Here is an 88,458-nt window from a genome sequence, read left to right as displayed (position 1 = left end):
GCGGGGTGTTGTGACCGGCCGGGACGCCCGGGACGCCCGGGCCACCGGGACGCCCGCGACACCCGGGGTGCGGGACGCCGCGGGCCGTACGGCCCGCTGCGGGTCAGGCGTCGAAGTCGCGGGGGAGCAGGGGGAGCCAGACGCGGAAGGTGGCGCCGCCGCCCTCGGTGTCGAAGACCTCGACCGAACCGTTGTGCGCCGCGACGATGCCGGACACGATGGCCAGACCGAGGCCCGAGCCGCCGGTGTCCCGGGCGCGGGAGGTGTCGGCACGCCAGAAGCGCTGGAAGATCTTCTCGCGCAGCTGCGGCGGGATGCCCTCTCCGTGGTCGATCACGTCGAGGTGCGCCATGCCACGCTCGTCGTCCACGCCGATGCCGATCTCGATCGGGTCGTCGTGCGCCGTGAACCGCATGGCGTTGCCCATCAGGTTCGTGACGATCTGGCGGATCTTGTTCTCTTCTGCCAGGACGATCGGCGGTCGCTTCGGCAGCACGACCGTGGGCAGCGGCGTGGTCTCGTCGGTCGGTGCGGCACCCGCGTCGATGTTCATCGCCCGGGTGCGACGGGCCCGCAGACGTGCGATGGTCTGGCGCGAGAACGCGATGGGTCCGGTGGTGTTCGCCGAGGTGGGCGACACGGGCGGCGCTTCCCCGGTGTCCGGAGAGGCGATCGACGACGATGCGGACGGACGGACGGCCTGGGGCACGCTCTCACCGGTCAGGGCGTCCTCGACGAGGACCTGGATCTCACGGTCGGGGTTGGAGGCCATGGTGTCGAGCGCCGAGTCGCGGGCGATGGCGACGAGGTCGACCGGTCCGAGCTCGAGCGGCTTCGACTCGTCGATCCGGGCGAGCTGCAGCAGGTCCTGCACGAGCAGACCCATCCGCTGTGCTTCCTTCTCGATGCGCTCCATCGCCTGGGCGACGTCTTCTTCCTTCCGCAGGGCACCCATCCGGTACAGCTCTGCGTAGCCGCGCAGGGACACCAGCGGCGTGCGGAGCTCGTGCGAGGCGTCCCCGACGAACCGGCGCATTTGGGCGATGGTGCGCTCACGGTCCTCGAACGCGGAGTCGATCCGCTCGAGCATGACGTTGAGGGAGCGGTTGAGTCGGCCGACCTCGGTGTTCGGGGTGTCGGCCTCGAGGCGCTGGTTGAAGTCACCCGCGGCGAATCGGGCAGCGGTGTCCTCGACGTCGCGCAGCGGGTCGAAGGTCGCGGTGACGAGCAGACGGGTGAGCATGGCGCCGAGCAGGATGACCGAGGCACCGAACCCGAGGAAGATCGCGGTGAACTTGCCGATCGTCTCGTCGGTGCCGGCGCTGGAGACGGCGATGAGCACGTAGCCGGTCTCGGTGGTGCCGTCTGACTGGTTCTGCAACGACGCCGGGATGATCTGGGCGCGCCACTCGTGGTTGTGCTGGCTGTCGTAGAGCGAGATGCGCTGGTTCGACTGCGAGGCCTCGACCAGGGTGGCTTCACGGACGTCCGGTCGGCTCGACGCCTTCGTCTGGCAGATCCGGTCACCGTCCGCGTCGTACGCGGCGACGTAGGCGCTCTGCGACACCACGACGGACAGCTTGCAGTACTGCTCGCCGTCACTGATGTTCTGGCCCTCGAGCTGCTCGGTCGTCTGCTTGACCGTGTTGTCGAGCTGCTGCATGAGGTAGGTGGACAGCACCGTCATCGTGCCGAGTCCGGCGACGAGCAATCCGAGCGCGACGAGGAGCACCGTGATCCCGGTGATCTTGGTGCGCAGGGAGATCCCGTCCCACCAGTGGTTCATTCGCGTGTGCATGCTGCCCCAACGATAGACAGCGGCCGCCCGGTGAAACCGGACGACCGCCGTGAAGTCGAGCCCCGCGGGGCTCCGGCCCCTACGAAGCCTTGGACGCCTTCAACATGTACCCGAAGCCGCGCTTGGTCTGGATGATCGGCTCGGCGGAGTACTGGTCGAGCTTGCGGCGCAGGTACGAGATGTAGCTCTCGACGATCCCAGCGTCACCGTTGAAGTCGTACTCCCACACGTGGTCGAGGATCTGCGCCTTGGACAGCACGCGGTTCGGGTTGAGCATGAGGTAGCGGAGCAGCTTGAACTCGGTGGGCGAGAGCTCGATCTGCGCGTCGCCGATCGTGACCTCGTGCGTGTCCTGGTCCATCGTGAGCTCGCCGGCGCGGATGATCGCGTCTTCCTCGTCGTTCATGGTGCGACGGAGGATGGCCTTGATGCGGGCGACGATCTCGTCGAGCGAGAACGGCTTGGTGACGTAGTCGTCGCCGCCGACGGTGAGGCCGGTGATCTTGTCCTCGGTGTCGTCCTTCGCCGTGAGGAACAGGATCGGCGACGTGTAGCCCGAGGAACGCAGACGCTTGGTCACGCCGAAGCCGTTCATGTCGGGCAGCATCACGTCGAGGATGATGAGGTCCGGCTCTTCTTCCAGCACGGCGGAGATCGCCTGCGCGCCGTTGCCCACTGCACGCACGGCGAAGCCGGCGAAGCGCAACGAGGTCGTCAGGAGGTCGCGGATGTTCGGCTCGTCGTCGACGATCAGGATCTTGGGGCCATCGCTCATGGTCCTATCTTCTGACTGTTCCCTCGGGGTTTCCTGAGTGCGGTTCGTGCGTCAGCCCACGGGCGTCTGGACCTGGTCGGCGTCGAGGATCGTGTACGAGTACCCCTGCTCCGCCAGGAACCGCTGCCGGTTCTGCGCGAAGTCCTGGTCGACGGTGTCGCGGGCCACGAGCGTGTAGAACGACGCCGGCAGGCCGTCCTTGTTCGGGCGGAGGAGCCGACCGAGCCGCTGCGCCTCTTCCTGACGCGACCCGAACGAGCCGGAGACCTGGATGGCGACGGTCGCGTCGGGCAGGTCGATCGAGAAGTTCGCGACCTTCGAGACGACGAGCACGTCGACCTCCCCGGACCGGAACGCGTCGTACAGCCGCTCGCGCTCGTCGACCGGTGTGGCTCCGGTGATCTCGGCGGCGTCGAGCGACGCGGCCAGTTCGTCGAGCTGGTCGATGTACTGCCCGATCACCAGGATCTGCTCACCGCGGTGCTTCTCGATGAGTTCCCGCACCACCGGGGTCTTGGCCGGGGACGTCGCGGCGAGCCGGTAGCGCTCGTCGTCGCTCGACGCCGCGTACTCCAGGCGGTCCTGGTGCGGCAGGTCGATGCGGACCTCGTAGCAGGAGGCCGGCGAGATGTAGCCCTGCGCCTCGATCTCCTTCCACGGGGCGTCGTACCGCTTCGGCCCGATGAGCGAGAAGACGTCGCCCTCGCGGCCGTCCTCGCGCACGAGCGTCGCCGTGAGGCCCAGGCGCCGGCGGGCCTGCAGGTCGGCGGTCAGCTTGAACACCGGCGCGGGCAGCAGGTGCACCTCGTCGTAGACGATGAGGCCCCAGTCGAGGGCATCGAGGAGCGACAGGTGCGTGTACTCGCCCTTCCGGCGGGCGGTGAGGATCTGGTAGGTCGCGATCGTGACCGGCCGGATCTCCTTGACGCTGCCCGAGTACTCGCCGATGTCCTCCGGCGTCAGGGTCGTGCGCTTCAAGAGCTCGGTGCGCCACTGCCGCGCCGAGACGGTGTTCGTCACGAGGATGAGCGTGGTCGCCTTGACGGTCGCCATCGCGCCCGCGCCGACGAGCGTCTTGCCCGCACCACAGGGCAGCACGACGACGCCGGAGCCCTGGGCGAAGAACGTGTCGACGGCCTGCTCCTGGTACGGCCGCATGTGCCACTCGGCCGTGTCCAGGTCGATCGGGTGGGGCTGCCCCGGGGTGTAGCCCGCCAGGTCCTCCGCCGGCCAGCCGAGCTTCACGAGCTCCTGCTTGATCTGCCCCCGCGCCCACGGCTGCAGCTCGACCTCGGTCGAGGACCGCATGTCACCGAGCAACGGCTTGATGCGCTTCGACCGGATGACCTCGGCGAGCACCGACGGGTCCTCGGCGGTGAGCAGCAGGAGCGGCAGCCGCTCGAGTTCCTCGGTGGGGGAGTTCGCGATCACGGGGGCGTCGGGCCGTTCCTCGCGCCGGATCACGAGTCGTCCGTAGCGTGAGACCGTGTCGCGGATGTCGACCGTGACGCTCTGCGGCACGGGGAACTTCGCGAAGCGTTCCAGGGTGTCGATCATCGCCTCGGCGTCGTGGCCCGCGGCGCGCGCGTTCCAGAGTCCGAGGCGGGTGATCCGGTAGGTGTGCACGTGCTCGGGAGCGCGTTCGAGCTCGGCGAAGGCGGCGAGCTCGTGGCGCGCGTCCTCGGCGTCGGGGTGCGCGACCTCGAGGAGCACGGTGCGGTCGCTCTGCACGATCAGCGGTCCGTTCATGACCTGCCAGCTTAGCCGTCAGTGGCTGCGTACTGGTGACCGCACGGCTCAGGCGTCGCTCTCGACCGACACGACGAGTGACAGCGGCAGGGTGCGTTCGACGTCGACGGCGGTGTCCCGCCCGCGGACGCGCCCGGCGGCGACCGAGGTCGGCACGATCGAGAACGGTCGCTCCGAGCCGTCCGGCATCCGGACGGTCACACGGATCGGCGTGCGTCCGCGCACGGCCAGGTCGATCTGCCGACCGAGCCACTCCTGCTCCGGCTCCGCGTCGCCGCGCTGCGTCGTCAGGCGGAGCCGTTCGACGAGTGCGTGCGCTGACTGTTCCGGCGAGCGTCCGGCGGGGCTGCGCCGGCCGGGAGGCCCGTGGTGCGTCTCGGGGCGGGCTGCGGTCGTCAGGACGGCCGGGTAGCGCTGGTCCTCGAGCGCGGTGTGCACGACGTGCGGCGGGTAGCGCGTGGTCAGCGTCGTCAGGTCGGGCCGCTCCCACGCGAGCTGCCGGAGCTCGGCGTCCACACCGACCAGGTCGAGCTGGTCGGCGGTGCCGCGGACCTCGGTCCCGACGCCGCCCGGCCCCCGGTCGACGACGATGCTGCCGTCGCGTCCGGCCACCTGGTCGATCAGGTAGGCGAGCGGCTGCGGGATCCCGGTGGCCGACAGCCGCCCGAGCAGGGACAGCAGGTCGTCGCGGGAGTTCCCGGCCCGGAACGCCGCGCGCAGCGAGTCCTCGGAGATGCGGTAGCGCGCCGCGAGCCCCGGTGCTTCGAGCACGGCGACCGTCCGAAGGGCGTCGTCGTCCGCGGGGGCGAGCGGCCCCGGTGCGATGACGGTGAGGTCGTGCTGCAGGTAGACCCGCTCGACGGTGCCCGGCAGGTCGTCGGCGGCCGGTCCGGCGTCGCCGTCGAGGAGTGCCCGGCCGGTGCTCGTGACGGTGCCCTCGACCGCCAGTCCGAGCGACGACGCGGTGCCGGCGACGTCGAGCAGCAGGGCGTCGAGCCAGCGGGACCCTGCCGGGTAGGCCCAGCGTCCGAGCGGCACGAGGTCGCGCAGGTCGCCGTCGGCCAGTTCCAGCACCTGGTGCACGGCGGGCGGGAGGGTGTCCGACCACGCGGCCACCAGCGACACCCAGCGCTCCGGCCAGGTGGCGAGCAGCCAGGTGTGCCCGGCGTCGGTGACGATCCAGCGCCCGGTGTCGGGGTCGGCGAACCCGATGTCGTCGAGGAGGGCCAGGCGGCCGGCCACGAGCTCGGCGTCGGTGCCGATGCGCTCGGCGAGGGCACGGGCGAGCGGCATGCCGATCCCGCCCTTGACGAGTTCGCGGACCGTGCCGGCGTCGATCGCCCGCAGCAGCTCGGCGAGCACGGTCATCGTGGCGAACGCCTGTTCCGCGCCGGTGGTACGTGCGCGCTCGAGCGCCGCGTCGTCGAGGGCGGGAGCAGCGGGGCGGACCTGCTCCGGGCCTCCCGGCTGCTCGTCGAGCGAGGTGAGGTCGGGGTGGGCGGCCACGCGTGCGGCGACCGCGTCGTCGACTGCGCCGTCCTGGTCGGCGAGGCCGAGTTCGATGGCGGGGCCGAGCGCGTCGACGGCGCCGCCGTCACGCAGCGCCAGGATCGTCGCGCGCGGCAGGTGCTCGACGGCGGCGTCCACGGCGTCGTCGCCGCGGAGCGCCTCGGCGAGGTCGAAGAAGTCGGTGATGCGCTGCGGGCCGGTCTCGGCGAGTGCGGCGGTGGGGAGTCGCCTCGCCGCGACGAGGCGCTCGAGCGCGTCGTCCGGCATCGCCCGGAGTCGGGCGGCGAGGTCGGCGGTGGTCGTCATCGTCCGGTGCCAGCGTCCGGGGCGGACGTCAGCGAGCCGTCCGGTTCGCTCGTGCGCGACGTGTCCAGGTGATGCCGAGGAGCGTGAAGACCAGCACCATGGCGATCGGGAAGCCGAAGAGCGGGATGGCCATGACCACCGGCCACGGCATCGCGCCCTGTGCGGTGGGCGCGGTGAGCCACATGATGATCATCGCGACGAAGCAGAGCAGGCCGAGGATGATGATCCCACCGATCATGAACGCCAGAGCGCGTTCGGTACGATTGAACGTCACCGGGGGTTCTGCGGAGTCCTGCGGGTTCCCGGTTGATCGGGTCGGCTTGGCCATCGACCCAGGATATCCGACGCACCACGGCCGTACCACGACCTCGAGGAGTCCACGCATGCCCACCGGCAAGGTCAAGTTCTACGACGACGACAAGGGCTTCGGCTTCATCACCGGAGACGACGGCGACCAGGTGTTCCTGCACGCGTCCTCGCTGCCCGACGGCGTCGTGACCGTCAAGGCCGGCACGCGGCTCGAGTACGGCGTCGTCCAGGGCAAGAAGGGGTCGCAGGCGTTGTCCGTGCGGCTGCTCGAGCCCCAGCCGTCGCTGTCGCGGATGACCCGTCGCTCCGCGGACGACATGGCCGTGATCGTCGAGGACCTGGTGAAGGAACTCGACCGGATCAGCGGAGACCTCCGCCACGGCCGCTACCCGAAGAACGGCGATCGCATCGCCGCCATCCTGCGGCACGTCGCAGACCAGTTGGAGGCGTGACCCCATGACCGAGTCCGAGACAGCAGGGGCCGAGACGGCTCCCGACGCAGCGTCCACTGACGCGGCGTCCACCGACGCAGCGTCCTCCGACTACACCGACCTGGCGCGCGCGGCGTTGCTCGAGGTGACCCCCGAGTCGACCGTCGGCGCGCCGGTCGGCACCGTGGACGAGGGGGACGGGGTGGTGTCCGTCCTGTTCGCCAACCGGCTGCCCGGCTACCCCGGGTGGCGGTGGACCGTCAGCGTCGCCAAGATCGGCGACGACGAGCCCACCGTGCTCGAGGTCGAGCTGATGCCCGGGGACGGCTCGCTCGTGGCGCCCGAGTGGGTGCCGTGGTCCGAGCGACTGGCCGAGTACCGGGCCGCGCAGGAGCACGAGGCTGAGGGCGGCGCCGAGGACGCGTCGGACGAGGATTCCGACGACGAGGACTACGACGACGAGTCGGATGATGACGAAGACGACGACGAGTCGGACGACGAGGACTCGGACGAGGACGACGACTACGACGACTCGGATGACGACGAGGACGACGACGAGTCGGACGACGACGATGACGACGAGTTCGACGCCGACGAGGACGACCTCGACGAGTCGGACGACGACGACATCGAGGGTGTGGACGTCGATGCGCTCGCCGATGTGAGCGACACCGACACCGATGCCGAGGACGAGGCCCCGCAACCGCCCCGTCGTCGCCGTGCCCGCCGCGTGCAGCCGTTCGAGCCGGACGCCGATCTCGAGGTCGACCAGCTCGACGCGGGCGAGACCGACCCGGGCTTCCACCGCGCCTGACCCACCCGGACCGACGAACGGGCCCGGCACCACCGATCCGGTGGTGCCGGGCCCGTCCTCGTTCCGGCGGGTGTCTCCGACGTCAGCGCAGGGCGTCGATCGTGAAGTCGATCGCGCGCACGAGCTTCGCGACGTCGTCCGGGTCGATCGCGGTGAACGTCGCGACGCGCAGCTGGTTGCGGCCGAGCTTCCGGTACGGCTCGGTGTCGACGATGCCGTTCGCGCGCAGGGTCGCGGCCACGGCCTTGGCGTCGATCGAGTCGTCGAGGTCGATCGTGGCGACGACCTGGGACCGAGCGGCGGGGTCGGTGACGAACGGGGTCGCCCAGGCGCTGGCCTCGGCCCAGTCGTAGATCGTCGACGACGAGGTCTTCGTGCGCAGGTCCGCCCACGCCAGGCCGCCGGACTCGTTCATCCACCGCACCTGCTCGTCCAGGAGCAGCAGTGTGGAGATCGCCGGGGTGTTCAGGGTCTGGTTCAGGCGCGAGTTGTCGACGGCGTTCTTGAGCGACAGGAACTCCGGGATGTACCGGTCGGAGGCGGCGATGCGCTCGATCCGCTCGATCGCGGCGGGGGAGAGCAGCGCGAGCCAGAGCCCGCCGTCCGAGGCGAAGTTCTTCTGCGGGGCGAAGTAGTAGACGTCGGTGGCGCTGACGTCGAACAGGGCACCACCGGCGGCGCTGGTCGCGTCGACGACGGTGAGGGCGCCGGCGTCACCGGCCGCGCGGACGACCGGGGCCATGACGCCGGTCGAGGTCTCGTTGTGCGGGTAGGCGTAGACGTCCACGCCCTCCACCGACTCGAGTGCGGCGAGGGAGCCGCCCGGTGCCTCGACGACGTGCGGGGCCTCGAGCCACGGGGCCGCTGCGGCCTTGGCGAACTTCGACCCGAATTCGCCGAAGGACAGGTTCTCGGCACGGCGCTCGATGAGGCCGAACGCGGCGGCGTCCCAGAACGCGGTCGAGCCGCCGTTGCCGAGGACGACCTCGTAGCCCTCGGGGATCTGGAACAGGTCGGCGAGGCCGGAGCGGACGCTGCCGACCAGGTCCTTGACGGGCTTCTGGCGGTGCGAGGTGCCGAGGATCGTGGCGCCGCGCGTCACGAGGGACTCGAGCTGTGCGCCGCGGATCTTCGACGGACCGCAGCCGAAGCGACCGTCGGTGGGGAGGAGTTCGGCCGGGATGACGATGTCTGCCATGCACCGATCCTAACGACGACGATCCGCCTGCCCGAGCCCGTGTACCGGCCGGACGGGGAGGGTTCGGCCCGCTCGTCCACCGCGTCGGATGACCCGTTCTCACCTGCGTCCGGGCGCCGGTCGGTGTTCGTCGGTGCGAACAAGTAGTGTGGTCGGCGCTGGGCCCAGACATGAGAGGCGGACCGTGACCGATCTCGTCGACACCACGGAGATGTACCTTCGCACCATCCTCGACCTCGAGGAAGAGGCGATCGTGCCACTGCGTGCGCGCATCTCCGAGCGCCTCGGACACTCGGGCCCGACGGTCTCGCAGACCATCGCCCGCATGGAGCGCGACGGCCTGGTCGTCGTCTCCGGTGACCGCCATCTGGAGCTCACCGATGAAGGTCGTTCCCGCGCCACCCACGTGATGCGCAAGCACCGTCTGGCCGAACGCCTGCTTGCCGACGTCATCGGGCTCGACTGGGCCTTCGTGCACGACGAGGCGTGTCGGTGGGAGCACGTCATGAGCGAGCAGGTCGAGGTCCGCCTGCTCGAGATGCTCGGCAACCCGACCGAGTCGCCGTACGGCAACCCGATCCCCGGACTGGCCGAGATCGGTGGCCCCGCGGCCGCCGGGTTCCTCGACGGTGTCCAGAACATCGTCGCCGCGACCGAGGGCACCGACGCCGTCACGACCGGGGTCGTCCGACGCCTGGGCGAGCCGGTGCAGTTCGAGCCGGAGCTCCTGCACCAGCTCCGCACCGCGGGCGTCATGCCCGGGCGCATGGCGAGCGTGCAGCGCGCGGGGGCCTACGTCGCGGTCCGCGTCGAGGGCGAGGACTCGGGCATCGAGCTGCCCATCGAGGTCGCGCAGCACGTCTACATCGAGCGAGACTGACCGTTCCTGGTCGTCCCTGAGAGTCTTTACCGTTTCGTTACCCACCGGGCGTTTGGTCTCGACACGGTAACGACGCCTCCGTACACTCGTCCGAGTCGCCGCGCTGCCCCTGAGCCGGAGACCCGTGGCAGGACGTCTCGAACCCGTCTCCTGCCTCGATCGGAAACGATGACGAACGGATGGGGTTGCACACCGCCGGACACCCACGGCGGCGTGATGACGAGACGTTGGAGACCCACCTCTTGACGCAGACCGGTACCGCCGCGGACGACCAGACGCCCGCGAACCCGACGAACACCGAGAACGCCACCACCGCCCCGCTCACCCGGCGGGCCGTGCGCGAGACCGAGGGCCGCCCGGTCCGCAAGGTCGTGCCGGTGCGCTCCGCCCCGCTGCCCGGTGGCCGTCGTGCCGCGCAGGCTGCGGCCGCAGCGAACACCGCCAAGGCCAGCTCGTCGTCGCGCAAGCGCAAGTTCCTCGCGCCGGTCGTCCTCACCGTGGCCGCCGGCATGTTCGGCACCGTCGCGGTCGCCCCGGCCTTCGCCGCGACGACCTCCACCAACTCGACCGCCGTCGCCGACGCCCAGCGTCAGGCCCATGCCACGCAGAGCCAGGAGCTGTCGGTCTCCGACGCCGTGGCGCTGGCCGACACGAGCCGTGACGGCTACGGCGCGACCTCCACCGCGACGCTCGACGCCGAGAAGGCCGCCAAGCACGCCGCCGCCGACCAGGCCGCCGCAGCGAAGGAGGTCGCCGAGCAGGCCGAGCAGACCCAGACCGCCCGCGCCGCGACCGCGAAGCAGTACTCCTCGTACACCGGGCCCACCGCCGCCGAGTACGCGGCCAGCTCGTCCGCCGCCGACACCCCGTTCTCGCTGCCGGCCGTGGTCGCCACCGCCAAGCAGTACATCGGCACCCCGTACGTCTTCGGTGGCGCGGACCCGTCGGGCTTCGACTGCTCGGGCTACATCATGTTCGTGTACGCCCAGTACGGCATCAACCTCGCGCACTCGGTGCCGCTGCAGGACCAGGCCGGCACCACGATCCCCGAGTCCGAGGCGCAGCCCGGTGACGTCGTCATCTTCAACAACGAGGCGCACGACGGCTTCTACATGGGGAACGGCATGATCATGGACGCCCCGAAGCCCGGTGGCTCCGTGCAGATCCGTCCGATCTGGACCAGCGACTACCACATCGTCCGGTTCGGCATCTAACGACCACTGCCCCTCCGGCGTGTGAACTTCAGCGGAACCGGCCCGCGCACCCTCGTGCCGGGCCGGTTTCTGGGTTAACCTGACGCTGCACCGGTCCGCACCGGCGCGAACAGGAGACCCTCATGTCGATGTTCCGCACGACCCGCACCATGGGTCGGCGCGCGCGCGTCGACATATGGTCGAGCACAGCCTGCGTGCACGAGCACGCCCCTGCATGACGAGAGCACTGCCCATCCGGGTGGTGCTCTTCGTGGTTCCAGGGGTGTGAACAGGTCGTCCTCACCCGTTCGCGTCGTCGGTCCGACGCACCCGCAGCGCCTGGAAGCCGTCCAGGCACGTCGGAAGGGAACCCATGCGCACTCTCGTCCTCAACGCCGGTTACGAGCCCCTCGCGGTGATCTCGTTCCGACGAGCCCTCGTGCTGGTCATGAACCAGAAAGCCGCCATCGTCGCCGCCGACGTCGAACACCCGGTCACCGGGTCGACGTCGAGTTACGACCGTCCGTCCGTCATCATCCTCACCCGCTACGTGCGCATCCCGCACTCCAGGCTCGTGCCGGTGTCCCGTCGCGGTGTGCTGCGTCGGGACGGCAACCACTGTGCCTACTGCGGCCGGCACGCCACCACCATCGACCACGTGCAGCCGCGGTCGCGCGGTGGGCAGGACTCCTGGGAGAACCTCGTCGCCTGCTGCCTGGCCTGCAACAACACCAAGGGCGACCGCACTCCGCAGGAGATGGGGTGGCGCCTCCGGTTCCCGCCGAAGGTGCCGCACGGGTCCTCGTGGGTCGTGCGCGGCATCGAGCGTCCGCAGGCGGAGTGGGACGAGTACCTCGTGGCCGCGTAGCGGCCGCCGCCGCGTTTCGTGCGCAGCAATGGTCGGGTCGATCAGGCCGACCCGACCATTGCTGCACACCGTGTGCGGTCTGGAGGCCCGTGGTGACGCCGCCACCCCTCCCTCGCAGGCTCGGTCGGCGCGGCCCCCGTGCCGCTGGCGCGGCACCGCCGAGCGGGCCGCGCCGTCCGCCTGTCGGTGGCGCTGACTATCGTCGCCGACATGGGCGAGACACCGCACATCGACGACGCGACCATCGACGACCTGCGCGCTCGGCTGCGTGCCACGCGTTGGCCGGACGCGCCTGCCGGGGTCGGCTGGACGCTCGGCGTGGACCTCGACGTCCTGCGCCCGCTCGTCGAGTACTGGGCCGACGGGTTCGACTTCGACGCGCACGGTGCCGAGCTCGCCGCGCTGCCCTCGCGCCGTGTCGTCGTCGACGGCATCGGCATCCACGTCCTGCACGCCCGCGCCCCGCGGCCCGATGCCCTGCCGGTCCTGCTCGCGCACGGCTGGCCGGACTCCGGGTGGCGGTACCGCAAGGTACTGCCGATGCTCGTCGACGCCGGGTACGACGTCGTCGTGCCGGACATGCCCGGGTACGGCTTCTCGGATGCACCGCCGCAGGTGCTCGACGCCCGGCAGGTGGCCGGCATGTGGGCGACGCTGATGACGGACCTCGGGTACGAGCGGTTCGCGGTGTCCGGTGGCGACATCGGCACGCACGTCGCCCGCTACCTGGCACTCGACCACCCCGACCGGGTCGTCGCCGTGCACCGCATCGACGGCGGGCTCGCCTGGCCGGGGCTGGATGCGTCCACGTTGTCCGCGGCCGAGCGGGAGTTCGTCGCCGCGACCGATCGGTGGCGCACCGCCGAGGGTGCCTACGCGATGCTGCACCGGACGAAGCCGCAGACCGCCGCCGTCGGGCTGAACGACTCGCCCGCGGGGCTGGCCGCCTGGATCGTCGAGAAGCTCCGGGCGTGGAGCGACTGCGACGGCGACCTGTGGTCGGTCTACACGCGCGACGAGGTCCTGGCGCTGCTGACCGAGTACTGGGCGACCGCCACGATCGGGTCGGCGATGCGGATGTACCACGCGAACGCGGCGATCCCGGCAGCGCAGCTGGAACGACGGGTCGAGGTGCCGTCCGGGTTCTCGATCTTCCCCGGCGACATCGTGCGGGCGCCGCGCGAGTGGCTCGAGCGCACCACGAACCTCGTGTTCCACCACGAACTCGACCGCGGCGGGCACTTCGCGCCGTTCGAGCAGCCCGACCTGTTCGTCGACGAACTGCACGCGTTCCTGGAGCCCTTCCGCCGCTAGAGTGGACGGGCCAGCCTCTGTAGCTCAATGGAAGAGCAGTTCCGTCCTAAGGAAACGGTTGGGGGTTCGAGTCCCTCCAGGGGCACCAGCAGGTCGAAGGGGTTCGAGTCCCTGCAGTGTCCTCCGCGGGCACCAGCAGGTCGAAGGGGTTCGAGTCCCTGCAGTGTCCTCCGCGGGCACCAGCAGGTCGAAGGGGTTCGAGTCCCTGCAGTGCCCTCCACGGGCACCAGCAGGTCGAAGGGGTTCGAGTCCCTGCAGTGTCCTCCGCGGGCACCAGCAGGTCGAAGGGGTTCGAGTCCCTGCAGTGTCCTCCGCGGGCACCAGCAGGTCGAAGGGGTTCGAGTCCCTGCAGTGCCCTCCACAGGCACTTTGCAGCCCAGTTCTCCACAACCGTCGCGCTGGACGGTAGGGATCCCTGGTCTCCCCGTACGATTGACCCCGTGTCCAAGGTCCTGAGCAGTCTCCCCGTCGGCGAACGAGTCGGCATCGCGTTCTCAGGGGGTCTCGACACCTCCTGCGCCGTTGCCTGGATGCGCGAGAAGGGAGCGATCCCCTGCACGTACACGGCCGACATCGGCCAGTACGACGAGCCGGACATCGACGCCGTCCCGAGCCGCGCCCACGAGTACGGCGCCGAGATCGCCCGACTGGTCGACGCGAAGAGCGCCCTGGTCGAAGAGGGCCTGGTCGCCCTGCAGACCGGTGCGTTCCACATCCGCTCCGGCGGCAAGACGTACTTCAACACGACGCCGCTCGGCCGCGCGGTGACGGGCACGATGCTCGTCCGCGCGATGAAGGAAGACGGCGTCGACATCTGGGGCGACGGCTCCACCTACAAGGGCAACGACATCGAGCGGTTCTACCGCTACGGCCTCATGGCCAACCCGCGCCTGCGCGTCTACAAGCCGTGGCTCGACTCCGAGTTCGTCGAGGAGCTCGGTGGCCGCAAGGAGATGAGCGAGTGGCTCGTCGCCCGCGGGTTCCCGTACCGTGACTCCACCGAGAAGGCGTACTCGACCGACGCGAACATCTGGGGTGCGACGCACGAGGCGAAGAGCCTCGAAGAGCTGTCGAGCGGCCTGGACATCGTCGAGCCGATCATGGGCGTCGCCGCCTGGCGTGACGACGTCGAGGTCGCGACCGAGATCGTCAGCGTCCGGTTCGAGGCCGGTCGCCCGGTCGCGATCAACGGCGTCGAGTACACCGACGCGGTCGCACTGGTCTACGAAGCGAACGCCATCGGTGGCCGCCACGGCCTGGGTGCGTCCGACCAGATCGAGAACCGCATCATCGAGGCGAAGAGCCGTGGCATCTACGAGGCGCCGGGCATGGCGCTGCTGCACATCGCCTACGAGCGTCTGCTCAACGCGATCCACAACGAGGACACGGTCGCCTCGTACCACAACGAGGGTCGCCGTCTCGGTCGCCTGATGTACGAGGGCCGCTGGCTCGACCCGCAGTCGCTCATGCTCCGCGAGTCGCTGCAGCGCTGGGTCGCCTCCGCCGTCACGGGCGAGGTCACGCTGCGCCTGCGTCGCGGCGACGACTACACGATCCTCGACACCACGGGCCCCGCGCTGTCGTACCACCCGGACAAGCTGTCGATGGAGCGCGTCGGCGACGCCGCGTTCGGCCCGGACGACCGCATCGGCCAGCTCACGATGCGCAACCTCGACATCGCGGACTCCCGTTCGCGGCTCGAGCAGTACGCCGCCGCCGGCCTCATCGGTGGCGCGACGGCCGAGCTCGTCGGCGAGCTCGAGGCGGGCGAGGCCGAGGAGATCCTCGGCGGCGCGATCGTCGCCTCCGACGCCGAGGACGCGATGGGTCGTCGCACGGACCTCGCATCCGAGGGCGCAGCCTTCGACTCCGGCACCGACTGATCGAGCGGACCCGCGCCCTGGGCGCGACCCCCTGATGACGGGAGGCCCGGTGCCAGCTGGCACCGGGCCTCCCGTCCGTCGTTGTGACGTCTCACGACGCGGTGCTCGCGAGCAGCAGCTCGAGCTGTTCGACGACCAGGTCGGGTCGGGTGATGAAGGGATGGTGCCCGGTGGGCACGTCAACGCTCCGCGTCGCCCGTGCCGCGTGCTCTCGCTGGAGGCCGACTGTGGTGCTCCGGTCCTCGGCGCAGACAAGGTAGGTGGAGTCGACGCCCTGCCAGCCCGCGGCGGTCGTCGGCGTGACGAACGCGGCAGCGGACTGTGCGGTGACGCGGTCCCACGCAGCCCGCTGCACCGGCGGGACGGCGTCCTGCAGGAACCGCGCGCCGAACGACGAGGCGTCGTACCCGATCAGTGCCAGGGCGCCGTCCCCGGCATCACCGATCGGCACCGGGTCGGGCTCGTCCGACATGATCCCGGCCTGGGCCGATCCGACGTCGGGCAGGTAGGACGACACGTACACCAGGTGCTCGACGGCATCGTGCTGGCCGGCCTCGGCGATGACCGTGCCGCCGTACGAGTGCCCGACGACGATCGCGCCGTCGCTGCTGTCGAGCGCGACCCGGAGTGCTGCCGCGTCCTCGGCGAGACCCCCTTCAGGGCGGCCGGACGGGCTCTCGCCACAGGACGGCAGGGCCACCGATCGACCGCGGACACCGGTCCGGTCGAACAGCAGGTCGGCGGTGGGCTGCCACCACCAGTCGCCGTCGCGGACGAGCGCGCCGTGGACGAAGAGGATCTCCATGCGCCGACGCTACAGCGCCCCCGCTTCGCCGGTCCGTCGCGACCGGTCGGCCGAGAAGCGCACTGCGTTCGACGCGACGCCTCCCAACACCTAGCGTAGAGCTACCGGGTCAGTCATCAGGGACTCGTCGTCACGATGCTCCTCACGATCTGTGAGGTCTGGCACAGCGGGTCGACCCGGGCGGATCCGAGATGCGCATCATCTCGAACGAAGGGCTGGTCATCATGACCGCCACCATCCAGAACGCCTGGCACCGCCACGGCCTCCGTTCCCCCGAAGACCTCGCCGCCCTCGTTGCCGAACGGCTCGAAGGAACCGGCCACCAGCTCGTCGGCGTCAGCGAAGCGCGCTACGAGCCCACCTACGCGGACTTCCTCGGCGAGCAGCTCTGACCCCCAGCAGGCTGCCGCTCGACCGTCGGTAGAGTCTGCGCATGCGCACAGCCCGAACCGCCGCGGCGGCACTGGCGATCGTCGCGGCGGGACTGCTGACGCTCGTCGGCGTCCAGCCTGCGTCGGCCCACTCGGCCCTGACCAGCAGTACCCCGGCGGACGGCGCGGTCGTCACCGAGCCGCTCGAGTCCGTCGACCTGACCTTCTCCGAGGCGCCGCTCGCCGGCCTCGACGCCGGACTCCGGATCCAGGTGACGGATACCTCCGGCGCCGACGTCGCCACGGGTGACGTGACGGTCTCCGGGACGACCATGCGCCGCGCGGTCGACCTCGAGCGGGGCACCTACACGGTGCTCTGGCGGTACGTGTCGCCGGACGGCCACCCGATCGAGGGCACGCTCGCGTTCGAGTACCGGGCCGCTGCGCCGGTGTCCACCCCGAGCGCGAGTGCCACCCCGACCCCGACGGCGGCGAACGGTGCACCGACGCCGAGTGCCACCGCGACGGCCACCGGAGCCTCGGACGGTGCTCCGTCGACGCCGCCGGGCATCGCGCCGGGCGTGTGGATCGGCCTCGGCGCCGGAGCCGTCCTGGTGGCCGGCGCGGTCGTCGTGCTGCTGCTGCGGCGCGGTCGCAGCGCGGAGCGCAGTTCGTAGCGCGGCGCGCGCCCGCTTCGTGAACAGAAGCGGTCGGGTCGCACGCGCGTACCCGACCGTTCCTGCTCACGAAGCGCACGCGGCGCACGTCACGCGACCACACAACGGACGGGAGGCCCGGTGCCGGACCGGCACCGGGCCTCCCGTCCGCACGTGGTGCGTGACGCCGGGGGCGACGCGCCTCACGCCACCGGGGTGGCCTCCAGCGCGGCGTCGGCGCGTGCCGCGCTGCCCTCGGCCAGGCCTCGGGCGATGCGGCCCCGCGTCGCCAGCCAGAGGACGACCGCGGCGACGAACACGATGCCCTCGGTGACGGTGAGTGCCCAGATGATCCCGGCGAGCCCGAACCACACGTTGCCGGCGATCACGATCGGGATGAACAGCACGCCCTGCGCGATCGACAGCACCATCGCGGGCATGACCATCCCGGTCGCCTGGAACAGCGAGGTGAGCAGTCCCGTGAACCCGTTGACGACGGCGGCGACGAGCTGTGCCGTCAGGATCGTCATACCGATCGCGAGCACCGAGTGGTCACCGGAGAAGATCGTGAAGACCTGCTCGCGGGACAGGAACACGGTGCCGGAGAAGACGAGCACGATGCCGCCGACGGTCAGGGCCGAGGCGCGCAGGCCGGAACGCAGTCGAGCTGCGTCACCCGCGCCGAACGCGTAGGCCAGCAGCGGCAGCACGCCGACGGTCACGCCCATCACCAGGAACTCCGGCACCTGGGCGATGCGGACCGCGACGCCCATCGCTGCCAGCGGGTCGTCACCGTAGGCGGCGGCGAGGTTGTTGAGGACGAGTGTCGTGACGATGAGGAACGCGGACTGCAGCAGCTCGCCGACGCCGATGCCGAACACGGGCTTCAGGACGTCCGCACGCAGGGTGAACCACTTCGGCGCGAAGCTGACGTTCTCGCTGTTCCGCTGCAGCCAGGTCACCCAGTAGGCGATCGAGACCACGTTGGCCAGGCCCACCGCGAGTGCTGCGCCGCCGACACCCCAGTGCAGCCCCAGGATGAACAGGACGTCGAACACCAGGTTGCCGACCGTGGACAGGACGAGGCCGATCATCGCCTGCCGCGCGGCGCCCTCGGAGCGGACGATCTGCTCGAGCGCGAAGGACGCGGCGAGGACGGGGACGAACGCGAGCATCACGGCGACGTACTCGCTCGTGGCGGGGACCGCTGCCGCGTCGGCACCGAGGACGGCGACGAGCGGGCGGAGCAGCAGGAGTCCGACGACGCCGAGCACGGCTCCGGTCACGACCGCGCCCCACAGTGCGAACGAGGCGACGTGCTTGATGTCCCGCGCCTTGTCGGGATCGTGTTCCGACGCTCCGAGCAACCGGGACATCAACGCGCTGCCGCCGACGCCGAACACCCCGCCCACGGCCATCACCAGGCCGAGCAGTGGCGTGCCGAAGGTGATCGCGGCGAGCAGGGACGTGTCGTGCTGGGCGCCGATGAAGCCCGCGTTGATGACGTTGTACAGGGCGCTGACGACCATCGCGGCGGCCATCGGCACGCACAGGTGCACCAGGGCTCGGGCGATCGGGGCAGCGGAGAGGTACCAGCGGTTCGTCGCCGCAGCGGTGGTGGTGGAGGACATGACGGTTCCCTTCCGGGCATGACGGTGGGCGCGCCGACGGACGCCGGCGCGGCAGGGGGAGCGCGCGACCGATCGGGTCGCGGGATCGCGGGATCGCGGGATCGCGGGATCGCGGGGTTGCGAAGGCGCGGGGTCGCGAGGGCGCGCCGGCGGATCCGGCCGGGAGGCGCGTGGTGCGTGAGCGGGTCGGGCGGTGGTGCGGTTGGTGCCGTGGTGCGGCTATCGGGTCGGCGGCGCGAGTTCCGCGGTCACCTTCTGCAGCAACTGCCGCAGGGTGGCACGCTCGTCCGCGTCGAGCGGTGCGAGCAGGGAGTCGTCGAGGGCGACCATCGCGTCGGTGAACCCGGCGATGAGGTCGATGCCCGCCTGGGTGGCGTGCACCGTCTTCGTCCGCCCGTTCGTGGCGTCCGGTCGTCGTTCGATCAGGCCACGCCGCTCGAGCCCCTGCAGGAGACTCGAGACGCTGGCCGCGCTGGTGCGGGTGACCTCGGCGATGTCCCGTTGGATGGCGCCGGGGTGTTCCTGCAGGTACCCGAGCACGAACGACTGCTCGTGGGTGAGGTCGCGCTCGCGGACCCACTCCTCGGCGCCCTTGCGCTGTGCCCATCCGATCCAGCGCATGAGCTGGAGCGGTGTCGTGAAGTCCGGTGCCTGCATGATCAGGACTCTAACTATTAGACATCGAACTGTCAATGGATCCGGTCCGAGCCGTGACCCCACAACGGGGGCATCGAGTGCCGCGCGGATGCTGGTAACTTGCACAGGCAGCGGCCTCACCAGCCGTCTTCCGGCCCCTCGCACGGGCCAGCACATCCCCCGGCTCACCTCCGGGGGCGGATCAGCGGCGGACCCCGTCGGAGGAGGAGGCATCGTGCCACACCACGGACCGCCCACCGCGATCCCGGCGCGACGAGTTCGTCGCGCCTGACCAGGACGGGCGCCGGCGGGTACCGGCGTCCGCCTCACCGGATCCGCGACGCGTTCGGGTCGTCGCGGATCCCCGGGGCGGTGGTGATCGGGTCACCACCGCCCCGGGACCTCCTGCTGTCGATCCGATCGACGTGTTCGGGAACCTGCCGGTCCACGGAGCCGGATCGGCGTGATACTGGGGTGGTGCGTGAACTCCAAGCCGCCATCGCAGCGGACCTCAACGTCCAGCCGACCATCGACCCGGAGCAGGAGGTCGCCCGTCGTGTCGGGTTCCTGCGCGACTACCTGCTGACGACCGGGGCGAAGGGGTACCTCCTCGCCATCAGCGGCGGGCAGGACTCCACCCTGGCCGGCCGCCTGACCCAGCTCGCGGTCGAGTCGCTCCGCACCGAGGGTCACCCGGCGGAGTTCACGACCGTCCGCATGCCCTACCGCGTGCAGGCCGACGAGGACGACGCCCAGCTCGCCCTGCAGTTCATCGCGGCCGACCCGGGCATCACCGTCAACATCGAGCACGGGGTCGACGGGGTCATGGAGGACACCGCCGCCTCGGGTGTCGAGCTGAGCGACTTCGTGAAGGGCAACGTCAAGGCGCGCATGCGCATGGTCGCCCAGTACGCGGTCGCCGGGCAGCGCGGCCTGCTGGTGGTCGGCACGGACCACGCGGCCGAGGCCGTCACGGGCTTCTTCACCAAGTACGGCGACGGCGGCGTCGACCTCACCCCGCTCACCGGGCTGTCGAAGAGCCAGGGGCGGCAGCTGCTCGAGCACCTCGGCGCACCGGCCCGCCTGTACGAGAAGGCGCCCACCGCCGATCTGCTCGACGAGCTGCCCGGGCAGACCGACGAGGCGAACCTCGGGCTCACCTACGCCGAGATCGACGCCTACCTGCAGGGACACGACGTGCCGGTCGAGGTCGCCGAGGCGATCGAGTCGCGGTACCGCGCGACCGAGCACAAGCGTCAGGTGCCGGCGACCCCCTTCGATGACTGGTGGCGTGCCGGCGCGTAGCGCTGACGACCCCGGCCCGGAGGCGCGGTGCAGGTGATCCTGCACCGCGCCTCCGGCCTGTTGTCCCCAACTCTTCCCTGTGCGCTCCTGCTGGCCGCGTGCGCTCCTAGGATGGGAGCCAACGGAACAACAGATGCGGAATCCAGGCTGGCGCCTGGTCCGTGAGGGGGAGTCATGGAAGTCCTGTTCGCGCTCGGAGCCGTCCCGCTGGTCATCGTGGGGATCATCGTCCTCGCCGTGATCGCGCTGATCTACGCCAAGGTCGTGTACCGCAACGCCGGTGCCGACGAAGCGCTCATCATCACCGGCAAGCGCTCCCGCAAGGTCAAGAACGACGACGGCACCGAGACCGTCGAGTCCGGTATCAAGGTCGTGCTCGGCGCCGGCGTGCTCGTCCGCCCCTTCTTCGAGAAGGTCGCGAAGCTGTCGCTCAGCTCGCGTGCGATCGACATCAACGTCAACGCGCAGGACTCCCGCGGCGTCACCATCGACGTCGAGGCGGTCGCCCTCGTCAAGGTCGGCGAGACCGACGCCTCGATCCGGGCGGCCGCGCAGCGGTTCCTCGGGCAGGAGAAGAAGATCGACGACTTCGCGCGCGAGGTCCTGTCCGGTTCGCTCCGTGCCTCGATCGGTGCGACCGACGTGTCGACCATCATCCGCAAGCGCGACCAGCTCACCGTCGCGGTGCTCGACGTCGCGAAGGATGCCCTGCACAGCCAGGGGCTCGACGTCGACTCGTTCGAGATCAAGGGCATCTCGGACCGCAACGAGTACATCAGCGACCTCGGTCGTGCCGAGCGTGCGCGCGTGCGGCTCGAGGCCGAGAACGCCGAGGCCCAGGCCGACCGCGAAGCACGAGAGGCCCGCGCGACCGCCGACCAGGCGATCGCGGAGGCCGAGAACACCCTGGCGATCCGCCGTGCCGCGCTGCAGCTCGACGCCGACCGTGCTTCCGCCGAAGCCGCTGCCGCCGGGCCGCTCGCCCAGGCTCGCGCGTCCCAGGGTGTCGTGGAGCAGGAGCAGATCACGGCGCAGAAGCGTGCCGAGCTGCGTCGTGCCGAGCTCGAGTCCGAGGTCTCCGCCGTCGCCGAGGCCCAGGCGCGCAAGACCCGCGTCGAGGCTGAAGCAGCTGCCGGTGCCCAGGTCGAGACCGCCCGTGCACAGGCAGAAGCCCGCCGGATCTCCGCCGAGGCCGTCGCGGCAGAGGCGAAGGCCGAGGCGGACGCCCGCAAGCTCGCCGCCGACGCCTCACGCGCCGAGGGGGAAGCCGCCGCGGACGCGATCCGTGCGAAGGGCCAGGCCGAGGCCGATGCGACCAAGGCGCAGGCCGATGCGCTCGCGCAGCACTCCGAGGCCGTCCTGCGGGTCAAGGCGATCGAGACGCTGCCGAGCATCGCCCGGGAACTCGCGGCCCCGATGAGCAACATCGACACGCTCACCGTGGTGTCCTCCGACGGCGCCGGTGCCCTGTCGAAGAGTGTCGTCAGCCAGTTCAGCGAGGTCGATGCGTTGCTCGGTGCCACCGCCGGGTTCACCCTGAGCGACATCGTGAAGAGCACCACGACGGGGCAGGCCGCCGCTCGGGCCGTCGTGCGCGAGCAGTCAATGCCGCAGGTCGAACCGGCCGAGTAGCCGAGCCGACGGGTGCAGCGGGCGTGACGGGGGATCAGCCCTCGTCGCGCCCGTTCTCGTTCTGCGGGTCGCGCTGCTGCGCACCGGCGTCCTCACGCTCGTCAGCCAGTCGCTGCTGCCAGACGACGCTGCGGGCCGCGCCTTCGAGCACGTCGTCGACGCTGCGCCCGCTCTGGGCGGCGAGGGCACCGCTGAGCCCGGCGGTCAGCGTGCCACCGGCCGACGCGAGTCGCTCGACGACCTCCTCCTGCCGCGGGGTCAGTGGTTCGTCGACCAGTTCGTCGATCGTGTCGCGGATGTTCTGCTCGCTCGCGTCCAGTGCCGCCTCGTCGCCGGACTGCAGGGCTGCTGCCTCTCCGACGACGACGAGACCGAGGCGCGCGGCGTCGTCTTCGGGACGCGGGGTGCGGTGCTCATCAGTCATGCGGTGGACCGTACGCTCCGGTGCGCTGCGCTCCCTGGACAGATGCGTCCCCCGGGCGCGCGGGCGGGCCGTCAGGCGGCCCAGCGTCGGAGCAGCCACTCGGCGGCAGCAAGTCCCTCGCGCCGCTGGAAGTCGCGGATCGTCGGCATGTTCGGCGGTGCCGGGGGCAGGGCGTGCTCGAAGAACAGCCCGGCGAGCCCGGCCAGCACAGCGTCGATCGTCGCGGCGGGCACCCCGGCGAAGACGGGGTGCGTGGCGAGATGGTGTTCGACGTCGTCGTCCTCACCGCGGACGAGCGTGTCGAGCAGATAGGTCAGCGGGTCGAGCCAGTGCGCGCCCACGCTCGCCCAGGGCCAGTCCACCACCCAGACGAGCCCGGCGTCGTCGACGAGCAGGTTGTCTGCTCGGCAGTCGGCGTGCACGAGGTGTTCGCCGTTGACGAGGGCAGCTGCCCCCGATGCCGTGCGGGCGATCGTGGGGCCGGCGTCGAGGACGTGCGGCGGGACGACCTCGGCGACGCGGGCGGCGTTCGAGTCGTCCGCCAGCATCCGGTCCCAGGCACCGAACTCACCGCGCAGGTCCTCGGCGATGCGGGGGAGCGTCGCCAGCCCATCGGTCGCGAGCGGCAGTGTGTGGAGTGCGTCGAGCACGGCCGTCGTGTCCGAGCCGTCGAGGTGCCTGCCGGGGTGCTGCCCCGCGACGTCGTCGAGCACGAGCGCGACCCAGTCGTCGCCGTCGACCGTGGCGTGCAGCGCGTCGAGCAGCCGTGGCGCCTGCACGGTGGTTGGCAGCTGGGCCATCACCGCGGTCTCGCGGCGGTGCAACTCGAGGGCGTCCTCGTTGCGCGAGCGCGACACCGTCTTCACGAAGGCTCGTCGCCCCGCCGCGGTCGTCACCCGGTCGGCGCTGCCGGGAGACCACCCGCTCGCCTGGGACTCGGCGGTCACGACCGGACCGCCCAGGACCCCCTCCACCTGCCGCCGCAGCGTCGTTGGTACATCGGTCCAGGTGGTTCGCCCCATGGGCCGACGCTACCTGAGAACCCGTACACGAACGTGCACGCTCGGCAACTTTGCGTTCGCAGCAAAGGTGCTGCCGGTGTAAAGTTGCAGAGCCTGCAAGGTCGACCCTCGTTCGGGGTCCCGCCCAGGCCGACGACCACCACGCCACATCCCCTGTGAGGAACCCCGCATGTCCACTGCCACCGCACCCGTCGAGGTGTCGCGCGGACGACAGGACTCCCCGGCGAGCACGCCGGGCAAGCCGATCATGTCGCACCGCCAGATCCTGCTCGTCATCTACGGCCTGATGGCGGGCATGTTCCTGTCGTCGCTCGACCAGACCATCGTCGGCACGGCGATCCGCACGATCGGTGACGACCTGCACGGCCTCGACCAGCAGGCCTGGGTCACGACTGCCTACCTGATCGCGTCGACCATCACGACCCCGATCTACGGCAAGCTCTCCGACGTCTTCGGCCGTCGCCCGCTCTACATCTTCGGCATCGCGGTCTTCATCCTCGGGTCGCTGCTCTCGACCCTGTCGACGTCGATGACCATGCTCGCCGCCTTCCGCGCGTTCCAGGGCATCGGTGCCGGTGCGCTGATGTCGCTGCCGCTCGCGATCATGGGCGACATCCTCGCGCCCCGTGAGCGCGCGAAGTACCAGGGCTACTTCCTGGCGGTCTTCGGCATCTCGTCCGTGATCGGCCCGCTGATCGGTGGCCTGTTCGCCGGCGCCAGCTCGATCGTCGGCATCACCGGCTGGCGCTGGGTGTTCCTGATCAACGTGCCGATCGGCGTCGCCGCGCTCCTCATGGTGATCGCGTTCCTGCACCTGCCGAAGTTCGGCGAGGCCAAGGCCAAGCCGCGCATCGACTGGTGGGGCGCGACCTCGGTCATCGTCACGCTCGCGCCGCTGCTCCTCGTCGCGGAGCAGGGCCGCACGTGGGGCTGGGGTTCGGCCAGCGCGATCGCCTGCTACGTCATCGGCGCGCTCGGCCTCGTCGCCTTCCTGGTGATCGAGACCCGCATGCAGGACGACGCGATCATCCCGCTCAAGCTCTTCCGCTCGAGCACGTTCTCGATGGCGACCATCCTGGGCTTCCTGGTCGGCTTCGCGATGTTCGGTGCGATGCTCACCATCCCGCTCTACCTGCAGATCGTCACCGGTCTGACGCCGACCGAGTCCGGGTTCGCGACGCTGCCGATGATCGGTGGCCTGATGATCGCGTCGATCGCTTCGGGGCAGATCGTGGCCCGCACCGGCCGCTACCGGATCTTCCCGGTCATCGGCACGGCCCTGGTGTCGCTCGGCTACGTCGTCCTGACGTTCATGACCATCGACAAGCCGCTGTGGTTCCTGATGATCGGCATGTTCCTCATCGGCCTCGGGCTCGGCCAGCTCATGCAGAGCATCACCCTGGCCTCCCAGAACTCGGTGCAGCCGCGTGACATGGGTGTGGCGACGTCGTCCGCCACGTTCTTCCGCCAGATCGGTGGCACGCTCGGCACCGCCGTCCTGCTGTCCGTCCTGTTCTCGCTCATGCCGGCGAACATCCTGCACGCCACGGCGGACGAGTCGAACCTGAAGCCCGCCCTCAGTGCGGCGCTCGACCCGGAGGTCGCCGGCGCGAAGGCGAACCAGGGCGTCATGGACCAGATCTGGGAGCCGATCGTCACCCCGCTCCAGCAGCAGGTGCAGTCCGGCCTCGACACCGCCACCGACCAGGTGACCCAGGCCACCGTCGGGGTTCCCGACGCCGTGCAGCAGCAGGCGCTCACCACCGCCGCCGACAAGGCGCACGCCAGCGTGCAGGACGGCCGGCTCGTCGTCGACTGGTCGGACTCGGTGCAGCGCACCTACTGGGTGGACCAGCTCGCACCGGAACTGTCGAAGCAGATCGACGAGGGCGCGAACGACTCGAGCGACTCGAACGCCGAGACGAGCGACACGTCGTACCTCAACGGTGCGGACGCTGCCCTGACCCGGCCGTTCATGTCCGGGTTCAACGCCTCGGCCGTGACCGTCTACTGGGTTGGCTTCGCGGTGATCCTGCTCGCGTTCGTCCTGAGCTTCTTCTTCAAGGCGCCGCCGCTCCGCAAGAGCTCGGCCCTGCAGGAGCAGGCGGACGACGCCGGCACCGCTGACGACCTCGAGGCGCAGGCCGTGCGGGCTGCGGACACGATGGGCTCGCCCACCGCCCCGGTCACCGGTTCGATCCCCGTCCAGGGTGGTCGGGCGCAGGTCTGAGTCACGCCGGGCCTCCTCGTCGCAGGACGCGGAGGCCCGGCACCGCGCGAACCAGGAGCCGCACGTGCACCAGCCGACCACCACCGAGGCCACCGCCCCGACCGACTGCGGCCTGCGGGAGCGCAAGAAGCAGCAGACCCGGTCCGCCCTCCACCGGTCGGCGCTCGCCCTCGTCACCGACCACGGGCTCGCCGGGGTGACCGTCGAGCAGATCTGCGCGGACGCCGGGGTCTCCCCGCGGACGTTCTTCAACTACTTCCCGTCGAAGGCCGACGCCGCCCTGGGGCTGCCGGTGACGACGGTGCCGGACGCGGCGCGCGCAGCGTTCCTCGGTTCCACGGGTTCGCTCGTGTCGGACCTCTGCGACCTCGTCGCGCACACGGTCACCCTGCCGCAGGACCGTCGGCGCATGAAGGAGCTGGTCCGAGCCCGCCCCGAGATGGTCCCGGCGATGCTGCAGTGGATGGCGCACGCGCGGCGGACCGTGCTGGCGGTCGCCGCCGAGCGCGTCGACGAGGACACCGCGCGGACCGCGACCACCCTCGTGATGGCCGCCGTGATCGAGTCCGTCCACCGATCGGCGGACGGCTCCCGCGACGAGCTCGCTGCGCGGCTGCGCGCGGTCGTCGCCGAGATGGGGCGGCTCGCCACCGCCTGACCAGCGTGACCATCGCGTCGCCCCCGGCGCGGGGCGGCCACGGCCTGGAGGCGCGGTGCGGGTCCGACCCGCACCGCGCCTCCAGGCCGTTGTCGTGTCCACACCGTCGGTCCCGCAGTCATCGGACGGTTGGGCGACCACTTTCGCCATAACGGCAAGAACAAGGCTCTTGACGCACAAGACATCGGATGTTTTGATTGCACCGTTCGGTCGACGGAGACCGGACGGCAGGAGACACAGATGAGCCGCATCACCGGTCTGCACGTGCACGACATCAGGTTCCCGACCTCGCGAGAGCACGACGGGTCCGACGCCATGAACCCCGCGCCCGACTACTCCGCCGCCTACGTCGAGATCGCCACCGACGCGCTCGACGGCCTGGTCGGCACCGGCTTCGTCTTCACCATCGGCCGCGGCAACGAGGTGCAGGAATCCGCGATCGCCGCCCTCCGTGGGCACGTCGTCGGCGCCGATGCCGAGGCTGTCCTGGCCGACATGGGCGGCACCTGGCGCGCGATGGTGCACGACTCGCAGCTGCGGTGGCTCGGCCCGGAGAAGGGCGTCATGCACATGGCGATCGGCGCCGTCGTCAACGCTCTGTGGGACCTCCGGGCGAAGCGCGCGGGGCAGCCGCTCTGGGCCCTGCTCGCCGAACTGCGCCCCGAGGAGCTCGTCGACCTGGTGGACTTCCGGTACCTGACCGACGCGATCACCCCGGCCGAGGCGCTCGCACTGTTCCGCGCCGCCGAGCCGCTGCGTGCCGAACGCCGGGCCCGCCTGGAGCGCGAGGGCTACCGCGCCTACACGACGACACCGGGCTGGCTCGGCTACGACGACGAGAAGCTCGCGCGGCTGTGCCGGGAAGCGGTGGACGACGGGTTCACCCAGATCAAGCTCAAGGTCGGCGGCGACGTGGACGAGGACGTCCGACGTCTGGGCATCGCCCGCGCCACCGTCGGCCCGGACATCCGGATCGCGATCGACGCGAACCAGCGCTGGGACGTCGACGAGGCCGTGGCGTGGATCGACCGGCTCCGCCCCTTCGACGTCGCGTGGGTCGAGGAACCGACCAGCCCGGACGACATCCTCGCCCACGCCGAGATCGCCCGACGCATCGCCCCGATCCCGGTCGCGACGGGGGAGCACATGGCGAACCGGGTGATCGCGAAGCAGCTGATCCAGGCCGGGTCGATGTCGGTGCTGCAGATCGACGCCACGCGGGTCGCCGGGGTGAACGAGAACCTGGCGATCCTGCTCCTCGCCGCCAAGCACGGCGTCCGTGTCTGCCCGCACGCCGGCGGTGTCGGCCTGTGCGAGGCGGTGCAGCACCTGTCGATGTTCGACGCGGTCGCCCTGACCGGCGACCTCGACACCCGGTGCATCGAGTTCGTCGACCACCTGCACGAGCACTTCGTGACCCCGGTCGACGTCCACGACGGCCGCTACTGGCCGCCGACCGCGCCCGGCGCAGGCACCGAGATGCTCGCCGACACCCTGACCAGCCACGCGTTCCCGGACGGCCCGGTCTGGGCCGAGTCCGATCCCGATCGGGTCCCGGACGCCGTCCGGGTCGCCTGAACACCCCACCGCACACCCCAATCACCACGACGAAGTGGAGACACCGATGCAACGACGACGCACCGCCGGGCTGGCGGCAGCAGCAGCTGCCGCGCTCGTGCTCACCGGCTGTTCCGCTGGCAGCAACGCCAGCGACGGCCAGTCCGAGGACTCCCTCACCTGGGCCATGTGGATCGCCGGGAAGGAGGACAAGGCCGCGTGGCAGAAGGTCGCGGACACGGTCAAGACCGACGACGACGTGGACGTCTCGATCCAGGGCTCACCCTTCAACGACTACTGGACCAAGCTCCGCACCCAGCTGTCCACCGGAACCGCACCCTGCATCGTGAGCATCCAGTCGCTCCGCGCCGCGAACTACACGGACGTGCTCGTGCCGATCGACGACATGGCGAAGCAGGCCGACCTCGACCTGAGCGAGTACGACCAGACCGGGCTCGACGGCATGAAGGTCGACGGCAAGCTCTACGGACTGCCGTACGACACCGGCCCCATGGTCATGTTCTACAACAAGGACATCTTCGAGAAGGCGGGCGTCGACGAGCCGGAGCCGGGCTGGACGGTCGACGAGTTCGAGGACGCCGCGAAGCAGCTCAAGGCCGCGGGCACGCCGATCTGGGGCACGAGCGTCGAGGACATCCCCCTCGAGTCGATGATCCTCGGCTACAACGGCGGTCGGGTCATCGAGGACGACGGCACGCTCGACGCCTCGAACGCGGAGTTCGCCGAGGGGCTCGACTGGATCGGGGGTCTGGTCGAGGACGGCTACGCCACACAGGCGAGCACCGACGGCTCCACCGACGACAACGCGTTCGTGTCCGGTGACGTGGCGATGTACAGCGACGGCCCCTGGTCGATCATCAGCCAGAAGGCCAAGGTCAAGTTCGACCTCGGCATCACGACCATCCCCTCGGGTACGGACGGACCCAGCTCCTTCGCCGCGGGGTCGGGCTTCGGCATCTCGAAGCAGTGCAAGTACCCCGAGCAGGCGTTCAAGGCCATCACCACGATGACGAACGAAGCCACGCTCACCTCGCTCGCCGAGCAGGGGCGCGCCTTCCCGGCACGCACCGCGGCGCAGCAGGCCTGGTACGACAACGCCGGCATCGACGGGGTCGAGGACGCCCTGAAGACCGGGCTCGAGAACGCCACCCCGTTGCCCGGCAACAAGCAGAGCGACCAGCTCAACCAGCTCTTCGCGCAGTACGCCCTGCAGGCGGTGAACGGACAGACCTCCGGCAAGGAGACGATGTCGTCCATCGCGAGCCAGCTCGGCTCGCAGTGACGGGTGTCACCCCCTGACGGACGGGCGCGGCCCGCTTCGAGCGACGCGAAGCGTTGCGCGGGCCGCGCCGACGGAGCCTGCGGAGTCGGAGGGCGACCCCGCCCCGAGCCTCCCGGTCCGTCCCATCCCCTGACCAGGACCGCGCGAACGACGAGGAGGTCGTCGCATGACCACCATCCAGGACCCACCCGCCGAGGCGGCGCTGCCCGCCCCCGCGGTCGCGGTCGCGACCCGCGCGGCCCCGCGCCGGAAGGACAGCGGCGCCGACGCCGAGCTCGGCCGCCGCTCCTGGTGGGGCGCCGCCTTCGCCGCTCCGCACTCGATCGGCCTCGTCGTGTTCACGGCGTTCCCGATCCTCGCGTCGCTCGTCGTGAGCTTCATGAACTGGCCGATGCTCGGCGAACGCTCGTGGGCCGGCCTGTCGAACTACGCGCAGCTGTTCTCCGACCCGATCTTCCGCACGGTGACGCTGAACACGGTGCTGTTCGTCGTGCTCTACGTGCCGCTCAACCTGGTCGTGTCCCTGGGGCTCGCGGCGTGGCTCACGCCGAAGATCCGCCACCGGCACGTCTTCCGCGTGCTGTTCTTCATCCCGACCATCACGCCGATCGTCGCGAACGTCGTCGTCTGGCGGATGCTGTACCAGCCGGGCGGTGCCATCGACGCGACGCTGCAGTCGACCGTCGGCGTGAACGCGCCGAACTTCCTGGCCGACGACGACTGGGCGATGCTCGCCGTCGTCGCGATGAGCGTCTGGCAGGGGTTCGGCTACAACATGCTGATCTTCTCGGCAGCGCTCGACTCGGTGCCGGAGAACCAGATCGAGGCCGCAGCGCTCGACGGTGCGAACGCGTGGCAGATGTTCTGGCGGATCAAGTTCCCGCTCATCTCGCCGTCGATCTTCTTCGCCACGATGATGACCCTGATCACCTCGTTCCAGGTGTTCGTCCAGCCGTTCGTCCTGACGAAGGGCGGCCCGGGCACCGCCACCGAGACCCTGGTGCAGTACATCTACAACACCGGGTTCCAGACCCAGCAGCTCGGCCTCGCGTCGGCCGGGGCATGGGTGCTGTTCGTCATCATCCTCGGCATCACGGCCATCCAGTTCCTCGGACAGAAGCGGTGGGTGCACTATGACTGAGCTGACCTCGTCCAACCGGACGATCAACCCGCGGGCGCTGCCCCGCACGCACCGGCAGACCGGCCGGGTGCGCCACGCGGTGGGCTACGTGCTGCTGTGCCTGGTGGCCCTGCTGTTCGTCTCGCCGCTCATCTACATGGTGGCGACGAGCCTGAAGCCGTCGGCCGACGTGTTCACGACACCGCCGACGCTGTGGGGCTCGTCCATCGAGTGGGGCAACTACGCGCAGGCGTTCACGTACCTGCCGTTCGCCCGGTTCATCCTGAACGGCGTCTTCGTCGCCGCGGCCGGCACGGCGATCAACGTCGCCGTCGCGGTGCTGTCCGGCTACGCGTTCTCGCGACTGCGGTGGCGCGGCCGGAACACGGTGTTCATCCTGTTCCTCGCGACGCTGATGATCCCGCAGGACGTGCTCGTGATCCCGATGTACGTGATGATGCAGGGCTTCGGGTGGGTCGACACGTTCCAGGCGCTCATCATCCCGTGGGCGTTCACGGCCCTCGGCGCGTTCCTGGTGCGGCAGTTCTTCCTCACCGTGCCGCAGGAGCTCGACGACGCCGCACGGGTGGACGGTGCCGGAGCGATCCGGACGTTCTTCTCGGTGATGCTCCCGCTCGCCCGTCCCACGATGGCGGTCCTCGCCGTGTTCTCGTTCATCGCGTACTGGAACTCGTTCCTCTGGCCGCTCGTCATCGTCAACGACGTCGAGGCCCGCGGCACCATCCCGCTCGGCCTGCAGCAGTTCTTCGGGCAGCAGGGCTCCGAGTGGAACCTCGTGATGGCGGCGTCGGTGATCTCGATGCTGCCCACCGTGATCCTGCTGATCCTGCTCCAGAAGCACCTCGTCAAGGGCATCGTCACCAGCGGCCTCGGCGGCCGGTAGCGCTGCCGTGGCGTCTTCCCTCGTCCTCCCCTGAAAGGAACACTGGCAACATGACCATCACCGCACCTGCAGAGCCGCAGACCGCGACCGACGCCGCGGGGTTCCCCGCGTGGTTCTCCCACGACCGGTTCGGCATGTTCATCCACTGGGGGCTGTACGCCCTGTCGGCGCGGCACGAGTGGGTGAAGAACCGCGAACGGATCACGGACGAGGACTACCAGAAGTACTTCGACCACTTCGACCCGGACCTGTTCGACGCCGCGGACTGGGCGCGTCGGGCACGTCAGGCGGGGATGAAGTACGTCGTCCTCACCACGAAGCACCACGAGGGCTTCTGCCTGTGGGACACCGCGCTCACCGACTACAAGTCCACGAACACCCCCTTCGGCCGCGACATCGTGCGGGAGTTCGTCGACGCCGTCCGTGCCGAGGGGCTGCGCGTCGGTTTCTACCACTCGCTGATCGACTGGCACCACCCGGACTTCACCGTCGACGGCGTGCACCCGCGGCGGGACGACGGGGAGCAGACGATCGCCGCGCTGAACGAGGGGCGCGACATGACCCGGTACCGGGAGTACCTGCACGGGCAGGTCGAGGAACTCCTGACGGACTACGGGCAGATCGACTACCTGTTCTACGACTTCTCGTACCGGGACAACGACCACGAGGACATCTGGGGCGGCAAGGGCCGGGACGAGTGGGGCTCCGAGGAGCTCATGGCGCTGACGAAACGCCTGCAGCCCGGCATCATCGTGAACGACCGGCTCGACATCCCCGGCGACCTGGTCACCCCGGAGCAGTACCAGCCCGACAAGCCGATGGAGGTCGACGGCGTCCCGGTGCCGTGGGAAGCCTGCCAGACGCTGAACGGGTCGTGGGGCTACGACCGCGACAACACGAACCTGAAGCCGGTCGACCTGCTCGTCCGCATGCTCGTCGACGGCGTCTCGAACAACGGGAACATGCTGCTCAACATCGGCCCGACCGGTCGTGGCGAGTTCGACGGGGTCTCGCGGCAGACACTCGACGGCATCGGGACGTGGATGCACCAGCACGCCCGCTCGGTGTACGGGGCGGGGCCGTCGCGGTTCGTCGCCCCGCGGAACACCGTCTACACGCAGAACGGCAACCGCCTGTACCTGCACCTGTTCGCGTGGCCGTTCGAGCACGTGCACCTGCCGGACCTCGCCGGCCGGGTGGCGTACGCGCAGCTGCTCAACGACGCGTCGGAGATCCACTTCCGCGAGATCCCGCCGAGCACCCGGGCGCAGAACACCGGTCTCGGCGGCCAGCCCGCCGGCACGCTCACCCTGACGCTGCCGATCGTGCGGCCCGACGTCGCCGTGCCCGTCGTCGAGCTGTTCCTGCGCGACTGATGCAGCGGATCCTCTCGCGCACCCGGCTGCGGCCCGGACGGGAGTCCGACTACGAGCAGGCGCACGCGGCGATCCCGCCCGCACTGGCCGACCGGCTGCGCTCCGCCGGGGTGTCGAACTGGAGCATCTGGCGGGACGGACCGGACCTGGTGCACCTGATCGAGGTCGAGGACTACCGTGCGATGCGTCGCGCACTGGCGGACGACCCGGTGAACGAGGCCTGGCAGGCGGTGATCAACCCCCTGCTCGAGGCGGACGACGACTACTCGGGCGACGACGACGGGATCCCGCTCGTCTGGACCCTGGAAGGACAGGTATGACGCACCTCGCCCAGGAGCTCGACCGTGGACCGTTCTGGCTGGGCGGCGCCGGGATCGGCAACCTGCTCCGGCCGGTGTCCGATGACGACGCCCGCGCTACGGTCGACGCCGCCTGGGACGCCGGCGTGCGCGGGTTCGACACCGCGCCGCACTACGGCCTCGGCCTGTCCGAACGACGACTCGGGGTGGCGCTCGCCGGACGCCCCCGGCAGGACTTCCTCGTGTCGACCAAGGTCGGACGGCTGCTCGTGCCGGGCCGTGGCGACGGCGACGACCTGGCCTCCGGCGGCTTCGCGGTGCCGGACGACACCGTGCGGCAGTGGGATCCGTCGCCGTCGGGCGTGCGGCGGTCGCTCGACGAGTCGCTCGGACGGCTCGGGCTCGACCACGTCGACGTCGCCTACCTGCACGACCCGGACGTCTACTCGCTCACCGACGGCCTGACCCAGGCGCTCCCGACGCTCGCCGAGCTGCGTGACGAGGGCGTGGTGCGGGCGGTCGGGGTCGGGTCGAACTCGGTCGAGGCGCTGTCGGCGGCCGTCGACACCGGGCTCTGCGACGTCGTCATGCTCGCTGGTCGGTACACCCTGCTCGAGCAGCCCGGGGCGGCGTTGGTGGCGCGGTGCGCTGAGCTCGGCGTCGCCGTGGTGGCGGTCGGTGTCTACAACTCGGGGTTGCTCGGGCAGGAGCGACCCGCGGTGGGGTCGACCTACGACTACGCCGAGGCCCCGGCGGCGCTCATCGACCGGGCGAACGCCATCGCCGACGTGTGTGAACGCCACGGAGTCACGTTGCCCGAGGCTGCGCTGGCGTTCCCGCGCCGTGCCCCGGCGGTCGCGGCGATCGCCCTCGGCGCGCAGTCCGCCGACCAGGTGCGCTCGAACGTCGCACGAGCCGCCGTCGACGTGCCGGAGGCGCTGTGGGACGACCTGCGCGCGGCCGGGCTGCTCGACGCCTGACCTGCGCACGACGAAATTCACCCCGAACCACGCGGTTGCGCGGTTCGGGGTGAATTCGGTGGTGCGCCGGTCGGACCGGCTGCGTTCTGCCTAGCGACGCGAACCGCGGCCGGCGACGCGCGTGTAGATGAACAGCACGATGATTGCGCCGATGATCGAGCCGATGATGCCGGCCGGCTGGAAGAAGCCGTCCATCGGGTCGTGCTGGAAGATCAGGAACCCGAGGAACCCGCCGACGAACGAACCGACGATGCCCAGGACGATCGTCATGAGGATGCCGATGTTCTGCTTGCCGGGGATGATGAGCCGGGCGAGAGCGCCGGCGATGAGTCCGATGATGATCAAGCTGATGATGAGACCGAGCACGGTTTCCTCCTCGTGGGTGCGGTTGCCGCGGCATGGTTGCCGGAGTCAGGGCCGAGGACCGACACAACTCCTGCCTTCCTGGGAGGACTGCCGGGTTCAGTCGAGTGAGCGCCGCAACCAGCGCTCGACACCTTCGACGTGCGACACGACGAGGGCCTGCACGAGCTGCGGGTCCCGGCGTCGGATCGCGTCGACGATGGCCGCGTGCTCGTCGAGGGTCCGCTGCACCGACCCGTTCTGCGTCAGGCCGCGCCACACCCGCACCCGCACCGTCTTGCTCGACAGCGCGTCGAGCAGCCCGGACAGGTACTGGTTGCCGCCGATGCCCGCGATGGTCGAGTGGAAGAGCAGGTCGTGGGCGACGAGGTCCTCGACGCCGGTGTCCTCGGCGACGGACTGCATCAGGGTCGCGAGCTCGTCGATCTGCTGCTCCGTGGCGCGGGCCGTCGCCAGGACGGCGGACGCCGGTTCCAGGATGCGGCGCACCTCGAGCAGGTCGACGAGCGACCGGTCGTGGTGCATGTCGACGACGAACGACACCGCCTCGAGCAGGACGCCCGGTTCGAGCGACGTCACGTACGTGCCGTCGCCGCGCCGGACGTCGAGCACGCGGATGAGCTCGAGCGCCTTCACCGCTTCGCGCAGGCTGTTCCGCGACAGCCCGAGCGACTCGCTCAGTTCCTTCTCGGGCGGGAGGCGCTGGCCGGGTTGGAGCTCGCCGCTCACGATCATCTGCTGGATGCGTGCGATCGCATCGTCGGTCAACGACGCCACGTCACCACCTCCTGTGGACCCGGCCGCGTGCGGGACGGGACGTGCCGACGATACCCGGGACGGGCCTCCAGGCCGGTGCGGCGGAGCCGTGCAGCGACCATCAGGCCGGCCGCAGCCGGAGCGCCTGCATCCCGCCGTCCACCGCCAGCTCGACACCCGTCGTCGACCGGGCGAGCGGGCTCGTCAGGTAGGCGACCGCCTCGGCGACCTCCGCCGCCTGCACCAGGCGGCCGTGCGGCTGACGCGCCTCGAGCGCGGCGCGTTCGGCGGCCGGGTCGTCGGCGGACGACAGGAGCCGTGCGATCCACGGGGTGTCGGCGGTGCCGGGGTTGACGGCGTTGACGCGGATGCCCTCGCGGACGTGGTCGGCCGCCATCGCCCGGGTGAGTGCGGAGATCGCACCCTTCGTGGCGGAGTAGAGCGCGCGCTGGGGCAGTCCGGCGGTGGCCGCGACGGAGCACGTGTTGACGATGCTCGCGCTGTCGGAGGCCCGGAGGTGGGGGAGCGCGGCGCGGGACAGGCGCACGGCGCCGAGCACGTTGACCTCGTACACGCGGCGCCACTCGTCGTCGGTGTTGTCCTCGACCGTCCCCTGGGCGCCGATGCCGGCGTTGTTCACGAGCACGTCGAGACCGCCGAGCTGGTCGACGGCCGAGGCGACGGCGGCACGGACGGACCCGTCGGACGACACGTCGCAGGTGACGGAAACGAGTCCCTCGGCGGTGGACGGCTGCAGGTCGAGCACCGCGACCGCTGCGCCACGCTCCTGCAGTGCGGTCGCGATGGCCGCGCCGATGCCGGAGGCGCCGCCGGTGACGATCGCGCGGAGACCCGCGTGGGTGCCGGGCGTCCCGGTCGTGCCGGTCTGGTCGGTGGTGTCGGTCATCAGGCTGCTCCCACTGTCTGGCGCTGCGAGCCGAGCCCGTCGGCGGTGAGCTCGACCACGTCGCCGGGCCGCAGGTACGGCGCGTGCCCGGCGAGGGCGACCCCGGCCGGGGTGCCCGTGCTGATGACGTCGCCCGGGTACAGCACCATGAACTGCGACAGGTACCGGACGATCTCGACGGGTCGGAAGATCATGTCGGCGGTGGTGCCGTCCTGCCGTACCTCGCCGTTGACGGTGAGCCGGAGTGCGAGCGCCGCCGGGTCGACCTGGTCGGGTGTGACCAGCCACGGGCCGAGCGGGTTGAACGTCTCGCAGGACTTCCCCTTGTCCCACTGCCCGCCGCGCTCGAGCTGGAAGGCCCGCTCGGAGACGTCGTTCGCGATGGCGTAGCCGGCGATGCAGGCGCTCGCGGCCTCGTCGGAGTCGCAGTAGCGGGCGGTCCGCCCGATGACGACGGCGAGCTCGATCTCCCAGTCGGTCTTCTCGCTGCCGCGGGGGATCAGGACCTCGTCGTCCGGGCCGATCACCGTCATCGGGTCCTTCATGAACACGATCGGCTCGGTCGGGATCTCGGCACCGGTCTCGGCGGCGTGGTCGCGGTAGTTCAGGCCGATGCAGACGACCTTGCCGGGCCGTGCCACGGGTGCGCCGCGGCGCAGACCTTCGGCGTCGGGGAGCGCTCGGACGTCCCCGGCGCTGCGCGCGTGCCGGACGCGGGTGACCGGGTCGGACGCCAGGAACGCCCCGCTGATGTCGGTCGTGATCGGGCGGAGGTCGAGGACCTCGCCGTCGGAGTCGACCGCGACGGGGGTCTCGCCGCCCGCGGGGCCGAGTCGTGCGAACTGCATCGTTCCTCGCTCTCCGGCTGCACCAGCGCAACCAGAAACATCCTATGTCTGGTCCGGGGCTCCGACAAGGTTCCGGGTGCTGAGGTTCCTGCCGTGCAGGTAGGTGCGCTCCGCCGTCCCGCCGAGGACCGCCTGCCGTTCGTCCGGGGACAGGTCGCCCAGCGCTTCGGAGGTCCGCAACACGACGTCGTCGTACGTCGTGGCGAGCGTCGAGACCGGCCAGTCGGACCCGAACAGCGACCGCTCCGGGCCGAAGCACTCGATCACCTGCCGGGCGTACCGGTCGACGGGCTCCCGTCGCCACTCCGGGCCGGCCTCGGTGAACAGTCCGGACACCTTGCAGGCCACGTTCGGACGCACGGCGAAGTCGTCGATCCGGCCCGGCCACCCGGGGTCCCCGCCCGCGATGTCGGGTTTGCCGGCGTGGTCGAGGACGAACGACCCCTCGGGCACGGCGTCGAGCAGCGCGAGGGCAGCGCGGTGCTCGCGCGCGCGGACGAGCACGTCGAACACCAGGCCGGCGGCGGCCACGGCGCGGACCCCGCGGACGACCTCGGGCCGGGCGAGCCAGTCCGGGTCCGGTTCGTCCTGCGCCTGGTGCCGGATGCCGACCAGGCGGTTGCCGACCAGGGGGTTGCTGGCCAGCCGGTTGCCGGCCAGCCGGTCGCCGCCGGGTCGCGCGATGAGGGCGGCGAGCTGGTCGACGACGTCCGGGGCGGTCAGGTTCACCCAGCCGACGACCCCGGCGACCGGCTCGGGCTGCTCGAGGAGCCACGCGGTCTCGTCGGGGTCGTGCACGGCCTGCACGACGATCGTCCGGGCGACGTCGGTGCTCCGGACGGCGGCGCGCAGGTCGTCGACGTCGAACGGACGGCGGATCGGGGCGACCGAGTCGTCCATCCAGGGGTACGGCCGGTCGGCGGGGTCCCAGAGGTGGTGGTGAGCGTCGATGATCACGCGCTCATGATGCCCGATTCATCCGATGTCCGCTCGGCGGTCGCCGGTGCCGCCGGTGCGACGACCTTTCGCGCTCAACGACACCGCACGGACGCTGCGGCGCGTGAGGTGTCGCCGAGCGCGTGGAGTCGCAGCGGCCAACGCCGCTCAGACGACGCCGGAGGCCTCGAGCTCGGCCCGCAGCTCGGCGTCGGACGGCTCGACGAAGTGCTTGCCGTTCGGCAGCACCACGACGGGGATGTTCTTCCGGCCGCTGATCGCCTCGGCGCGGTCCGCCGCGGACAGGTCCTGCTCCACGTCGACGTACTCGTAGTCCACGCCGAGGGTGTCGAGCAGCGCCTTGGACCGACGGCAGTCGCGGCACCAGTCGGCACCGAACATGGTCACGCGGTCGGGGGCAGTCGTCGCTTCGCTCATGTGCAGAGAGTACGTCGGAGCACCGCCGGGCATTCCCGTGACGCTCCTCGCCCCCGCCGGAGCACGATGTGCCCATGAGCCTGCCCTGGGACACGCCCGTCGCACACCCCCACCACCGCCACGGCTGGTGGTGGAAGACCCTGCTCGTCGGCTTCGTGCTGTGGGTCGTCACGATCATCGTCACGGTGTCGACGCAGAACACGAACCTCGTGCCGACGATCATCCTGCTCGGCAGCTTCCTCGTGCCGTTCACCGTCGTGCTGTTCGTGATCGAACGGGTCACCGGCACGGTCAGCACCATGCAGCTCGTCACGGCGTTCTTCGTGGGCGGGATCCTCGGGGTGCTCGGGGCGTCGCTGCTCGAGGCCGACCTGGAGCAGGGAGTCGGGCTGTACCTGGTCGTCGGGTTCGTCGAGGAGTTCGTGAAGGGCGTCCTGCTCGTCGTCGTGGGGTGGCGCGTCCGCCCGAAGACGGCGAGGCAGGGTGCGCTGCTCGGCGCGACGATCGGTGCCGGGTTCGCCGCGTTCGAGTCCGCCGGCTACGCCTTCAACGCGGCGATCACGGCCCGGGGGATCGACCTGGCGTCGCTCCTGCAGACCGAGGTGGTCCGCGCGGTGCTGGCGCCGGTCGGACACGTGCTCTGGACCGCGATCCTCGGTGCGGTGCTGTTCGGCGCAGCCACCGGACGCGCTCGCTTCCGCTGGTCGTGGCCGCCGATCGTGGCGTACGTGGTGGTCTCGGTGCTGCACGGGCTGTGGGACGCCAACGGCACGATCGCCACGGTGATCGCGTTCGTCGTGTCCGGGGTCCCGTTCTCGGCCGCGCAGTACGGCATGGTCCCTGCGGCGGTCGGCGGGATCGTGACGACCGTCTACGTGATCGGGCTCGCGATCGTGAGCCTGATCGGGGTGGCCGTGCTCGTCGGTGTGCTCCGACACCACCGCGGGCGGACCCCGGCCGAGCCGGCGCCCGACGGCTGGGACACGACGCCCGGACCCGGCCACCTGCGCTGAGCCCGGTCGCCGCCGCCGGTCGCCCTACGATTGGCACATGCCGCCAGCACCCGACGCCGAGACGCTGGCCTGGGCCTCGGCGGCCGTCCGGCGCTTCGCCGCGGCGACCAACCTGCTCATCGCCGCACGCCGGTTCCGCATCGTCGGCGGTGACCCCCGTGACACCGACGCACTCCGGCGCCTGCTGACCGCACTCGGTGCCCGCGAAGCCGAGCCGCAGCAGCCGAACCAGCGCCAGCCGTCCGACCTCGTCGACCAGCTCTGGTGCCTCGGGACGCCCGACGAATCGACCCCCGCGGTCGAGCAGGCCGCCGACCGCCCGCGCGGCGCGACCCTGGTCGTCATCGACGCCGGCCGGTACATGCCCGCCGTCGACGAGGACGCCTTCGGCCCCGTCGCACCCGCCCGACCCGGCGTGCTCGCCGTCCCGATGCTGTCCGACGACGTCTTCCTCGTCTCCACCGGCCGCGACCCCGAGGACGACCCCGCGGCGGACGCCCGCCTGCGCTGGGCACGACGGTCGATGCCGGTCGCCCGCTCGGTCGCCGCCGAACTCCGCGACGGTGGACTCCTGCGCGGCACACGCATCGGCGTCGCGATGTTCCTCGAGCCCAAGACGGCGGTGCTGAGCCTGCTGCTCCGTGACGCCGGTGCCGAGGTCGTCGTCTACGCCCACGCCGACGAGACCGACGACGCCGTCGCCAGGGCACTGCGGTCCGCCGGACTGAGGGTCTTCGCGAGCAGCACGGCGACGCTCCCCGAGCAGAAGCAGCTGGCCCTCGCGATGCTCGACACCGCGCCGCACATCCTGCTCGACGACGGCTCGCACGTCATCCGGCTCGCCCACCAGGAACGCCCCGACCTGCTGCCGACGATGCTCGGCGCCGCCGAGGAGACCACGAGCGGCCTGCGGCCCCTGCGTGTGCTGGCAGCGCGCGGCGAGCTCGGCATCCCCGTGGTCGCCGTGAACGACGCCCGCACCAAGACGTTCTTCGACAACCGGTACGGCACCGGGCAGTCGACGGTGTTCGCGGTGCACGACCTGGTCGACGGGCTCGCGTCCGGTGCGCACCGGGTGATGCCGGGAGGCGCGGCGGTCGTCGCCGGGTTCGGGCACGTCGGCGAGGGGGTCGCCCTGGTGCTCGCCGCCCTCGGGTTCCGGGTGACGGTCGCCGAGACCGATCCGGTCCGCGCCCTGCAGGCGCGCTTCGCCGGGTACGCAGTGGTCCCGCTCGTCGAGGCGGTCCGCGACGCCGACCTCGTGATGAGCGCCACCGGCGTCCGGGACACCATCGACCTCGACGTGCTCCGTGCCTGCGCGGACGGTGCTGTCCTGGCCGTCGCCGGAGGGGTCGACCAGGAGATCGCCATCGACGACGCCCTCGCCGCCGGGGCCGAGCGCCAGAGCGTGGGGCCGAAGGCCGAGCGGTTCGTGCTCCCCGGGGCCGACGGCGGACCGATCGTCCTCGACGACGGCGGCTGCATCAACATCACCGCGGCCGAGGGCAACCCGGTCGAGATCATGGACCTGTCGTTCGCCGTGCAGCTCGGCGCCGTCCGGATGCTCCTCGAGCGCGGCGACGAGCTGGAGCGTGCCGTCGTGCCGATCGACCCCGCGGTCGACGACGTGACCGCCCGCGCGGCGCTCGCCGCGTTCGGGAGCCGACCCGTGCCTCTCCCCACCGGCACGGCCGAGCTGCCGCTGGCGCGTCAGCCCGGAACCGGCGGCGTGGGCCCAGTCCTTCCTGCCGAGCACCCTCGAGACCGCGAGCCGGACGTCCGGACCCACCGTTTCGGAGACCCGGCATGAGCGCCCAGCAGTCGCCCGTCACCGTGCACTCGGCGCGCGTCGTCGTCCCGATGACCGCGCCGCCGATCGCGGACGGCGCGGTGGCCGTGCAGGACGGCCGCATCCTGCACGTCGGCGACCGGTCGTGGGTGATCGACCAGCTCGCCGCGTCCGGCGCCACCTTCACCGAGCGGCAGTGGCGCGGTGCGCTGCTGCCGGGGCTCGTGAACGCACACTCGCACCTGCAGTACACCGGCATGGCCAGTGTCGGCCAGCGCCAGTACGACGGATTCGAGGACTGGGCCGCTGCGTTCAACGCCGACTACGCCGAACCACACGACTGGCGGGCCGAAGCGGCGGACGGTGCGCGGGCGTCGATCCTGGCCGGCGTGACGAGCATCGCGGACATCGTCACCGACATCGAGGCCTCCACCGCGCTGCAGGACGCCGGACTCGGCGGCATCGCGTACTGGGAGGTGATGGACTGGGAGAACGACGCCTGGCAGTCGCACGGTCGCGACCAGGTGCTCGACGAACTCGACCGGATCCCCACGACACCCGGTGCGGGCCTGTCGCCGCACGCGCCGTACTCCCTCGAGGTCGCCCCGCTGCTCGAACTCCCCGACATCGTGCGGCAGCGCGGCCTGCGGCTGCACCTGCACCTCGGCGAAGCGGCGTTCGAGGGGGAGCGCATCGCACTCGGTCCGGTCCCCGGGCTCGACGGGGTCGACGGCGTCGGGCACGGGAACGACTGGCACCTGGCGAACGTGCCGTCGTTCCGGGCGCTCCGGGCCCTCGGGTTCGGCGCCAGCGCGACCGCGTTCGTCGACCGCCTCGGTGTGCTCGGCCCGGACTGCCACATCGCCCACGGCGTCTACATGACCGCCGCGGACCGCGCGCTCCTGCGCGCCCGGGGCACCGCGGTGGCGCTGTGCCCCCGCTCCAACGCCGTCATCGGCCTCGACCCGCCGCCCGTCGCCGACTACCTGCGCGAGGGCAGCCCGATCGCGATCGGCACCGACTCCCTGTCGTCGTCGCCGTCCCTCGACCTGATGGCCGACGTCACCGCACTGCACCGGATCGCCCGCGCCCAGGGCTACGGGCACCGCGACCTGCACGAGCGGCTGCTCGCAGCGGCGACCCTCGGTGGTGCGCACGCGATGGGGCTCGCTGTCGGGCCGGACCGCATCGGGCACCTCGCCGTGGGGGCGCGCGCCGACCTGGCGGTCTTCGACGTCGATGCCCGCACCGTGCCGGACGCGCTCGCCGAGCTCGTCGAGGACGGCGCCGGGTGGGCTGCCGCCACCGTGATCCGTGGTGTGGTCCGCGCTGTCCACGGAGCACTGACCGGCCTGCCGACGCCGTCGGCCGCCATCCCCGATCGTCCCCAGGAGGAACGATGACCGAGTCCGCACCCCACCCCGGCATGGCCGCACGCCGAACCGTCACGGGTGAGCTGATCGAGTGGCTCGACGTGCCGAAGCGCGCGATCGCCCTCGGCATGGAACCGCACCCCGAGGGTGGCTGGTACGTCCGCACCTGGACCTCGCCGGCGACGGTCACCACCCCCGCAGGGGAGCGTCCCGCCGCCACGCTGATCCACTTCCTGCTGCCCCCGGGCGAGGCCTCCGCCTGGCACCGGGTCACGAGCGACGAGATCTGGATGTGGCACGGGCCGGACACCGTCGACCTGCAGCTCGGCGGCGACGGTGATGTCCCCGAGGCCGGCGCGACGATCACCCTCGGCCCGGACGCCGGACGTGACCGGGTGAACGACGCGCAGGCGTTCGTGCGCGGCGGGGTGTGGCAGCGGACGCTGCCGGGCGACGGCGAGGTGCTGCTGAGCTGCCTGGTGTCGCCGGGCTTCTCGTTCGACGACTTCACGATGGCCGACGATGGGGACTCTGCCGCCGAGTAGCCCCGCGACACCGTTTCGCATTGGTATCCCACCGCGAAGTACACTGCGACCTGCCCCCACCCCCCTCGCACGAAGGCCCGACCGTGACCCGTCCCCTCCGCTTCACCCTCGCCGTCGCCACCGCCGCGGTCGCCGCCCTCACCCTGTCGGCCTGCTCCGCCGGGGGCAGCAGCAACGCCGACGGCACCGTGACCGACGGCAAGCTCACGATCGCCACCGGTGACCCGGCCTACTCGCCCTGGGTCGAGGACAACAAGCCGCAGTCCGGCAAGGGCTTCGAGTCCGCCCTGGCCTACGCGGTCGCGAAGGAGATGGGCTACAGCAAGTCGGACGTCGTGTGGAAGCGCAGCACCTTCGACAGCGCCATCGCGCCGGGTCCGAAGGACTGGGACCTCAACGTCCAGCAGTTCTCGATCGACGCGAAGCGCAAGAAGGCCGTCGACATGTCGAGTGCGTACTACACGACGACACAGGCGGTCGTGACGACGTCCGGGTCGAAGGCCGCCGGCGACACCACGATCGCCGCGCTCAAGCAGGACGCGATCGGTGTCGCGACCGGTTCGACGAGCATCGCGAGCGTGAAGGACGTCCTCGGGGTCACCCCGCAGGTGTTCAACTCCAACGACGACGCCGTGCTCGCGCTCAAGTCGGGGCAGATCGACGCGATCGTCACCGACCTGCCGACGGCGTTCTACATGGCCTCGGCGCAGGTCGACGACGGCACCGTGTCCGCGCAGTTCCCGTCCGACGGCGAGGGCGACCAGTTCGGCTTCGTCCTGCCGAAGGACTCGGAGCTCACGAGCAAGGTCGACAAGGCCCTGCAGACCCTCGACGACGACGGCACCCTGCAGGACCTGCAGACGAAGTGGCTGTCGTCGGAGACCGGCACGCCGGTCCTGAAGTAACCGGATGACCCTGCCAGCAGGGGCCGGCACCCCGGTCGCCGCACCCGCGCCGAGCCAGGTCGAGCTCGAGCGTCGGCTCTACCGTCGACAGCGTGGCCGTCGCTCGGTCGTGCTGTCGGTCGTCTCCACCCTGGTCGTGCTCGCCGTCGTGTACTTCGGCGTCGTGAACACCCCCGGGTGGGCGGCGGTGCAGCAGTCGTTCTTCGACCCGGAGACCGCGGTCGACACGTTCCCGGACATCCTGCTGGGCCTCTGGTTGAACGTCCGGATCCTGTTCTTCAGCGCCATCGGCGTCGCCGTCTTCGGCACGCTGCTCGCGGTCGTCCGCGGCCTGCGCAACCCGGTGTTCTTCCCGCTGCGGATGCTCGCGACCGGCTACACGGACCTGTTCCGCGGCCTGCCGCTCATCATCGTGCTCTACCTGGTCGGCTACGGCATCCCCGGGCTCGGGGTGTTCCCGCGGCTCCCCGCCGAGGTCTGGGGCACGATTGCGATCACCCTGACCTACTCGTCCTACATCGCCGAGGTGCTCCGGGCCGGCATGGAGGCCGTGCACCCCTCGCAGCGCCTGGCCGCCCGGTCGCTCGGACTCTCGCACGCCAAGACCCTGCGGCTCGTGGTGCTGCCGCAGGCGATCCGCAAGGTCACGCCGGCGCTGATGAACGACTTCGTGTCGATGCAGAAGGACGTCGGTCTGGTGTCGATCCTCGGTGCCGTCGATGCGGTCCGCTCCGCCCAGATCGCGCAGGCCGAGACCTACAACTTCACGCCGTACTTCGTCGCCGGACTGCTGTTCGTGGTGATCAGCCTGCCGCTGATCCGCGTCACGGACGCGATCGCGCGTCGCCAGCAGCGGCGCGAGCAGATCGGAGGGACCGTATGAGCGAGGCCGGCCTGGAGGCCCGTGGTGCGACCGGTACGGACGCCGCGGTCCTCGAACTGCGCGGGGTGCGCAAGGCCTTCGGCGAGCACGAGGTCCTGCGCGGGATCGACCTGACGGTCCACCGCCACCAGGTCATCTGCGTCATCGGGGCCTCGGGCTCCGGCAAGTCGACGCTGCTCAAGACGGTCAACCTGCTCGAGGGCATCGACGACGGCGAGATCCTGCTGCAGGGCACGGACATCGCCGACCCGCGCATCGCCGTCGACGCCGTGCGGGCGCGCATCGGCGTGGTGTTCCAGCAGTTCAACCTGTTCCCGCACATGAGCGTGCTCGACAACGTCACGCTCGCCTCCCGCCAGGTGCACGGCATCGGACGAGCCCAGGCCGAGGACACTGCGCGCCGCCTGCTCGACCGGATCGGCCTCGCTTCGTTCGCCGACGCGTACCCCGACCGCCTGTCCGGCGGGCAGCAGCAGCGCGTCGCCATCGTCCGGGCGATCGCGTCGGACCCGGAACTCCTGCTGCTCGACGAGGTCACGAGTGCGCTCGACCCGCAGCTCGTCGGCGAGGTGCTCGACCTGGTCACCGAGCTGAAGCGGCAGGGTTCGACGATCCTGATGACAACGCACGAGATGCACTTCGCGCGGAACGTCGCCGACCGGATCGTGTTCCTGCACCGCGGCGAGGTCGTCGAGCAGGGGTCCCCCGCCGATGTCCTCGACCACCCGCAGCACCCGGCCCTCGTCGAGTTCCTGTCTCGCGTGCACGCCTAGGGCGTCAGCAGCACCTTGCCGATCACCTCGCCGTCGCGCACACGGCGGTGGGCCTCCTCGACCTCGGCCAGGGGCAGCACCGAGTCGATGACCGGGCGCACCCGGCCGTCGGCGACCAGCGGCCAGACGTTGTAGCGGACCGCCTCGACGATGGCGGCCTTCTCGGCGAGCGGCCGCGCGCGCAGGGTCGTGCCGCTGATCGTCGCGCGCTTCCGCATCAGCACCCCGAAGTCGAGTTCGGCGGTGCGGCCGCTGCCCGAGGCGATGACCGCGATGTGCCCGTTCGGGGCGAGGGCCTGCAGGTTCCGCTCCAGGTAGGACGGTCCGACGACGTCGAGCACCACGTCGACGCCGACCCCGTCGGTGAACGCCATGACGCGTTCCACGAAGTCCTCCGTGCGGTGGTCGATGACCAGGTCGGCGCCGAGGTCACGGGACGCGGTGACCTTGCGGTCACCGCCGCTCGTCGCGATGACCGTCGCTCCGAGGGCCTTCGCCCACAGCACCGCGTGGGACCCCATGCCGCCCGTACCGCCGTGCACCAGGAGCGTCTGCCCGGGGCGGAGCCCGGCGAGCATGCCGATGTTGGAATAGACGGTGCAGGCGGCTTCAGGGAGGCCGGCCGCCTCGACCAGGTCGACGCCCTCGGGGACCGGCAGCACCTGGGTGACCGGTGCGACAACGAGTGCCGCGTACCCGCCGCCGGAGAGCAACGCGCACACCCGGTCGCCCACCGCCACGGTCGTGACGCCCGCACCGACGGCCCGCACGGTGCCGGAGACCTCGAGGCCGAGGATCTCCGACGCTCCGGGCGGCGGCGGGTAGTTCCCGGCGCGCTGCTGCAGGTCGGCGTTGTTGACACCGGCCGCGGCGACCTCGATCAGGACCTCGTCCGTGCCGGGTTCCGGGTCGGGCAGGTCGGTGACGGACATGGAAGCGTCGTCGAACGTGATGGCTCGCATGCCCTCGACGGTACGCGCCACGTGCCTCCGGTCGGCTGCCGGTCGCCCACAACCGCCGCCGGTCTCCGTGTGGACGTTCCCTGTACGCTCGATGACGGATCTGCACCTCATCCGGGGGAGTGCGGACAGATCGAGGGGGACTCTCCACCATGCCCAAGAAGCTCATCGCGCTGGCCACCGCCAGCCTCGCACTCACGCTGCTCGCCGGCTGCTCGGGCGGCGACGGTGGCTCGTCCGACGGTGGCTCGTCCGGCGGTGGCTCGGGCTCGTCCAGCGCACCGTCGGCCTCGAAGACCGCCGCCGCAGCACCCGCCCAGACCAAGGGGGAAGCCTGCTCCCTGCTCGAGAACGAACTCGCGTCGTTCCTCAAGGAGCAGGGTTCGAGCTCTGCCCCGGCCGAGCCGAAGGCCCGTGCGGCGCTCGTCGACGAGTTCGTCCAGCGCATCGACTCGGCGCTGACGAAGGTCTCGAACGACCAGGTGCACGACACGTTCGAGGACTTCTCCGGCGCGGCGAAGGGCTACAGCTCCGCCATCCGCTCCGGCGCGGCCGAGGACTCCGCCGAGGTCACGAAGGCCCAGACCGAGGTGCAGACCACGCTCGACCAGGTCTCGGCGGTCTGCCCCGCCAAGAGCTGAGCGGCTGCCGTTGGGCACGGAACACGACGACGCCCCGCCCTCCTGCGAAGGAGCGGCGGGGCGTCGTGCATCCCGGGGGACCGCGTCAGGCGGCTGCCGCCTGCGACGCGTCGAGACGTGCGACGTCCTCCGGCCGCAGCCGCACGGTCGGCGCCGTGATCGAGTTCAGGATCGACTGCGGCCGCGACGCACCAGGGATCGGCACGACGACGTCGCTCTTCTGCAGCTCCCACGCCAGGGCGATGACCTGCGGGGTGACCCCGCGGTCACGGGCGATGTACGCGAAGTCCTCGAACGCCGTGCCGAGGTCCGCCGCGCTCCCGATGCCGCCGAGAGGGCTCCACGGCAGGAACGCGATGCCGAGCTCGTCGCACAGTTCGAGTTCGGGCTCGCTCGACCGGAACTTCGGCGAGTACTGGTTCTGCACCGACGCCAGTCGACCGCCGAGGACCTCGTTCGCGGTGCGGATCTGGTCGGGGTCGGCGTTCGAGATGCCCGCCATCCGGATGACGCCCTCGTCGAGCAGCTCGGCGAGCGCCCCGATCGAGTCGGCGTACGGCACGGCCGGGTCGGGGCGGTGGAACTGGTACAGGCCGATCTGCTCGACGCCGAGCCGCTTCGCCGAGGCCTTCGCCGCCTCCTTCAGGTACTCCGGGTGCCCGTTCTGCGCCCAGTTGCCGGTTTCGGGACGCAGGTGTCCGCCCTTCGTCGCGATGAGCACGTCCGAGGTGTCGTCGTGGAACTCCCGGACGGCCCGCGCGATGAGCTCCTCGTTGTGCCCCACCTCGTCGTGGCCGCCCAGGTGGTACGCGTCGGCGGTGTCGATGAGCGTGACGCCGTTCTCGAGCGCTGCGTGGATCGTGGCGATGGACTGACGCTCGTCCGGTCGGCCCTCGATCGACATGGGCATCCCGCCCAGACCGATGGCACTGACGGACACGTCTCCGATGACTCGTTGCTTCATCGGCCCAGCATGCGCCCGGCTCGGACGCCGACGCCCAGTTCCCACACCGACGCGCCACGAGCCTCGGTCATCGACGGGCCCACGGCGGTGCGTGTTCCGGCAGCGGACCGAACGCGATGCCGCGGGCGTAGAGCCCTCGGACCGGCGGGACCCAGCGGGCGAGCAGCACCGGGAGCAGCGGCGGACCGTCCTGCAGGTGTCCGGCGAAGGCGCGCTCGAACACGACCCGGTGCAGCACCGCCTGCGCGGCCTGCACCAGGGCGGCGGGCGGGGTCCGGCGACGCTGGACGGCTGCGAGCGCATGGTCGAGTCCCGCACCACGGAGCCCCCGTCGGAGCGCCGGCACCAGGATCGTCGCGGTCGCCACGGCGTCCTGCACCGCGAGGTTGATGCCGACCCCGCCAGCCGGTGACATCGCGTGCGCGGCGTCCCCGATGCAGAGCAGCCCCGGACGCCACCACCGGCGCAGGCGGTCCATGCGGACGTCGAGCACGTGCACGTCGTCCATCGAGGCGATCGCGTCGACCCGGTCCGCGAAGTCCGGTCGGAGCCGCGCCACACGGGCCCGGAAGGCCGTCACCCCTGCAGTGCGCAGTGCCGGGTCCGAACCCTTCGGCGCGAAGTACGCGACCTGGTGGTACTCCGGCCGCGGGAAGCTCAGCAGCACGTCCCGGTCCGAGAACGCGGGGGTGAGGGCGCTCGCCGCGTCCCCGGGGTGCCTGGGCAAGCGGAACCACCAGGTGTCGAACGGCACCCGGAACGCACGCGGCACGAGCCCGGCGGCGTGACGCAGCACCGAGTTCCGCCCGTCGCAGGCGATCACGACGTCGGCGCGGAGTTCCTCGCGTTCGCCGGTCCCGTCCCTCGGCTGCAGGTGGACCCCGGTCACGACCCCGTTCTCCTCGATGAGTCCGGTCGCCGCGAGGCCCATCGAGATGCGGAACGACGGTTCCTGACGGGCGGCGGTCACGAGCAGGTCGAGCAGGTCCCACTGCGGCACCATCGCCACGTGGTCGTACGGAGGGGCGAGGCGCGAGAAGTCGCCGAGCAGCAGCCGGGAACTGTCCGGCATCGGCAGCGAGAAGTCGTCGAGGCGTGACTGCGGCAACGCCCGGAACGGCGCACCGAGTCCGAGTTCGTCGAGCAGACGGATGGTCGAGGCGTGCACCGTGTCGCCCCGGAAGTCCCGGTTGAAGTCGTCGTGCCGCTCGAGCACGCGCACGTCGATGCCGGCGCGGGCGAGCAGCAGCCCGAGGACGACCCCTGCGGGGCCGCCGCCGACCACCGCGACCGTCGTCCGCGACACCGTCACCATGCCCGGGACGCTACCCCGGTGCGGACTGGAGGCGCGTGGCGGGCCCGCCCCGCGCCTCCAGGCTGGAACGCACACGCGTTCTCCGACAGGACACGCGTCGAACGACGCGTGTCCTGTCGGAAGCGTGGCGTCGGTGTGCGCCGGTCAAACGCTGGCGGACACCGACGACGAGGCGGCACCGCTGTCGACGGCGTTCGCGAACACGACCCCGCCCCAGGCGATGACGATGATCGCGAGCACGAAGCCGATCGCCGCGATCCACCACGACGGCTTCCGTCGGACCCACGCGCCGATCGACAGCACGATGGTCGCGACCCCGATGACGAAGGCGCCACCGACCGCGATGGCCGCGCCACCGAAGTAGCCGCCTGGCGAGCACCCTGCCCCCGCGTCGCACGACGTCGTGGCCGAGGCGACCGCGATGATGCCGACGACCGTCGTGATCGCGGTCATGACGGCACCGAAGACCAGGAGCAGCACCGTCGAGATCCGGTCGGCGAGCTTCGCCGGCGGGAACAAGGTGGTGCCACCGCGCTCCCAGGCCGCGCGCTGCGCGTCCGTGGGACCGGAGGAGGACTGCGGCGGAGGGCCGGGGACGTTGGACCAGGTCATGCGTGCAGTCCTACCGCGCCTCGACCCCGAACGCCTGTGCGAGCCGCTGGATCTTCTGCGCGCGACCGAGCCGCGGCAGGTCGGAACCGTCGCGGATGACCCGGCCGCGGGCCTCGAAGTCGTCGAGGAAGTCCTGCGCCCAGGCGACGTCGGTCGGCGTGGGGGAGATGACCTCGTTGATGACGGGGAGCTGCTCGGTGTCCAGGCAGAGCTTGCCGGTGAGGCCGAGCGACACGGCCACCTGCGACTGCTCGCGCAGGATCGGGTGCGACGACCCGACCGTGGGTCCGTCGATCGGACCCGGCAGGTCGCCGACGCGCGAGGCGACGACCAGCTTCGACCGCGGGTACGCCATCGCGAGCGTGTCGGCGCTGGTCCCGGTGTCGCGGCGGTAGTCGCCGGAACCGAAGGCCAGACGGAACGCGCCCTGCGCCTTGGCGATCGACACGGACTCCTCGATGCCCAGGGCCGACTCGACGAGGGCGATCACCGGCGTCTGGCCGCCGAGCCGGTGCCAGGTGTCGGTGACCTGGGCGGGGGACTCGGTCTTCGCGAGCATGACGCCCTGCAGCCCGGGCAGGCCGCGGAGCTCCTCGACGTCGTCCGCCCAGAAGTCCGTCGTGACGTCGTTGATGCGCACCCAGGCCTCGCCGCCGCCGGCGAGCCAGGCGGCGACGCCCTGCCGGGCCGAGGGCTTCGCGGCGGGGTCGACGGCGTCCTCGATGTCCAGGATGATCTGGTCGGCGCGGGAGCGCTGGGACTTGTCGAACCGGTCGGTGGCGGTGCCGGAGACCAGCAGCCACGACCGCGAGATCTCGGCGGGGACCGATCGACGCCGGTTCGGCGTGGGGGCGGACGGAGTGGTGCGGTCGTCGATGGCCATGCCCCGTTGGTACCACACCGGACGGGGCTGCCGTCGGATCGGACGCGCCGCACGTCGGGTCCAACGCGGCACACGTCGGGTCGGACGGCGGTCACGTCCTTGCGGAAACCCCGAAACCTCGGTTCATTGCCAGAGAGGCCGTCCTCTTCCGCCTACAGTGTCGGATGTGTGGCGAGCGGACAGGGTGACCGACGGTGAGGACGACGTGAACGACGACGTCCCCGTCGAGGGCGCCCGCGCGCGCCCCGACGACGACCGAGACGAGCAGCAGGACGTGGACCAGGAACGGACCGACGACGAGCCGGACCGCACGCTCCGCCCGGAGCTGCAGATGACGAGCCCGCAGGCGATCAGCCTGGGCGATCCGCGGTTGCAGGCCGGCAACGCGGCCGAACCGACGTGGGACGGCTGGCGCACCCAGTTGACCGGGGTCGGCGGCACGAGCCCGCTCACGCACTTCAGCGACCACCCGCGCGCCCGCATCGAGCTCTCGACCACCCACCCGGGCGGTCTCGCGCAGTTCATCACCGGCAAGACGACCCTGCTGTCCAGCCTGATCCGCGACGAGGTGGCGCTCCGTGCCGCCCGCGTGGCCGCCGGACACGTCGAGGCGAAGGGCACCGAGCTCGCCACCGTGCGCGGCATCGACGCCGTGAAGCTCGGCATCGGCATGGCCGACTGGAAGCACGGCGACGAGCAGTTCCGCGGCCCGGTGCTCCTGCGCCCCCTGGCGATCCGTCGCCACGGACGCGACTTCGAGGTGCGCCTGCTCGGCGAACCGGTGCTCAACCCGGGCCTCGCCGACGCGCTGCACGAGCAGTTCGGGGTGATCCTCGACGCGCAGTCCTTCGTGGCGCTCGCGCAGCAGGACGGCTCGTTCACGCCGAACCCCGTCATCGACCGCCTGCGTGGCCTGACCGCGCACATCCCCGGCTTCTCGGTGCACGCCCGACTCGTGGTGTCGACCTTCGCCGAGGTCGCGACCGGCATGGTCGAGGACACCGGCGACCTGTCGCACCCCGTGCTCGATGCCCTTGCCGGCAACCCGAGCGCGAAGTGGCAGGTCGAGCAGTCCTACCACCCGGTCGAGCAGACCCCGTCGGACGAGCGCAGCCCGGAGACCGACACGCTCCTGCTCGACGCCGACGACGAGCAGGAGAACGTGATCGCGCAGATCACCGCCGGCAACTCCATCGTCGTGAAGACCCTGCCCGGCACCGGTGGCACCCAGACCATCGTGAACGCCCTGGGCGGCCTGGTCGCCGCGAACAAGCGCGTGCTCGTCGTGAGCCCGCGCCGCGCCACCCTGCGGGGCATCGCGGCCCGCTTCGGCGAGGTCCAGCTGCCCGGGGTCGCGGTCACGCCGTCGACCCTGCGCCGTGACGTCGTCCGTGCCATCGCCCGGAACGAGAAGGCCGCGCGCCCGAACCTGCGCGAGGTCGACGACGCCCTGGTCCGCCTGCGCAAGGTGCTGAAGGACTACCGCGGCTCGCTCACCCGCAAGGACCCCGACTTCGGCGTCTCGGTGCTCGACTGCCTGGTGGAGCTCTCGCGCCTGTCGCTGCTGCCCGTCGCACCGTCGACGACCGCGCGCTTGTCGAAGACCTCCGTCGCGAGCATGGTCGAGGGCCGCTCGCGCGTCGCCGAGACGATGGTCAGCGCCGCGAACCTCGGTGAGTTCCGCTACGGCCCCGACGACTCGCCCTGGTACGGCGCGAAGTTCGGTTCGAGCGACGGTGCCCAGCGTGCGCACCGCATCGCGAAGGACCTCGACGCCGACGGCCTGCCGACCCTGCTCCGCCGCGCCCACGACCTGGTGAGCTCGACGCACATGCGCCAGTTCACGACGATCAACGAGCTCGGCATCTACCTGCGCCTGCTCACCGAGATCCGTGACACGCTCGACCGCTTCCTGCCGGTGGTCTTCGACCGGTCGGTGTCCGAGCTCGTGGCCGCCACCGCCCCCCGCGGCGAAGGCGCTCCGATGTCGTCGACGAACCGTCGCCGGCTCAAGAAGCTCGCTCGCGAGTACGTCCGGCCGGGCGTGCACGTGTCCGACCTGCACGAGGCCCTGACCCGCGTCCAGCAGCAGCGGGTGCTCTGGCAGCGCTACGTCGCCGCCGGGGTGAACCCCGAGGTGCCCACGGGCATCGCCGACGTCCAGGTGCTGTTCTCGAACGTCGCCGAGGACCTGGCGCGACTCGACGAGCCGCTGGGTCGCACCGAGCGCGACCGCCAGCTCGCGAACACCCCGGTCGACCAGCTCGTCCCGACCATCGCCGAGCTCGCCGCCGAGTCCGACGTCCTGCACAACCTGCAGGAGCGCACCGAACTCATGCAGACCCTGCGCGACCTGCAGCTCGAGCCGCTCATCACCGACCTGGCGAACCGGCACGTGCCGGACGTGCAGGTGCCGGCCGAGCTCGAGCTCGCCTGGTGGCAGTCCGCCCTCGAGACCATGCTCGAGTCCGATCGGGCCCTGCTCGGCGCGAACACCGACATGCTCGACCGGGTCGAGGCCGACTTCCGTCTGGTGGACGACGCCCACGCGGCCGGGGTCTCCCAGGGCCTGGCGTGGCAGCTCGCCGAGAACTGGAAGGTCGGTCTCGTCGACTGGCCCGAAGAGGCGACCGCGCTGAAGTCCCAGCTCCGCGACGGCGCGATCACCTCGCGCCTGCTGCAGGACTCCGCACCGCACCTGTCCCGGTCGATCGCACCCGTCTGGCTCGCCAGCCCGTACGAGGTGCCGCAGATCGCCGACACGATGCCCTTCGACACCGTGATCCTGGTCGACGCCGGCGCCGTGACGATCGCCGAGACCGTCGGTGCCGTCCGTCGTGCCCGGCAGACCGTCGTGTTCGGCGACCCCGTCACCCAGACGCCGTCGCCGTTCCGCATCGCCGTGGACCCCGAGCACCGGGCGCTGCAGGTCGACGAGGGCACGCTCGACGCGTTCCACGCCGACTCGGCACTGGCGAAGCTGTCCACCCTGCTGCCGACCCTGTCGCTGTCGCGGTCGTACCGCGCCGGCGGCGAGGACCTGGCCGAGCTCGTGAACCGTCGCTTCTACGGCGGCAAGATCGAGTCCCTGCCGTGGGCCGGCTCGTTCCTCGGCCACGGCTCGATCGCGCTCGACTACGTCAGCGACGGCAAGGCCGTGCCGGACCCCGAGTCCGGTGCCGTCGAGAGCGTCGACGCCGAGGTGGACCGCGTGGTCCGGCTCGTCATCGACCACGCCCGCACCCGCCCGACCGAGTCGCTCATGGTCATCACGGCATCGGCGAAGCACGCCGTGCGCGTCGAGCAGGCCGTGCTGACCGCCGCCCAGGGCCACAAGGACCTGACCGAGTTCGTCATCGGCGACCGTGCCGAGCCGTTCATCGTGGCGACGCTCGAGCAGTCGGTGGCGCAGAGCCGCGACCGCGTCGTGTTCTCCATCGGCTACGGCCGCACCCCGCACGGCCGCGTGCTGCGCGACTTCGGTCCGCTCGGCAAGCCCGGCGGCGAACGGCTGCTGGCGGTCGCGATGACCCGTGCGCGGCGCTCGATGGTCATCGTCACCTGCTTCCAGCCGTCGGACATCGAGGCCGAGCGCATGGGCCACGGCACCGTCGCCCTCGCCGAGATCCTGGCCGAGGTGCGCGCCCGTACCACCGCCGAGTACGTGCCGGACGACTCCGACCCGCTGCTCGTCGACCTGGCCCGGCGCCTCGAGATGCGCGGCATCCCGGTCGCGCTCGGCCACCGCGGCAAGCTCGGCCTCGTCGCCGCGCACGGCGGGGTGTGCGTCACGATCGAGACCGATGCGTCGCTCGTCAAGGGATCGCTGCGCGAGTCCCTGCGCCTGCGCCCCGAGGTGCTCCGCCGACTCGGCTGGCACTACGTGCGCGTGCACGCGTTCCAGCTGTTCTCCGACCCGGACCGCGTCGCCGACACCGTCGCCGCCGTGCTCGGTGTCGACCGCGGCGCCACGCAGGAGATCTCGATCCCCCCGATCCCCGCCCGGCGATGACGTCTCGGCCGAGCCGCCGGGCCTCGCGGCCCGCCGGTCCGGTGACGCCGGAGACGGACCAGCTGGTGGGCACGTGGACGCGGGCCGACGACGGGTCGTCAGCCGCGCCTCCCGTCCGTCCCACCGCTGACGGGGGCGAGACGGCGGACCAGCCGGGAGGCCCGGTGCGGCGCCGCAGACGCGTCACCACCCAGCCAGTGGCGGGCTACGACCCGGCACCGCCGCCGGAGCCGGCGCGGCACCGCGACGGTGAGAACGACGACCAGCTCCGACGCGACGTCCCCCCGCACTGGTAACCGGTAGCCTGGCCCGTGATGACTGAGACCGCGCGACAGCGCCCCGACTGGCAGACCTGGCCGAACCTGATCACGCTGTTCCGCCTCGTGCTGATCCCGGTGTTCATCGGCCTCGTCGTCGCCGGCCACCCGGGGTGGGCGCTCGTCGCCCTCGTCGTGATCGGCGTGAGCGACTGGGCGGACGGCTTCATCGCCCGCAAGTTCGACCAGGGGTCCAAGCTCGGCAAGGCCATCGACCCCGTCGCCGACCGCCTCGCCATCATCGCGATCGTGCTGTCCCTGGTGCTCGTCGGCCTGCTGCCCTGGTGGGTGGTGGCGGTCGTGGTGCTCGTCGACCTGGTGCTCGTCGTCCTGTCGAGCGTGCTGTTCCACGGCAACCCGGACCTCGACGTCACGTGGACGGGCAAGATCCGCTCCGCTCTGCTGTTCGTCGGGCTGCCGGTGCTGCTGTTCTCCGCGGTGCACACCGTCGACGAGAACGCGCCGTGGGTCCGGGTCGTCGCCCTGGTGTTCGTGTACCTCGGCACCGCGGGCCACGTGCTCGCCGGCGCCCAGTACGCCGTCGCGATGTTCGCGAAGCGCCGCGCGGTCCCCGCCGCCTGACGCGGCCGCCCCCTCCGCAAGACACCGGTGTTCGCGCTGCGCACCGCGGTTTGCGGGTGTGCAGCGCGCGAACACCGGTGTCTTGCGACGGCCCCCAGGCTAGAGCTTCGTCGAGCCGCCGATGCCGGGCCCCTCCGGAGCGTTCGACGGGGCGATGTGCGCCCCCGTGCTGGTCGCGCCGCCGTTCTGCGGGCGGAGCAGGTCGCGGATCTCGAGCAGCACCTCGACGTCGGTCGGGGGGACGTCCTGCGGGGTCTGCTGCTCGTCGTTCTTGACGCGCTCGAACGCCGCCTTCTTCAGGTGGTTGACGGGCACGACGAGCGCGAAGTACACGACCGCGGCGACGATGACGAAGTTCAGGACGGCGCCGATGATCGCGCCGAACATCAGCTTCGCGTCACCCCCGGAGATCGTCGGGATGTGCACGATGAGCGCCTTGTCGAGGCTCGACGCGTTGAACAGCGCACCGATGAGCGGGTTGATCAGGGCGTTGACGATCGTGGTGACGATCGCGGTGAACGCCGCACCGATGACGACTGCGACGGCCAGGTCGATGACGTTGCCGCGGAGCAGGAACTCCTTGAAGCCCTTCATGCGAGGGTCTCCTTCCGGGTCGAGGACGGCCGCCGAGTGGCGACGCGCCCCAACGTATCCGCCAGAGCGCAGACCCCGTCAGGACGCGGCGGGCTTCGAGCCGCTGGGCTTCGACTCGGTCTTCCCCGCCGGCTCGGACTTCTTCGGCTCGGACTTCGCGGGGGTGCTCGACGAGCCCTCGGACTTCGGGGCCGGGCGTGAGTCGGTGCGGTAGAAGCCGCCACCGTTGAAGGTCACGCCGACCGGGGAGAACACCTTGCGCAGGACGCCGCCGCACACCGGGCACTCCGTCAGGGTGGCGTCGGAGAAGGACTGCTTGATGTCGAACGCGTTGTCGCACTCGGTGCAGCGGTACGAGTAGGTGGGCACGTCAGCTCCGGAACGTGATGATGCGCGACGGCGTGATGATGCCGTCAACGGGTTCGTCGTGGGGTTCGCGCGGGACCTCGTCGAGGTACTCCGCGTCGAAGATCACAGCATAGACGGGCGGACGGTTCGCCATGGACCCGAGGGTCTTGTCGTAGTAGCCGCGCCCCCAGCCCATGCGGACGCCGTCGTGCCCGACCGCCGCCGCCGGGGCGAGGATCGCGTCGACGTCGTTGATCGCGAGCGGGGACAGGACCTCGCCGACGACCTCGGGCAGGCCGAGCAGGCTCTCGGTCTCGCTCTCGCCGTCACCCACGGCCCAGTCGAGCAGCCCGTCCTCGCGGGTGACGGGCAGCAGCACACGGATGCCCTGCCCGAACGCCCAGTTCAGGAACGGCCGGACGTTCGGCTCGTCCGGCGCGGACAGGTACAGGGCGAGGGACGTCACCTGGCGTTCCTCGACGAAGCGCTGCAGGGTCGCGGTCAGGGTCTGGGTGTCCGCGTCACGTTCGGTCGTGGTCCGGGTGCGCCGCCGCTGCCGGAGTTCGGCTCGCAGGGCGCGCTTCTCGTTCCCGAGATCGGCGATCATGCGCAGGAGTCTACCGAGGGGGTACGGTTGCGGCTTCCCGCCGGGAACGCGCGGGGTCCCGTGTCCCCCGGAGCGACGACATGCCCTCGAAAGGGGGATCGGATACGGTCTGACCATGGGCTTCCAGATTTCGAAGGCGGTGATCCCGGCCGCAGGGCTGGGTACCCGCTTCCTCCCCGCGACCAAGGCGATGCCGAAGGAGATGCTCCCCGTCGTCGACAAGCCGGCCATCCAGTACGTGGTGGAAGAGGCTGTCGGTGCGGGGCTGACCGACGTGCTGATGATCACCGGGCGCAACAAGAACGCGCTCGAGAACCACTTCGACCACGTGTCGGAGCTCGAGGAGACCCTCCGCAAGAAGGGCGACCACGAGAAGCTGCAGAAGGTGAACCAGTCGACGGACCTCGCCGACATGCACTACGTGCGCCAGGGTGACCCGCTCGGCCTCGGCCACGCGGTGCTCCGCGCCAAGATGCACGTCGGCCGCGAGCCGTTCGCCGTGCTCCTCGGTGACGACATCATCGACGCCCGTGACCCGCTGCTCCAGCGCATGATCGAGGTTCAGGGTGAGAAGAACGCCACCATCGTGGCCCTGCTCGAGGTCCCCGAGTCGCAGACCCACCTGTACGGCATCGCCACGGTCGAGCCGACCGACACCGACGACGTGGTGAAGATCACCGGGCTCGTCGAGAAGCCCCCGCAGGGCGAGGCGCCCTCGAACCTGGCCATCATCGGCCGCTACGTCATCCGTCCCGAGGTCTTCGACGTCCTCGAGAAGCAGGAGCCGGGCAAGGGCGGCGAGATCCAGCTGACCGACGCGCTCATGAAGATGGCGAGCGCCGAGGAGTGGACCGGCGGCGTGTACGGCGTCGTGTTCCGTGGACGCCGGTACGACACCGGTGACAAACTCGACTACATCAAGGCGATCGTGCAGCTCGCCTCGGACCGCGATGACCTCGGCCCCGACCTCAAGTCGTGGCTGAAGGAGTTCAACGCGGGCGAATAGTCGGCCATCCCGCTCGGGTCCGTCAGATCACGGACCCGGGCGGGACACCCCGTCCCGCACAGCGGCGGGACCCCGGAGGAACCCAGCGATGACGACGATCCCGACCCTGTCCCACGGGCGGGTCACCATCCGGCCCCTCCGGCTCCGCGACACCCGCGACCTCGACGCGGCACTCGCGACGAACCGCTCGTGGCTCCGTACCTGGGAGGCCACGAACCCCTCCGGACACGTCTCCACCGACGTCCGGGGCAGCATCCGCGCGCTCCAGGCCAACGCCCGCGCGGGACTCGGACTCCCGTTCGCGATGGAGCTCGACGGCCGCTTCGTCGGGCAGCTCAACGTCTCCGGCATCTCCTACGGCTCGCTCGCGAGTGCTTCCATCGGCTACTGGGTCGTCGAGGACGCCGCCGGCCACAACGTGACGCCGATCTCGGTCGCCCTCGCCGTCGACCACTGCTTCCGGGCCCTCGGCGTCCACCGGATCGAGATCTGCATCCGGCCGGAGAACGCGCCGAGCCTGCGGGTCGTCGAGAAGCTCGGCTTCCGGTACGAGGGGCTCCGCCGCCGGTACATCCACATCAACGGGGACTGGCGCGACCACTTCTGCTTCGCGCTGGTGGCCGAAGAGGTCCGCGGGGGTGTCCTCGAGCGCTGGGTCCAGGGGCAGGTGCCTCCGGGCGTGGGGACCGTGCCCCTCGCCGCACGCGACGAGGCCGCGATGCCGCTGGACACGACACCCCGCATCTGACGGCCTGGAGGCGCGGCTCGCCTCCGGTGATTCCGTCCCGACACGCGCAACACGCGTCCGGCAATGACGCGGCGCGGGAACCGCCGCCCCTACCGTGTTCGCATGGCAGGAATCGGCTCGTGGGGTGGCGGCATCGTCCTGCTCGTCGCGGCCGTCCTCTGGCTCGTCTACCTGATGCCGTCGTGGGCTGCTCGTCGCCAGTACCTCGCCACCGAGCGGAACGCCATCCGGCTGCAGCAGACCCTCCGGATCCTCGCCCAGACCGCCGAGCTGCCGGACGAGGTCCGCATCGAGATGAACGCGAAGTCCCTGGCCCAGGCGCAGCGCGTCGCCCGGTCCGAAGAAGCCAAGCGAACCGCCATCGTCCGTGCCCACGAAGCCGCGCGGCAGCGTGAGATCACCCGGCGGCTGGCCGAGCAGGCCCCGGTGCTCGAGCGGGCGTCCGCCGTGCCGGCCCTGACCGCGATGCGCATGCGCCGATCCAGGCTCGGCGCGACCCTGTTCGGCACGCTCGGCGTCGTCGTGGCCCTCGTGGTCTTCGTCGCGGCACCGTCGCTCTGGCTCGTCGGTGTCGCCGGACTCGTCGCCGCCGGTGGGTCGGCAGCGGTCCTGGCCCAGCTGCACCAGGTGGCGACGGCGCGGAAGCAGCGTCTCGCGGCCGCCGAGACGGGCGCGACCCGCGCCTCCCGGCCGTCCACCGCATGGACGGACCCGGCGCCGCCCCTGTCGACCGAGCCGCCCGCCGCCCCCGCCGAGGACCGCTCCTGGACCCCGAACCGCGTGCCGAAGCCCCTCTACGTGGAGCGGCCGACCGCTCCGACTGCGTCCCCCGAGTCGTCCGCCGAGCTCGCTGCCCGGCTGAAGGAGCGCGTCGCCGCGGCGAAGGCGGAAGCCGAGGCCGAGGCGGCAGCGATCCGCGCGGGGGAGTCCGATCCGTCGCTGGCGCGGGTGTCGCGGATGCGACCCGAGCTCGAGGAAGCCGCGGCATCGCTGTCCGCGCATGACCAGGGGCGTCTGGCCGAGCGGCTCGGGCTCCGGGCGCCCGCAACCCCTGCCGCGTCGGCCGGCGTTGCTCCTGGCGCTCCTGCTCCTGCTCCTGCCGCTCCTGCTCCCGCCGACGAGCCCGCCGGGCCGCCGAGCAAGTGGGCCGGCATGGGTGTTCTCGACGATGACGCCTACCAGCAGGCCGACCTCGACGCGATCATGCGACGGCGCCGCGCGGTCTGATCCGCGGCACGCCCGAAGGGTCACCTGCGATTTCGGCTGGGCCGAACGAGGGTGCTAGTGTGGTCGAGCACTTGGGGCTATGGCGCAGTTGGTAGCGCGTCTCGTTCGCAATGAGAAGGTCAGGGGTTCGAATCCCCTTAGCTCCACCAGGTAGCAACCACGAGAACGGCCCGGAACCCACAGGTTCCGGGCCGTTCTGTCGTTGGCGGTCGTGTCGAGGGGATGATCCTCCACAGGCCGAGTCAGGTGGATCGTTCGACACAGTTCACGGACAGGGGTGGTGTGTTGTCCAACGCACCGCCCTAGACTCCCCGTGCGCCGACCGGCGCGGGGAACGGGGGAACACATGCGCTTCAGGACCGCCATTGCATCGATCGGCACGGTGCTCGCCGTCGCGGCCGGGCTCGCCGTCGTCGGGCCGGTCGCACCGGCATCGGCAGCGGCACCGACGACGGGGCGTTTCACGCCGGTCGCACCTGCGCGGGCCTGGTCCGGCACGGCCACGAGCACGGCGACCACGGTGACCCTCGGCGGCAGGAACGGCATCCCCGCTTCGGCCACCGCGGTCGTGCTCACCGCGACCGTGAACGCGCCGAGCGCCGCCGGGTACGTCAGCGTTGCACCGGCCGGCAGCACGGCGAGCCCCGCGATCCAGAACTTCCGCCGGGCGCAGCCGATCTCCGGCACCACCACGGTCGGGCTCACCTCGGGCAAGGCCCAGGTGAAGGTGTCCGCGGGCAAGGCCACCGTCTCGCTCGACGTCGCCGGGTGGTACGGCACGAGCTCAGCCGGTTCCACGTACACACCGCTGCCGCCCACGAACGTGCTGAACGGGACGGTGTCCACGGCGGCGAAGAAGGTCGTGGTCGCGGGGAAGGCGGGTGTACCGGCGGACGCCACCGCCGTCGTGCTGCAGGCCGACGTCTCCCGTCCGGCAACGAGTGGTCGGCTGCGGGTCACCCCGTCCGGCGACAACGCCGGGATCGTCTCGTTGATGTACGAGAAGGGCATCACCGTCGCCAACACGACCACCGTCAGGCTCACAGGCGGCGCCGTGCAGGCCCGGGTCTCCTCCGGATCCGCACGGGTGCTCGCCGACGTGGTCGGGTACTACGCGCCGAACGCCAATGGTTCGGTCTTCGTCCCCGCGCACCCGGTCCGTGCTGCGACCGTCGCCGCGGGGACCACCGCGAAGAAGGTCACCGTCGCCGGCACCGCAGGTGTCCCGCGCAACGCGACCGCTGCGGTCATCAACGCCAAGGTCGGCAAGGGGAACACCGGGGGATCCCTCCGCGTCGTCGGTGCGGGCCTGGCCTCGAGCGTGCCGACGCAGATCTACGCCAAGGGGCAGACGATCGGCAACGCCCTGATCGCTCCGCTCGCAGCCGGAGGACAGGTGCAGGCGAAGGTGTCCGCCGGGACTGCGACGGTCTACGTCGACGTCGTCGGGTACTTCCTGAACGGGGCGACCGGTTCGGGTACCGGTGTGGACATCTCCTGGCCGCAGTGTGGCAAGACCGTGCCGAGTGACCAGTCCTTCGGGATCGTCGGGGTCAACGGTGAGCGCGCCAACACGACGAACCCCTGCTTGCACCAGCAGCTCGGGTGGGCCGCAGCCTCTGCCGGCGGGACCACTCAGCCGACGACGCAGGTCTACTCGCTCTTCACGAACCCCGGGGCAAGGGCAGCCTCGGCGTGGCCGACGTCGAACGTCGCTCCGAACGGCCAGGCCGTCGCCGTGCCCGGCGCGTACGGCACCTGCACGGCGCAGTCCGGTTCGCAGTCGACGTGGAAGACGACCACCGCGTGCTCCTACATGTACGGCTACGCCCGCGCCTACGAAGCAGCCAACACGCGCGGGGTCACGAACCCCGGCCAGTACCGCTGGTGGCTCGACGTCGAGACCGGGTTGTCGTACGTCACCTCGGACACCGCGCAGAACCGCGCCACGCTCGAGGGCATGGTGAAGGCCCTGCAGGACGCAGGAGTGACCCAGATCGGCGTCTACTCGACCTCGTACCAGTTCCGCACCATCATGGGGACGGTCCCCACCACGAGTCCGCTCCGGCCCCTGCCGAGCTGGATCGCTCTCGGCGACGCCCGACTGGACCAAGCGCAGGCTGCGTGCTCCGGTACTCGTCTGCTGGACGGAGCGATCGCCATGACGCAGTACGTCACCCCGTTCGGTTCGACCGAGATCGACCGCGACTGGTCCTGCCGCTGACCCCAGGCGCGCGCGACCTGCGCCAGTCCACGAGCCGATCGACGCAAGTCGTGACGACGAGCGTGAACCCGTGACGGACAGGAGGCCCGGTGCCAGCTGGCACCGGGCCTCCCGTCCGTCTGCGGGTCGCGTCGGACCCGTCCCCATGGTCGACGTGTCAGCCAGCGATGCTCTCCGTCAGCACGCCGGACTGCGCGAAGGTGGTGTGGATCGCGTTCGCGGCCTGCTCGAAGGCGCGGTTGCCGCGCGAGATGCCGAGTGCCCCGCCCTTGATCGCAGACTTGCCGGAGCCGCGCAGCAGTCGGGCGACGGTGCGGCCGTCCGGGGCGATCATGATCTGCACGTCCAGGCGGGTGTGGAACGTGCGGTCGTTCGCCATGCCGCCGATGAGCAGCGTCAGGCCGAGGCTGCCGCGGGTCGCACGGAGTGCCCCCTGCTCGGCGCCGTCGACGGTGTACCCCTCACGGGCCAGGGCGTCGCGCACCTGTGCACGGGCGGTCTCGGGGTCGGTGGCGACGAAGAAGTCGTGGCTCTCGGGCATGTGTGTGTTCCTTCCGAACGGGTCCGCTGGGACACGGAGGACGCTCGCCCCCGGAGACGATCATGCCGTGTCGGAACGACAGCGGTGTCGCTTACGCTGGTCGTGTCATGACTGCCTCGATGAACCGCCGCGCACTCCTGTCCCTCGCCGGCGTCGCCGGGATCGGGCTCGCCGTCGCGGCGTGCTCCTCCGGCAGCGACAAGGGTGGCGACTCGGGCAACGGCGCGAGCGGCGGGCGCGGGAGCTCCGGCGGTGGGGACGCGACGTCCACCCCGACGGCGAAGCCCGCCGCGAAGGCCCTCACGCCGGCGCAGGTCCCGCTCGCCGGTGGCGTCACGGTCACCGTGACGGGGGCCGGACTCGCCGCCGTCAAGGGCGTCACCGTCGGTGGAGTCGCTGCGCGCGACGTCAAGGCGACCGCGTCGAAGGTGACCTTCACGGCCCCGCATCAGGCGATGTACACGGCCGGTGACGCCGACGTCGCGCTCTTCACGTCGGCGATCGAACCGACCCCGTCGGCCAACCAGTCCTCGGACGGCAACGGCAGCGCCGCGAACGACGGGCAGAGCGGCGCCACCCAGGACACCGCGACCGCGACGCCCACCCCGACGGCCGCAGCCATTCCGGACGCGGGCAGTGCCGTCGCGACGACCACCCTCGCCTACGCCGCACTGACCGACGTCGACCGGCAGCTCGCCTACGCGATGCGGTACTGGAAGGACTACAACCTCGCCGAGTACGGCACGATGAACCCCATCGGCGGCGACTGCGCGAACTACGTCAGCCAGACGCTCATCGCCCGCGGGTGGGAGCAGCGGTCCGACTGGTACAACCGCGCGGCCGGTGCCGAGCACAGTGCGACGTGGACCTACTGCCCGACGATGGACCCGTGGCTCGAGACCAACGCGGCCGAGTTCGGGCTCACCCGACGCTCGTCCGACGAGCGCGACAAGGTCAAGGTCGGCGACATCGTGTTCTTCGACTGGAACGCCAACGGGTCACCGGACCACACCACCATCGTGTCCGAGGTCTTCACCGAGCCGGACGGCACCATCCGCATCAAGTCGGCGAGCCACAACCAGGACGGCCCCTACCGCGACCTCGACGAGATGATCACGGTGCAGCACCCCGGTGGGACGGCCTGGTTCCACACGTTCGACGCGTAGCGGGCGGCCCCGGGCGCGTTCGGCGGCCGCAAGACACCGGTGTTCGCGCGTCGCACCGCGGTCTGCGGGTGTTCAACGGGCGAACACCGGTGTCTTGCAGACCAGCCCAGAGCCGAAAGACCAGCACCGCTCACGGGTACCCGAGGAACCACAGCAGCACGATCGCGACCGGCTGCAGGCACAACCCGATGACCAGCCACGTCACCGCCCGCCGCCGCGTCCCCACGAAGACGTCCGACCCGAGCAACGGCGCCATCGGCATGAGCAACCGCGGCAACGACTGCTGCGGCAGGAACACCGCCACCAGGTACATCGCGTACGACGCCGTGAACGCGAGCACGTCGGCGCCCAGTGCCCGGGTGTCCTTGCGGCAGAAGAACCACACCGCGCCGGCGAGCACCACCACGACGAGCCCGATGCCGAGCGGTCCGAGCCACGTCCCCGCCATCGTGAACCACGGCGTCAACGGAGCGAAGTGCTGCCGGCCGACGAACCCCACCCACCACGACAGCTCGGTGTCCAGGTACGCGTTCGGTCGCCCCGTCACGGCCGTCGCGATGACGGGCCACGCCAGTCCCGCAGCCGCGACGACCAGGCCGGTCACCACGATCGCGATCCGGTCGCGCCACGGGAACGCGGCCTGCTGTCGGCGCCACGCCACCCACCGCAGGAGCAGGTGGCCGGCCAACGCCAGCGCCAGCGCGAGGACCCCGGGCTTCGTGAACGCCGCCACGACACCGAGCGGCACGATCAGCCAGTAACGGCGTCGGACCAGGGCGAGCAGTGCGCCGAACAGCAGCACGAGCAGCAGGCTCTCCGCGTAGGCGACCTGCAGCAGGAACCCCGTCGGTGCGAACGCGAACAGGGCCGTCGCCCAGCGGGCTCGGTGCGAGCACCCGACGGCGAGCACCAGCCGGTACAGCAGCACGCAGGTACCCGCCCCGGCGATCGACGCCACGACGACCCCGGCGACCCAGAACGACGCTCCCGTCAGGGTCATCACGACCCGCACCACCGCGGGGAACACGGGCAGGAACGCCCACGCGTTCGGCAGGACGTGCCCGGAGTCATCGGTCGGCAGCGTCGCCGGGTACCCGTGCTCGGCGATGATCCGGTAGAAGGAGGCGTCCCACGAGCCCGAGAACGTGAAGAACGAGGGATCCTGCCGGTACGAGGCGAACGGCCAGCCGTTCGTGGTCGCCAGCAGGTACACGGTCGCCAGCAGCGCGGTGCTGACCACCCGCGAGGCCGCCCAGATCAGCAGCGGCGCGGTCCAGGCGCTGCGCCGTCCGGTCAGCAGGCTGTGGAACCCCCGACTGGAGGCCCGGCTCGCTTCCGCCACGTTCGTCACCCGCCCGATCCTCCCAGACCGCGGGCCGCGCCTCGCATCGCGGGCCGCCACCTGCCCGGCGCGAGCCGACCCGCGTGCATCGGGAGCAGCAATGGTCGGGTCCGTCTGCCGGACCCGACCATTCCTGCTCACGAAGTGTGGGCCTCCCGGCTAGCGCCCCGTGACCGCGCGACGGATCTGCTCGAACGGCACCTTCGGGGACCGGTCCGCGTTGAGCAGGCCGTTCGTCTCCTGCATGGTGTCGGTGAGCTGCGTGTAGCAGGACCCGGCGAGGAACGAGCTCGCACGGATCGCGTCGTACAGCGCGGTGATGCGGGCGACCCAGTCGTCGCCGTCACTGGCCGACGTGTAGCCCCAGCCGTCCTCGCGCTGCACGCCCGGCTGGTAGTTCACGCCCCCGAACTCGGTGAGCATGACCGGCTGGCCGAGGTCCTCGGTGCCGCCGACCAGGATGCGGCGATCCGCCGGGCCGATGCCACCGAGGAGTCGGGCCCGTGCGGTGTCGTCCGCGTACGTCGCAGCGAGTCGGGGCCCGTCGCCCTCGTAGTCGTGGATCGTGACGATGTCGGAGTTGGTGTGCTCCCACCCGTCGTTCGAGATCACCGGACGCGTCGGGTCCAGCGCCCGCGTGACGTCGGCGAGGGCCCGGGCGTAGGCCTGCTGGGCCGGGTCGGTGGCGATGTGCTGCACGCCCCAGCTCTCGTTCGCAGGCACCCAGGTCACGATCGACGGGTGCGAGGCGTCACGCTCGACGGCGTCCATCCACTCGCGCATCAGGCGCTGCACGGCTCGGGGCGAGAACGCGTAGGCGCCGGGGGCCTCACCCCACACCATGAGCCCGAGTCGGTCGGCCCAGTACAGGAAACGCGGGTCCTCGATCTTCTGGTGGTTGCGTGCGGCGTTGAAGCCGAGCTCCTTGATGAGTTCGACCTCGCGGCGCAGGGCCTGGCGTGAGGGCGCGGCGATGTGCGACTCCGGCCAGTAGCCCTGGTTGAGGACACTGCGGACATCGTGACGTCGGCCGTTGAGCAGGAACGCGCCGCCGTCGACCCCGACCGTCCGGATGCCGAAGTAGCTCGCGACGGCATCGAGCGAGCCCGTGACCGCTGTCGTCTCGTTGCCGATGCGCGGCAGCAGTGTGACCGTGGCGTCGATCAGCCGGGGCGTGTCCGGCGTCCAGTGCAGCTCGTCCTCGGCCTGCCCGTTCGTCTGCCGTGCGATCGGCACGATCACGTCGAACTCGTCGCCGGTCTCACCGACGGTGGTCTCGACCGTGGCGAGGTGCTCGTCGCGGTCGTCCCAGCGCGCCTCGACGCGCAGGCGCTCGCCGCCGGTGCGGTCACCGTCGAGCCGGACCGTCAGGCGCATGGTCGCGTGGTCGACGTTCGTCCAGCGAAGGGACGCGATCGAGGCGGTCGGCACGGCCTCGAGCCAGACCGTCTGCCAGATCCCGGTGGTCCGGCGGTACCAGATGGCGTGCGGGTCCTCGTGCCAGTCCTGCTTGCCGCGCGGCTGGGTCAGGTCGTGCGGGTCGTCCTCGGCGCGGACCACCAGGGTGTGCACGGCATCGGGGTCGGTGGCCAGGGCTTCGGTGACGTCGAAGGAGAACGGGGTGTGGCCGCCCTCGTGTTCGCCGATGAACTGCCCGTCGATCCAGACGCGGGCGCGGTGGTCGACGGCGCCGAAGTGCAGCACGAGCCGGGGTGCTCCGGTGCCGAACCCGGCGGCGTCGAGCTCGGAGCGGGGGATCGCACGGGAGTACCAGACCACGGGGTGGAAGCCGGGCTCGTCGATGCCCGACGCGGGCGACTCCGGCGGGAACGGGACGACGATCTCCCGGGCGTCGGTGAAGCCGGCACTCCAGGCGGGGTCGTCGCCGTCGTTCCGGAACGACCACGTGCCGTCGAGGTCGGCCCAGGCGGTGCGGAGCATCTGCGGCCGGGGATAGGTGCCGTCCTGCCGTGAAGCGAGGGGGAGACCGGGGGCGGAAGCGGAGTCAGGTGCGGTCACGGTGCCGTCGAGCGTGCTCATGCGTCCATGCTCCCGTGCTGGTACATCGTTGTAAAGAGGGAGCCAGCATTGCGCGGAGCCGGTTCTGCGGGTGTGCGTCGAGCAGTCCCTCAGTCGATCGCGGCGTCGCGCGTGAGCACCATGACGTCCATCCGACCTTGCTGGACGACGACTCCGCGCTGGTTCCGCAGGGCCACCGCCCGTTCGACGATCCCGGTCGTGCCCGAACTCGTCAGCCGGGTGCCCAGGATCTCGACGGTGCAGGTCACGGTGTCCCCGATGAACACGGGCTCGGTGAACCGCCACTGGTCGATCCCGAGCAGTGCCACCGCGGATCCCTCGAACACGCCCGTGCGCGCGATGAGCCCGAGGCACAGCGAGGTGCCGAGCAACCCGTGCACGATCCGCTGCCCGTACCGGGTCCTCCCCGCGAACTCGACGTCCGTGTGCACCTGGTTGTTGTCGTTCGTCCACGAAGCGAACGACACCACGTCCGCCTCGGTGATGGTGCGCCCCGGCGTGGTGAAGGTCTGTCCGGCAGCGAGGTCCTCGAAGTAGTGCGGCACGGCCCGATTCTCGCACCTGGTCAGAGCCGGGCGAGCAGCTTCCGCGATCGGTGCAGGCCCTGCGCGCTGGCCGCCTGCTCGGTCGTCGCCAGGACGCCGTACCCGAACGTGTCCTCGCCGTGCTGCGCCGCCACAGCTGCCAGTCGTCGGTACGCATCGGCCGCGTGCGCGGCGTCGAGCGTCTCGCCCAGGGTCTCCTGCACCCGTCGCAGCCGTCCGAGCCGACGCTTGCCGACGTCGGGCAGGTCCCCGGCCGCCTGCAGTGCGTAGCGCAACCGGCGCGCGGCCTTCCGGACCTCGTGCAGGGTGTCGAGGTCGTCGCTGGGATCACCCAGCAGCCGACCGACGCGTGCCCGCTCGTGCCGGATGCGCCTGGTGGCGAACGCGGCCGCGTCGTCGTCCGCGTGCGGGCCGGCCGGTGCCCGCAGCAGCAGGTCGTCGAGGGCGTCGAGTGTCCGGAACCAGGCGTCGGAGCGCAGCGCTCGCCGCAGCTCGGCCGCAGCGACGCTGCGACGCTGCGCGGTCTCCGAACCGATGCGGTCGAGGGTCTCGGTGTCCACGTACCCGTCGGGGGCGTGTGCCGCCGACCGGGACAGGCCGGCGTGGAGCACCTCGGCGTCGCGAGCGGTCCCGGCGATCCGCCCGGTCTCGGCCAGGGCGGCACGGAGCTCCTCCGTCGCCTGACGGTCGAGCGCGCCGCGGAACGCCGCGAGCACACTCCGCAGGCGGCGCAGCACCTTCCGCAGGTCGTGCACGGCCTCGGGGTCGTCGGCTCGCACACGGGGGTCCGCCGCGACGAGGTCACGCCGCAGGGCATCGAGCACCCGCAGGACGAACCCAGCGGCGGTGTCCGGCCGGGGGCGTTTCGCTCGGCCGCGTCGTCGCTCCGGGGTGAGCTGCGGGCCTCGGGGGAGCGGAACCGACGCGACGTCCACCGGATCGGTCGCCGCGTCGTGCAGGGCTCGTTCGGCCGCGCGTACCGTGGCGCCGTCGCGTCCGTCGTCCGTCAGGGCCCACCACCGCGACGACCGCAGCACGGTGGTGTCCGGGTCGCCGTCGTCCACGCGCACGTCGGCGACCTCGGCCCGCACCCGGCCGTCGTCGCCGCGGAGGGTCACGAGCGTCGTGGTGGTGTCACGGACCAGGACCATCCGCAGGGGACGACCACGCAGGAACACCTCGACGGCGTCACGTGGGGGATCGTCGGACGCGCCCCCGACCGGTTCCGGGCCGGTCCCGTGCTCACCCCGGTCGATCGTCCAGGCGCCGTCCGGCAACCGCGTGAGCACGACACCCTCGGCGGCGAGCACCCGGTCGTCGGCGTCCCACACCGTCTCTCGCACCGTCACCGCTTCGTGACGGCGCACGTCGGCGGCGAACGGCTCGAGTGCGGGGAGCCTGCGGTCGTCGAGGATCCGCCAGGTCCGGCGGGGGTCGGGGAGTGCACGTGCAGCGTCAGCGGCGGGGGGAGGAGCGGCAGCGGATCGGGGCATGCCGCAAGTGTCGTCCGACGCGCCCGTGTCAGACCGGGGGCAGCGGGGTTCTGTGGACGAAGCGCTCGCCAGCGCGTCCTGTGGAGGACTCGGCACCTCGCCAGGCCCCGGCGCGTAGGTTCCGCTGCATGAGCGACGGAGCACCCAGCGCCCCCGGCACCACGGCCCCCGACACCAGCACGCCGAGCGACCGCGACCTCGAGTCCTGGATCGCCGACCGCCGCTGGTACGCCTCGAAGGGGTCCGTGCCACGCCTCCGGACGATCTCCACCGACGACGGGACCCGACTGGTGCTCGACGAGGCCCCCGCGGTCCCCGTCCTCTACCAGTCGCCGATCACCACCGGGCAGGACGGCGAGATCGTCGACGCCACCACCGACCTCGCGTGGGTCTCGGCACTCGCCGCACGCATCGACGCGGCACCGGACAGCCTCAGCCCGATCGGCCGGGTCACCGCCGCCCGCGTCCTGACCGGCGAGCAGTCCAACACCTCGGTCATCTGCGACACCGAGTCGGGCGACCGCGTCATCATCAAGGTCTTCCGCGTGCTGCACCACGGCGACAACCCGGACGTCACCACGCAGCTCGCGCTCACCGCCGCGGGCAGCACGCGCGTGCCGCGGGTCTACGGGGCCCTCCGCGCCGACTGGCCCGACGTCGGACGCCCGGACGGCACCGCGACCGGTCACCTCGCCTTCGCCCAGGAGTTCCTGCCCGGGCTCGACGACGCCTGGCGCGTCGCCCTGCAGGAGGCGCAGGCAGGCACGCCGTTCGGTGACCGCGCCGAACAGCTCGGCACCGCGCTCGCCGACGTCCACCGCACACTCGCCGGAGCGCTGCCGACCGAACCGGCGGACGCGTCGCGACGGGACGTCGCCGTCGCGACGATGCACGCCCGACTCGACACGGCCGCCCGCGAGGCCCCGGCCGTCGCCGACCATGCCGACGCCATCCGCGCTGTCTACGCCCGTGCCGCCGACGTGACGTGGCCGGACCTGCAGCGCATCCACGGTGACCTGCACCTCGGACAGGTCCTGTCGGCACCGGACCCCCGTGGCTGGGTCTTCCTCGACTTCGAGGGCGAACCGCTCCGCCCCCTCGACGAACGCTCACTGCCGGACGTCACCCTGCGCGACGTCGCGGGCATGCTGCGCTCGTTCGACTACGTCGCGGGTGCGCTGGCGCACGACGCCGAACCGGTCGACGCAGCCTCGTGGGCAGCCGAGGCGCGAGCCCGCTTCCTCGCGGGCTATCAGCAGGGCACCGGCGCGGACCTCGCCGCCCACAGTGCACTGCTCGACGCCTTCGAGCTCGACAAGGCGGTCTACGAGGTCGTCTACGAGACCCGAAACCGACCCGACTGGGTCGGCATCCCGCTCGCGGCCGTCGCGCGCCTGGTCGGCGACAGCGGGTCCTGAGGGCGACCCACGAACGGACGGGAGGCCCGTGGCGACACCGTCACGGGCCTCCCGTCCGTCATCGGGTGACGTCGTCTAGTTGACGGGGCCCGTGTACTTCTCGCCCGGTCCGGCACCGATCGCGTCCGGGATCGCCGACGCCTCGCGGAAGGCGAGCTGGAGCGACCGCAGTCCGTCGCGGAGCGGACGGGCGTGGTGGTCGCCGATCTCGGTCGCGGCGGCGGTGACCAGGCCGGCCAGCGCGGTGATGAGCTTCCGCGCCTCGTCCAGGTCCGTCTGCTCCTGCGGGTCGTCGGCGAGGCCGACCTTCACGGCCGCGGCACTGAGCAGGTGCACCGCGACGGTGTTGATGAGTTCGACCGCCGGCACCTCCGCGATGTCCCTGGCGGCGTCGATGCCGGTGTCGTCGATCGGGGTGTCGCTCACGGTGCTCCTCTGCTAGGCTTGCCCGCGGCAGATGCTGTCCGTGTGCCATCAGGTTTCCTGATCACATCCGGACGGTGTCATGAAAGAGGAGTCTCTCCCACCCGCGGCCGCGTTCCACCAGGCTACCGGGTCACCACCGCTCCACGAGTGCACGTGTTGCTCTCGTCGGCCGGATCCCACGGATCCGGTGCAGGGCGGCTGCCGAACGGGTCGACATCCCGTGCGTCAGATCTCCTCTCTCGTGCTGTCGTCCAGGGCAAACGCCCCGGACGGCCACCACCTGATTGAAGGAGCTCCGCATCACCGATCCCCGTACCAACGACCGAATCCGCGTTCCCGAAGTCCGACTCGTCGGTCCGCAGGGTGAGCAGGTCGGCGTTGTCCCGATCGCCATGGCACTGCGTCTCGCGCAGGAAGCCGAACTGGATCTGGTCGAGGTCGCGCCGAACTCGAAGCCGCCCGTGGCCAAGATCATGGACTACGGCAAGTTCAAGTACGAGGCCGCTCAGAAGGCCAAGGAAGCCCGTCGCAACCAGGTGAACACGGACCTGAAAGAGGTCCGTTTCCGCCTGAAGATCGACGTGCACGACTACGAGACGAAGCGCAAGCGCGCCGAGGGGTTCCTCCTCGGCGGCGACAAGGTGAAGGCGATGATCCTCTTCCGTGGCCGCGAGCAGTCGCGTCCGGAGCAGGGTGTCCGTCTCCTCCAGAAGTTCGCGGAAGAGATCGCCGAGTTCGGTGTCGTCGAGTCGCGTCCGACCCAGGACGGTCGCAACATGACGATGATCATCGCCCCGCTCAAGAACAAGTCCGACGTCAAGGGCGAGCAGAACGCCAAGCGTGCTGCACAGAAGGCCGAGCGTCGTGCCACCGAGCACGCCGCGAAGGGCAAGGACGAGGCCGCGGCCGGTTCCACGTCCGAGGCAGCTGCGGAATCCACGGACGCCGCGGCCGAATAGGTCCCCGGACCGACCCCGCAACGACGCGGCCCCCCATCCATCCCACGGAAAGGCACCACCATGCCCAAGCAGAAGACCCACTCCGGGTCGAAGAAGCGCTTCAAGGTCACCGGCACCGGCAAGATCATGAAGCAGCAGGCCGGTATGCGTCACAACCTCGAGGTCAAGAGCTCCAAGCGCAAGGCCCGCCTGAACGAGGACCAGGTCCTCTCCAAGGGTGACGCGAAGAACGTCAAGAAGCTCCTCGGCCACTGAGCCCCGCAGATCGTAAAGGAATAGTGCAATGGCACGAGTAAAGAGAGCGGTCAACGCCGCCAAGAAGCGCCGCGTCATCCTCGAACGCGCCGAGGGCTACCGCGGCCAGCGTTCGCGCCTGTACCGCAAGGCCAAGGAGCAGGTCACCCACTCCCTCGTCTACGCGTATCGCGACCGTCACGCGAAGAAGGGCGAGTTCCGTCGCCTGTGGATCCAGCGCATCAACGCTGCGTCCCGTGCGAACGGCCTGACCTACAACCGCCTCATCCAGGGTCTCAACCTGGCCGGCGTCGAGGTCGACCGTCGCATCCTCGCCGACCTCGCGGTGAACAACCCCGAGACCTTCACCGCGCTCGTCGAGACCGCGAAGAAGGCCCTCCCGGCCGACACCTCGGCCCCGAAGGCTGCGTAGTCAGTTCTTCTGCTCGCGAAACCCCCGCCGCACGGCGGGGGTTTCGTCGTTCCTAGACTTGTCCCGTGAGCGATCTCCTCGAGAACCCCCGTGCCGGACGTGTGAAGGCCGTTGCGGCCCTGGCCAAGAAGGACGTCCGGGCCGAGACCGGCCTGTTCCTGCTGGAAGGGCCCCAAGCGGTCCGCGAAGCGCTGGAGTACGCCCCGGAGCTCCTGCGTGAGCTCTACGTCACGCCGACCGCCGCTGCCCGCTACGCGCTGGACGACGCGCCGGTGGACACCTGGTTCGTGACCGAGCAGGTGCTCGACGCCATGGCCGACACGGTCACCCCCCAGGGCGTGGTGGCGGTGTGTCAGCAGTTCCCGACGTCGGTGAAGGACGTCTTCCCCGACCGTGCTGCGTCTGCCGCCGGCCGGGAGGCCCGTGGTGCGTCCGACGAGCAGGCAGCGTTGCCCGGACTGGTCGCCATCCTCGAAGAGGTGCGGGATCCGGGGAACGCCGGCACGATCATCCGGGCCGCCGACGCGGCCGGTGCCGACGCGGTGGTGCTGACCGGCCGGTCGGTGGACCCGTACAACCCGAAGGTCGTCCGCTCGACGACCGGGTCGCTGTTCCACGTCCCGGTGTCCGTCGGCGTGACCCTGGCCGACACGATCGAGCGGGCGAAGGCCCTCGGGTACACGGTGCTCGCGGCGGACGTCTCCGGCGACGACCTGCCGGTGGTCCGCGCCGAGGGGATGCTCGACGGACCGACCGCGTGGGTCTTCGGCAACGAGGCCCGCGGACTCACCGCCGACGACCTGGCGCTCGTCGACCGGGCCGTCAAGGTGCCGATCTACGGGCAGGCGGAGTCGATGAACCTCGCCACCGCTGCGTCGGTGTGCCTGTACGAGTCGGCCTTCGCGCTCCGGAGCTGACACTCCTCAACAGACCGGTCGTCGGTACCGACCATCCACCGTCCGCTCGGTGCAGGTGGGTGGTATCCCGACGGCCGGTAGGCTTGGGTCTCGTGTCAGAACCTCTCGAGATCAGCGAATCGGCCGTCGCCGACGCGGTGGACGCGGCCCTCGCCGCCGTCCGTGCCACGACGACGGTCGCCGAACTGAAGCAGGCCAGGGCCGAGCACACCGGTGAGCAGTCACCGTTGGCGCGGATGAACGCATCGATGCGCAGTGTGCCGCCGGAGCAGAAGGCCGCGGCGGGCAAGCTCGTCGGGCAGGCTCGCGGGCGGGTGAACGCGGCGATCGCCGAGCAGGAATCCGTCCTCGCGGTGGCCGAGGAGCGCGCACGGCTCGAAGCCGAGCGCGTCGACGTCACCGCGTTGCCGGTCCACCGCGCAACCGGCTCCCGCCACCCGCTCTCGCTGCTGAACGAAGCCGTCGCCGACATCTTCGTCGGCATGGGGTGGGAAGTGGCGGAAGGCCCCGAGCTCGAGCACGAGTGGTTCAACTTCGACGCGCTGAACTTCGACCAGGACCACCCGGCCCGGGCCATGGCGGACACGATCTTCGTCGAGCCCGTCGACCGGCACCTGGTCATGCGCACCCACACCTCGCCGGTGCAGGTGCGGTCGCTGCTGTCGCGTGACCTCCCGCTGTACGTCATCGCGCCGGGTCGCGTCTACCGTGCCGACGAGCTCGACGCCACGCACCTGCCGGTCTTCACCCAGGTCGAGGGCATCGCGATCGACAAGGGCCTGACGATGGCGCACCTGCGCGGCACGCTCGAGCACTTCGCCCGGCAGATGTTCGGCGCCGAGGCGCAGATCCGGCTCCGCCCGAACTACTTCCCGTTCACCGAGCCCAGCGCCGAGATGGACGTCTGGCAGCCGAACGCCAAGGGTGGCGCGCGGTGGGTCGAGTGGGGTGGCTGCGGCATGGTCAACCCCAACGTCCTGCGTGCCGCCGGCATCGACCCGGACGAGTACCAGGGCTTCGCGTTCGGCATGGGCATCGAGCGGACACTGCAGTTCCGCAACGGCCTGAACGACATGCGTGACTTCCTCGAGGGCGACATCCGCTTCTCGCAGCAGTTCGGAACGGTGGTCTGATGCGCGTCCCACTCCGTTGGCTCGGTGAGTCCGTCGACCTCCCCGACGACGTCACCCTCGAGCACGTCCACGCGGCGCTCGTGTCGGTCGGCTTCGAGGAAGAGGACGTCCACACCTTCGATCTGACCGGACCCATCGTGGTCGGTCGGGTCCTCGAGCGCGTCCCCGAGCCGCAGAAGAACGGCAAGACCATCAACTGGTGCCAGGTGGACGTCGGCGAAGCCGAACCCCGCGGCATCGTCTGCGGCGCGCACAACTTCGACGTCGGCGACCTCGTCGTCGTCACGCTGCCCGGCGCAGTCCTGCCCGGGCCGTTCCCGATCGCCGCCCGCAAGACCTACGGGCACGTGTCCGACGGCATGATCGCCTCGGCCCGCGAGCTCGGGCTGGGCGACGAGCACGACGGCATCCTGCGCTTCGCCGACCTCGGCATGGATCCGTCGGTCGGCGCCGACGCGATCGCGCTCCTCGGCCTCGACGACGCCGCGGTCGAGATCAACGTCACGCCGGACCGCGGGTACGTGCTCAGCATGCGCGGGGTCGCTCGCGAGTACGCGCACGCCACCGGAGCGACCTTCCACGACCCGGTCGGCCGCGTCGCACCGCGTTCGGCCGAGGGGTTCCGGGTCACGATCGACGACCAGGCCCCGATCCGGGGTCGTGTCGGAGCGTCGACGTTCGTCACACGTGTCGTCCGGGGGATCGACCCCGCCGCGAAGACACCGTCCTGGATGGTGTCGCGCCTGTCCCTGGCTGGCGTGCGCTCCATCTCACTGCCCGTCGACATCACGAACTACGTCATGTTCGAGCTCGGCCAGCCGCTGCACGGCTACGACCTGCAGACCATCGCGGGCGGCCTCGGCGTGCGCCGCGCGACCGCTGGCGAGACGCTCGAGACCCTCGACGGCACCGTCCGGAAGCTCGACCCCGAAGACCTCGTCATCACCGACGACGACGGTCCCGTCGGCCTCGCCGGTGTCATGGGCGGAGCCCGCACCGAGATCTCGGCGGGCACGACCGACGTCCTGATCGAGGCCGCCGGGTTCGACCAGGTCTCCATCGCCCGCACCGCTCGTCGCCACAAGCTCCCCAGCGAGGCATCCCGTCGCTTCGAGCGAGGGGTCGACCCGCAGGTGGCCGAGGCCGCGGCGAACCGTGCCGTCGAGCTCCTCGTCGAGCTCGCCGGCGGCACCGCTGACGCCCTCGGGTCGACGCTCGTCGACACCGAGCCGCGGGCGACCGTGACGATGCGACTCTCCCGCCCGGCCGAGCTCGTCGGCGTCGAGTACACCGACGCCGAGGTCATCGACACGCTCCGTGCGGTCGGCGCCACGGTCCAGGCCGACGGTCAGCAGCTCGCGGTCACCCCGCCCACCTGGCGCCCCGACCTGACCGACGACACCACCCTCGTCGAAGAGGTCGCGCGCATCGTCGGCTACAACCGGATCCCGAGCGTGCTGCCGGTCGCTCCGCCCGGTCGGGGCCTGACCCGGCATCAGCAGGCTCGTCGTCGGGTTGCCTCGGCGCTGGCCGCGGCGGGCCTGACCGAGGTCGTCACGGCACCGTTCGTGTCGGCGGCCACGCAGGACGCCTACCCGGGGATCGACCCGCAGGGCGGACCGAGCGTCGTGCTCGCCAACGCCCTGGACAGCGAGCAGAACCTCCTGCGCCGCAGCGGCGTGCCGGCCCTGGTCGACGCCGCCCGTCGCAACGTGTCGCGCGGGCTCGTCGACGTCGCGCTCTACGAGACGTCCCGGGTGTTCCTGCCGGTGACGGGCGTGACGCTCGGCACCGACGAGGTCCCGGCGGGCGCCGCCCGGCCCGACCGCGCAACGCTCGAGGCGCTGGACGCCTCGCTGCCCGCCCAGCCCTTCCACGTCGCCGCACTGCTCGCCGGCCACCGGGTCGTCAAGCAGCCCGGCACCACGGCAGAACCGTTCGGCATCGCCGACGCGATCGACGCGGCCCGCCAGGTCGCCTGGGCCGTCGGGGTGGAACTGACCGTCGCGCAGACGACCCACCCGTCCCTGCACCCGGGCCGTGCCGCGTCGCTGCTCGTCGGCGGCTCGGTCGTGGGCCTCGCAGGAGAGCTCCTGCCCGAACTGGCCGAGGCCGCCGTCCTGCCCCGCGTGGTGGCGGTCGTCGAGCTCGACCTCGACGCACTGGTCGCCGCGGCCCCGGAACTCGTCGCGGTCGCGCCGATCGTCTCCTACCCGGCAGCCACGCAGGACCTCTCCCTCGTCGTCGACGCCGACGTGCCGGCCGGTGACGTGCTGGATGCGGTGCGCTCTGGCGCCGGAGACCTGTTGGAGTATGCTCGGCTCGTGGATGACTACCGGGGCTCCGGCGTGGACGAGGGACAGAAGTCCCTGACGTTCGCCCTGCGCTTCCGTGCCACGGACCGCACCCTGACCGCTGCCGAGGCCACCGAGGCCCGTGACGGCGCTGTCCGACGTGCCGGCGAGCGATTCGGGGCGACCCTGCGCGACTGACCCACACGGGATCAGCACCGCCCGGGGTCGCCGCCTCCGACTCTCTCGACGACCAGTCCGACCAAAGGTGGAATCCCATGTCCGTATCCGTCGCCGTGGCGGGAGCCTCCGGCTACGCGGGTGGTGAGCTCCTGCGCGTGCTCTCCGCCCACCCCGAGTTCGAGGTCAGGACGGTGACGGCGTTCTCGAACGCCGGACAGCCCCTGATCGCGACGCAGCCGCACCTCCGTTCGCTGTCGCACCTGACCCTGGCGGAGACGACGGCCGAGACGCTGCGCGGGCACGACGTGGTCTTCCTGGCGCTGCCGCACGGCCAGTCGGGTGCGATCACCGCGGAACTCGGCGACGACGCGCTCGTCATCGACTGCGGCGCGGACCACCGTCTGACGGACCCGGCGGCGTGGGATCGGTTCTACGGCGGCGACTACTTCGGCGCGTGGACCTACGGCCTGCCGGAGCTCCTGCTCGCGGCGCCCACCCCCGGATCGGCCGAGGAATGGCGTGACGTCGACGACATCGCGTCGCAGGGCAAGCAGCGTTCCGCCCTGGTCGGTACGAAGCGCATCGCGGTCCCCGGCTGCAACGTCACCGCGGTCACGCTCGGCATCCAGCCGGGCATCCAGGCGGGCCTCGTCGAGTCGGACGACCTCGTCGCGGTGCTCAGCGTCGGGCCGAGCGGTGCCGGCAAGAAGCTCAGCACCACCTACCTGGCCTCCGAGATCATGGGGTCCGCCAGCGCGTACGCCGTCGGGGGCACGCACCGGCACGTCCCCGAGATCCAGCAGAACCTGCAGGTCGCGGGAGCCTCCGACGTCACGATCTCGTTCACGCCGGTCCTCGTCCCGATGTCACGGGGGATCCTGGCGACCACGACCGCGAAGCTCTCGCCCGGTGTCAGCGCACGGGACGTCCGGCTCGCCTGGGAGCAGGCGTACGCCGACGAACCATTCGTGCACCTGCTGCCCGAGGGCGAGTTCCCCCGCGTCGCGGACACCATCGGCGCGAACACCGCGCTCGTCGGCATCGCGGTCGACGAGGCCGCCGGCCGTGTCGTCGCCGTGACTGCCCTCGACAACCTCGCCAAGGGCACGGCGGGCGCCGCCGTCCAGTCGGCCAACATCGCCCTCGGTCTCCCCGAGACCACGGGCCTCAGCGTGGACGGAGTCGCACCATGACCGACGCAGGCACGACCACCCAGACCGAGCCGGGCCTCCAGGGTGTCACCGCGGCAGCGGGCTTCCGCGCCGCCGGTGTCACCGCAGGCCTCAAGACGAGCGGCAAGCCGGACGTGGCCCTCGTCGTCAACGACGGCCCCGACGCGGCCGTGGCCGCCGTCTTCACCAGCAACCGAGCCCAGGCGCACCCCGTCATCTGGTCCCGCCAGGTCGTCGGGGACGGCGTCGCCCGTGCCGTCGTCCTGAACTCCGGCGGCGCGAACTGCTTCACCGGCCCGTTCGGCTTCCAGACCACGCACCTGACGGCCGAAGCCGTGGGCGACGCCCTCGGGATCGGAGCCGGCGACGTCGTCGTCTGCTCCACCGGGCTCATCGGTGTGGGCGACCAGACCTTCCGCGACAACGTGCTCCGTGGCGTCGACCTGGCGAGTGCGGCACTCAGCAGCGACGGCGGTCCGGACGCGGCGACCGCGATCATGACGACGGACACGAAGGCCAAGCAGTCCGTCGTGACCGAGGACGGCTGGACCGTCGGCGGCATGGCCAAGGGCGCCGGGATGCTCGCACCGGGCCTCGCGACGATGCTCGTCGTCATCACGACCGACGCCGTGCAGACGCCGGACCAGCTCGACCAGGCGCTCCGTGCCGCCACCCGCATCACGTTCGACCGGGTCGACTCCGACGGCTGCATGTCCACGAACGACACCGTCGTGCTGCTGTCGTCGGGTGCGAGTGGCGTGACGCCCGAGGTCGGTGACTTCCAGGAAGCCCTGACCGCGGTCTGCGCCGATCTGGCCCGCCAGCTGCAGCAGGACGCCGAGGGCGCGAGCCACGACATCGCGATCGAGGTCGTGCACGCCGCGACCGAGGACGACGCCGTGACCGTCGGACGGAGCGTCGCCCGGAACAACCTGTTCAAGGCGGCCGTCTTCGGCAACGACCCGAACTGGGGCCGGGTGCTCGCAGCGATCGGCACCACCGACGCCGAGTTCGACCCGTACGCGGTGGACGTCAGCATGAACGGCGTCCGGGTCTGCCACGCCGGGGCGCCCGACCAGCCGAGCGACACCGTCGACCTCACCCCGCGCGACACCCACGTGCGCATCGACCTCGCCGTCGGCACGCACTCGGCCACGATCCTGACCAACGACCTCACGCACGACTACGTGCACGAGAACAGCGCGTACTCCAGCTGATGGCGGCCGACACGAACGGGGCCGGCACGCCCCTCACGAAGGAAGAAGAACACGAGTTCGCCGCGGTCAAGGCCGCGACGCTCATCGAGTCGCTGCCCTGGCTCAAGCGGTTCTCCGGCAAGGTCGTCGTGGTCAAGTTCGGCGGCAACGCCATGGTGAACGAGGACCTGAAGCGCGCCTTCGCCGAGGACATGGTCTACCTGCGCTACGCCGGCCTGCACCCCGTCGTCGTGCACGGCGGTGGCCCGCAGATCTCCGCCGCGCTCAAGGAACAGGGCATCGAGTCCGAGTTCCGCGGCGGCTACCGCGTCACGACGACCGAGGCGATCACCGTCGTCCGAGACGTCCTGGCCGGCGAGGTCAACCGCGAGATCGTCGACTTGGTGAACGAACACGGCGAGGGCCTGGCCGTCGGCGTGTTCGGCGACGGCGGCTCGCTGTTCACCGGCGAGAAGAAGGGCGTCGTCGTCGACGGGCAGGAGTACGACCTCGGCCACGTCGGGGACATCACCCACGTCGATCCGTCCGGTGTGCTCGCCGCGATCGAGGCCGGCCGGATCCCGGTCGTCTCGAGCATCGCGATCGACGACGCGCACCCCGACCAGGCTCTCAACGTGAACGCGGACGCGGCGGCCGGAGCCCTGGCGATCGCGCTCCGGGCCTCGAAGCTCATGATGCTCACCGACGTCCCCGGGCTGTACCGCAACTGGCCCGACCGTGACTCGATCGTCGACCTCATCGCGGTCGACGAGCTCCGCGAACTCCTGCCGAGCCTTGCGTCGGGGATGATCCCGAAGATGACCGCGTGCCTCGACGCCGTGGTCGGCGGGGTCGGCGGCGCGACGATCATCGACGGCCGGATCCCGCACTCGATCCTGCTCGAGGTCTTCACCCTGCGGGGTGCGGGCACCGAGGTGATCCCGGACCCGAGCCGACGAACCGAGAACCAGATGACCCACGCCGAGATCGGCCGACGCGTGGCGTCACCGTCGATCGACAGCAGTACCGGCCAGCACGTGGCGGGTACGGACGAGAAGGGACACCAGCAGTGAGCACCGAGACGCAGACCGAGACCTGGAACGACCGGTTCGGGGCGTCGCTCATGCGATCCCTGACCCCGCCGAAGATCATGCTCGAGCGCGGCCAGGGCTGCCGCGTCTGGGACGTCGAGGGCAACGAGTACCTCGATTTCCTCGCCGGCATCGCGGTGAACTCGCTCGGCCACGCGCACCCCGCCCTCGTCGAGGCGATCGCCGACCAGGCCGCGAAGCTCGTGCACGTGTCGAACTACTTCGCCACCCCGCCGCAGCTCGAACTCGCCGAGCGCCTCAAGCGCATCAGCGGCGCGGGCGACGCAGGCCGTGTGTACTTCGGCAACTCCGGCGCCGAGGCGAACGAGGCAGCGTTCAAGCTGGCCCGTCTCAACAGGGGTGCGGACGGCACGAAGACGCGGATCCTCGCGCTCAAGCAGGGTTTCCACGGCCGCACCATGGGCGCGCTCGCGCTCACCGGCAAGCCAGCGCTGCAACAGGACTTCCTGCCGATGATCCCGGGCGTCGAGCACATCGATACCTCGATCGAGGCGCTCGAAGCGTCGATCGACGACACCGTCGCAGCCCTGGTCCTCGAACCCATCAAGGGCGAGGCCGGCGTGGTCGACCTGCCCGAGGGGTTCCTGCTGGCGGCACGACGCCTGACCGAGCAGCACGGCGCACTGCTGGTCCTCGACGAGATCCAGACGGGTGTCGGCCGGACCGGCAACTGGTTCGCGTTCCAGGGCCACGGTGTGACGCCGGACGCCATCACCGTCGCCAAGGGCATCGCCGGCGGGTTCCCGATCGGCGCCCTCGTCACGTTCGGCTGGGCCTCCGACTTGTTCTCGGCCGGGCAGCACGGTTCGACCTTCGGCGGCAACCCGCTCGGCACCCGTGTCGCCAACGCCGTGCTCGAGGAGATCGAGCGCGCCGACCTCGTCGCCGGTGCCGTCGTCAAGGGCGAACGGATCCGTGACGGCATCCGCGCCATCGGCTCACCGCTGGTGGAAGAGGTCCGCGGCACCGGCCTGCTCATCGGCGTCGGCCTGACCGGCCCGATCGGCCCGGCCGTCAACGCCGCCGCCCTCGAGCGTGGCCTCATCATCAACGCCCCCAACGAGTCGAGCCTGCGCATCGCGCCGCCGCTCATCGTGTCCGACGCCGAGATCGACGAGTTCCTGTCGATCCTCGCCCAGAGCCTCGCGGCCGTCGCCGCAACGCAGGAGCCCACCGCATGACCCGCCACTTCCTCCGCGACGACGACCTGAGCCAGGCCGAGCAGTCCGCGATCCTCGACATCGCCGACCGCATGAAGGCCGACCGGTGGGCGGAGAAGCCACTCGCCGGTCCGCAGAGCGTCGCCGTGATCTTCGACAAGTCGTCGACCCGTACCCGGGTGTCCTTCCACGTCGGTGTCTCCGACCTCGGCGGCAGCCCGCTGATCATCTCGACGGCGAACAGCCAGCTCGGCGGCAAGGAGACCCCGTCGGACACCGCGCGCGTGCTCGAGCGCATGGTGTCGGCGATCGTGTGGCGCACCTACGGCCAGGCCGGGCTCGAGGAGATGGCCGCCGGCACGACCGTCCCCGTCGTCAACGCGCTGTCCGACGACTTCCACCCCTGCCAGCTCCTCGCCGACCTGCTCACCATCCGTGAGCACCGCGGCACGCTCGCCGGGCAGACCGTGGCGTTCATCGGTGACGGTGCGAGCAACATGGCACAGTCGTACCTGCTCGCCGGTGCGACCGCGGGCATGCACGTGCGCGTGGCCGCCCCGGCCGAGTTCGCCCCGTCGGCCCAGGTCGTCACCGACGCTGAGGACCGCGCTGCCGTGACGGGCGGATCCGTCCTCGTCGTGACCGACCCGGTGGCCGCGGTCGCCGGCGCCGACGTCGTCGTCACCGACACCTGGGTGTCGATGGGCAAGGAGTCCGAGAAGCAGTCGCGCCTCGACACCTTCGCGGGGTACCGCGTCGACGACGCGCTCATGGCGCACGCCGCCGACGACGCCGTCTTCATGCACTGCCTGCCGGCCGACCGTGGGTTCGAAGTGACCGCGGACGTCATCGACGGCCCGCGCAGCATCATCTGGGACGAGGCGGAGAACCGTCTGCACGCCCAGAAGGCGCTGCTGGCGTGGCTGCTCGCCAACGACTAGCGACCGAGGGAACCCCAGTGGCTGACCGCGTCGTCCTCGCGTACTCCGGCGGTCTCGACACGTCCGTCGGGATCGGCTGGTTGCGCGACGCCACCGGCAAGGACGTGGTCGCACTCGTGGTCGACGTCGGCCAGGGCGGAGAAGACCTCGAGGCGGTCCGGCAGCGCGCACTCGACTGCGGTGCTGTCGAGTCGCTCGTCGTCGATGCCAAGGACGAGTTCGCCGACGAGTACATCGTGCCGGCGCTCCGGACCAACGCGCTCTACCAGAAGCGGTACCCGCTCGTCTCGGCGCTGAGCCGCCCGCTCATCGCGAAGCACCTCGCCCTGACGGCGAAGCAGCTCGGCGCCGACAGTGTCGCGCACGGCTCCACCGGCAAGGGCAACGACCAGGTCCGCTTCGAAGCCGCCGTCGCGGCGATCGCACCGGACCTCCGGACCGTCGCCCCGGTGCGGGACCTCGCCCTGACCCGCGACCGCGCCCTGGCGTACGCCCAGGAGCACGGGCTGCCGATCCAGCAGTCCGATCGGCAGCCGATCTCGGTCGACCAGAACGTGTGGGGCCGTGCCGTCGAGACCGGTCTCCTCGAGGACCCGTGGAACGCCCCCGCCGACGACCTGTACGCGACCACGCTCGACCCGGCGCTCCCGCAGCAGGCCGACGAGGTCACGATCACGTTCGACCGCGGGGTCCCGGTCGCCCTCGACGGGCAGCGGTTCAGCGTGCTGCGCATGGTGCAGGAACTCAACGCCGTCGCCGGCAAGCACGGGGTCGGGCGCATCGACGTCGTCGAGGACCGGGTCGTCGGCATCAAGTCCCGTGCGGTCTACGAGGCGCCGGCCGCGATCGCGCTCATCGCCGCGCACGAGGAGCTCGAGAGCCTCACCCTCGAGCGCGACGTCGCCCGGTTCAAACGTGGCGTCGAGTCCGAGTGGGCCGACCTGGTCTACGACGGCCTGTGGTTCGGCGGGCTCAAGCGCAGCCTCGACGCCTTCGTCGAACACACCCAGCAGCACGTCTCCGGCGACGTCCGGTTGCGGCTGCAGGGTGGGCGCGCCACGGTGACGGGCCGTCGGTCGGAACAGAGTCTGTACGACTTCGACCTGGCCACGTCCGACACCGGTGACGCGTTCGACCAGTCCGTGTCCAGGGGGTTCATCGAGCTCTGGTCACTGCCCAGCAAGATCTCCGCCCGCCGCGATGCGGCCAACTGACCCACGGCGAACGAGCCAGCCCCGCCCGCCCCAGCACCGACGAAACGACGCAGGACGACATGACCGACGAGAAGACCGACGCCACCAACACCGGTGCCCTCTGGGGCGGCCGCTTCGCCGACGGCCCGAGTGCGGCCCTCGCCGCGCTCTCGAAGTCGACGCACTTCGACTGGCAGCTCGCGCCCTACGACATCGCGGGATCACGGGCGCACGCCCGAGCGCTGCACACCGCGGGCTACCTGACGGCTGACGAGCTGGAACGCATGCTCGCCGGCCTCGACCGGCTCGAAGCGGCGCACGCCGACGGCACACTGCAGCCCGACGATTCCGACGAGGACGTCCACGGCGCCCTCGAACGCCTGCTCATCGCGGACCTCGGCCCCGAGCTCGGCGGTAAGCTCCGCGCGGGTCGCAGCCGCAACGACCAGATCGCCACCCTCGGCCGCATGCACATGCTCGACCACGGGCGGCGCATCGGTCGACTCGTGATCGACCTCGTCGATGCGATCACCCAGCAGGCCACCGAGCACCCGGACGCGATCATGCCGGGGCGCACCCACCTGCAGCATGCACAGCCCGTGCTCCTGGCCCACCACCTCCTCGCGCACGCCTGGCCGTTGGTGCGCGACCTCGAGCGCCTCCGCGACTGGGCGGGTCGCGCGAGCGTCAGCCCGTACGGTGCCGGTGCGCTGGCCGGCAGCTCCCTCGGACTCGACCCCGCCGCGATCGCCGCGGAGCTCGGCTTCGACCGCCCGGCTGACAACTCGATCGACGCCACCGCCGCCCGTGACGTCGTCGCCGAGTTCGCGTTCGTCCTCGCGCAGATCGGCATCGACGTCTCGCGCCTGTCGGAGGAGATCATCCTCTGGAACACGAAGGAGTTCGGTTTCGTCCGGCTCCACGACGCGTTCTCGACCGGCTCGAGCATCATGCCGCAGAAGAAGAACCCGGACATCGCCGAGCTCGCCCGGGGCAAGTCGGGGCGCCTGATCGGCAACCTGACCGGGCTCCTCGCGACCCTCAAGGGGCTGCCGCTGGCCTACAACCGCGACCTGCAGGAGGACAAGGAGCCGGTCTTCGACTCCGTCGCCACGCTCGAGGTCCTGTTGCCCGCGTTCACCGGCATGATCGCGACCCTGACCTTCGACACCGATCGGATGGCCGAGCTCGCGCCGCAGGGCTTCTCGCTCGCGACGGACGTCGCCGAGTGGCTGGTCCGTCAGGGCGTGCCGTTCCGGGATGCGCACGAGGTCTCCGGCGCGCTCGTCCGGTACTGCGAGGAGCGCGGCATCGAGCTCGACGAGCCGACCGACGACGAGTACCGCACAGTGTCCGAGCACCTCACGCCCGACGTCCGTTCCGTCCTGACCATCGAAGGCAGCGTCGCATCCCGCTCCGGCGTCGGTGGCACCGCACCCGACCGGGTCGCCGAGCAGCTCGGGTCCGTCACCCGCCGCGTCCGCGACCTGGCCGAGGGTGCGCCCTTCTCGCGATGACCCAGGGGATCGCCACCCTGCTCGCCGAGCCCGCCCCGATCGCCGCGCCGGCCCTGCTCGGCGCGACGATCGAGGGCCGTGGCGTGACGCTGCGCATCACCGAGGTCGAGGCCTACTTCGGCCCCACCGACCCGGGATCGCACGGGCACCGCGGGCCGACCGCCCGCAACCACCATCTGTTCGGCCCGCCCGGAACCCTGTACGCCTACCGCTCGTACGGCATCCACACCTGCGTCAACGTCGTGAGCGCGCCCGCTGGTACGTCATCGGGGTCGTTACTGCGCGGTGCACAGGTCGTCGACGGCGTCGACATCGCGCGAGCACGTCGGGGGCCGACCATCGCGGAGGTCGCGTTGGCACGCGGGCCCGGCAACCTCGGCGGTGCGCTCGGCGCGGTCCTCGGCGAGGACGACGGCACCTCGCTGCTCGACGGGTCCGGGCCGTTCGTGCTCACCCTGGCACCCGGCCTGGAGGCCCGGATCGCCTCCGCCGGACCGGCCCACGTGATCGACGAGCTCCTGTCCGAGACCATGGCCGGTCCGGGCGCGGGCGCTGCGGTCCCGCGGATCTCGCGCGGTCCGCGAACCGGCGTCGGCGGCATCGCCGGCGGGGCGCGGTACCCCTGGCGCTTCTGGCTGACGGGTGACCCCACGGTCTCGACGTACCGACGGCACAAGGGCGCCCTCGACTGACGGAGTGGACCCGGGCCTCCCGGCCGACAGCGCCTGCCGGACGTCCGTCGCCGCTACGATGGCGGGGTGTCCAGTGATACCGCTCAAGACGTCCTGACGCGCCAGCAGAACGACCCCGCCTTCGACTCGGTGTGGGACGAGCTGCAGTGGCGCGGTCTGGTGCAGGTCTCGACCGACGAGGCCGCGCTCAAGGAAGCGCTCGACGGTGACCCGATCACGTACTACTGCGGCTTCGACCCGACGGCGCCCTCGCTGCACTGCGGCAACCTGCTGCAGCTCCTGACGATGCGGCGGCTGCAGCTCGCCGGGCACAAGCCGCTCGCACTGGTCGGTGGGTCGACCGGGCTCATCGGCGATCCGCGTCCCACGGCCGAGCGCACCCTGAACACCCCGGAGACCGTGGCCGAGTGGGTGTCCCGACTGCAGACCCAGGTGTCCAGGTTCCTCAGTCCGGACGGCGACAACGGCGTCCGGCTGGTGAACAACCTCGACTGGACCGCCCCGCTGTCCGCCATCGACTTCCTGCGCGACGTCGGCAAGTACTTCCGCGTCAACTCGATGCTCAAGAAGGACGCGGTGGCGGCGCGCCTGAACTCCGACGCGGGGATCAGCTACACGGAGTTCAGCTACCAGATCCTGCAGGGGCTCGACTACCGCGAACTCTGGCGGCAGTACGGGTGCACGCTGCAGACCGGCGGCTCGGACCAGTGGGGCAACCTGACCTCCGGCACGGAGCTCATCCGTCGTGCCGAAGGTGCCACCGTGCACGCCCTCGGGACCCCGCTCATCACGAACTCCGACGGCACGAAGTTCGGCAAGAGCGAGGGCAACGCGATCTGGCTCGATGCCGAGATGACCTCGCCGTACGCGCTGTACCAGTTCTGGCTCAACACGGCAGATGCCGACGTGATCGCCCGACTGCGGGAGTTCACGTTCCTGACGCGGGCCGAGATCGAACGGCTCGAGCGAGCCGTCGCGGACGAACCCTTCCGGCGCGAAGCCCAGCGGACCCTGGCGTTCGAGGTCACCTTGATCGTGCACGGGGTGGCGGCGACCCGGTCCGCGATCGACGCCGCGGCCGCGCTGTTCGGCAACGGAGACCTCGGTGCCCTCGACGCGGAGACCCTGCGATCGGCGATCGCCGAGCTGCCCGGATCCGTGACACTCGAGCGCGGAGCGGACGTCGCCCGAGCGCTGGTGGAGACCGAACTCGTGAAGTCCCTCGGTGAAGCCCGCCGCGCGATCGACCAGGGCGGTGTCTACGTGAACAACGTCCGGGCTGAAGACCCGGCCACCCCGCTGTCCGACCTCACCCTGCCCGGGGGAGTGCTCGTGCTCCGTCGCGGCAAGAAGACCCTCGCCGGTGTGACGCTCGGTTGACCCCGGTCGCTCGACCCCCTCGCGATGCCCGGTTCCCTGTGGAACCGGGCATTCGTGCGTCCGGTCGACGCGTGTTGCACAACGCGACACGCCCGGGATGGGGGCTGGCTTGGCGCACCCGCTCAGGGCTGCGTATAGTTCTTACTCGTCACCCCAAAGGTGCGGCAGAGCGGCTGGAGCGAAAGCCCAGAGCACGCCGGCCCTCAAGCGGGACCATCCTCCACTGAAGTTCAGATCAGGCCTTGCGCCGGATCGCTTCGACGCCTAGGATGACAAGCCCACCGGTTCTCTCCCCTCGGGATGAGCCACTGGACCTCCGGGTCCGACGAATCACCGGTGGCAAGCCAAGAACACAAGCCTTGTGGCTGAAGCTCGAACTCGAGCTGAGGAGCAAGTGCGTCTGGTCCTTGAGAACTCAACAGCGTGCACATTGTCAATGCCAATTTATTGATTGACCTCGTGCCTGGTCG

82 protein-coding genes and 2 tRNA genes are annotated in these 88,458 nt (G+C 71.0%); 53 read left to right on the top strand and 31 right to left on the bottom strand.

Translation table 11 applies throughout. From position 1 onward, the window contains the following. Positions 1–103: 103 nt before the first annotated feature. From DEJ17_RS10310 to DEJ17_RS10290, 5 genes are all read right to left on the bottom strand, one after another. The gene (locus DEJ17_RS10310; RefSeq protein WP_110893605.1) at positions 104–1,798 is read right to left on the bottom strand and encodes a cell wall metabolism sensor histidine kinase WalK; all 1,695 of its coding nucleotides are present in this window, start codon (positions 1,796–1,798) and stop codon (positions 104–106) included. 79 nt (positions 1,799–1,877) lie between these two features. Next, the gene (locus DEJ17_RS10305) at positions 1,878–2,573 is read right to left on the bottom strand and encodes a response regulator transcription factor (protein ID WP_017888045.1); all 696 of its coding nucleotides are present in this window, start codon (positions 2,571–2,573) and stop codon (positions 1,878–1,880) included. Positions 2,574–2,624: 51 nt separating this feature from the next. After that, positions 2,625–4,322 (bottom strand): DNA repair helicase XPB, encoded by a 1,698-nt coding sequence (locus tag DEJ17_RS10300; protein WP_027466594.1) that lies wholly within the window; start codon positions 4,320–4,322, stop codon positions 2,625–2,627. Positions 4,323–4,370: 48 nt separating this feature from the next. Continuing rightward, positions 4,371–6,137 (bottom strand): helicase-associated domain-containing protein, encoded by a 1,767-nt coding sequence (locus tag DEJ17_RS10295; RefSeq protein WP_110893603.1) that lies wholly within the window; start codon positions 6,135–6,137, stop codon positions 4,371–4,373. Between the two features lie 28 nt (positions 6,138–6,165). Beyond that, positions 6,166–6,465, bottom strand: a complete 300-nt coding sequence (locus tag DEJ17_RS10290; RefSeq protein ID WP_146239687.1) for a hypothetical protein — start codon at positions 6,463–6,465, stop codon at positions 6,166–6,168. Between the two features lie 55 nt (positions 6,466–6,520). Here DEJ17_RS10290 and DEJ17_RS10285 point away from each other — a divergent pair, with 55 nt between their 5' ends. After that, positions 6,521–6,898 (top strand): cold-shock protein, encoded by a 378-nt coding sequence (locus DEJ17_RS10285; RefSeq protein WP_017888041.1) that lies wholly within the window; start codon positions 6,521–6,523, stop codon positions 6,896–6,898. Between the two features lie 4 nt (positions 6,899–6,902). Continuing rightward, positions 6,903–7,691: a DUF3027 domain-containing protein gene (locus tag DEJ17_RS10280; protein WP_110893599.1), complete on the top strand. Its 789-nt coding sequence runs from the start codon at positions 6,903–6,905 to the stop codon at positions 7,689–7,691. A gap of 82 nt (positions 7,692–7,773) precedes the next feature. Here DEJ17_RS10280 and serC read toward each other — a convergent pair whose 3' ends face one another. Continuing rightward, entirely contained in the window at positions 7,774–8,889 is a 1,116-nt protein-coding gene (gene serC / locus DEJ17_RS10275) for a phosphoserine transaminase (RefSeq protein WP_110893597.1), read from the bottom strand. 184 nt (positions 8,890–9,073) lie between these two features. On the opposite strand from serC, the gene DEJ17_RS10270 reads away from it, so the two are divergent. The 6 genes from DEJ17_RS10270 (at position 9,074) to argG (ending at position 15,027) form a co-directional block, all read left to right on the top strand. Then, a complete protein-coding gene (locus DEJ17_RS10270) occupies positions 9,074–9,769 on the top strand; it encodes a metal-dependent transcriptional regulator (RefSeq protein ID WP_027466592.1) in 696 nt (231 codons plus the stop codon). A gap of 227 nt (positions 9,770–9,996) precedes the next feature. After that, positions 9,997–10,983, top strand: coding sequence for a C40 family peptidase (locus tag DEJ17_RS18150; RefSeq protein WP_146239686.1), 987 nt, complete (start codon positions 9,997–9,999; stop codon positions 10,981–10,983). 352 nt (positions 10,984–11,335) lie between these two features. Then, positions 11,336–11,830 carry an HNH endonuclease gene (locus DEJ17_RS10260; protein ID WP_027466591.1) on the top strand — a complete coding sequence of 165 codons (495 nt, stop codon included), beginning with the start codon at positions 11,336–11,338 and terminating at the stop codon, positions 11,828–11,830. Positions 11,831–12,040: 210 nt separating this feature from the next. Beyond that, positions 12,041–13,144: an epoxide hydrolase family protein gene (locus DEJ17_RS10255; RefSeq protein ID WP_110893593.1), complete on the top strand. Its 1,104-nt coding sequence runs from the start codon at positions 12,041–12,043 to the stop codon at positions 13,142–13,144. Positions 13,145–13,157: 13 nt separating this feature from the next. After that, positions 13,158–13,232: transfer RNA gene (locus DEJ17_RS10250), tRNA-Arg, on the top strand. Positions 13,233–13,584: 352 nt separating this feature from the next. Next, positions 13,585–15,027: an argininosuccinate synthase gene (gene argG, locus DEJ17_RS10245; protein ID WP_042540079.1), complete on the top strand. Its 1,443-nt coding sequence runs from the start codon at positions 13,585–13,587 to the stop codon at positions 15,025–15,027. Positions 15,028–15,118: 91 nt separating this feature from the next. Here argG and DEJ17_RS10240 read toward each other — a convergent pair whose 3' ends face one another. Further along, entirely contained in the window at positions 15,119–15,832 is a 714-nt protein-coding gene (locus tag DEJ17_RS10240) for an alpha/beta hydrolase (protein ID WP_110893591.1), read from the bottom strand. 191 nt (positions 15,833–16,023) lie between these two features. Here DEJ17_RS10240 and DEJ17_RS10235 point away from each other — a divergent pair, with 191 nt between their 5' ends. Beyond that, positions 16,024–16,224: a hypothetical protein gene (locus DEJ17_RS10235; protein ID WP_110893583.1), complete on the top strand. Its 201-nt coding sequence runs from the start codon at positions 16,024–16,026 to the stop codon at positions 16,222–16,224. A 41-nt stretch (positions 16,225–16,265) separates the two neighbouring features. Then, positions 16,266–16,880 carry a copper resistance CopC family protein gene (locus DEJ17_RS10230; protein WP_110893582.1) on the top strand — a complete coding sequence of 205 codons (615 nt, stop codon included), beginning with the start codon at positions 16,266–16,268 and terminating at the stop codon, positions 16,878–16,880. Positions 16,881–17,062: 182 nt separating this feature from the next. On the opposite strand, the gene DEJ17_RS10225 is transcribed toward DEJ17_RS10230, so the two are convergent. Next, on the bottom strand, positions 17,063–18,490 hold the full coding sequence (locus DEJ17_RS10225; RefSeq protein ID WP_110893580.1) for an MATE family efflux transporter: 1,428 nt from the start codon (positions 18,488–18,490) through the stop codon (positions 17,063–17,065). Positions 18,491–18,709: 219 nt separating this feature from the next. Then, positions 18,710–19,147, bottom strand: a complete 438-nt coding sequence (locus DEJ17_RS10220; protein WP_110893578.1) for a MarR family winged helix-turn-helix transcriptional regulator — start codon at positions 19,145–19,147, stop codon at positions 18,710–18,712. Between the two features lie 456 nt (positions 19,148–19,603). Between DEJ17_RS10220 and nadE the strand changes: the two genes are divergently transcribed. After that, complete coding sequence (nadE, locus tag DEJ17_RS10215; protein ID WP_110893622.1) at positions 19,604–20,431, top strand: ammonia-dependent NAD(+) synthetase; 828 nt, start codon at positions 19,604–19,606, stop codon at positions 20,429–20,431. Positions 20,432–20,605: 174 nt separating this feature from the next. Next, a complete protein-coding gene (locus tag DEJ17_RS10210; protein ID WP_110893576.1) occupies positions 20,606–22,063 on the top strand; it encodes an SPFH domain-containing protein in 1,458 nt (485 codons plus the stop codon). A gap of 34 nt (positions 22,064–22,097) precedes the next feature. On the opposite strand, the gene DEJ17_RS10205 is transcribed toward DEJ17_RS10210, so the two are convergent. Both DEJ17_RS10205 and DEJ17_RS10200 read right to left on the bottom strand, forming a co-directional pair. Beyond that, entirely contained in the window at positions 22,098–22,487 is a 390-nt protein-coding gene (locus DEJ17_RS10205; protein ID WP_110893574.1) for a hypothetical protein, read from the bottom strand. A gap of 71 nt (positions 22,488–22,558) precedes the next feature. After that, positions 22,559–23,509 carry a phosphotransferase family protein gene (locus DEJ17_RS10200; RefSeq protein WP_110893572.1) on the bottom strand — a complete coding sequence of 317 codons (951 nt, stop codon included), beginning with the start codon at positions 23,507–23,509 and terminating at the stop codon, positions 22,559–22,561. A 169-nt stretch (positions 23,510–23,678) separates the two neighbouring features. Here DEJ17_RS10200 and DEJ17_RS10195 point away from each other — a divergent pair, with 169 nt between their 5' ends. From DEJ17_RS10195 to DEJ17_RS10155, 9 genes are all read left to right on the top strand, one after another. Further along, a complete protein-coding gene (locus tag DEJ17_RS10195) occupies positions 23,679–25,739 on the top strand; it encodes an MDR family MFS transporter (RefSeq protein ID WP_110893571.1) in 2,061 nt (686 codons plus the stop codon). Positions 25,740–25,803: 64 nt separating this feature from the next. Continuing rightward, positions 25,804–26,397: a TetR/AcrR family transcriptional regulator gene (locus DEJ17_RS10190; protein WP_110893620.1), complete on the top strand. Its 594-nt coding sequence runs from the start codon at positions 25,804–25,806 to the stop codon at positions 26,395–26,397. A 240-nt stretch (positions 26,398–26,637) separates the two neighbouring features. Continuing rightward, the gene (locus DEJ17_RS10185; protein WP_110893569.1) at positions 26,638–27,975 is read left to right on the top strand and encodes an enolase C-terminal domain-like protein; all 1,338 of its coding nucleotides are present in this window, start codon (positions 26,638–26,640) and stop codon (positions 27,973–27,975) included. Positions 27,976–28,021: 46 nt separating this feature from the next. After that, positions 28,022–29,257 carry a sugar ABC transporter substrate-binding protein gene (locus DEJ17_RS10180; protein ID WP_258366752.1) on the top strand — a complete coding sequence of 412 codons (1,236 nt, stop codon included), beginning with the start codon at positions 28,022–28,024 and terminating at the stop codon, positions 29,255–29,257. 166 nt (positions 29,258–29,423) lie between these two features. Next, positions 29,424–30,398, top strand: a complete 975-nt coding sequence (locus DEJ17_RS10175) for a carbohydrate ABC transporter permease (protein ID WP_110893565.1) — start codon at positions 29,424–29,426, stop codon at positions 30,396–30,398. Beyond that, positions 30,391–31,281, top strand: coding sequence for a carbohydrate ABC transporter permease (locus DEJ17_RS10170; RefSeq protein WP_110893564.1), 891 nt, complete (start codon positions 30,391–30,393; stop codon positions 31,279–31,281). Before DEJ17_RS10175 ends, DEJ17_RS10170 begins: the two co-directional genes overlap by 8 nt. A gap of 50 nt (positions 31,282–31,331) precedes the next feature. Further along, on the top strand, positions 31,332–32,657 hold the full coding sequence (locus DEJ17_RS10165) for an alpha-L-fucosidase (RefSeq protein ID WP_110893562.1): 1,326 nt from the start codon (positions 31,332–31,334) through the stop codon (positions 32,655–32,657). Then, positions 32,657–32,977, top strand: a complete 321-nt coding sequence (locus DEJ17_RS10160; protein WP_110893560.1) for an L-rhamnose mutarotase — start codon at positions 32,657–32,659, stop codon at positions 32,975–32,977. The genes DEJ17_RS10165 and DEJ17_RS10160 overlap by 1 nt, the downstream gene beginning before the upstream one ends. After that, positions 32,974–33,936: an aldo/keto reductase gene (locus DEJ17_RS10155; protein ID WP_110893558.1), complete on the top strand. Its 963-nt coding sequence runs from the start codon at positions 32,974–32,976 to the stop codon at positions 33,934–33,936. The genes DEJ17_RS10160 and DEJ17_RS10155 overlap by 4 nt, the downstream gene beginning before the upstream one ends. Before the next feature lie 90 nt (positions 33,937–34,026). On the opposite strand, the gene DEJ17_RS10150 is transcribed toward DEJ17_RS10155, so the two are convergent. From DEJ17_RS10150 to DEJ17_RS10125, 6 genes are all read right to left on the bottom strand, one after another. After that, positions 34,027–34,302 (bottom strand): GlsB/YeaQ/YmgE family stress response membrane protein, encoded by a 276-nt coding sequence (locus DEJ17_RS10150; protein ID WP_027466577.1) that lies wholly within the window; start codon positions 34,300–34,302, stop codon positions 34,027–34,029. A gap of 96 nt (positions 34,303–34,398) precedes the next feature. Further along, entirely contained in the window at positions 34,399–35,034 is a 636-nt protein-coding gene (locus tag DEJ17_RS10145) for a FadR/GntR family transcriptional regulator (RefSeq protein ID WP_375342568.1), read from the bottom strand. Between the two features lie 142 nt (positions 35,035–35,176). After that, positions 35,177–35,962, bottom strand: coding sequence for an SDR family NAD(P)-dependent oxidoreductase (locus tag DEJ17_RS10140; protein WP_110893554.1), 786 nt, complete (start codon positions 35,960–35,962; stop codon positions 35,177–35,179). Further along, complete coding sequence (locus DEJ17_RS10135; RefSeq protein WP_110893552.1) at positions 35,962–36,810, bottom strand: fumarylacetoacetate hydrolase family protein; 849 nt, start codon at positions 36,808–36,810, stop codon at positions 35,962–35,964. Before DEJ17_RS10135 ends, DEJ17_RS10140 begins: the two co-directional genes overlap by 1 nt. A 42-nt stretch (positions 36,811–36,852) precedes the next feature. Beyond that, complete coding sequence (locus DEJ17_RS10130; protein WP_110893550.1) at positions 36,853–37,767, bottom strand: amidohydrolase; 915 nt, start codon at positions 37,765–37,767, stop codon at positions 36,853–36,855. A 147-nt stretch (positions 37,768–37,914) separates the two neighbouring features. Then, positions 37,915–38,184, bottom strand: coding sequence for a glutaredoxin family protein (locus tag DEJ17_RS10125; RefSeq protein ID WP_110893618.1), 270 nt, complete (start codon positions 38,182–38,184; stop codon positions 37,915–37,917). Positions 38,185–38,258: 74 nt separating this feature from the next. Between DEJ17_RS10125 and DEJ17_RS10120 the strand changes: the two genes are divergently transcribed. The 7 genes from DEJ17_RS10120 to DEJ17_RS10090 all read left to right on the top strand — a co-directional run bounded on the left by DEJ17_RS10120 (position 38,259) and on the right by DEJ17_RS10090 (position 45,465). Continuing rightward, a complete protein-coding gene (locus DEJ17_RS10120; protein ID WP_110893548.1) occupies positions 38,259–39,197 on the top strand; it encodes a PrsW family intramembrane metalloprotease in 939 nt (312 codons plus the stop codon). Positions 39,198–39,234: 37 nt separating this feature from the next. Next, the gene (locus tag DEJ17_RS10115; protein WP_110893546.1) at positions 39,235–41,007 is read left to right on the top strand and encodes an adenosylhomocysteinase; all 1,773 of its coding nucleotides are present in this window, start codon (positions 39,235–39,237) and stop codon (positions 41,005–41,007) included. Next, positions 41,004–42,389: an amidohydrolase family protein gene (locus DEJ17_RS10110; protein ID WP_110893544.1), complete on the top strand. Its 1,386-nt coding sequence runs from the start codon at positions 41,004–41,006 to the stop codon at positions 42,387–42,389. The genes DEJ17_RS10115 and DEJ17_RS10110 overlap by 4 nt, the downstream gene beginning before the upstream one ends. After that, positions 42,386–42,904 carry a cupin domain-containing protein gene (locus tag DEJ17_RS10105; RefSeq protein WP_258366751.1) on the top strand — a complete coding sequence of 173 codons (519 nt, stop codon included), beginning with the start codon at positions 42,386–42,388 and terminating at the stop codon, positions 42,902–42,904. Before DEJ17_RS10110 ends, DEJ17_RS10105 begins: the two co-directional genes overlap by 4 nt. Before the next feature lie 83 nt (positions 42,905–42,987). Beyond that, positions 42,988–43,809, top strand: coding sequence for an ABC transporter substrate-binding protein (locus DEJ17_RS10100; RefSeq protein ID WP_110893542.1), 822 nt, complete (start codon positions 42,988–42,990; stop codon positions 43,807–43,809). 4 nt (positions 43,810–43,813) lie between these two features. Further along, complete coding sequence (locus DEJ17_RS10095; RefSeq protein WP_110893540.1) at positions 43,814–44,692, top strand: amino acid ABC transporter permease; 879 nt, start codon at positions 43,814–43,816, stop codon at positions 44,690–44,692. Next, on the top strand, positions 44,689–45,465 hold the full coding sequence (locus DEJ17_RS10090) for an amino acid ABC transporter ATP-binding protein (RefSeq protein ID WP_110893538.1): 777 nt from the start codon (positions 44,689–44,691) through the stop codon (positions 45,463–45,465). Before DEJ17_RS10095 ends, DEJ17_RS10090 begins: the two co-directional genes overlap by 4 nt. Here the strand turns inward: DEJ17_RS10090 and DEJ17_RS10085 are convergent. Further along, positions 45,462–46,427, bottom strand: a complete 966-nt coding sequence (locus tag DEJ17_RS10085) for an NAD(P)H-quinone oxidoreductase (RefSeq protein ID WP_110893614.1) — start codon at positions 46,425–46,427, stop codon at positions 45,462–45,464. The two genes, DEJ17_RS10090 and DEJ17_RS10085, sit on opposite strands and share 4 nt — an antisense overlap. 149 nt (positions 46,428–46,576) lie before the next feature. On the opposite strand from DEJ17_RS10085, the gene DEJ17_RS10080 reads away from it, so the two are divergent. After that, positions 46,577–47,065, top strand: a complete 489-nt coding sequence (locus DEJ17_RS10080; protein ID WP_110893536.1) for a hypothetical protein — start codon at positions 46,577–46,579, stop codon at positions 47,063–47,065. An 85-nt stretch (positions 47,066–47,150) separates the two neighbouring features. Here the strand turns inward: DEJ17_RS10080 and DEJ17_RS10075 are convergent, their stop codons facing one another. From DEJ17_RS10075 to DEJ17_RS10060, 4 genes are all read right to left on the bottom strand, one after another. Then, positions 47,151–48,029, bottom strand: coding sequence for an aldo/keto reductase (locus tag DEJ17_RS10075; protein WP_110893534.1), 879 nt, complete (start codon positions 48,027–48,029; stop codon positions 47,151–47,153). 67 nt (positions 48,030–48,096) lie between these two features. Continuing rightward, positions 48,097–49,344: an FAD-dependent oxidoreductase gene (locus DEJ17_RS10070; RefSeq protein WP_110893532.1), complete on the bottom strand. Its 1,248-nt coding sequence runs from the start codon at positions 49,342–49,344 to the stop codon at positions 48,097–48,099. Positions 49,345–49,488: 144 nt separating this feature from the next. Further along, positions 49,489–49,956 carry a DUF6264 family protein gene (locus DEJ17_RS10065; RefSeq protein WP_110893530.1) on the bottom strand — a complete coding sequence of 156 codons (468 nt, stop codon included), beginning with the start codon at positions 49,954–49,956 and terminating at the stop codon, positions 49,489–49,491. Between the two features lie 10 nt (positions 49,957–49,966). Further along, positions 49,967–50,839: a CoA ester lyase gene (locus tag DEJ17_RS10060; RefSeq protein ID WP_027466565.1), complete on the bottom strand. Its 873-nt coding sequence runs from the start codon at positions 50,837–50,839 to the stop codon at positions 49,967–49,969. 184 nt (positions 50,840–51,023) lie between these two features. On the opposite strand from DEJ17_RS10060, the gene DEJ17_RS10055 reads away from it, so the two are divergent. Together DEJ17_RS10055 and DEJ17_RS10050 are read left to right on the top strand one after the other, a co-directional pair. Continuing rightward, the gene (locus DEJ17_RS10055; protein ID WP_110893528.1) at positions 51,024–54,851 is read left to right on the top strand and encodes an ATP-binding protein; all 3,828 of its coding nucleotides are present in this window, start codon (positions 51,024–51,026) and stop codon (positions 54,849–54,851) included. Positions 54,852–55,165: 314 nt separating this feature from the next. Continuing rightward, the gene (locus DEJ17_RS10050; protein WP_110893526.1) at positions 55,166–55,750 is read left to right on the top strand and encodes a CDP-alcohol phosphatidyltransferase family protein; all 585 of its coding nucleotides are present in this window, start codon (positions 55,166–55,168) and stop codon (positions 55,748–55,750) included. 99 nt (positions 55,751–55,849) lie between these two features. Here DEJ17_RS10050 and mscL read toward each other — a convergent pair whose 3' ends face one another. The 3 genes from mscL to DEJ17_RS10035 all read right to left on the bottom strand — a co-directional run bounded on the left by mscL (position 55,850) and on the right by DEJ17_RS10035 (position 57,299). Further along, a complete protein-coding gene (gene mscL, locus DEJ17_RS10045) occupies positions 55,850–56,344 on the bottom strand; it encodes a large conductance mechanosensitive channel protein MscL (protein ID WP_110893524.1) in 495 nt (164 codons plus the stop codon). Positions 56,345–56,422: 78 nt separating this feature from the next. Then, positions 56,423–56,713: an FmdB family zinc ribbon protein gene (locus tag DEJ17_RS10040; protein ID WP_110893522.1), complete on the bottom strand. Its 291-nt coding sequence runs from the start codon at positions 56,711–56,713 to the stop codon at positions 56,423–56,425. 1 nt (position 56,714) lies between these two features. After that, a complete protein-coding gene (locus DEJ17_RS10035) occupies positions 56,715–57,299 on the bottom strand; it encodes a 5-formyltetrahydrofolate cyclo-ligase (RefSeq protein ID WP_071244110.1) in 585 nt (194 codons plus the stop codon). Between the two features lie 115 nt (positions 57,300–57,414). Between DEJ17_RS10035 and galU the strand changes: the two genes are divergently transcribed. The 5 genes from galU to DEJ17_RS10010 all read left to right on the top strand — a co-directional run bounded on the left by galU (position 57,415) and on the right by DEJ17_RS10010 (position 62,504). Beyond that, positions 57,415–58,305 carry a UTP--glucose-1-phosphate uridylyltransferase GalU gene (galU, locus tag DEJ17_RS10030; protein ID WP_027466560.1) on the top strand — a complete coding sequence of 297 codons (891 nt, stop codon included), beginning with the start codon at positions 57,415–57,417 and terminating at the stop codon, positions 58,303–58,305. 88 nt (positions 58,306–58,393) lie between these two features. Beyond that, positions 58,394–59,053 (top strand): GNAT family N-acetyltransferase, encoded by a 660-nt coding sequence (locus tag DEJ17_RS10025; protein WP_110893520.1) that lies wholly within the window; start codon positions 58,394–58,396, stop codon positions 59,051–59,053. 102 nt (positions 59,054–59,155) lie between these two features. After that, complete coding sequence (locus tag DEJ17_RS10020; RefSeq protein WP_110893518.1) at positions 59,156–60,280, top strand: hypothetical protein; 1,125 nt, start codon at positions 59,156–59,158, stop codon at positions 60,278–60,280. A 73-nt stretch (positions 60,281–60,353) separates the two neighbouring features. After that, a tRNA-Ala gene (locus DEJ17_RS10015) sits at positions 60,354–60,429 on the top strand. Positions 60,430–60,626: 197 nt separating this feature from the next. Beyond that, on the top strand, positions 60,627–62,504 hold the full coding sequence (locus DEJ17_RS10010; protein ID WP_146239685.1) for a hypothetical protein: 1,878 nt from the start codon (positions 60,627–60,629) through the stop codon (positions 62,502–62,504). Positions 62,505–62,661: 157 nt separating this feature from the next. Here the strand turns inward: DEJ17_RS10010 and DEJ17_RS10005 are convergent, their stop codons facing one another. Further along, positions 62,662–63,045: a hypothetical protein gene (locus DEJ17_RS10005; protein ID WP_110893514.1), complete on the bottom strand. Its 384-nt coding sequence runs from the start codon at positions 63,043–63,045 to the stop codon at positions 62,662–62,664. A 107-nt stretch (positions 63,046–63,152) separates the two neighbouring features. On the opposite strand from DEJ17_RS10005, the gene DEJ17_RS10000 reads away from it, so the two are divergent. Then, positions 63,153–64,211, top strand: a complete 1,059-nt coding sequence (locus DEJ17_RS10000) for an amidase domain-containing protein (protein ID WP_181421134.1) — start codon at positions 63,153–63,155, stop codon at positions 64,209–64,211. 130 nt (positions 64,212–64,341) lie between these two features. Here the strand turns inward: DEJ17_RS10000 and DEJ17_RS09995 are convergent, their stop codons facing one another. From DEJ17_RS09995 to DEJ17_RS09980, 4 genes are all read right to left on the bottom strand, one after another. Beyond that, the gene (locus DEJ17_RS09995; RefSeq protein ID WP_181421133.1) at positions 64,342–65,562 is read right to left on the bottom strand and encodes a hypothetical protein; all 1,221 of its coding nucleotides are present in this window, start codon (positions 65,560–65,562) and stop codon (positions 64,342–64,344) included. Positions 65,563–65,712: 150 nt separating this feature from the next. Next, entirely contained in the window at positions 65,713–67,593 is a 1,881-nt protein-coding gene (locus tag DEJ17_RS09990) for a glycoside hydrolase family 2 protein (protein ID WP_110893512.1), read from the bottom strand. 89 nt (positions 67,594–67,682) lie between these two features. Continuing rightward, positions 67,683–68,138 (bottom strand): MaoC/PaaZ C-terminal domain-containing protein, encoded by a 456-nt coding sequence (locus tag DEJ17_RS09985; RefSeq protein ID WP_110893510.1) that lies wholly within the window; start codon positions 68,136–68,138, stop codon positions 67,683–67,685. Positions 68,139–68,158: 20 nt separating this feature from the next. After that, a complete protein-coding gene (locus DEJ17_RS09980) occupies positions 68,159–69,631 on the bottom strand; it encodes a CHAD domain-containing protein (protein ID WP_110893508.1) in 1,473 nt (490 codons plus the stop codon). Positions 69,632–69,759: 128 nt separating this feature from the next. Here DEJ17_RS09980 and DEJ17_RS09975 point away from each other — a divergent pair, with 128 nt between their 5' ends. After that, positions 69,760–71,049, top strand: a complete 1,290-nt coding sequence (locus tag DEJ17_RS09975) for a phosphotransferase (protein ID WP_220033631.1) — start codon at positions 69,760–69,762, stop codon at positions 71,047–71,049. Between the two features lie 75 nt (positions 71,050–71,124). Here DEJ17_RS09975 and DEJ17_RS09970 read toward each other — a convergent pair whose 3' ends face one another. Next, on the bottom strand, positions 71,125–71,475 hold the full coding sequence (locus tag DEJ17_RS09970) for a DUF1844 domain-containing protein (protein WP_110862360.1): 351 nt from the start codon (positions 71,473–71,475) through the stop codon (positions 71,125–71,127). Between the two features lie 284 nt (positions 71,476–71,759). Between DEJ17_RS09970 and infC the strand changes: the two genes are divergently transcribed. The 15 genes from infC to tyrS all read left to right on the top strand — a co-directional run bounded on the left by infC (position 71,760) and on the right by tyrS (position 87,988). Next, complete coding sequence (infC, locus tag DEJ17_RS09965; RefSeq protein WP_110893506.1) at positions 71,760–72,434, top strand: translation initiation factor IF-3; 675 nt, start codon at positions 71,760–71,762, stop codon at positions 72,432–72,434. A 60-nt stretch (positions 72,435–72,494) separates the two neighbouring features. Continuing rightward, entirely contained in the window at positions 72,495–72,689 is a 195-nt protein-coding gene (gene rpmI / locus DEJ17_RS09960) for a 50S ribosomal protein L35 (RefSeq protein ID WP_017887976.1), read from the top strand. Positions 72,690–72,717: 28 nt separating this feature from the next. Continuing rightward, complete coding sequence (rplT, locus tag DEJ17_RS09955) at positions 72,718–73,101, top strand: 50S ribosomal protein L20 (protein WP_017887975.1); 384 nt, start codon at positions 72,718–72,720, stop codon at positions 73,099–73,101. A gap of 65 nt (positions 73,102–73,166) precedes the next feature. Continuing rightward, positions 73,167–74,018 carry an RNA methyltransferase gene (locus DEJ17_RS09950; RefSeq protein ID WP_110893504.1) on the top strand — a complete coding sequence of 284 codons (852 nt, stop codon included), beginning with the start codon at positions 73,167–73,169 and terminating at the stop codon, positions 74,016–74,018. Between the two features lie 92 nt (positions 74,019–74,110). Further along, a complete protein-coding gene (pheS, locus tag DEJ17_RS09945; protein WP_027466550.1) occupies positions 74,111–75,151 on the top strand; it encodes a phenylalanine--tRNA ligase subunit alpha in 1,041 nt (346 codons plus the stop codon). Next, positions 75,151–77,643: a phenylalanine--tRNA ligase subunit beta gene (gene pheT, locus DEJ17_RS09940; RefSeq protein WP_110893502.1), complete on the top strand. Its 2,493-nt coding sequence runs from the start codon at positions 75,151–75,153 to the stop codon at positions 77,641–77,643. The genes pheS and pheT overlap by 1 nt, the downstream gene beginning before the upstream one ends. 77 nt (positions 77,644–77,720) lie before the next feature. Then, positions 77,721–78,818, top strand: coding sequence for an N-acetyl-gamma-glutamyl-phosphate reductase (locus DEJ17_RS09935; RefSeq protein WP_110893500.1), 1,098 nt, complete (start codon positions 77,721–77,723; stop codon positions 78,816–78,818). After that, a complete protein-coding gene (gene argJ, locus DEJ17_RS09930) occupies positions 78,815–80,014 on the top strand; it encodes a bifunctional glutamate N-acetyltransferase/amino-acid acetyltransferase ArgJ (RefSeq protein ID WP_110893497.1) in 1,200 nt (399 codons plus the stop codon). Before DEJ17_RS09935 ends, argJ begins: the two co-directional genes overlap by 4 nt. Beyond that, on the top strand, positions 80,014–81,066 hold the full coding sequence (gene argB / locus DEJ17_RS09925) for an acetylglutamate kinase (RefSeq protein ID WP_110893494.1): 1,053 nt from the start codon (positions 80,014–80,016) through the stop codon (positions 81,064–81,066). Before argJ ends, argB begins: the two co-directional genes overlap by 1 nt. Further along, positions 81,063–82,286 carry an acetylornithine transaminase gene (locus DEJ17_RS09920; protein WP_110893492.1) on the top strand — a complete coding sequence of 408 codons (1,224 nt, stop codon included), beginning with the start codon at positions 81,063–81,065 and terminating at the stop codon, positions 82,284–82,286. Before argB ends, DEJ17_RS09920 begins: the two co-directional genes overlap by 4 nt. Next, a complete protein-coding gene (gene argF / locus DEJ17_RS09915; RefSeq protein ID WP_110893490.1) occupies positions 82,283–83,206 on the top strand; it encodes an ornithine carbamoyltransferase in 924 nt (307 codons plus the stop codon). The genes DEJ17_RS09920 and argF overlap by 4 nt, the downstream gene beginning before the upstream one ends. A gap of 17 nt (positions 83,207–83,223) precedes the next feature. Then, positions 83,224–84,420, top strand: a complete 1,197-nt coding sequence (locus tag DEJ17_RS09910; protein ID WP_110893488.1) for an argininosuccinate synthase — start codon at positions 83,224–83,226, stop codon at positions 84,418–84,420. Between the two features lie 59 nt (positions 84,421–84,479). After that, positions 84,480–85,916: an argininosuccinate lyase gene (argH, locus tag DEJ17_RS09905; protein ID WP_110893486.1), complete on the top strand. Its 1,437-nt coding sequence runs from the start codon at positions 84,480–84,482 to the stop codon at positions 85,914–85,916. After that, the gene (locus tag DEJ17_RS09900; RefSeq protein ID WP_110893484.1) at positions 85,913–86,608 is read left to right on the top strand and encodes a DNA-3-methyladenine glycosylase; all 696 of its coding nucleotides are present in this window, start codon (positions 85,913–85,915) and stop codon (positions 86,606–86,608) included. The genes argH and DEJ17_RS09900 overlap by 4 nt, the downstream gene beginning before the upstream one ends. Before the next feature lie 66 nt (positions 86,609–86,674). Beyond that, positions 86,675–87,988, top strand: a complete 1,314-nt coding sequence (gene tyrS / locus DEJ17_RS09895) for a tyrosine--tRNA ligase (protein WP_110893482.1) — start codon at positions 86,675–86,677, stop codon at positions 87,986–87,988. The last annotated feature ends 470 nt before the right edge of the window (positions 87,989–88,458 follow it).

The organism is Curtobacterium sp. MCSS17_011 (assembly GCF_003224275.1).
Classification (GTDB): domain Bacteria; phylum Actinomycetota; class Actinomycetes; order Actinomycetales; family Microbacteriaceae; genus Curtobacterium.
This window is presented reverse-complemented; position numbering and strand designations above follow the sequence as displayed.

Coding starts and splice junctions, on each gene's coding strand:
- DEJ17_RS10175 (WP_110893565.1), top strand. CDS start 29,424: ATGACCACCATCCAGGACCCACCCGCCGAGGCGGCGCTGCCCGCCCCC.
- DEJ17_RS10235 (WP_110893583.1), top strand. CDS start 16,024: ATGCGCATCATCTCGAACGAAGGGCTGGTCATCATGACCGCCACCATC.
- rpmI (WP_017887976.1), top strand. CDS start 72,495: ATGCCCAAGCAGAAGACCCACTCCGGGTCGAAGAAGCGCTTCAAGGTC.
- DEJ17_RS10310 (WP_110893605.1), bottom strand. CDS start 1,798: ATGCACACGCGAATGAACCACTGGTGGGACGGGATCTCCCTGCGCACC.
- DEJ17_RS10125 (WP_110893618.1), bottom strand. CDS start 38,184: ATGAGCGAAGCGACGACTGCCCCCGACCGCGTGACCATGTTCGGTGCC.
- DEJ17_RS10025 (WP_110893520.1), top strand. CDS start 58,394: ATGACGACGATCCCGACCCTGTCCCACGGGCGGGTCACCATCCGGCCC.
- DEJ17_RS10135 (WP_110893552.1), bottom strand. CDS start 36,810: ATGCAGTTCGCACGACTCGGCCCCGCGGGCGGCGAGACCCCCGTCGCG.
- DEJ17_RS10070 (WP_110893532.1), bottom strand. CDS start 49,344: ATGGTGACGGTGTCGCGGACGACGGTCGCGGTGGTCGGCGGCGGCCCC.
- DEJ17_RS10305 (WP_017888045.1), bottom strand. CDS start 2,573: ATGAGCGATGGCCCCAAGATCCTGATCGTCGACGACGAGCCGAACATC.
- DEJ17_RS10185 (WP_110893569.1), top strand. CDS start 26,638: ATGAGCCGCATCACCGGTCTGCACGTGCACGACATCAGGTTCCCGACC.
- DEJ17_RS10050 (WP_110893526.1), top strand. CDS start 55,166: ATGACTGAGACCGCGCGACAGCGCCCCGACTGGCAGACCTGGCCGAAC.
- DEJ17_RS10155 (WP_110893558.1), top strand. CDS start 32,974: ATGACGCACCTCGCCCAGGAGCTCGACCGTGGACCGTTCTGGCTGGGC.
- DEJ17_RS10225 (WP_110893580.1), bottom strand. CDS start 18,490: ATGTCCTCCACCACCACCGCTGCGGCGACGAACCGCTGGTACCTCTCC.
- DEJ17_RS10300 (WP_027466594.1), bottom strand. CDS start 4,322: ATGAACGGACCGCTGATCGTGCAGAGCGACCGCACCGTGCTCCTCGAG.
- DEJ17_RS10005 (WP_110893514.1), bottom strand. CDS start 63,045: ATGCCCGAGAGCCACGACTTCTTCGTCGCCACCGACCCCGAGACCGCC.
- DEJ17_RS10020 (WP_110893518.1), top strand. CDS start 59,156: ATGGCAGGAATCGGCTCGTGGGGTGGCGGCATCGTCCTGCTCGTCGCG.
- mscL (WP_110893524.1), bottom strand. CDS start 56,344: ATGAAGGGCTTCAAGGAGTTCCTGCTCCGCGGCAACGTCATCGACCTG.
- DEJ17_RS10065 (WP_110893530.1), bottom strand. CDS start 49,956: ATGACCTGGTCCAACGTCCCCGGCCCTCCGCCGCAGTCCTCCTCCGGT.
- DEJ17_RS10080 (WP_110893536.1), top strand. CDS start 46,577: ATGCCCAAGAAGCTCATCGCGCTGGCCACCGCCAGCCTCGCACTCACG.
- DEJ17_RS10210 (WP_110893576.1), top strand. CDS start 20,606: ATGGAAGTCCTGTTCGCGCTCGGAGCCGTCCCGCTGGTCATCGTGGGG.
- DEJ17_RS10095 (WP_110893540.1), top strand. CDS start 43,814: ATGACCCTGCCAGCAGGGGCCGGCACCCCGGTCGCCGCACCCGCGCCG.
- DEJ17_RS09975 (WP_220033631.1), top strand. CDS start 69,760: ATGAGCGACGGAGCACCCAGCGCCCCCGGCACCACGGCCCCCGACACC.
- DEJ17_RS10240 (WP_110893591.1), bottom strand. CDS start 15,832: ATGGAGATCCTCTTCGTCCACGGCGCGCTCGTCCGCGACGGCGACTGG.
- DEJ17_RS10290 (WP_146239687.1), bottom strand. CDS start 6,465: ATGGCCAAGCCGACCCGATCAACCGGGAACCCGCAGGACTCCGCAGAA.
- DEJ17_RS10010 (WP_146239685.1), top strand. CDS start 60,627: ATGCGCTTCAGGACCGCCATTGCATCGATCGGCACGGTGCTCGCCGTC.
- DEJ17_RS10230 (WP_110893582.1), top strand. CDS start 16,266: ATGCGCACAGCCCGAACCGCCGCGGCGGCACTGGCGATCGTCGCGGCG.
- DEJ17_RS10090 (WP_110893538.1), top strand. CDS start 44,689: ATGAGCGAGGCCGGCCTGGAGGCCCGTGGTGCGACCGGTACGGACGCC.
- DEJ17_RS10075 (WP_110893534.1), bottom strand. CDS start 48,029: ATGAAGCAACGAGTCATCGGAGACGTGTCCGTCAGTGCCATCGGTCTG.
- DEJ17_RS10285 (WP_017888041.1), top strand. CDS start 6,521: ATGCCCACCGGCAAGGTCAAGTTCTACGACGACGACAAGGGCTTCGGC.
- DEJ17_RS10205 (WP_110893574.1), bottom strand. CDS start 22,487: ATGACTGATGAGCACCGCACCCCGCGTCCCGAAGACGACGCCGCGCGC.
- argJ (WP_110893497.1), top strand. CDS start 78,815: ATGACCGACGCAGGCACGACCACCCAGACCGAGCCGGGCCTCCAGGGT.
- rplT (WP_017887975.1), top strand. CDS start 72,718: ATGGCACGAGTAAAGAGAGCGGTCAACGCCGCCAAGAAGCGCCGCGTC.
- serC (WP_110893597.1), bottom strand. CDS start 8,889: ATGGCAGACATCGTCATCCCGGCCGAACTCCTCCCCACCGACGGTCGC.
- DEJ17_RS10295 (WP_110893603.1), bottom strand. CDS start 6,137: ATGACGACCACCGCCGACCTCGCCGCCCGACTCCGGGCGATGCCGGAC.
- pheT (WP_110893502.1), top strand. CDS start 75,151: ATGCGCGTCCCACTCCGTTGGCTCGGTGAGTCCGTCGACCTCCCCGAC.
- DEJ17_RS10115 (WP_110893546.1), top strand. CDS start 39,235: ATGCCGCCAGCACCCGACGCCGAGACGCTGGCCTGGGCCTCGGCGGCC.
- DEJ17_RS09935 (WP_110893500.1), top strand. CDS start 77,721: ATGTCCGTATCCGTCGCCGTGGCGGGAGCCTCCGGCTACGCGGGTGGT.
- galU (WP_027466560.1), top strand. CDS start 57,415: ATGGGCTTCCAGATTTCGAAGGCGGTGATCCCGGCCGCAGGGCTGGGT.
- DEJ17_RS10200 (WP_110893572.1), bottom strand. CDS start 23,509: ATGGGGCGAACCACCTGGACCGATGTACCAACGACGCTGCGGCGGCAG.
- DEJ17_RS10195 (WP_110893571.1), top strand. CDS start 23,679: ATGTCCACTGCCACCGCACCCGTCGAGGTGTCGCGCGGACGACAGGAC.
- DEJ17_RS10105 (WP_258366751.1), top strand. CDS start 42,386: ATGACCGAGTCCGCACCCCACCCCGGCATGGCCGCACGCCGAACCGTC.
- DEJ17_RS09980 (WP_110893508.1), bottom strand. CDS start 69,631: ATGCCCCGATCCGCTGCCGCTCCTCCCCCCGCCGCTGACGCTGCACGT.
- DEJ17_RS10000 (WP_181421134.1), top strand. CDS start 63,153: ATGACTGCCTCGATGAACCGCCGCGCACTCCTGTCCCTCGCCGGCGTC.
- DEJ17_RS10120 (WP_110893548.1), top strand. CDS start 38,259: ATGAGCCTGCCCTGGGACACGCCCGTCGCACACCCCCACCACCGCCAC.
- DEJ17_RS10280 (WP_110893599.1), top strand. CDS start 6,903: ATGACCGAGTCCGAGACAGCAGGGGCCGAGACGGCTCCCGACGCAGCG.
- argB (WP_110893494.1), top strand. CDS start 80,014: ATGGCGGCCGACACGAACGGGGCCGGCACGCCCCTCACGAAGGAAGAA.
- DEJ17_RS10170 (WP_110893564.1), top strand. CDS start 30,391: ATGACTGAGCTGACCTCGTCCAACCGGACGATCAACCCGCGGGCGCTG.
- DEJ17_RS10060 (WP_027466565.1), bottom strand. CDS start 50,839: ATGGCCATCGACGACCGCACCACTCCGTCCGCCCCCACGCCGAACCGG.
- DEJ17_RS10260 (WP_027466591.1), top strand. CDS start 11,336: ATGCGCACTCTCGTCCTCAACGCCGGTTACGAGCCCCTCGCGGTGATC.
- DEJ17_RS10180 (WP_258366752.1), top strand. CDS start 28,022: ATGCAACGACGACGCACCGCCGGGCTGGCGGCAGCAGCAGCTGCCGCG.
- DEJ17_RS10220 (WP_110893578.1), bottom strand. CDS start 19,147: ATGCAGGCACCGGACTTCACGACACCGCTCCAGCTCATGCGCTGGATC.
- argH (WP_110893486.1), top strand. CDS start 84,480: ATGACCGACGAGAAGACCGACGCCACCAACACCGGTGCCCTCTGGGGC.
- DEJ17_RS09900 (WP_110893484.1), top strand. CDS start 85,913: ATGACCCAGGGGATCGCCACCCTGCTCGCCGAGCCCGCCCCGATCGCC.
- DEJ17_RS10145 (WP_375342568.1), bottom strand. CDS start 35,034: ATGATCGTGAGCGGCGAGCTCCAACCCGGCCAGCGCCTCCCGCCCGAG.
- DEJ17_RS10140 (WP_110893554.1), bottom strand. CDS start 35,962: ATGACCGACACCACCGACCAGACCGGCACGACCGGGACGCCCGGCACC.
- DEJ17_RS10255 (WP_110893593.1), top strand. CDS start 12,041: ATGGGCGAGACACCGCACATCGACGACGCGACCATCGACGACCTGCGC.
- DEJ17_RS10160 (WP_110893560.1), top strand. CDS start 32,657: ATGCAGCGGATCCTCTCGCGCACCCGGCTGCGGCCCGGACGGGAGTCC.
- DEJ17_RS10165 (WP_110893562.1), top strand. CDS start 31,332: ATGACCATCACCGCACCTGCAGAGCCGCAGACCGCGACCGACGCCGCG.
- DEJ17_RS10035 (WP_071244110.1), bottom strand. CDS start 57,299: ATGATCGCCGATCTCGGGAACGAGAAGCGCGCCCTGCGAGCCGAACTC.
- DEJ17_RS09990 (WP_110893512.1), bottom strand. CDS start 67,593: ATGAGCACGCTCGACGGCACCGTGACCGCACCTGACTCCGCTTCCGCC.
- DEJ17_RS10110 (WP_110893544.1), top strand. CDS start 41,004: ATGAGCGCCCAGCAGTCGCCCGTCACCGTGCACTCGGCGCGCGTCGTC.
- argF (WP_110893490.1), top strand. CDS start 82,283: ATGACCCGCCACTTCCTCCGCGACGACGACCTGAGCCAGGCCGAGCAG.
- DEJ17_RS10085 (WP_110893614.1), bottom strand. CDS start 46,427: ATGCGAGCCATCACGTTCGACGACGCTTCCATGTCCGTCACCGACCTG.